Source organism: Aquimarina sp. AWH4_224, from assembly GCF_056160245.1.
The window spans coordinates 1-102,605 of the sequence record NZ_JBSWWU010000014.1 but is presented as its reverse complement, the minus strand read 5'-3'; the positions used below and the strand labels follow the sequence as shown (position 1 = coordinate 102,605).

Annotated in this window: 99 protein-coding genes and 3 tRNA genes; 49 read left to right on the top strand and 53 right to left on the bottom strand. The window is 35.5% G+C overall.

What is annotated here, in order from left to right:
• The 14 genes from ACXAGJ_RS22040 to ACXAGJ_RS21975 all read right to left on the bottom strand — a co-directional run.
• The coding region (locus tag ACXAGJ_RS22040) for a hypothetical protein (protein WP_474842987.1) at positions 1-294 on the bottom strand (294 nt) is incomplete at its 3' end.
• 146 nt (positions 295-440) lie between these two features.
• A complete protein-coding gene (gene mog / locus ACXAGJ_RS22035) occupies positions 441-983 on the bottom strand; it encodes a molybdopterin adenylyltransferase (protein ID WP_474842986.1) in 543 nt (180 codons plus the stop codon).
• Between the two features lie 141 nt (positions 984-1,124).
• Positions 1,125-1,331: a helix-turn-helix domain-containing protein gene (locus tag ACXAGJ_RS22030; protein WP_073312430.1), complete on the bottom strand. Its 207-nt coding sequence runs from the start codon at positions 1,329-1,331 to the stop codon at positions 1,125-1,127.
• Between the two features lie 2 nt (positions 1,332-1,333).
• Positions 1,334-1,879, bottom strand: coding sequence for a DUF2975 domain-containing protein (locus tag ACXAGJ_RS22025; protein WP_474842984.1), 546 nt, complete (start codon positions 1,877-1,879; stop codon positions 1,334-1,336).
• Positions 1,880-2,115: 236 nt separating this feature from the next.
• Positions 2,116-2,289, bottom strand: a complete 174-nt coding sequence (locus ACXAGJ_RS22020) for a hypothetical protein (protein ID WP_474842982.1) — start codon at positions 2,287-2,289, stop codon at positions 2,116-2,118.
• Positions 2,290-2,314: 25 nt separating this feature from the next.
• Positions 2,315-3,274 (bottom strand): hypothetical protein, encoded by a 960-nt coding sequence (locus ACXAGJ_RS22015; protein ID WP_474842980.1) that lies wholly within the window; start codon positions 3,272-3,274, stop codon positions 2,315-2,317.
• An 84-nt stretch (positions 3,275-3,358) separates the two neighbouring features.
• Positions 3,359-4,069: an SIMPL domain-containing protein gene (locus ACXAGJ_RS22010; protein WP_474842978.1), complete on the bottom strand. Its 711-nt coding sequence runs from the start codon at positions 4,067-4,069 to the stop codon at positions 3,359-3,361.
• Between the two features lie 121 nt (positions 4,070-4,190).
• Positions 4,191-4,565, bottom strand: coding sequence for a hypothetical protein (locus tag ACXAGJ_RS22005; RefSeq protein ID WP_474842977.1), 375 nt, complete (start codon positions 4,563-4,565; stop codon positions 4,191-4,193).
• 4 nt (positions 4,566-4,569) lie between these two features.
• Entirely contained in the window at positions 4,570-4,962 is a 393-nt protein-coding gene (locus ACXAGJ_RS22000) for a hypothetical protein (RefSeq protein ID WP_474842975.1), read from the bottom strand.
• Between the two features lie 94 nt (positions 4,963-5,056).
• Entirely contained in the window at positions 5,057-5,623 is a 567-nt protein-coding gene (locus ACXAGJ_RS21995; protein ID WP_474842973.1) for a hypothetical protein, read from the bottom strand.
• Between the two features lie 301 nt (positions 5,624-5,924).
• A complete protein-coding gene (locus ACXAGJ_RS21990) occupies positions 5,925-6,338 on the bottom strand; it encodes a hypothetical protein (RefSeq protein ID WP_474842971.1) in 414 nt (137 codons plus the stop codon).
• A 194-nt stretch (positions 6,339-6,532) separates the two neighbouring features.
• Positions 6,533-7,309, bottom strand: a complete 777-nt coding sequence (locus ACXAGJ_RS21985; protein ID WP_474842969.1) for a hypothetical protein — start codon at positions 7,307-7,309, stop codon at positions 6,533-6,535.
• Positions 7,310-7,558: 249 nt separating this feature from the next.
• Positions 7,559-8,050: a hypothetical protein gene (locus tag ACXAGJ_RS21980; RefSeq protein WP_474842967.1), complete on the bottom strand. Its 492-nt coding sequence runs from the start codon at positions 8,048-8,050 to the stop codon at positions 7,559-7,561.
• A 184-nt stretch (positions 8,051-8,234) separates the two neighbouring features.
• A tRNA-Arg gene (locus ACXAGJ_RS21975) sits at positions 8,235-8,308 on the bottom strand.
• A 422-nt stretch (positions 8,309-8,730) separates the two neighbouring features.
• Here ACXAGJ_RS21975 and ACXAGJ_RS21970 point away from each other — a divergent pair.
• The gene (locus tag ACXAGJ_RS21970) at positions 8,731-9,603 is read left to right on the top strand and encodes a sterol desaturase family protein (protein WP_474842965.1); all 873 of its coding nucleotides are present in this window, start codon (positions 8,731-8,733) and stop codon (positions 9,601-9,603) included.
• 6 nt (positions 9,604-9,609) lie between these two features.
• Here ACXAGJ_RS21970 and ACXAGJ_RS21965 read toward each other — a convergent pair whose 3' ends face one another.
• Complete coding sequence (locus tag ACXAGJ_RS21965; protein ID WP_474842964.1) at positions 9,610-9,753, bottom strand: hypothetical protein; 144 nt, start codon at positions 9,751-9,753, stop codon at positions 9,610-9,612.
• Here ACXAGJ_RS21965 and ACXAGJ_RS21960 point away from each other — a divergent pair.
• Complete coding sequence (locus ACXAGJ_RS21960; protein WP_474842962.1) at positions 9,743-9,883, top strand: hypothetical protein; 141 nt, start codon at positions 9,743-9,745, stop codon at positions 9,881-9,883. The genes ACXAGJ_RS21965 and ACXAGJ_RS21960 overlap by 11 nt on opposite strands.
• An 86-nt stretch (positions 9,884-9,969) precedes the next feature.
• On the opposite strand, the gene ACXAGJ_RS21955 is transcribed toward ACXAGJ_RS21960, so the two are convergent.
• Together ACXAGJ_RS21955 and ACXAGJ_RS21950 are read right to left on the bottom strand one after the other, a co-directional pair.
• A tRNA-Pro gene (locus ACXAGJ_RS21955) sits at positions 9,970-10,044 on the bottom strand.
• Positions 10,045-10,051: 7 nt separating this feature from the next.
• A tRNA-Ser gene (locus ACXAGJ_RS21950) sits at positions 10,052-10,135 on the bottom strand.
• A gap of 261 nt (positions 10,136-10,396) precedes the next feature.
• Between ACXAGJ_RS21950 and ACXAGJ_RS21945 the strand changes: the two genes are divergently transcribed.
• From ACXAGJ_RS21945 to ACXAGJ_RS21935, 3 genes are all read left to right on the top strand, one after another.
• A complete protein-coding gene (locus ACXAGJ_RS21945; protein WP_474842960.1) occupies positions 10,397-11,992 on the top strand; it encodes a hypothetical protein in 1,596 nt (531 codons plus the stop codon).
• Positions 11,993-12,111: 119 nt separating this feature from the next.
• The gene (locus ACXAGJ_RS21940) at positions 12,112-13,122 is read left to right on the top strand and encodes a hypothetical protein (RefSeq protein ID WP_474842958.1); all 1,011 of its coding nucleotides are present in this window, start codon (positions 12,112-12,114) and stop codon (positions 13,120-13,122) included.
• 104 nt (positions 13,123-13,226) lie between these two features.
• A complete protein-coding gene (locus tag ACXAGJ_RS21935) occupies positions 13,227-13,703 on the top strand; it encodes a hypothetical protein (protein ID WP_474842956.1) in 477 nt (158 codons plus the stop codon).
• Here ACXAGJ_RS21935 and ACXAGJ_RS21930 read toward each other — a convergent pair whose 3' ends face one another.
• Genes ACXAGJ_RS21930 through ACXAGJ_RS21915 form a run of 4 tightly spaced genes read right to left on the bottom strand, consistent with a single transcriptional unit; the run spans position 13,704 to position 17,242 of the window.
• Complete coding sequence (locus ACXAGJ_RS21930) at positions 13,704-14,891, bottom strand: THUMP-like domain-containing protein (RefSeq protein WP_474842955.1); 1,188 nt, start codon at positions 14,889-14,891, stop codon at positions 13,704-13,706.
• Between the two features lie 37 nt (positions 14,892-14,928).
• The gene (locus tag ACXAGJ_RS21925) at positions 14,929-16,017 is read right to left on the bottom strand and encodes an AI-2E family transporter (RefSeq protein WP_474842953.1); all 1,089 of its coding nucleotides are present in this window, start codon (positions 16,015-16,017) and stop codon (positions 14,929-14,931) included.
• 49 nt (positions 16,018-16,066) lie between these two features.
• Entirely contained in the window at positions 16,067-16,597 is a 531-nt protein-coding gene (locus tag ACXAGJ_RS21920) for a TrmH family RNA methyltransferase (protein WP_474842951.1), read from the bottom strand.
• Positions 16,598-17,242 carry a DUF4159 domain-containing protein gene (locus ACXAGJ_RS21915; protein WP_474842949.1) on the bottom strand — a complete coding sequence of 215 codons (645 nt, stop codon included), beginning with the start codon at positions 17,240-17,242 and terminating at the stop codon, positions 16,598-16,600. It abuts the gene before it with no gap.
• Between the two features lie 43 nt (positions 17,243-17,285).
• Between ACXAGJ_RS21915 and ACXAGJ_RS21910 the strand changes: the two genes are divergently transcribed.
• Complete coding sequence (locus tag ACXAGJ_RS21910) at positions 17,286-18,002, top strand: DUF1223 domain-containing protein (protein WP_474842947.1); 717 nt, start codon at positions 17,286-17,288, stop codon at positions 18,000-18,002.
• Between the two features lie 2 nt (positions 18,003-18,004).
• On the opposite strand, the gene ACXAGJ_RS21905 is transcribed toward ACXAGJ_RS21910, so the two are convergent.
• From ACXAGJ_RS21905 to tsaD, 3 genes are read right to left on the bottom strand one after another with little or no spacing between them, the layout of a single operon-like run.
• Positions 18,005-19,147: an esterase-like activity of phytase family protein gene (locus ACXAGJ_RS21905; RefSeq protein ID WP_474842945.1), complete on the bottom strand. Its 1,143-nt coding sequence runs from the start codon at positions 19,145-19,147 to the stop codon at positions 18,005-18,007.
• A 52-nt stretch (positions 19,148-19,199) separates the two neighbouring features.
• Entirely contained in the window at positions 19,200-19,904 is a 705-nt protein-coding gene (locus ACXAGJ_RS21900) for a 16S rRNA (uracil(1498)-N(3))-methyltransferase (RefSeq protein WP_474842944.1), read from the bottom strand.
• Positions 19,904-20,926 (bottom strand): tRNA (adenosine(37)-N6)-threonylcarbamoyltransferase complex transferase subunit TsaD, encoded by a 1,023-nt coding sequence (tsaD, locus tag ACXAGJ_RS21895; RefSeq protein ID WP_474842942.1) that lies wholly within the window; start codon positions 20,924-20,926, stop codon positions 19,904-19,906. The genes ACXAGJ_RS21900 and tsaD overlap by 1 nt, the downstream gene beginning before the upstream one ends.
• A gap of 126 nt (positions 20,927-21,052) precedes the next feature.
• Between tsaD and ACXAGJ_RS21890 the strand changes: the two genes are divergently transcribed.
• The 13 genes from ACXAGJ_RS21890 (at position 21,053) to ACXAGJ_RS21830 (ending at position 43,830) form a co-directional block, all read left to right on the top strand.
• Positions 21,053-25,441, top strand: a complete 4,389-nt coding sequence (locus tag ACXAGJ_RS21890; RefSeq protein ID WP_474842940.1) for a translocation/assembly module TamB domain-containing protein — start codon at positions 21,053-21,055, stop codon at positions 25,439-25,441.
• 52 nt (positions 25,442-25,493) lie between these two features.
• Positions 25,494-26,480 (top strand): 6-phosphofructokinase, encoded by a 987-nt coding sequence (pfkA, locus tag ACXAGJ_RS21885; RefSeq protein ID WP_474842938.1) that lies wholly within the window; start codon positions 25,494-25,496, stop codon positions 26,478-26,480.
• 27 nt (positions 26,481-26,507) lie between these two features.
• A complete protein-coding gene (locus tag ACXAGJ_RS21880) occupies positions 26,508-26,870 on the top strand; it encodes a methylglyoxal synthase (protein WP_474842995.1) in 363 nt (120 codons plus the stop codon).
• Between the two features lie 419 nt (positions 26,871-27,289).
• Complete coding sequence (locus tag ACXAGJ_RS21875; RefSeq protein ID WP_474842936.1) at positions 27,290-28,384, top strand: hypothetical protein; 1,095 nt, start codon at positions 27,290-27,292, stop codon at positions 28,382-28,384.
• Positions 28,385-28,394: 10 nt separating this feature from the next.
• Positions 28,395-29,834, top strand: a complete 1,440-nt coding sequence (locus ACXAGJ_RS21870) for a hypothetical protein (protein ID WP_474842935.1) — start codon at positions 28,395-28,397, stop codon at positions 29,832-29,834.
• Positions 29,835-29,856: 22 nt separating this feature from the next.
• On the top strand, positions 29,857-30,390 hold the full coding sequence (locus ACXAGJ_RS21865) for an OmpH/Skp family outer membrane protein (protein ID WP_474842933.1): 534 nt from the start codon (positions 29,857-29,859) through the stop codon (positions 30,388-30,390).
• A complete protein-coding gene (locus tag ACXAGJ_RS21860) occupies positions 30,390-30,995 on the top strand; it encodes a hypothetical protein (RefSeq protein ID WP_474842931.1) in 606 nt (201 codons plus the stop codon). The genes ACXAGJ_RS21865 and ACXAGJ_RS21860 overlap by 1 nt, the downstream gene beginning before the upstream one ends.
• 74 nt (positions 30,996-31,069) lie before the next feature.
• Positions 31,070-36,328, top strand: a complete 5,259-nt coding sequence (locus ACXAGJ_RS21855) for a hypothetical protein (protein WP_474842929.1) — start codon at positions 31,070-31,072, stop codon at positions 36,326-36,328.
• Positions 36,329-36,349: 21 nt separating this feature from the next.
• Positions 36,350-40,234, top strand: a complete 3,885-nt coding sequence (locus ACXAGJ_RS21850; RefSeq protein WP_474842927.1) for an RHS repeat domain-containing protein — start codon at positions 36,350-36,352, stop codon at positions 40,232-40,234.
• Positions 40,235-40,236: 2 nt separating this feature from the next.
• Complete coding sequence (locus ACXAGJ_RS21845; protein ID WP_474842925.1) at positions 40,237-40,818, top strand: hypothetical protein; 582 nt, start codon at positions 40,237-40,239, stop codon at positions 40,816-40,818.
• 417 nt (positions 40,819-41,235) lie between these two features.
• A complete protein-coding gene (locus ACXAGJ_RS21840) occupies positions 41,236-41,976 on the top strand; it encodes a hypothetical protein (RefSeq protein ID WP_474842923.1) in 741 nt (246 codons plus the stop codon).
• A 154-nt stretch (positions 41,977-42,130) separates the two neighbouring features.
• Positions 42,131-42,847, top strand: coding sequence for a toxin-antitoxin system YwqK family antitoxin (locus ACXAGJ_RS21835; protein WP_474842921.1), 717 nt, complete (start codon positions 42,131-42,133; stop codon positions 42,845-42,847).
• 11 nt (positions 42,848-42,858) lie between these two features.
• Positions 42,859-43,830: a hypothetical protein gene (locus ACXAGJ_RS21830; protein WP_474842919.1), complete on the top strand. Its 972-nt coding sequence runs from the start codon at positions 42,859-42,861 to the stop codon at positions 43,828-43,830.
• A gap of 149 nt (positions 43,831-43,979) precedes the next feature.
• Here the strand turns inward: ACXAGJ_RS21830 and ACXAGJ_RS21825 are convergent, their stop codons facing one another.
• Entirely contained in the window at positions 43,980-44,537 is a 558-nt protein-coding gene (locus tag ACXAGJ_RS21825; RefSeq protein WP_474842917.1) for a hypothetical protein, read from the bottom strand.
• 219 nt (positions 44,538-44,756) lie between these two features.
• Here ACXAGJ_RS21825 and ACXAGJ_RS21820 point away from each other — a divergent pair, with 219 nt between their 5' ends.
• On the top strand, positions 44,757-46,937 hold the full coding sequence (locus tag ACXAGJ_RS21820; protein WP_474842915.1) for a T9SS type A sorting domain-containing protein: 2,181 nt from the start codon (positions 44,757-44,759) through the stop codon (positions 46,935-46,937).
• Between the two features lie 179 nt (positions 46,938-47,116).
• Here the strand turns inward: ACXAGJ_RS21820 and ACXAGJ_RS21815 are convergent, their stop codons facing one another.
• Complete coding sequence (locus ACXAGJ_RS21815) at positions 47,117-47,497, bottom strand: RidA family protein (RefSeq protein ID WP_474842914.1); 381 nt, start codon at positions 47,495-47,497, stop codon at positions 47,117-47,119.
• Positions 47,498-47,550: 53 nt separating this feature from the next.
• A complete protein-coding gene (locus tag ACXAGJ_RS21810; protein WP_474842912.1) occupies positions 47,551-50,334 on the bottom strand; it encodes a putative LPS assembly protein LptD in 2,784 nt (927 codons plus the stop codon).
• A 201-nt stretch (positions 50,335-50,535) separates the two neighbouring features.
• On the opposite strand from ACXAGJ_RS21810, the gene ACXAGJ_RS21805 reads away from it, so the two are divergent.
• The 9 genes from ACXAGJ_RS21805 (at position 50,536) to ACXAGJ_RS21765 (ending at position 60,565) form a co-directional block, all read left to right on the top strand.
• The gene (locus ACXAGJ_RS21805; protein WP_474842910.1) at positions 50,536-51,663 is read left to right on the top strand and encodes an N-acetylmuramoyl-L-alanine amidase family protein; all 1,128 of its coding nucleotides are present in this window, start codon (positions 50,536-50,538) and stop codon (positions 51,661-51,663) included.
• Positions 51,664-51,748: 85 nt separating this feature from the next.
• Positions 51,749-52,699, top strand: coding sequence for an MlaD family protein (locus ACXAGJ_RS21800; RefSeq protein WP_474842908.1), 951 nt, complete (start codon positions 51,749-51,751; stop codon positions 52,697-52,699).
• Positions 52,700-52,706: 7 nt separating this feature from the next.
• Complete coding sequence (locus ACXAGJ_RS21795) at positions 52,707-54,026, top strand: 4Fe-4S dicluster domain-containing protein (RefSeq protein ID WP_474842906.1); 1,320 nt, start codon at positions 52,707-52,709, stop codon at positions 54,024-54,026.
• Between the two features lie 52 nt (positions 54,027-54,078).
• Positions 54,079-54,525, top strand: a complete 447-nt coding sequence (locus tag ACXAGJ_RS21790; protein ID WP_474842904.1) for an LNS2 domain-containing protein — start codon at positions 54,079-54,081, stop codon at positions 54,523-54,525.
• Between the two features lie 45 nt (positions 54,526-54,570).
• Positions 54,571-55,362 carry a (Fe-S)-binding protein gene (locus ACXAGJ_RS21785; RefSeq protein WP_073312604.1) on the top strand — a complete coding sequence of 264 codons (792 nt, stop codon included), beginning with the start codon at positions 54,571-54,573 and terminating at the stop codon, positions 55,360-55,362.
• A 112-nt stretch (positions 55,363-55,474) separates the two neighbouring features.
• Complete coding sequence (locus ACXAGJ_RS21780) at positions 55,475-55,960, top strand: ABC transporter ATPase (RefSeq protein ID WP_474842901.1); 486 nt, start codon at positions 55,475-55,477, stop codon at positions 55,958-55,960.
• Positions 55,961-56,054: 94 nt separating this feature from the next.
• On the top strand, positions 56,055-58,961 hold the full coding sequence (locus tag ACXAGJ_RS21775) for a glycoside hydrolase family 3 N-terminal domain-containing protein (RefSeq protein ID WP_474842993.1): 2,907 nt from the start codon (positions 56,055-56,057) through the stop codon (positions 58,959-58,961).
• A 41-nt stretch (positions 58,962-59,002) separates the two neighbouring features.
• Positions 59,003-59,911: an aldo/keto reductase gene (locus tag ACXAGJ_RS21770; RefSeq protein ID WP_474842899.1), complete on the top strand. Its 909-nt coding sequence runs from the start codon at positions 59,003-59,005 to the stop codon at positions 59,909-59,911.
• Between the two features lie 201 nt (positions 59,912-60,112).
• Entirely contained in the window at positions 60,113-60,565 is a 453-nt protein-coding gene (locus tag ACXAGJ_RS21765; RefSeq protein WP_474842897.1) for a hypothetical protein, read from the top strand.
• Between the two features lie 4 nt (positions 60,566-60,569).
• On the opposite strand, the gene ACXAGJ_RS21760 is transcribed toward ACXAGJ_RS21765, so the two are convergent.
• The 3 genes from ACXAGJ_RS21760 to ACXAGJ_RS21750 are packed head-to-tail and all read right to left on the bottom strand — an operon-like array spanning position 60,570 to position 62,559.
• Entirely contained in the window at positions 60,570-61,109 is a 540-nt protein-coding gene (locus tag ACXAGJ_RS21760; RefSeq protein WP_474842895.1) for an RsmD family RNA methyltransferase, read from the bottom strand.
• Positions 61,110-61,934, bottom strand: a complete 825-nt coding sequence (locus tag ACXAGJ_RS21755; protein WP_474842893.1) for a DUF3822 family protein — start codon at positions 61,932-61,934, stop codon at positions 61,110-61,112. It lies immediately after the preceding gene.
• The gene (locus tag ACXAGJ_RS21750; RefSeq protein WP_073312616.1) at positions 61,915-62,559 is read right to left on the bottom strand and encodes a hypothetical protein; all 645 of its coding nucleotides are present in this window, start codon (positions 62,557-62,559) and stop codon (positions 61,915-61,917) included. Before ACXAGJ_RS21750 ends, ACXAGJ_RS21755 begins: the two co-directional genes overlap by 20 nt.
• A 134-nt stretch (positions 62,560-62,693) precedes the next feature.
• On the opposite strand from ACXAGJ_RS21750, the gene ACXAGJ_RS21745 reads away from it, so the two are divergent.
• The 4 genes from ACXAGJ_RS21745 (at position 62,694) to ACXAGJ_RS21730 (ending at position 67,278) form a co-directional block, all read left to right on the top strand.
• Positions 62,694-64,121 (top strand): ATP-dependent DNA helicase, encoded by a 1,428-nt coding sequence (locus tag ACXAGJ_RS21745; RefSeq protein ID WP_474842891.1) that lies wholly within the window; start codon positions 62,694-62,696, stop codon positions 64,119-64,121.
• 42 nt (positions 64,122-64,163) lie between these two features.
• Positions 64,164-64,724 (top strand): DUF4126 domain-containing protein, encoded by a 561-nt coding sequence (locus ACXAGJ_RS21740; RefSeq protein WP_474842889.1) that lies wholly within the window; start codon positions 64,164-64,166, stop codon positions 64,722-64,724.
• A gap of 133 nt (positions 64,725-64,857) precedes the next feature.
• The gene (gene kdsB, locus ACXAGJ_RS21735; protein WP_474842991.1) at positions 64,858-66,699 is read left to right on the top strand and encodes a 3-deoxy-manno-octulosonate cytidylyltransferase; all 1,842 of its coding nucleotides are present in this window, start codon (positions 64,858-64,860) and stop codon (positions 66,697-66,699) included.
• Positions 66,700-66,723: 24 nt separating this feature from the next.
• Positions 66,724-67,278: a 1-acyl-sn-glycerol-3-phosphate acyltransferase gene (locus ACXAGJ_RS21730; RefSeq protein WP_073312622.1), complete on the top strand. Its 555-nt coding sequence runs from the start codon at positions 66,724-66,726 to the stop codon at positions 67,276-67,278.
• Here the strand turns inward: ACXAGJ_RS21730 and ACXAGJ_RS21725 are convergent.
• From ACXAGJ_RS21725 to ACXAGJ_RS21665, 13 genes are all read right to left on the bottom strand, one after another.
• Positions 67,275-67,778 carry a hypothetical protein gene (locus tag ACXAGJ_RS21725; RefSeq protein WP_474842887.1) on the bottom strand — a complete coding sequence of 168 codons (504 nt, stop codon included), beginning with the start codon at positions 67,776-67,778 and terminating at the stop codon, positions 67,275-67,277. The two genes, ACXAGJ_RS21730 and ACXAGJ_RS21725, sit on opposite strands and share 4 nt — an antisense overlap.
• 105 nt (positions 67,779-67,883) lie before the next feature.
• Positions 67,884-68,456: a TMEM175 family protein gene (locus ACXAGJ_RS21720; protein WP_474842885.1), complete on the bottom strand. Its 573-nt coding sequence runs from the start codon at positions 68,454-68,456 to the stop codon at positions 67,884-67,886.
• A gap of 2 nt (positions 68,457-68,458) precedes the next feature.
• Positions 68,459-68,743, bottom strand: coding sequence for a GNAT family N-acetyltransferase (locus tag ACXAGJ_RS21715; RefSeq protein WP_474842883.1), 285 nt, complete (start codon positions 68,741-68,743; stop codon positions 68,459-68,461).
• A gap of 1 nt (position 68,744) precedes the next feature.
• A complete protein-coding gene (locus ACXAGJ_RS21710; RefSeq protein ID WP_474842881.1) occupies positions 68,745-69,053 on the bottom strand; it encodes a phosphoribosylpyrophosphate synthetase in 309 nt (102 codons plus the stop codon).
• Positions 69,054-69,063: 10 nt separating this feature from the next.
• A complete protein-coding gene (locus tag ACXAGJ_RS21705) occupies positions 69,064-70,440 on the bottom strand; it encodes an alginate export family protein (protein ID WP_474842879.1) in 1,377 nt (458 codons plus the stop codon).
• 2 nt (positions 70,441-70,442) lie between these two features.
• Positions 70,443-70,892: a DMT family transporter gene (locus ACXAGJ_RS21700; protein WP_474842877.1), complete on the bottom strand. Its 450-nt coding sequence runs from the start codon at positions 70,890-70,892 to the stop codon at positions 70,443-70,445.
• Positions 70,892-71,326, bottom strand: coding sequence for a DoxX family protein (locus tag ACXAGJ_RS21695; protein WP_474842875.1), 435 nt, complete (start codon positions 71,324-71,326; stop codon positions 70,892-70,894). Before ACXAGJ_RS21695 ends, ACXAGJ_RS21700 begins: the two co-directional genes overlap by 1 nt.
• Positions 71,310-71,945 (bottom strand): SCO family protein, encoded by a 636-nt coding sequence (locus ACXAGJ_RS21690; protein ID WP_474842873.1) that lies wholly within the window; start codon positions 71,943-71,945, stop codon positions 71,310-71,312. The genes ACXAGJ_RS21695 and ACXAGJ_RS21690 overlap by 17 nt, the downstream gene beginning before the upstream one ends.
• Positions 71,932-73,344: a tyrosinase family protein gene (locus ACXAGJ_RS21685; protein ID WP_474842871.1), complete on the bottom strand. Its 1,413-nt coding sequence runs from the start codon at positions 73,342-73,344 to the stop codon at positions 71,932-71,934. The genes ACXAGJ_RS21690 and ACXAGJ_RS21685 overlap by 14 nt, the downstream gene beginning before the upstream one ends.
• A gap of 57 nt (positions 73,345-73,401) precedes the next feature.
• Positions 73,402-73,929, bottom strand: coding sequence for a YceI family protein (locus tag ACXAGJ_RS21680; protein WP_474842869.1), 528 nt, complete (start codon positions 73,927-73,929; stop codon positions 73,402-73,404).
• Between the two features lie 21 nt (positions 73,930-73,950).
• Complete coding sequence (locus ACXAGJ_RS21675; protein ID WP_474842867.1) at positions 73,951-75,765, bottom strand: amidohydrolase; 1,815 nt, start codon at positions 75,763-75,765, stop codon at positions 73,951-73,953.
• 56 nt (positions 75,766-75,821) lie between these two features.
• The gene (locus ACXAGJ_RS21670) at positions 75,822-76,592 is read right to left on the bottom strand and encodes a hydrolase (RefSeq protein ID WP_474842865.1); all 771 of its coding nucleotides are present in this window, start codon (positions 76,590-76,592) and stop codon (positions 75,822-75,824) included.
• A gap of 59 nt (positions 76,593-76,651) precedes the next feature.
• Entirely contained in the window at positions 76,652-77,365 is a 714-nt protein-coding gene (locus ACXAGJ_RS21665; RefSeq protein ID WP_474842989.1) for a pirin family protein, read from the bottom strand.
• A gap of 336 nt (positions 77,366-77,701) precedes the next feature.
• Between ACXAGJ_RS21665 and ACXAGJ_RS21660 the strand changes: the two genes are divergently transcribed.
• Complete coding sequence (locus tag ACXAGJ_RS21660; protein WP_474842863.1) at positions 77,702-79,819, top strand: sigma 54-interacting transcriptional regulator; 2,118 nt, start codon at positions 77,702-77,704, stop codon at positions 79,817-79,819.
• A gap of 95 nt (positions 79,820-79,914) precedes the next feature.
• Here ACXAGJ_RS21660 and ACXAGJ_RS21655 read toward each other — a convergent pair whose 3' ends face one another.
• Complete coding sequence (locus ACXAGJ_RS21655) at positions 79,915-80,796, bottom strand: helix-turn-helix domain-containing protein (protein WP_474842861.1); 882 nt, start codon at positions 80,794-80,796, stop codon at positions 79,915-79,917.
• Between the two features lie 144 nt (positions 80,797-80,940).
• Here ACXAGJ_RS21655 and ACXAGJ_RS21650 point away from each other — a divergent pair, with 144 nt between their 5' ends.
• The 3 genes from ACXAGJ_RS21650 (at position 80,941) to ACXAGJ_RS21640 (ending at position 83,094) form a co-directional block, all read left to right on the top strand.
• On the top strand, positions 80,941-81,324 hold the full coding sequence (locus ACXAGJ_RS21650; RefSeq protein ID WP_073312628.1) for a DUF983 domain-containing protein: 384 nt from the start codon (positions 80,941-80,943) through the stop codon (positions 81,322-81,324).
• Positions 81,325-81,376: 52 nt separating this feature from the next.
• Entirely contained in the window at positions 81,377-82,216 is an 840-nt protein-coding gene (locus tag ACXAGJ_RS21645) for a helix-turn-helix domain-containing protein (RefSeq protein WP_474842859.1), read from the top strand.
• 149 nt (positions 82,217-82,365) lie between these two features.
• Positions 82,366-83,094 carry a cysteine hydrolase family protein gene (locus ACXAGJ_RS21640; RefSeq protein ID WP_474842857.1) on the top strand — a complete coding sequence of 243 codons (729 nt, stop codon included), beginning with the start codon at positions 82,366-82,368 and terminating at the stop codon, positions 83,092-83,094.
• Between the two features lie 111 nt (positions 83,095-83,205).
• Here the strand turns inward: ACXAGJ_RS21640 and ACXAGJ_RS21635 are convergent, their stop codons facing one another.
• From ACXAGJ_RS21635 to rlmH, 7 genes are all read right to left on the bottom strand, one after another.
• Complete coding sequence (locus ACXAGJ_RS21635; protein WP_474842855.1) at positions 83,206-83,928, bottom strand: YebC/PmpR family DNA-binding transcriptional regulator; 723 nt, start codon at positions 83,926-83,928, stop codon at positions 83,206-83,208.
• A 111-nt stretch (positions 83,929-84,039) separates the two neighbouring features.
• Entirely contained in the window at positions 84,040-84,327 is a 288-nt protein-coding gene (locus ACXAGJ_RS21630; RefSeq protein WP_073312648.1) for a 4a-hydroxytetrahydrobiopterin dehydratase, read from the bottom strand.
• 37 nt (positions 84,328-84,364) lie between these two features.
• Positions 84,365-85,297, bottom strand: coding sequence for a septum formation inhibitor Maf (locus tag ACXAGJ_RS21625; protein ID WP_474842853.1), 933 nt, complete (start codon positions 85,295-85,297; stop codon positions 84,365-84,367).
• A gap of 39 nt (positions 85,298-85,336) precedes the next feature.
• Positions 85,337-85,924 carry a Maf-like protein gene (locus ACXAGJ_RS21620; RefSeq protein WP_474842851.1) on the bottom strand — a complete coding sequence of 196 codons (588 nt, stop codon included), beginning with the start codon at positions 85,922-85,924 and terminating at the stop codon, positions 85,337-85,339.
• A gap of 6 nt (positions 85,925-85,930) precedes the next feature.
• Entirely contained in the window at positions 85,931-86,803 is an 873-nt protein-coding gene (locus ACXAGJ_RS21615) for a geranylgeranylglycerol-phosphate geranylgeranyltransferase (RefSeq protein WP_474842849.1), read from the bottom strand.
• A gap of 85 nt (positions 86,804-86,888) precedes the next feature.
• Positions 86,889-87,857 (bottom strand): oxidoreductase family protein, encoded by a 969-nt coding sequence (locus tag ACXAGJ_RS21610; protein ID WP_474842847.1) that lies wholly within the window; start codon positions 87,855-87,857, stop codon positions 86,889-86,891.
• Between the two features lie 66 nt (positions 87,858-87,923).
• The gene (gene rlmH / locus ACXAGJ_RS21605) at positions 87,924-88,397 is read right to left on the bottom strand and encodes a 23S rRNA (pseudouridine(1915)-N(3))-methyltransferase RlmH (protein WP_474842845.1); all 474 of its coding nucleotides are present in this window, start codon (positions 88,395-88,397) and stop codon (positions 87,924-87,926) included.
• Between the two features lie 51 nt (positions 88,398-88,448).
• Here rlmH and nadC point away from each other — a divergent pair, with 51 nt between their 5' ends.
• From nadC to priA, 7 genes are all read left to right on the top strand, one after another.
• A complete protein-coding gene (nadC, locus tag ACXAGJ_RS21600) occupies positions 88,449-89,306 on the top strand; it encodes a carboxylating nicotinate-nucleotide diphosphorylase (protein ID WP_474842843.1) in 858 nt (285 codons plus the stop codon).
• 3 nt (positions 89,307-89,309) lie between these two features.
• Positions 89,310-90,227 (top strand): YihY/virulence factor BrkB family protein, encoded by a 918-nt coding sequence (locus ACXAGJ_RS21595; RefSeq protein WP_073312662.1) that lies wholly within the window; start codon positions 89,310-89,312, stop codon positions 90,225-90,227.
• 36 nt (positions 90,228-90,263) lie between these two features.
• Complete coding sequence (locus ACXAGJ_RS21590; protein ID WP_474842840.1) at positions 90,264-90,827, top strand: chalcone isomerase family protein; 564 nt, start codon at positions 90,264-90,266, stop codon at positions 90,825-90,827.
• A gap of 147 nt (positions 90,828-90,974) precedes the next feature.
• Positions 90,975-91,544 carry a chalcone isomerase family protein gene (locus ACXAGJ_RS21585; RefSeq protein ID WP_473286558.1) on the top strand — a complete coding sequence of 190 codons (570 nt, stop codon included), beginning with the start codon at positions 90,975-90,977 and terminating at the stop codon, positions 91,542-91,544.
• A gap of 98 nt (positions 91,545-91,642) precedes the next feature.
• A complete protein-coding gene (locus ACXAGJ_RS21580; RefSeq protein WP_474842838.1) occupies positions 91,643-92,071 on the top strand; it encodes a DUF2147 domain-containing protein in 429 nt (142 codons plus the stop codon).
• A gap of 114 nt (positions 92,072-92,185) precedes the next feature.
• Complete coding sequence (locus tag ACXAGJ_RS21575) at positions 92,186-92,752, top strand: chalcone isomerase family protein (protein WP_474842837.1); 567 nt, start codon at positions 92,186-92,188, stop codon at positions 92,750-92,752.
• A gap of 140 nt (positions 92,753-92,892) precedes the next feature.
• The gene (gene priA, locus ACXAGJ_RS21570; RefSeq protein ID WP_474842835.1) at positions 92,893-95,349 is read left to right on the top strand and encodes a replication restart helicase PriA; all 2,457 of its coding nucleotides are present in this window, start codon (positions 92,893-92,895) and stop codon (positions 95,347-95,349) included.
• Between the two features lie 56 nt (positions 95,350-95,405).
• On the opposite strand, the gene ACXAGJ_RS21565 is transcribed toward priA, so the two are convergent.
• Positions 95,406-96,119, bottom strand: coding sequence for a LytR/AlgR family response regulator transcription factor (locus ACXAGJ_RS21565; protein ID WP_073312673.1), 714 nt, complete (start codon positions 96,117-96,119; stop codon positions 95,406-95,408).
• Positions 96,120-96,284: 165 nt separating this feature from the next.
• On the opposite strand from ACXAGJ_RS21565, the gene rpsF reads away from it, so the two are divergent.
• The 5 genes from rpsF to ACXAGJ_RS21540 all read left to right on the top strand — a co-directional run bounded on the left by rpsF (position 96,285) and on the right by ACXAGJ_RS21540 (position 101,339).
• Positions 96,285-96,623: a 30S ribosomal protein S6 gene (gene rpsF / locus ACXAGJ_RS21560; protein ID WP_474842832.1), complete on the top strand. Its 339-nt coding sequence runs from the start codon at positions 96,285-96,287 to the stop codon at positions 96,621-96,623.
• 3 nt (positions 96,624-96,626) lie between these two features.
• Positions 96,627-96,923, top strand: a complete 297-nt coding sequence (rpsR, locus tag ACXAGJ_RS21555; RefSeq protein ID WP_073312677.1) for a 30S ribosomal protein S18 — start codon at positions 96,627-96,629, stop codon at positions 96,921-96,923.
• 16 nt (positions 96,924-96,939) lie between these two features.
• Positions 96,940-97,392 (top strand): 50S ribosomal protein L9, encoded by a 453-nt coding sequence (rplI, locus tag ACXAGJ_RS21550; protein WP_474842830.1) that lies wholly within the window; start codon positions 96,940-96,942, stop codon positions 97,390-97,392.
• A gap of 104 nt (positions 97,393-97,496) precedes the next feature.
• Positions 97,497-100,688, top strand: a complete 3,192-nt coding sequence (locus ACXAGJ_RS21545; protein ID WP_474842828.1) for a TonB-dependent receptor — start codon at positions 97,497-97,499, stop codon at positions 100,686-100,688.
• 183 nt (positions 100,689-100,871) lie between these two features.
• Positions 100,872-101,339, top strand: coding sequence for a DUF6495 family protein (locus ACXAGJ_RS21540; protein ID WP_474842826.1), 468 nt, complete (start codon positions 100,872-100,874; stop codon positions 101,337-101,339).
• Positions 101,340-101,367: 28 nt separating this feature from the next.
• Here ACXAGJ_RS21540 and ACXAGJ_RS21535 read toward each other — a convergent pair.
• On the bottom strand, positions 101,368-102,605 hold a 1,238-nt coding region (locus tag ACXAGJ_RS21535; protein WP_474842824.1), incomplete at its 5' end, for a T9SS type A sorting domain-containing protein.

Here is a 102,605-nt window from a genome sequence, read left to right as displayed (position 1 = left end):
ACCGGCCCTTGCCCAGGTACTTACCTGATTGTAATTTGAGGATGTAGAAAGTAAGTATACAGAGTTACCCGGTAGTCCGTTACCAATAGAAGTTCCTCTTCTGGCCAAATTTCCTTCACTACTATTACTTACTTCAATAAAAGTAGTTCCGTTATGATTTTTTTCAACATCCAAAATTGCACTGGGACTAGTAGTGCCAATCCCCACATTTCCAGTCGTTCCAATTTGATTTTGTTGTGCGTTTAGCCCTATGTTAATTGATAGTAATGTCCCGAATACAAGTAGTTTGTTCATGATTTTCTTAGTTATGTGATATAACTAAGTGTCCTGTACGTTATAAATGTTACTACGATTTAAGGAGGTTTATGATAATCGCTTCAAATTAGGAGCATAAGCAAATTGATTTTCGAATGTCCTTAAAAATCTAACTAGCGGTAGATTTATTTTTTCTTAGGCCTAAAAGGTTGTATAACAGTTTCATCACATTCCAGAAAAGGCCCATCCATAAGATCTATACAGTAGGGGACCGCGGGAAAAACGGCATCCAAACATTCTCGTATCGATTTGGGCTTTCCGGGTAGATTGATGATTAAACTTCCTCCTCTAAGGCCTGCCGTTTGTCGAGATAGAATTGCAGTAGGAACATATTTTAAAGATTCGGCTCTCATTAGTTCACCAAATCCCGGCATCATGCGATCACACACAGCTTCGGTAGCTTCTGGTGTAACGTCCCTTTTAGCGGGACCTGTACCTCCTGTGGTCACCACCAGACAACAATTTTGCTGATCAACCATATCAATGATGGTTTGTTCAATTACTTCTTGCTCATCGGGAATGACCTCATATACTTCAGTCCAATCCGAATTCAGGTATTCATTAAGGGTGTGTATGATAGCTTTTCCGCTTAGATCTTCGTACACACCTGCACTAGCTCTATCACTTACTGTTATAATTCCTATTTTGATCTCTTTGTTTACTTGCATTCAGAATAATCTTTTTTATCGTTGGTTTAAGCCTGATGAGGCGTATTTGTTTTTGCTTTTTTAAATAGTGCTATAGTGCTTTCAAAATGAGTACTAAAGTAGCGAAATTACAATGATTTCAATGTTACTTATTGAGTGGGTTTAGTCTTCTACATATTCTAAAATATCCCCAGGTTGGCAATCTAATGCTTTACAAATAGCCTCTAGGGTTGTAAATCGAATTGCTTTGGCCTTACCCGTTTTTAATATAGAAAGATTTGCAGGGGTGATTCCCAGTATTTTTACCAGTTCTTTTGATTGCATTTTTCGTTTTGCAAGCATCACATCTAGGTTAACTATTATCGCCATAATTATATAGTTAATTCGTTTTCTTCTTGTAGTGAAATTCCTTTTTTAAATACATCAGCCAAAAAGAACATAAAATACCCCAAAATTAGAAACACTAATAGTTCTGTTGATAAAAGATCCATTACCCGACTTGAAGTTTTTGCCCAGGCTAGAAACGCGATATCAATAAGTAATGTACCAAATGCAAAAGCGAGAAATGATTTTCCGGATTTTTTAAATGCTGAGCCCACTTCTTGTTGAAAAATTTTTCTTTCTGCCAATAGTTTTGTGGTGTTATTAAGTTGATAGAGCCCCAAGATGATAAACCCAAAAACCAGAATATAGGCGATAGCAAAAATAAGATATGCTGTTATCGAAATCTGTACGTCACTGTTGGCGATATTGACTTTAGAGAAAAAAGGCTCTTCGGGTAAGCTCCATTTTTTTATCAATTGAAAAGTCCATTGCAAATCATCGATTAGTTTACCAATAACGAAAATAATTCCGATAATGTATATGGTGTTAAAAGCCTGAATTCCTGTATCCGTTTTTTTTGATGTACTACCCATTATAAATAATATTTTGTTATTGCTAATCTATAAAAAATTATTGAAAAACAATAATTAAATATTTAAAAATGATAAAAACTTAGTTTTGGAAGTTGATTTTCAGATAGTTGTTTTTTTTGATGGAGAAGATAAAAGAACTTTATAAGCACTTTTATAAAACGAAGATTAAACGAGAAGGTAGGAACGATGAATAGCACCAAGTTCCAGAACATTTAAATCGGGATTGTTGGATAGAATTAGTCTGATTTTTTACATCGAAGTAAAATGAATATGGTTCCGCCAAGGATCATTATATAATAAGATGGGGAAATAGGTATTCCACTAGTATATTGATCCCAAATGCTGAATACTCCAAGAAAGATGATAAAACCAGCAATTATTTGTGACCAACCAATTGATTTTCTTTTCATAAATTTCTTTTGAGTTGTGCTTTTTTTATTCGGAAAGCATAGCATCTAATTCTTCGAGATCTACATCAGGCTTATTATAAAAAAGAATTACTTGTTTGTCCCAGCTTTCAGAAAAATTGTAAGATCCTTTACTTTTTGTATAAGTAACTGATATTGGTCTATCATCATATGCTTTAACTAGTAACTTATTAACTTTATCTATAGGTATTTTATTACTCTTATCCGACATAGCTTGCTTGATATTCATTTGTTTTTGAAGGTTGGGTTTGTCTTCAATTTCTCTTAGTGTTGCCAAAACAAGTATTTCTGGTTTTACTTCTTCGTCGATAAATGCCTTAAGTCTGCAATGACCATCAAGTATGATATAAGCATCTAATGAATTGACAAACCAAGCCAGAATAGGAGGGCACTTATCTTGTTTTACAAGCTTTCGATACCACTTAACCCTTCCATTGTTTTCATTTGGTTTCTTTTTTAAAGCTAAAAGCTCTCCAATTCCTCCTGTTCCTCCCCAGTCAATCCAGTATGGGTTTTGATAGTTAAAAGTGTTTTCAGGTTTAAGTATTTTCCATTCAGGAATAGATTTGGTGTATTGAATATCTGAATTTGCAATACTAAGTCTCCACTTTTCTTTAAAAAGTAGACTATTGTTACTCTGTTCTAAATTTAGAGCAAAATATTTACTCCACTGGCTAAACTTTTCAGAGACATTATTAATTTTTTTTGATTCAATTTCATTTGAGTTGATAGGAGGGATTATCATTTTGTTTGTCTCCCAATCATTCTCATTTCTTAAAAACCAAGCTCCATACCATTCAGATTCTACTTTCCCCCAAAATAGGACATCCTGTGAATTCTCAAGTCTAAATTTTTTGTTCATTCCTGACTTAAGAAGTATTTGAGGTTTATCTGTAGAATTTACTTGAAACTCTAAATAAGCCCAGTTACCTTTGTCATCATATTTATCTTTCCAATAGAGTTCCATATTTATTAAGCACAACGTTCCTTGTATGCTGCTTTTGCCTGCCGAAGGGAGCATAGGCAATATGCAAATTGTTGTGTGTTGTTTTTATTCTAGTTTAAAATATACCGTAACAAATGCGTCAACCCTTATGTTATCAAATTCGACTTCCAAATCCTCTCTTAATTCATATTCCGCTTTTCGTACTGAATTTAAACCTCTAATATTCAAACCAGCTACTCGACCTTGAAGAAGACCTGTAATGTTGGTCTCCAAGTCGGATACAAAAATTGCTTTTCCTAAGTTTTGATTTAGAGCTTTTGCCATTTGTTCAGCTTGTTTTTTTGCTTTTAAAACAGCTTTTGATTTGAGTTCAATTTTCAGTTCCTCTAACTTAGTGTATTCCGTTTTTAAGAGATTTACATTTGATATCTTTTGCGACTCTAAGTCTCTAAGTACCTTTCCTGCTAGTTTTGCATCATTTATTTCCAATTCATAACTCTTAGTCTTATAAACATCAGTCTTTTTTAAGAAAAAATCTCTAAAATTACTTGAAAGAGTTACAAGTCTTAGCTGGGTTTTCGTATCTATATTATTAGATTTTAAGACTGTTTCTAGTCGTTTTTCCAATTCCTCTACTGAAATTTTACCTTTTGAATTACTTTCTTTTAGCAAGATGGACAGTGTTATCTTATCCGGGGTAACCTCAGTAGTATAAGTGGCTTTGGTTTGAATTTGTGGAATTTTAGAAAAGTCTATTTCTTGTGAAAGTCCAAAAATTGGTGTAAAAACTAGTATTAAAATTATATATCTGATCATTTGGTGAATTTTAATTCCTCAAAACTAATTTGATTTTGTTAATCATAATAATCGTATTGAGTAAACTATGTTTCTGGTTGAGTAAATAAGCTTTTTCAATAATACACGCAACGTTATGTTGTCATTTTATTTTTAATTCCGCACCTATTTCAGGTTTTATTTTCTGTTTTTTCTTCTCAGGTTTAATCAAGTAGGAATATATTCCATTTTTTCTTTTGTTCAATTCTTTTTCAACTGCAATTTCTCGGTCTTTTAGATTTTTAAAAACACTATCCACATGCATTGATTCCGTTTCACAGTCAAAGTATTTCTCGGATCTGTCCAATATTAATATTCCATGATGCACTCTTTTCTTAACTATCCAAGTTTCGTTTGTTATAGGATCAAATATTTGAGTGTTTGGTGCGATTCCATTTTCGGAATGTTGTAACTCTGTTAAAAGTCCAATTCCGGTGATATTAAAACACTCAATGATTTTTATGAAACCTTGTTCCATTGATTTACAAATAAATTTTCACTTCTAAATCTTGTTCTATTGACTCTTTGAAGAAAGATTTTAAATTATCTATATCATTATTTATGTCTTTTAAAGTATAATCATCGGTCGTCCAAAACTTTAAAATCTTTTCCGAGTCAACTTTTGGAGAAAACTCTTCTTTGTTCAGTATTCTGCGGACTCTTTCAATTTCGTTTCTCAGTTCAGATATTTTATCTTGTTTATACGATTGTAATTCGTCTGTCCATTTGTCCAAATTAAGGTCTAAATTCAAGAGTATTGGGAACTCATCTTTTATGTTTTTAGGTAAATGTCTAGAACAATAAATTAGAAAATTAGGAGCCATCTCAGAAACAACTTCCTCTTTTTTATTTAAAGCTCTCATCCATCTTCCCATAATTTTGGTTTTAATGACGCACAACGTTCTTTGTATGTTGCTTTAGCCTGCCGAAGGTGGCATATACAATATACAAATTGTTGTGTATAGTTTTTTAATAGGCAAATCGATCAAAAATCCCAATCAATTTCCATTTTTCATTCAAGTTTTGATATAGGCTGGAGTAGCCTCCATTATTACCGAATTTAAAACTAATAACACTGTATTTATTATCGTCAGAAAAAACAGGTCGAGATATTGATAATGGCCAACCTCTCCATTTACTTGGATTATTATTATACTGTCTGATTTTTCTTTTTAGCTCTCTTTCCTGTTCTTTAGATTTCGGTTTAATAGATTCCAGAGCAGCATTTATACTAATTTTCTGATTCTTTTTTATCAGATAAACCTCATTTAGTTCGTCCACTTTCCATTCTGTCAAGTTTTGAGTAGTACTTTTTGAAATTAGTTCAATTAAGATTATCGAGTCATTCAAAATCCGCTTACTTTCATTTAACTCATAGAGATAATTATAGATATTCCATTTGTCCGTTTTTAAATTAGGTTTGTAAACTTCTTTGTTAATAATCTTTGTTTTATCAACTAAAGCTAAATCCAATAAATCTTGAGAAGACAGATTATAACTGAAAAGTATTATAAACAAGTATAGTATTTTTTTCATTATTTGGTCGGTTTATATACAAAACTATGTTAGTCAGCTTATTCATAAAACTTAAAATGAGTAAACCTACCTTTTCAGAAGATTAACTATCCGAATAGTTTAGTTATTAGACGTGATAATTATACACAACGTTTAATATATGTGTCGCAGCAGGGCAAAATGTTACTTTGCTTTTGCATTTCTCCGCGCAGTGATTGTTAACTTTTACCTTTTGCTAGCATTGTACCGGACCAAAAATACAACAACCGTTCGATTGATCACTTTGCTGCTATGATCACATATATGTTGTTATGTGATCGTTTTATTTTTCCGCAATTAATTGGATCCGTTCACAATTTAATCGAAACATTTTTCCATTCTCAAAAAGGTAAATTATATCGTCATCCTTATTCGGCTTTTTATGTTCCATAAATCCGTCATTCACTTCACGCATTGATTTAGGAAAGAATGAAATTGTACTTAGAGTATTTTCATCTTCTGGGAATTCAGAATTATCTCCTTCCGCCGAACTTTTGAAAGAAATATTTTTATGAACAAAAGTTAGCCGTTCAAATTCATTTTCGTTAATCCACTCACAATCCGATTTAATGAACTCAATAATCACATCGTTTTTTGATCCCGAAATTCCCTTGAATTCAAAGTTGTTATGCAAGTCAATGTGGACTCCGTTTAATCGGACGGCATAATTTTCTTCAATTTCAAAGTTCGTATTCATATAGTTTATTTAATGGCGCACAACGTTTAATATTTGTGTCGTAGCAAGGCAAAATATTATCGTGCCATTGACATTTTCTGTGCCGATTTTATAATTTCCTTGCCATAAAATCTTCGCAACTCTGCAAATACAAACGAACCTATCAATTAATCACTTAGCTGCTATGATCACATATATCATGTAATGCACACGATTTAATTCCACCATTTTTCAAGTTCAATGTTTTTGGCTTTTTCATCACCATAAAGCCAAGCTTTTCGATAATTCTCCCAACCTTTTTCAAGATACTTTTTACTTGGTGAGAATTCACCAGCTCCTACATCAAAATCTCGATTTACTTTTGGGATTCGGTAGTCAGCCCAATTACAGATTTTTTCTTTTCCTGTTTTGTAACTTTTCCAAATTCCAATAAATGCGTTGTTGGAATATCCGTCTGCTATTGATTGAATTTTGTCATATTCCATTTGATCGTCAGAGTTCAAATACCATTTGGAGTATAGTTTACCTTTAAAAAGTCCACTATGTTTTTGACCTTTATTTTCTTTGAATTCATAATCTGCAATGAGAATTCCTTGTGATTTAATTCCTTTGTTTTGGTATTGGTTATCAACTCCGAAATGTAGTTTTTCAACTTCTTTTATTTCCCTTAAAGTGATTATCCCCTCAAAATCGCATATTGTTCCTTTGACTAAGGATTTACCTGAAACTATATAATTATTTGAATTGTTAGAATCTTTTTTAACAGAAGTCAGTTTTATTCTTATCCTCTGATGATCAGTTCCAATAATACCTAAAACATTATAATTTTTAGTTTGAGTCCATAAACGGTCAAAATCAAATTGATTATAATTTGATAGAGCATTTTCAGATTTGAGTTTATCCTCAAGTAGAAAGTCCATTAAAAACTTTTCGTTCGATTGAGCGAAAGAAATATTGGTTATGATTAATAATGTCCAAAATAATTTCTTCATCTTTTTTCTTTGTGCATAACGTATGTATATAGTTACTAAAGGTAACTATATTTCTTATATATGATATTGTAATTGTTTGTAACTAATTGTAAGTGTTTGCAAACCCATAAGTGTTACCCTAAGAACTCAAAAAATGTTACTGAAAGTATAGTCGAAAAAACGAAAGCCCCACTTCACAAAACTTTAGAATTATCTAGAATTAAAAAAGCCCTCAAATTTTGAGGGCTTTTAGATTGTTATTTCTATGATCTAATCATATAAATAGCTTCTATCTCCAAAAGTTATTCTATATGCACGAAATAATTGTCCTTTATGGGCCATAGATAATTCTATCTTGCCCTTATCATTATCCCAAACAATTAGTTTAGGTTCCTCATCAAAAGTACATTCTTTCATTGTAGCTTCCGTACGCTTTACTTGGAATCCATCTTCGAATATACTTTCGGAGACCACTTTCACCTTATCAGTTTTATAAAGTGCTTTGGGTTCACCATATTTCTTAGTTAATAATATATAAGTATCACGATCCAAATTACCAAGAACTGGAATACTAATTGTTTTAATAATATTTTGTTTGTCGGTACCCAAGGAAATACCATCGATTTTAATGCCTAAAAATTCAAAGTTCCCCGAAAGAGAATATAAATTAGCTTTGGGTAATGATTCACTGGCTTCTAATTTAGCATTAGGTAATACACTAATGTTCTGCCCAATGGCATCGAATGGAATTGGGTTCGTCATATTTAGAGTTATAAAAAAAGTAATTTAATCATTTATATTTTTTGGCTTCCCCATATTAAGGACAAGAGGGTTTGTGCTAGTATATGTAAGTATCAATCAAAACGTTACCTGTATTTTTCAAGTTTTTTAAAACGGTAATTGCTTGACACCAAACAAAAAAGCCACTCAAACGAGTGGCTTTTTGTGATCGCGACAGGATTCGAACCTGTGACCGTCTGCTTAGAAGGCAGATGCTCTATCCAGCTGAGCTACGCGACCATTATTTTGTATATGTAGTAGTAGGACTAAACCTACTTATATTGCTTAATGATTGGTTGTCGATTTCAGCGACGCAAATATACAACAGATCACCATTTCTGCAAGGATTATACAGGATTTTTTTAGTACATTTTTTTTGACCTTTTTCTTTCTTGATGTTTTTATGAAACAATCATACTTCAATTATTTTGTTTTCAATTATTTATCTGGTAAAAACGTAGCCTTATATTTTTTTGTACAAATGACTTTGTGACCAATGTTACAAAAATAGTCCTTGGTAAATCGTACTTTTAATAAAGAATTAGATCCAATTTGATGAATCGGGGAGACTATTTTACAAAAATTAAGCATAAAATGTAAAGCAACCTAGTTGAATACGATCTAAAGAGTATGTTTTTAAAAGTGCGAAAAGAACTATGATTATGGAAAAATACAGCAGCGTATTTATCGAGGCTTTTATGAATAATATACAATGGACCTGGAAATCTATTTTGTTCGAGGTGCCTTGGTATCTCAATTACTTTTGGGGACTTACCTTAATCTCTTTATTGGTTTGGGGATTAGAGATTGCTTTTCCGTGGCGTAAACATCAATCGATTTTTAGAAAAGATTTTTGGTTGGACGCAGTGTATATGTATTTCAATTTTTTTCTCTTCGCTATTGCCATTAGTGGATTTTATGGGATACTAGGAGTGGGGTTTGAACATGTGGGGATTTCTGCAAAAAGCTTTACGTTATTAGATATTTCGACGTTCCCGATGTGGCTCCAGCTTTTAATATTCTTTATTCTGTTGGATTTTGTACAGTGGTTTACCCATGTGTTATTGCATAAATTTCCATTCTTATGGAGGTTTCATAAAATACATCATTCGGTAAAAGAGATGGGTTTTGCTGCGCATTTGCGTTATCATTGGATGGAAAACATACTGTATAAACCCTTAAAAACGCTGGGAGTAATGCTAATCGGTGGTTTCGAACCCGAGCAGGCCTTTATTGTGCATTTTATAGCCATAGCAATCGGTCATTTTAATCATGCTAATATCAAAATCACCTGGGGTCCCTTGAAATATATTTTGAACAATCCTGTAATGCATTTGTATCACCATGCTTATGAATTACCCAAAGGAGCGTTTGGAGTAAATTTTGGAATTAGCCTTAGTATCTGGGATTACCTCTTTAAAACAAACTATATTCCTGAAGATAGTGGTACAGTAACTATTGGATTCCCTGGGGATGAAAAAATCCCTAAGAGCTTTTTTAAGCAAATCATACACGGTTTTGTAAAGGAGAAATAAGAACTGCTACGGCACGTCCTTGTTATTCTCCTTAAAAATAGCGTTTCGCACATCATTAAGATAACTTCTTCCGATAGGATAACGAATATCTGCTATCTCTATGCTATTGCCTTCAACCGCATCTATTTTTTCAATCGATATGGTAAACATAGCAGAGCATGCCTTAGAGATCGTTGCTGCTGGTTCAATTACTGACGAGAATGTAGACGCACTTCAACAATACATCAATTCTGGTTTTTATCATGGTAGAAGGATAGTTGGGAATCTAAAAGGCGAATAAAGTAATTACATGACGATCTAATAGCATTTAACCTATTAAAACAGGAAAACCCTTTGTTTTATAATCAAAACAAAGGGTTTTTCTTGTCGGGGTGGCAGGATTCGAACCTGCGACCTCCTGCTCCCAAAGCAGGCGCGATAACCGGGCTACGCTACACCCCGAAAAATGCGGAGAGACGGGGACTCGAACCCCGGCAACACTTTCGCGTTGACAGATTAGCAATCTGCTGCATTACCACTCTGCCACCTCTCCTGATAAGTCTTTTTAAGAACTCTGCATTTGTATTTCCAAATGCGGATGCAAATGTAACTTTTATGTCCCTACAATGCAACATTTTTTTTGCATTATTTTCGTTTTAATGAGTAGGTCTTTTTAAAAAGTTGAAAATCAGTTTTTTCTTAAGAGTAAAAATGGTCTGCATTTTGTATCATGTGATCAAAAAAAGCTTTTTTTATATTTGTAAACGATAGACCTATTTTAGCTATGATACGCCTAACAAAAAATACTACCCATATGAATTTTAAATACATTCTGGTTTTTGCTTTATTGACCAGCAGTTTTGCATTTGCCCAAAAACCAGTTCTTCTCAAAGATTTTACGTTTAAGTCAGGAGAGAAATACAAACGTATAAAAAGTATCAATACCTATAATATAGCTGTTGGAGATCGACTGGTTTCTATAAAAAAGGGACGGAAGAACATGACGATCCAGCGTTTTTCTTTAAAAGACCTTAAAGAAGATCTTAAGAAAAGACAGGTAGTCGAGGATAAAGGAGATTTTCAAACGGTAATGCAGCTCAATGACAAAGCAGTAGTTTTTTATACCAAAGGAAACAGAGCTTACGGTCAGAAAGTGTCTCCTACGGGTATCGTGGTAGAAAAACCGATACAATTAATAAATGATAAAGAAGGTATAGCCAGAGATTTTGGTTTTAAAAGTACCTATGGATACGATGCAGGAGGAAGAATTAATCAATTTGTTTTTAAAGCTTCTCCAGATAAAAAAAAGTTATTAGTGCTCTTCCGAATTAAAACTCCGGATAATAAACCAGATAAAGTTGGTGTTACGGTCTTTAGCGATGGACTTAATTTATTATGGAGGCGCAAAGTAACCATGCCTCATCCTTCAGAAATTATGCAGGGAGAAGATTTTGCAATCGATAACTATGGTAATTTTTATATGACTGCTTCTTATTTTAGTGAAGTAAATGATGATAAGGATAAACTTACTATGGCATACAAAACCGAGGTTTATCGCATCAATGAAAATAGTGGGCCAATAGTAGAGCAAGAGTTGAAAATTCCAGGATATTCTATCACCGATGGAGTGATCGAATTTGATCCCCAGGGTAATGCAAAGGTTACTGGATTTTATGCGGATAACACGGATAAGTCCGTTGTCAAAGGAGTGTTCACTGCCAATCTAGCCGATGATGGAGCAATAGGAGCAATTTCAAAGAGTAACATCTCTGATGAGATACTGCAAAAGTGGGTATTCGAGAGAGAGGCCAGGATAAATGAAGGAACACAAAAGGAAGACGATAAAAAAGATTTAGAGAATCTAAGAGTCAATGATGTTTTTTTTAATACAGATGGTAGCACTACCATTTTTGGAGAACAACGTTATGTAGAGTCGTTTACAACTTCAAGTTCCTCGGGATCGAGAACAACTTATAAATATTACTATCGAGATATCGTTGCGTTTAAATTGTCTTCTGATAACAAACTGTTATGGGTAAATAAACTACCCAAAAATCAATTGGGAACAGTAAGCAAACGAAGTATGTCTTATCTCAATTTTAAAAATGATGGAAAACATTATTTGTTCTATATCGATGACTTTACGAACCTGAAACGTTCTTTTGAAGAAGCTCCTACTCGTTATTTTGATGGTAAAAAAGAATTTATTTATATGACATCATACATTATCGATGATGCTACGGGAGAGGTTTCCAAAGAAGCTATTTTGACCGGAAGTGATATTCGAAATTCCAGATTGGATGTTATAGAATTGACCAAAGCAGCTACTTTACCCAATAAGGATATGATTTTTGAAGCTTTCGACGGAAAGAAGAACAATTTATTGCTTAAAGTATCAATTGCTAAATAGAAGTCCCTTCTAACAGGTATATATTTATTTTCAGAAAAAAGTTCTAAAGCTAGTGGTAATGTTTTGTACTGCTGTGACACTCATGAGTAAAGTACAAATATTAAATAACAACTAGACCGATGAAAAAATACACCATTTTACTTTTATTGATAGTTATTGCTAGCCATTCGTATGGGCAAGTCAATGTAGGGAAAAGTAAGTCTCCTATCAATCTTTATGTTTCAAAACACAAAAAAGATGTGTTTGAAAACATCAAAAAAACCAATACCGTTTTTGTAGTACCTTCATCATTAGACGCAGAAGAATTTAAAACAATGATTTCGACTGTTTGGACATTCAATGAAATCACATTTATTGACGAAAAAACGTATGATGACAATTCAGAAAAATATATATCACCAAGTAATTCAATTATTCGCTTAGTAGATAATGGATATCAAAAACAAAAGACAGGAGGAATTATGGGACCAGGGACCAGAACCGTTGCAGAATATATCGTCTTTAAGTTTATGATGGCGTCTAATTTTGAGAATGTCAAAAAGAACAAAAAAGGAAAATTAAAGTATGATTATTTGAACGTGGCGGAGCTCTTTTTTACTCCAAATATCAAATACAGACAGGACTTTAGCTCAAAAATGAGAATAGGAAGTCTGGATAAGATCAATGAAAAATACGGAGAAGAACCTGGGTTTTACAATTTTGATATGGGGTATATCAAAAACTATTTTCAAGAACTTAATAGAAGGCTTTCTAACTCAGAAAACTTAGTAATCGAAGATGGAATTGAGAAAAAAGAGGAACTAAAAAAATTAAAGGATCAAACCTTGTACGCTCCAAAATGGATTCTGAAAAAATACAATGCGCTTGCAGCTACTTGGGGTAAAACAAGAACAGAAGAAGATATTTTTGGTAAATATGGGCACAAGTATGAAGTGATTGATAATGAGGATTTGAATAAAAAAATTCTTAACGGTGACGATTTCTATTACTTGATGCATACTCAATTTAATCAAAAGAAAATGGTATCGGTAATTCATAGTACCACAGGAGAAATCATTTATTTAAAAGAAGATGGATCCTATAACATAAAAGATTCTGATCTTAAGAGTATTGCAAAACTCATCAAATAATGATTTAAAATTCTAGAAAAGGAAGCTTTTTGCTTCCTTTTTTTCATATTTGTAATATCTTATAAAACCAATCGTTTCTAAGAGAAAGCTTTCAATTTTAAAACATGGTAAAAGTAATATCCCTCGTTTTTTTACTCTTTTTTAATACAGGTGATGCTGTTAGTTTAAATAGCATTCGAGATGCATATAAGGTTTGTAACCAGTCAAAAGAAAATGCTGAAAAGTTTTATGAAATGACTAAAAAGGCTGCCGAGAACGGAGAAGCTATTTATGAGGGGTATCATGGGGCTGCTTTAGCACTTCAAGCTTCTTTTGGGTGGAACCCTTTTTCTAAGATGTCTTATTTTAATAAGGGAAAGAAGCTGATAGATAAAGCGATCCAAAAAGAGCCGGATAATATTGAACTACGAATGATACGATTAAGTATCCAATCCAATACACCAAAAATCTTAGGGTATAACAAAAATATAGAGGAAGATCGAGATTTTATCTCAGCAAATGTCGATAAAATTACAGGGAAGGACCTCAAAGAATACATTGAGGGATATATCTCGCATTCAGAAGTGTTTACTAATCCCTGATTATAAATCTACCTTTTTACACTGTAACACAATTTTTTGATCATTACAATCTGTTGTGAAAAATAGATAGTCTTGCCCACCATCTTTGATTTTAAATTTTTTACGAAGAGTAGATACGCTTTCCTGAAAGTTCCTGGTAGTAATATTTGCCTTATTGATGTTAGCTTTGGCTAAGATCTTTTTTTGATAAGGAAAAGAAGCAATGATTTCGAATCGTCTTCCCGGAAATGTAATAAGTTCATCAGAGGTATATAAATGAGAATTACGATGCAGCTTAGGCATAGAAAGATGATTTGAAACACTTGTAAAACCACCACTTTTCATAATTGCAGCATTAGGTTCGTACAAATATTTTTTTGACTCAGATAAGTTAAGAGGTAGCCGGTTTTCTTTAGAAAATATAAAATCGAATTCTTGCTTTCCTTTTTTCTGCAAATTGATAGTCTTAATCTCTAATTCATCTTCAAAGCCTTTCTCGATGAACCAAAGCAACTCCTTTACTTCATTTTCCACCGCAACAACGTGTATTTCTTTGATGTTTTTTAAAGATTTAATTCCAGAGCTGATATCCAGCAAGGGAGATGTTTTGATTAGAATATTAGTGCTTTTGGAAAGCAAAAAATCAAGATGTTCGGGAACATTGGGTAGACAATCCTCTAGAAAAAATACTTTTCCCTTGCTCTCATGTCTTCTCGAAGGATCGATATAAATCCAATCTACCGTATCAAGACCTTTTAGGATTTCTATACCATCACCACATAATGATTTTACATTATCAGTTTGTAGTATACCAAAGTTGTGAGAGGCGATGGTACTTAATTCTTGATTCATTTCGCAATGAATAACCTCTTTGAATACTTTGGCAAAGAAATAATCATCAATACCAAAACCACCAGTAAGATCAATTAAGTTATGTCCTTGTATTTGCTGACTTTTATAACGAGCAGTTACTTCAGAAGAAGTTTGCTCTAGATTTAAACCAGGAGGGTAGTAGATATTGGGACAAGAAAACCAAGTTGGTAATTTCTGTTTTGCCTTAGAACGCCCAATAATTTGTTGTGCTAATTCTTGTACAGTGACGTTTGGAAACGGACTCCCTGCCAAAATCAGTTTGTTTACATCTATAGGCTGGTCAGAATTTTGGATAATATATTCCTGTATGTCTGTATGTAAAATATGAGTATTCAATAATATCGTTTTGATATGATATTTGCTTCTATAAGATTTAGAGGTCTTTGGTCAGCGTCTTAACGATTTTATACTCAGACAAAAACTCTTTTGCAATTACTTTGATCGCTGTATAGAAAGGAACAGCAACAATTAGTCCTCCGATACCAAATAGCAGTCCAAAAATAAGAATAGCCAAAAATATCTCCAGCGGATGTGATTTTACACTGGTACCAAAAATAAGAGGTTGATTTAAGAAATTATCGATGAGCTGAATGATAAGATATCCTATAAGAATATATGTCAATTTTGGTAAGATCACTGTTGGAAAATCGTATCCAAGGTTACTGGTAGTCGCCAGAAACAAAACAAGCACCCCTCCAAATAAAGGTCCTATATAAGGGATAAGATTTAGAATTGCGGCTATTAAAGCTACTGCGATAGCATTGTTTACTCCAAAAATCAAAAGCAATATGGTGTACAGTATAAATAAAATGCATACTTGCAGTAACAAGCCTACAAAATATCTGGATAAGAGATCTTTGATTTTTGTAAAGGCTCTCATAAATTTATTCTCATCTTCTTTTTTTGCAAAAACCAATAGGCTATTTTCTAATAACTGACTGTCTTTTAGTAGAAAAAAGGAAATAAATAATACAGAGAACAAACCAATCAAAACAGCACCAAATCCACTTAAGAAAGAATTGATCAAATTAGGGACTGCTTTAAGATCAAAAAACTGCATCAAATCTGTTTGCTTAAATAACTCAATAAAGCTTAGTTTTTCTACATTGAAATAGTCACTAATTTCCTGATTGAGTTGATCCAGATCATCTCCAATTTTGTTGATATCGATTTCACCAATGAGCTGTCCTTGTTCTGTAACGATAGGAACGAATAGCATCGAGATCCCGAAAAACACCAAAATGGTTATAAACAGTGTAAACACCACAGCAAGGGTGTTGTTAAATTTCAGTTTTCTCTTTAAAAATGAAACCAAAGGTCTACCCATTAATGAGATTACAGCGGCAAATGCAATATAAATCAGTACTGATCTAATTTGGAATAAAAACCATAACAACCCTAAGACTCCTACAATGGCGCCAACCGCTCTAAGTATACCGTATGAAATTGTTTTTGAGTTCATAATTTAAAAAAGGATCAAAATTCTAAGTTCGTTTGGTTTAAAAATAAGATTATCTATCCAATCTAGCACTAGGGAGGAGTTGATTTGTAATTTCATAGAGTGCAATTCCTGTAGCTACGGCAACATTCATACTACTGTTATTGCCATACATATCGATGTGTACAGTTTGATCTGACAATTTGAGGGCAGCTTCAGAAACACCATAATTTTCTTCTCCAATGATCAGTGCAATCTTTTGATCAGAATTTATATCATAGTCCGAACAAGAAATACTATCTTCAGTAATCTCGAGGGCAACAATCGAATACCCATCGTCTTTTAGGCTTGTAATGACCTCTGTAACTTCTTCTTTATGTTGATGCGCAACATGATGATGCGTTGACCTAGCTGTGCGCAACATACGTTTACTTACTACAGTAATGGCTTCACCGCAAAAGTAGATTTGAGAAATACCAAAACTGTCCGCAATACGAAAAAGACTTCCAATATTGGCAGGAGAATTTACTTGATCACAAATAAGAACTACCGGAAATTTTTTTTGTTCAAATTTAGTGGTATCGTGATGTAATTGATGGGCCATTTAATTTTCGAATGCGTATTTAATAATATTCGCTCCCATTTTTAGTGCTTTCAAACGAACCTCCTCGGGATCATTATGCACTTCTGGATTCTCCCAACCATCTCCCAGGTCACTTTCAAAAGTAAATAGCAATACCAATCTGTTATTATCTATAATACCAAGAGCTTGTGGACGTTTTCCATCGTGTTCATGGATTTTGGGTAGCCCTTGCGGGAAGTTATATTTTGAAGAGAATACAGGATGCGAAACAGGGAGTTCTACCAATTCTTTATCAGGAAATATTTTTACCAATTCCTTTCGGACATATGGTTCCATACCATAGTTATCATCAATGTGCAAAAAACCACCACTCAACAGATAGTTTCTTAGGTTTTCAGCATCTTCTGGTGTAAAAAATACATTACCATGCCCAGTCATATGTAAATAGGGGTACTGAAAAATATCTACGCTCTCTGGTTTTACCGTTTTGGGTTTCCCAGCAATGGTAGTATTAATATTTTGATTGCAAAACCTGATGAGGTTAGGCAACGCAGTGGGATTACTATACCAGTCACCACCTCCTTTGTATTGCAAAACAGCAATTTCCTGGCTGTAGATCGTGAAGGATATCAATAAAATAAGGAGTGAAACCGTAAGCTTTCCCATAAATTTCGTCTAAAATAAAGTCTAAAAATACTAAAATTATAAAATGAAGAAGCACCTTTTAATTTTATTAACGCTCGTTGCGTTTTCGTCTGTATATGCCCAAGATCAGAATTCTGCCATAGTTTTAGAATTGTTTACCTCTCAAGGATGCAGTAGTTGCCCTCCAGCAGATGCCTTGTTGGATGATATTAGGGAGAAGTATGAAAATGATAACGTATATGTGTTATCCTATCACGTAGACTATTGGAACCGTTTAGGTTGGAGAGATCCTTTTAGTACCGAAGCCTATAGCGACTACCAAAGAGATTACGCGGTTAAATTCAGAAGTAGATCGATTTATACACCTCAATTGGTGGTAAATGGAAGCGAACATTTTACCGGATCAAATCAGTACAAAGCGGATGATGCCTTGCGTAGATATGCCAAGGCGCCTACGACAAATAATATTAGTATTAGTGATGTGAACCAAAAGGGAAATACAGTGAGTTTTTCGTACACAACCAAAGGAGATGAATTTTCTACAGTAACATTAGCGTTGGTAGTGGCAGAAAGAATTACTAAAGTCTCACGAGGAGAAAATAGAAATAGAACCCTTAAAAACACCAATATCGTTGCCAATAGAGTAGTCAAAAATGAAGAAACTGGGGAAGTATCTATCGCAATACCAGATTGGGTAGGAGATACTGATCAATTAGCGGTTATCGCTTATACCCAGGATAGTGGATTACGAACTACGGGAGCTGTACGAATAGAAATTTAGTGTTAAGGGATAACTTTAAAGAGAATAAGCTGATTTAATTGCGGGAAAAAAGAACTAAAATTATTATCAGCTACTACTAATATGGCTCTACTTCCGTCTTCAAAAGTAGGGCCGAAGGTAATTCCTTCCAAATTGTCGACCATGGTGTTGGTTAGTTGACTTCGGATGGTCTCAAAATCAAAAAGTAATGTTTTTTCTGCTTTGACAATATTCGCTCCAGAAAGGGAAGCAATATCCAATGTATTGGAAGCTCCACTAGCATCTACTTTATAGATTTTAACAGAATTTCCTCCATCCAGATATCCCGAAGAAAAAGAGCGTTCGAGTACCAGAAATTGATCAGTATCATATTCCAGGATTTCTACCAATCCGTTTACGGTAAAATCGGTACCCAATGCCGGTGGTCGTGCTACAGGATCTAATTCGTAGGCAAATTGTCTTTCGGCCATACCAGTGGTTTTATTGACATAAGTAATTCTAACTGGAGAGTCTGTGTCTGTAAGACCAGGTTCTGGACCGTCTTCTACCAAAGGCAATTCGAAAGCGATCCAATATCCTTGTTGATCATGACTAATAGATAACCCTTCCAAAGCACCATTATGTCTTGGGCCAGTAGTGTTATCAGTAGTATTGGCGCTAAAGTTATCTGGCAGCGCAAAGCTTTTGATCTGTTGTCCCGCTGTTGTAATTTCTATTAGAGCAGGATCAATTCCATTGACTATAGAACCTTCACTTGTATATAAAATAGTATTTGTAGTAGTATCGAATCGTATTGCTTCGGGATCTACCATTCCTGTTTCGAAGGAAATTCCATCTGCATTCTTGATTTCAGTCATTTTAGATATCCCCCCATTAGTAAATCCTTGTAGCGAATAGGTGATAGCAGCTTCGTAAAATCGAATAGGTGGTGTAGAAGCATCACTTAGCAAGTACCATTTGTTGTTGTGATAATCGATACCTGATAACCCACCAAAAGGAACACCTTCAATATCTTGACTTGGGATCACAAATTCGTCGATGAATTCCAAACCACTGATCGTATTGGTATCCGTATCTGGAGCATCTGGATTTGTGTCATTATTGTTGGAAGAACAACTACATAAAAAAGTGAATAGCACCAGTGAAAATAAAGCCCCCTTTTTCATAACTATTTGATTTAGAATATAAAGATATCGATTCAAAACGAGATGCCAGTAGTTATGCATTAATGAATGCAATACTATGTACCGCAGAAATGGCTGCTGTTTCGGTTCGCAATCGAGTTGTGCCCAAGGTGATTGGAGTATAACCTGCCTTTAGTGCTATTTCAATTTCCTTATTTGAAAAGTCTCCTTCGGGCCCGATCAAAATTGTAGTATTGGTTTTGGGCTCTACAATGTTTTTTAGTAGTTCTTTTTGACCCTCTTCGCAATGCGCGATCAACAATTGTCCTTGAGGTTGCTGTTGTACAAACTCTGAAAACGAAACAGCCGGATGTAATTTTGGCAAATGATATTGTAGAGATTGCTTCATTGCACTTTGCAAAATACGTTCAAAACGCTCAGGTTTTATTACTTTTCGCTCACTATGATCACAAATAATGGGTGTGATTTCATCAATTCCGATTTCGGTTGCCTTTTCCAAAAACCATTCGTAACGATCGTTCATTTTGGTAGGAGCAACAGCCATATGCAACCGATAAGGATGCTTTGTTTGTGTTTCTCTTGAATTTATTTTTGCAATACATTGTGAAGGGTTAGAGAACATAATTTCTGCAACAAACAGTTCTCCCTTACCATTGGTGATATGCAATACATCTCCTTCTTTTTTACGTAGTACTTTGGCTATATGCTTGCTCTCCTCCCTAGTAAAGCGGATCTCTGTACTCTCGGTTTCTAACGTATGGTTATAGAAAAGTTGCATTAGATTTTTATTCTGGCTTTGGCAACTACACTCATGTCTGTAAATTCTCCTTTCAGATATTTCAAATATCCAACAATTCCTATCATTGCCGCATTATCTGTGGTATATTCAAATTTTGGAATAAAGGTTTCCCAACCAAATTTACCTTCACCTTCTTTCATGGCATTTCTGATTCCAGAATTTGCTGATACACCACCTCCGATAGCTATTCTTTTAATTCCTGTTTGTTTTGAGGCTTTCTTGAGTTTATCCACTAAGATTCCAATAATGGTATACTGCAAGGAAGCACAGATGTCGTACAAGTTCTCTTCTATAAAGTTTGGATTTTCCTTCACTTTTTTCTGAATAAAATAAAGCACCGCGGTTTTGAGTCCGCTGAAACTAAAGTTCAAATCACCTACTTTAGGTTTAGGAAACTGAAACGCTTTTGGATTTCCTTGTTGTGCATATTTATCAACCAAGGGACCACCAGGATAAGGCAAGCCTAGTAGTTTTGCACTTTTGTCAAAAGCTTCTCCCACAGCGTCATCAATGGTTTCTCCGATGACATCCATATCAAAATGATCATTGACTTGAACAATTTGCGTATGTCCACCGCTAATGGTCATCGCCAGGAATGGAAAGTTCGGTTGTTGATATCCTTCTTCTTCAATAAAATGAGCAAGGATGTGTGCTTGCATATGATTTACATCGATCAAGGGGATATCCAGAGCCAGGGCCAGGGATTTGGCAAAAGAAGTACCTACCAGCAAAGATCCCATTAGTCCAGGGCCTCTGGTAAAGGCAATGGCATTCAAATCTTTTTTGGTGATTCCTGCTTGTTTTATAGCCTGATCAATCACAGGAACGATATTTTGTTGATGTGCTCTAGAAGCCAATTCAGGCACAACACCACCGTATTGTTCGTGTATTTTTTGAGAGGCTACAACATTTGATAAAACTTTTCCGTTGCATAATATAGCAGCAGAGGTATCATCGCATGAGGACTCAATACCCAGGATGTATATTTTTTGTGGATTCATTATGAGGAAAAGGGCATAGAAATTGTTAATATTGTCAGCAAAGTTAAAACAATAAAGCATATCAAAAAATTTCGGAAAATATTACTTAGGGTATTTCTTACCCTTTTGTCGCTATTTGCATTTTTAGTGATTGTATTTTCTGTTCCTGCTGTTCAAACTTTTTTTGGAGATAAAATCACCAATAATCTTAAAGAAAAAAATAACGTAGATATTACTATTGGTAGATTAGGGCTTACCTATGCCGGTAAAGTGAGTCTTAAAGAAGTATTGGTAAAAGATCATCATAATGATACTTTGATGTATGCCGGCGAAATTGAAACTTCGGTAGGGAATATTAATGATATTTCTAATGGCCAACCAGAGATAGGAGATGTATCCATAGAAGATCTTGTTTTCAAAATGAAAATGTATAAGGATGAAAAGTCGGATAACCTCATGACTTTAATCCGCAAATTCGAAAGTGATAACCCTTCTTCCGGTAAACGTTTTTTATTGACTACACAAGCCATTACCATTACTAATGGAAGGTTTAGCTTCACGGATGAGAATCTAAATAACCCAGAAGTGATTGATTACCATGATATTGCTCTGGATGCTGAAAATTTGATGGTCGACGGACCTGATGTATATTTGAATATCAACGCACTGGGGTTAAAAGATCAAAGAGGGCTTAATATTTCAAAGTTACAAACGTGTTTTTCTATCAAACCGGAAGAAATGAATTTTCAGGAGTTAGTGATAGAAACTCCGGATTCTAAGATTCAAGGAGAAATATTGTTTTCATACAAGGTTGGTGGACTCAGTAATTTTGAAAATGAGGTAAATATCAAAGCTGATTTTGATAAGGCCAGTGTATCCACAAATGATCTAATTCCTTTTTATGGCGGATTTGGAAGAAATCAACAGTTTAGATTAAAAAACACCTCGGTGCAAGGAGTATTGAATGATTTCAAAGTAGTTAACGCTAATATTACGGGATTAGACAGATCTATAGTAAAAGGAAATATTAGAATTAAGAATGCAGTTTCAGACGCTACAAAGTTTGAGCTCGAGGGAGATTTTGATGATATTACCACGAATTACTATGACCTTATCAATCTTATGCCCAAGGTTCTGGGAGAAGCGCTTCCTAAACAATTATACCAATTTGGTAGCGTAAAAGCTATAGGTAATGCTTCGGTGACTACCAAAGCGGTAGATATGGATATGGATTTGATATCTCAACTCGGGAAAATAAATGCATTTGTTTTACTAGAAAATCTGGATGATATCCGGACATCTACCTATAATGGAAATGTAATTTCGAGTAACTTCAATGTAGGGCAATTGTTGGGATTAAAAACGGTAGGGAATGCAGGATTTGATATTCATGTTGATGGTAGCGGTTTTACCCTGGAAAGTTTGGATACCAAGATAGAAGGGGATATCAATAAACTTGAAATTAATAACTATACGTATACAAAGCTTAAAGCTATAGGAAACCTAAAAGACCGTGTTTTTGATGGGGAACTAGATTCCAGAGATCCTAATATCAGGTTTGCTTTTAACGGGGTTGCTGATTTATCTCAAGAAATTAATAATTATGATTTTGTAGCTCAAGTGGACCATGTCGATTTGAATAAACTGAACATCTTTACTCGAGATGAGGTGTCTGTGTTTAATGGGGACGTATTCATGAAAATGAAAGGGACCAATATCAATGATGCCTTTGGTACCATTTCGTTTGCAAAAACCTTGTATGCCAATCAGGACGCAAATTATTATTTTGAAGATTTTGATATCACTTCAAGTTTCGACGATCAAAATGTACGCACCATCACCATCAATAGCCCAGATATTATTCAAGGGAGTGTAAAAGGGATTTTTCGGTTCGAGAATGTGTACGATTTGTTTAGAAATTCTGTAGGTAGTCTATATACTAATTTTGAAGCGACCGAAATTACAGATGACGAGTTTATGGAGTTTGATTTCAATATTTACAATAAGATTGTAGATGTTTTTTACCCCGAAATTCAGTTCGCACCTAATACGGTTATAAAGGGTCGAGTAGAAAGTAATGAATCTGAATTTAAACTCACTTTTAAATCACCGGCTATCCGAGCATTTGGCAATTTGATGGAAGAAGTGGACATCCAAATTGATAATAAGAACCCATTATTCAATACTTACGTTGCTGTCGATAGTATAGCCTCCAGAAACTATGGATTATCAGAGTTTAGTTTGATTAATGTAACCCTCAAGGATACTTTGTTTATGCACTCCGAATTTAAGGGAGGCAAAAACAATGCGGATAACTTCAACCTAGAGTTTTATCATACCATCAACCAGGAAAATAATTCGGTGATTGGATTTAGAAAATCGGACCTTACCTACAAGGGGCATACCTGGTTTGTAAATCGAGATAAAAACAAAAACAATAATAAGATCATTTTTGATAATGATTTCAACAATATTGATATCCAATCCCTGATATTTAATTATAAAGATGAGGAAATAAAGGTGAATGGAATTGTTGAAGGGAAATACCATAAGGATGTAAAAGCCACTTTTCGGAATGTAGATTTAAATAAAATTACTCCTAGAATAGATAGTCTTAGTTTCGGTGGAAGAGTTGATGGAGAGTTAACTGTCTTGCAGGAGAATGGAGAGTATTATCCCAATTCAACAATTAGTGTAGATGGCCTTGCTATCAACGAAACATTATTAGGGGATTTAAGGATTGACGTAGCAGGAAACGACGATTTAACCGAATATAATATAAATACCCAATTAACAGATAATGGTAATCATCAAAGTCTGTCCGCTTTGGGCACTATTAATGTTTCAGACAAGGGATCTAACATAGATGTAGATGTAGATCTGGATCGTTTTAATATTGCAGAGTTTAGTGCTTTGGGAGGGATTGTAGTATCCAATATACGAGGGTATGTTTCGGGAGATGCTAAGATCTCAGGAAGTTTTAAAAACCCTTCGATAGATGGGGCGCTCCAATTAAATCAAGCAGGGCTTACAGTGCCTTACTTGAATGTTGATTTGGATTTTGCCGAGAATTCCAGAGTTGTTTTAGAAAAACAGCGGTTTAATTTTGATGATATTGATATCATTGATACCAAGTACTATACCCAAGGTGTATTGAGTGGATATATAGGGCATCGACAATTCTCCAAGTGGGAAATTGGATTGAACTTACTTGCGCCTGATCGATTATTAGTATTAGATACCGAAGAAGACGAAGAGTCTTTGTATTACGGAACTGGTTTTATCAGTGGAGATGCTCAAATACAAGGGCCTACAGATCGTTTGGTAATTGATGTGAACGCTACTACCGAAGAAGGTACGGTCTTCAAAATCCCATTAAACGAGAGTGAATCTATTGGAGACAATTCTTTTATACATTTTTTGAGTCCCGAAGAAAAACGTGCACGACTAGAAGGAAAAGAAATCATATTAGACGATGTAAAAGGGTTAGAACTTAATTTTGATCTGGATGTGAATAATAATGCCGAGGTAGAAATTGTGATCAATAAAGAAAATGGAAGTTCTTTGAAAGGAAGAGGAGCGGGTACTTTACTTATTGAGATCAATACCAACGGTAAGTTCAATATGTGGGGGGATTTTGTAGCATATGAAGGGACTTATAATTTCAGATATGGTGCTTTTGTAGAGAAATTGTTTTCCGTTCGGGATGGAGGAACCATTGTCTGGGATGGCAGTCCAACCAGGGCATTGTTGGATCTTAGTGCAGTCTATAAAACTGAAGCCAACCCTGCCATTTTATTAGAAAATGCTTCGATAAATCGAAAGATTCCTGTCGAAGTGGTAGTGGATTTACAGGGAGAATTGATACAACCTAATCTTAATTTTAATATCGAATTCCCGAATTTGAGTTCTGTGGTAAAAAGTGAATTAGATTATAAGTTGAGCGACCAATCCAATAGAGAACTACAAGCGTTATCTCTGGTGTCACAAGGACAGTTTTATAGTGACGAAACCCTTAACCCAAACACAATAACAGGAGGATTGGTAGCAGAAAGAGCATCGAGTCTATTTAATAACTTACTGTCTGATGATGATGATAAGTTTCAGGTAGGGGTAAATTATGTGCAGGGAGTAAGAACCCTGGATCAGGAAAATGCAGATCAGTTCGGTCTTACCCTTTCGACACAAATCAATAATAAAATTTTGATAAATGGTCGAGTAGGGGTGCCAATAGGAGGTACGGATCAGTCTACCGTGGTGGGTGATGTAGAAATCGAATATCTGTTTAATGAAGATGGATCGTTAAGAGGAAAAGTATTTAATCGGCAAAATGATATACAGTTTATTGGGGCACAAAACCAAGGATATGAACAAGGTTTAGGATTGTCCTATTCTGTAGATTTCGATAATTTTGGAGAGCTATGGCAGAAGGTATTCAAAGGAAAAAAGAAACCAAAAGACTCGATTGCGAAGCCAGTGGATACTACCAAAATAGAGGCCCCGGATTTTATTAACTTTACCGAGAAGAATAAGTAAATTATTTTTCAGACTTTTATTAGATACAAAACCAACTAAACAACAAAAATAAATGGCAAAAGAGATCAGAACGATTGGGGTGATGACCTCTGGAGGGGATGCTCCTGGAATGAATGCAGCGATCCGTGCGGTAGCAAGGGCTTGTGCGTATTACAATGTAAAATGTATTGGGTTTTATAGAGGGTATCAAGGAATGATCGAGGGCGATTATTGCGAAATGAACGCTCGTAGTGTACGTAATATCATAAGCCAGGGTGGAACCATCTTAAAGTCGGCCAGGTCTGAAGAATTTCGAACCAAAGAAGGAAGAAAAAAAGCAATGGATCACCTTAAGAAACTTGGGATAGATGCTATGGTATTGATTGGTGGTGATGGGACCTTTAGAGGAGGGCAAATTTTTAGTGAAGAATATGATATTCCTGTTATTGGAGTACCAGGGACTATTGATAATGATATTTCAGGAACAAATTATACGATTGGGTATGATACAGCTTTAAATACAGTGATCGATGCTATTGACAAGATTCGTGATACTGCTAGTTCTCATGATCGATTGTTTTTTATCGAGGTAATGGGGCGTGATGCTGGTTTTATTGCTTTAAATAGTGGTGTAGGAGCAGGAGCCGAAGAAATCTTAATTCCTGAGGAAGACCTTGGTTTGGATCGATTGCTGGAATCTTTAAAACGAAGTAAACGTTCAGGAAAATCTTCGAGTATTGTTGTAGTAAGTGAAGGAGATAAGATCGGAAAAAACGTATATGAACTTGCCGATTATGTAACCGAAAATCTACCGGATTATGACGTCCGAGTTACAGTGTTGGGTCATATGCAAAGAGGAGGATCACCAAGTTGTTTTGACCGTACTTTGGCAAGCCGACTATGCGTAAAAGCAGTTGAACTGCTATTGGATGGTGAAAAAAATGTAATGGTTGGACTCATCGATAATAAGGTAACCGCTACCAGTTTTGATGAAGGACTCTCTAGTGAACATGAAATTAACAAAGAACTATTACGCATTTCAGATATTCTGTCTACTTAATTTTCTGTTTTTATTCTATACCTTATGATGACAATTGCAATTATAGCCCACGATGGTAAAAAGGCAGAAATGGTGCAGTTTCTTAACGAACACCAAAGCATACTAAGCGACAAAAATATTAGACTAGTATCTACAGGTACTACTGGCGAAAAGGCCAAAAGAGCTGGTTTTGAGGTGTTTCCTTATCTTTCCGGACCATTAGGCGGAGATGCACAAATAGCTTCAGATGTTGCAGAGAAAAAGGTGGATATGGTAATTTTCTTCAGGGATCCATTAGCAAAACATCCACATGAACCGGATATTTTTATGTTAATGCGACTGTGTGATGTGTATAATGTACCACTAGCTACAAATCCTGCTACTGCCGAGTTGCTACTCAAAGGATTGTAATATCTGGATTCACTTTTTATTTAAATACTTTTCTTTCTGGCGGAAATCATCCTTCACAAAGGAAAGTTATCTACAAGATTAATGATGTTTGTTTTTTAAATGATTTCATATTCAGTAAGATATCATTTATAGACAGCTAGTGTCGTTAGTAAATTATTAACAGTCTTCGATATCCGTGATTTAACGTCTTCAGCTTTTTTATATTTGCCCCTTCTTCTTGAACACCCCAAAATAGAAGGAAAGTAATTATGGTTTAGCACTATTATGTAATCAAACTTTGACCAGTGATTTTTATTTTTTTTAGGAAAACTAAAAAAAATGAAAAAACAGGGTAACATAGTTAGCGGTTGTTACATAAATAGAAGTTAAACGATAATTAAAGGGAAAACATTTACATCATTTTATAAACTAAGGTATAGATGAATAGTACACTCATTCGAAAATCAATGCTAATTGGATGTTTGATATTTTTATATTCTTCGATTGCATCAGCGCAGGTAGTAATTAATCCTGCTTCGGGAAGAATAATGGATATCGATACAGATTTTGTATTCAGACTTACAGAAAAAGGATATAATAGACCCATACTACAATCAGGATGGTTATCCGGAGTTGGGGATTTTTTAGCGATCAAACATGGAGGTTCAAATACAGAGGCAACTACCTATGGTTTTCGTATTAGTGATGCCAGAGGATTTGAATTTGGTAAAAACGATTTTGGATCTACATTTTTTAAAGTAAATACTAATGGGAATGTAGGGATAGGTACTTCAAATCCAGGAATCGAATTCGACGTAAGAGGTAGGGTTCAGTTTCATAGTTTAGGTAACACAAATAATTTCTTGCATTTTGATTATGACTCCAACGGAAACAAATTAAGGAGTTATGGAACCAATCTTTTTTTAGAAACCCGAAATATTACCGAAAACATAGAGTTTCGAACAAACAATTCTGCAAATTCATTAATGATAGTGAAGGGGAATGGAAATGTAGGAATTGGAACAACGGATCCACAGGATAAATTGCAGGTTAGAGGAAATTTAAGGTTAGATGGAGGATATAGTAATGATGAAATTAGGTTTGAATCACAAAATGGCTTTCATAGAATAGCTTTTAGACAGTTACGATTTTATGATTGGGATGGTGGAGGAGATAATCTCACCATTAATAATGGTAGTGTAGGAATAGGCACGACCACACCAGACGCCAAGCTTGCAGTAAACGGTAATATCCATGCCAAAGAAGTAAAAGTAGATTTGGTAGGTTGGCCAGATTATGTATTCGAAAATACGTATCAATTACCAACACTAGAACAAGTAGAAACTCATATCAAAGAAAAAGGACACCTGCAAAATATCCCATCTGCTCAAGAAGTAGCAGAAAATGGGATAGAATTGGGTGTAATGAATAAAAAACTACTGGAGAAGATAGAGGAACTTACTTTGTATACTATCCAACAGCAAAAGGAAATAGAAGATTTAAAAGAAATTGTAACAAAATTGATAAAGCAATAACAGAGAAACGATGAAAAAAATAATTGTATTTGGTTTACTACTAATTTCTAGTGGTGTGGTTACAGCGCAACAATGGAATCCATCAGGAGATAATACTACTTCAGGAAATGTGATTGTACAAAATCCTCAAAATACTTCGGCAGTAAGCATACTATCCTGGCAAAATAATATTGCCAGAATCAGGATTGGTGGAGATGGAGTTGGTGCTGATAATGGTTTTATGTTTCAAGGGGTAGGAGATAAAAACCTACTTCGCATTATGAATGGAGGAAATATTGGTATTGGTACAACGAATCCATTTACTCCCTTGCATGTTAAGTCATCCCTAGATGGAGTAGTTACTTTTCAGACAGAAGATAACACATGGCTATATACCAATTGGATGGATAATGCCGGTACTCGAAAGGCATGGATGGGGTTAGGTGCAGATCTATCTTCTTTTAATATTAATGTAGAAAACGGGACTAATAAAATACTTTTTAACGGTGGAAATGTTGGGATAGGAATGACTGATCCCAAAGAAAAGCTAGAAGTGATTGGAACCGCTCTGATCAGTTCGAGAAATACCAGAGGTAGTGTAAAACTTAAGTTAGAGCGAGGAACAGAAGGCAAAGATGCAGCTGTGATTTCGTTTGGACAAAATAATAGTAGTATTTGGCATACCGGATTATTGTATTACGGAGGAAACCCTTCACCTAACTTTTACATTAGTCAAAATAATGCTATTGTTGATGGAAATGGACAAGCGGTGCATACCCCAGAATTTACAATAGATCAAAATGGAGATGTAGGTATCGGAACAATTTCACCATCTGCAAAACTTGAAGTAAGAGGTGATGCTTTGGTGAATAATTTCAACACCAGAGGAAGTGCTATTCTTAAAATAGACCGGGGAACTCAAGGAAAAGACGCTGCAGTTGTTTCTTTTGGTGAAAATAACAATTACACTTGGCATACAGGATTATTATACAATGGTGGAGCACTTACTCCTGATTTTTACATCAGTCAAAAAAATCTTATCAGAGATGGAAATGGACAAGCTGTTCATACTCCTGAACTTGCCATAACGAAAAACGGAATGGTTGGAATAGGAACCACAACACCAGATGCTAAACTCGCTGTAAATGGTGTAATCCATGCCAAAGAAGTAAAAATAGACCTAGTAGGTTGGCCAGATTATGTTTTTGAGAATGAATACGAATTACCAACATTGGATCAAGTGGAAGCACATATCAAAGAAAAAGGACACCTACAAAACATTCCATCAGCTCAAGAAGTAGCAGAAAATGGAATTGAACTTGGGGAGATGAATAAAAAGTTGTTGGAGAAGATTGAGGAATTAACTCTGTATACTATTTCTCAAGAAAAACAAATACAAGAACAAAACAAAAAGAATCAGGAATTAGAAGACAGGTTGAAAAAGATTGAAACCCTGTTATCTCAAAACTAAATACACTTAATAGTAAATACACATGAATAAACTAGCCTTACCCATCGCAATTATAGCATTAATAGCTTCTGTAGCCTCTTTTTTCTATCTACAATCTTCTTCGGAGTTGGTGTATGTAGATGTTAATAAACTTTTAGATGGATATAAACGTACAAAAGTGGTGAAAACAGAATTTGATGAAAAAGCAAAGACCATGAAAGCAAATGTAGATAGTCTGGTAGCGAATTGGCAAAATGAACTGAAAGTTTATGAAAAAGAACGTAGTTCGATGACCAAAAAAGAATTGGAATTAAAACAAGAGTTACTAGGAAATAAACAGCAGCAGATCAATAACTATCAACAAGCGGTACAGAAACAGTTGATGGAGGAGGATAAAAAGGTGACGCAAACGGTAATTAATGACATTAATGACTTTGTAAAAGAATACGGGAAAGCAAATGGATACAAAGTGATTTTTGGAGCTACCGGTAATGGTACCATTATGTACGGAGAATCCTCTGCTGACCTTACCGAAGAAGTACTGGAACAACTTAACGCCGAATTTGAAGGAAAGTAATGTATAGAACAATAATTGGGATCCTATGTATGTGCTTGGCTTTTGGATGCAGCATCAAATCTTTTGATACTGCCGAAGCCTTGCAGCTTTATATCCAGCAACCAGAGAATGAGTACGTATACACTAAGACCGTGAATGGTGTTGATTTTTCCGTCTTATATAAACCTACAGATTTGTTGGTTGATCAGGAACTGGAAGATCATATGTCTGTAGAAGTTGTCGACAGTCTACGCGATAAGTACAAGAAGTATATGTATTTCACTATATCGATGTCCAAAAACAATCAAGAGTTGTTAAGCAATGTTGCAAGCAACAAACAACGTTTTGGAGCCATGGTGAATGAGTTGGCTTTTGGGATGGAACGGAAAGTACATCTCTATACACCCCAAAAGGATACGGTCGCATTGGCGGATTATATTTATCCAAGGATGTATGGTATGAGTAGCGCGACTACAATGTTATTTGTTTATCCTAAAAATAACATAGTAACAAATGAAGAGTTCGTGACACTTAGTATAGAAGACCTTGGATTTTACACTGGGGAAGTGAAGTTTAAAATCCCAACCAAAATAATAGCAAACGAACCTAGAATACAATTCAACTAAGCAAAAAGAAAGAAGAAAGGGGAGAGGATTCATGATCTTCATACCTCATACATCGCACTAAAAACAAAAATCTGATGAAGAAAACCGACACCAAATTCTCGCATAGAGTTATTGCGATCTTTTTCACATTAACATTTTTACAAACACTCATCCCATATAATCAATTATGGGCTAATAATAACGGACCTAATGCGCCAGAAGCGGCTTCGTTTGAACCCGTAGATGCTACTGATATGGTCAATTTATTAACTGGGGATTTTAGTTATGTACTCCCCTTGTTAAATGTACCTTCCCCAGAAGGAGGGTATCCATTGGCTCTGTCTTATCACTCTGGAATTGCAATGGATCAAGAAGCTTCTTGGGTAGGTTTAGGGTGGTCTTTAAATCCAGGAGCAATTAATAGAAGCGTAAATGGATACCCAGATGATTATAAAGGAGGAAGGATAAAAGAGTTTATGTTCGATCGTGAACGACAAGACGAATCTTACGCGCTATCTGTAGGGTATGGAGCAGGTGCCTTCTCTGTAGGTTTAGGATTTTCCTGGGGTAGTAATCAAAGTTTCGGAGGTCAAGTAAGTGTTGGGGTTGGAATGCAAAATCCGGATGGAAGTAGTTTAGGAATTAATGCTTCGGCAGGAACCAATGGAGCATCGATAGGAATAGGAGGTACTTTTGCTAATGGGCTTTCCCTAGGGGCTAACATATCAAGTGACGGTACGGTTGGAGGTTCAGTAGGTTTTAATAATAATGGTCAAGGGTTTTCTGTAGGGGCTAATACAGAAGGAACATTTTCTACTGGATTTTCTTCGGGAATTGGGAATGACAATATTGGTACTCTGGGTTTTAGTATTTCATCAGCTGGTGTAGGAATTAATGCATCAGTGACCAATAGAACAGCAAAACAAGGAAAAGATGGAAAAACCAGCTACTCCGTAGATGGTGGAGCAGGAGTAGGGATAAACTTTGCAATGAATTCTTCTGTTACTATGGGAGATTACACAGTTTCTTCAAGTGGTTATACAATACCTATAATGATTCCTACTCCAGTGGGGATTTTTAATCTTAGTTTCGGTAAGAATAAAGTGAAATATCACTTGGCTTCTGGGGATATAGATTTAGTTTATGGACCATTATATTATCATGAATTCGGAAGTGAAAACTCATACAAATTTATGGATAACTATGAGTTCACTGTAGAACAAGGAAAATTTTCTACTGCTTTAAGTTGGGAAAAATTGAATGCTATTTTCCCAAGTTATGATAAGTACCAAGTCCAAGCACAAGGTCTTTCTGGAAGTATGCACCCAAGATTACTGGAAAATGGAAAGATATATGGTCAAAATTCAGATGGATTTAATGAAAGAAACGTTCGTATGACTCATTTGGCTAACCAAGGAACTTCATCCTTTGGATATAGCCAAAGTAGCCCTCATATTAGATTTCAAGGAAAACCGTTCTTCTACTTTGATAATGAAATAAGTAGTCACCTGGATGTGCAAAAAGCAAATTTTACTGAAAGTAAGACGAATACTTATATTCTTGATCAGTATCAAGGAGGCGTAGAAGGATTGCCAAAGCGTAGAAGAAAAACAGCAAATTACATAGAGTATTTTACCAATAAGGAAATTTTGGAAAATGAAGCTAATGTAATTTCCAATGGGTATATCAAACCTAGTGCTACAGGATTTAATAGATCCTCTGCGCCGAGTGATGGTGTAGGAGCATTTACGGTGACGGCCGCAGATGGTAAAACGTATCACTATTCGCTGCCGGTATACAACCATGAAATAATAACCAGAACGTTCAATTTGATTGCTAATAGACCAGAAAGTGACTCTTACCGACAGAAAAGTCAGCTAGAACCATATGCAACGCATTGGTTACTAACAGCCGTAACTGGTCCAGACTATGTAGATAGTAATGGTAATGGATCTGTGGATACTCAAGATTATGGTTATTGGGTGAGTTTTGAATATGGTAAGTGGACGGATAATTTTATTTGGAAAGCTCCTTATGGTAAAGATTATTTTGAAACAAATGAAGAATTTGCCTCCAGTGTAAGAGAAAAAACATGGATTAGAGGAAGAAAAGATATCTACTATTTAGACATGGTAAAGACAAGAACCCATTCAGCAGTCTTTATTAAGTCTGAAAGAAATGATGCAAGATCCGAAGGATGGAATTACAAAGCAGTTGGGAATTTTGCCTCTCAAGGCTTCGAGTATAAAACGAGATTTAATGTGCCTGCTCAGAAATCATTAAAGTTATCAAAGATTATTTTACTGAAAAATGAAGATGTACAAATTAATAAAGCTTTTGGACCATCTCAACACGGATATGTGGATATTGATTTTACTCTTTCAGGAAGTGGAGGAGTAAAACGTTCGTATTTCGCTTTGAAAGATAATGTGATCGATATTCAGGATAACTGGGAATCTCTTACTGATAAATCTCTGAAAGAAATCGATTTTATAACCGATTACAGTCTGGTAAATTCAAGCCCAAATAGTACTTCAGGAAGACTTACCCTAAACGAAGTGAATTTTAAAGGAAAAAAAGGAGCACAACTTGTACCTCCGTATAAGTTTGGATACATCAATTCTCCAAGCTATGTTTTTGATATAGAAGATCAGGATAGATTTGGGTATTATAAACATAATAATAGTTTATGGTCTTTGAATGAAATCACAACACCTCAAGGAGGAAAAATAGCTATGGATTATGTAACCAAAAAGTTCACTCCGGTAGTAACTTCAAGAGTTCAGTTCAGAATAGGGCATGCAGTAGATGACAATAAACATATCGCTAGCGTTCAAAGTTTGTCTCAAGAAACTTTTACAATTGAAACAAAAAGTGATTACGGAATAAGTGTAGGTACAGATGGTTTAGAGATTGACTTTGAAGAAGAGGATTGTGATGGAGTTCAACTAAGTTCTAGCAGATATAGAGGTACAGGAAGGGTAATTCAAGATTTGTCTACTGCTGATAAATTTAAATATGTAGTAAAGGGAACGGGAACTTGGACTCATAATTCTTATCCTACTGATTGTGGAGATGGACAATATACAGGGGACGAGTATTTAGGTATTGTTTTTTTTACTCAAAATGAGATTGAGCAGGGTGGAATCGCTGTTTCTGAGCTCACTGTTACCGATGGTATTGATGAATACATTACAGAGTATTCATATAACAATGCTCAAAGTAAAGGATATGTTACATATTTACCAGAAGCTCCTAATCTTAGTTCAGAAGTGCCTTATAGTTCTGAGTTGCCTGCTCCAAAGGTGATGTACGAAAATGTGACCGTACAAAACCACGGAAAGAATCGAGCGGCTAATTCATATACAACATATAAGTTTAATGTTATCAAAAGTAAAAGTGAGAGTGAAATCAAATTTGGTGATTTTTACGAATTAACTTTTACAGATAAAACAATTAGAAATACGGCATATACTTTAGGAAAAGATGTGGTATTGAGAGACATAAATGTTAAAGATAATTTTGCTGCAATTGGTCAATTGTTGGAGGTAAAGACGTACAATTCCAAAGATCAATTATTAAATAGTGTTCAAAACATTTATTATGCTCCAGGAGAAACACCAGATTTGAAGGGAGTGGTTAAACAATCCTATCAGTCTTATAAAGATATTAGAAATAAATTTGCAAGTGATAAGGATAAATGGGTGATTACTTCGTCTTCCAGAACAGAATATCCAAATTTGTTGGCGGCTACGATACAGACTTTTGGTGGGCACACATATCGAACGGATTTCGGGCAGTTGGATGATGTTTTAGGATCACATTTAGAAACAACAACTACTTCTTCTAGTGGAGAAAAGATGATGGTTAAGACTATTCCCGCCTTTAGAATACCTGAATATTCTGGAGGAGTGAATAACATTGGAACTTATAATATGGGTAGTAAAGTCGATAATATTACCAATAAAAATATGCTTAGTCAAAATGCCGCTAGTTTAACCAAAATACAACAAACCTCAGGGACTTGGAAGGTGCTAGATGCCGAAATCAGTACCTGGAGTAATCAGTGGAAGTATAGAGGATATAATGGTGAAATTAATTACCCAGAAGATGATCAAACAGCAGCAGAAAAGATCTGGCGTAAACATAAGACCTATGTTTGGGATGGTGATTTAGATAATGATGGAACCTATTTAGGGTATTCGGGGGATTTTGATAATTTCAAATGGGGTATTAATGAAGCACAGACAAATTCAAAATGGATACACACATCTTCTGTAGATTTATATGATCGTTTCTCGACACCATTAGAGGTCTCTGATATTAATGGGAATAAAGTTTCCACAAAAATGGGAGATAAAGATGGAAAGGTATTGTCCAATGCTAACGCGGCATATACAGAAGCATTTTATAGTGGAGCCGAATACATACATTCAAAGAACACTGGATATTTTGATGGTGAAATTAGATCCACAGGTCGCTCTTTAGATAAGGCTCATACTGGTAAATATTCTGTAAAAACAGCAGCTAATGTTCAAGGGTTTAGAACATTTATGCAGTCTGGACAGCATCGATCAGGAAGATATAAAGTCTCTGTATGGGTTGATAAAGCAAATTATACTAAAGCTAGAATAAATACTGGTAGTGGTAATGTATCATTTAATGGAGAAATCATCCCCGCAGGGAGTTGGGTTTTAATGAATCACTATTTTGACGTTTTATCTAGCGAAGGAAAAGCAATTTTTGTAACCTCTACGGGAACTACTTATTTTGACGATTTCAGATTACATCCGGTAGAATCAGGGATGACGAGTTATGTGTATAATGAATGGGATGAACTAAGTCATATTATTGGATCAAATAATCTTGCGATTCAATATGAATATGATGATGTAGGAAGATTAAAGAAAACCTATTCCGAAGTTGTTGATGCTCCTGGGATAATTGGTGGATTCAAACTAACAGATGAGATCAATTACAACTACAGTGGTGAGAATAGTACTTCAACAGTAAGTGCTCCGCCACCTCCGCCTCCAGTGAATCTTAGTTTAGGTATTGGCAATATTAATGTTTCGAGTACGACAATTACGGCTTATGTTTCGGGGGGTAGTGGAGATTACGAATATCGTTGGGCAGTAAGTACTACAAATAATTCCAATTTAACCTATGGATCCTGGACAAGTTCCAACACTCGGAGTTTATATACAGAATGTGGTGAGTTTGGTCGTCGGTATTATGGTTGTATAGTTCGAGACAAGGTTACGGGTCAATCAGTTACTCGTATAGGTACTCATCAGCGTCAAAATTGCTCAGGTGGTGGTGGTCCAATTTTAGAAGAAATCAATCAACAATAATTAAGCTAAATAACAGATAAGATGAGAATCCATAACATATATATTACGATCTTTTTATTATTAGGGTTTGTACAAGTTAGTTTAGCTCAAACCACTCCTAAGTCCGTTACGAATACAGATATAAATTGGACATCTGTAAATAGTTATGATATTACCGGTAGGGTTATTGGAGCTTCGGTTAGTTTTTTCGATGATTTAGGAAAGGCGACCCAATCACAGACTTTTGATCCAAAGACGGGTAAGAATTGGGCAAGTGAAGTTTTGTATGATTGGGAAGGTCGTCCAGCATTAAAGACTTTCAGTGCTCCGATTAGTATAAATTCAGATTTTAGTTATAAGACAGGTTTTATAAAGAAGATCAATAATACTAATTTTGGTGTTGTTGATTTTGAGAATTCTACTCCAGAGGTTCCATCTCTACTAGGTTCTCAAGTTAATACGCTTGGTTGGTATTATAGCCAAAGTAATACTTCAGAGCCTTATCAAGATGTTACACGCCGCCCTTATTCTCGATCTATTTTTAGTGAGTTGAATCCGGGAGGGGTTTTAAAAACCATAGGCGGAAACAGAATTAACGGGCAATGGAAAAATGGTTATGTTTTCTCTATGCCAGCAGGTCGAGAATTAGCTCAGTCAGTAGCTTTTAATGATACCAAATATTATGGAGAGAATTACCAAATTATTAAAACCGTATCTCGAGATGTACATGGAGTAGAAACTGTTGTTTTTACAGATGCAGAAGGAAAAACTCTGGCCGTAGCGCGTAGTGGTAATGAATCGGGAAATACAACAACTCGAATATCTGTTGTCCGTATTGGCGATCAAAGATTTGTAGATGTGCATGTTCCTGTTGGGACGACAGGTATTACCGTAAGAGATTATCAGGGTAGAATTTTAAGTAATGATTCACGTTTTGAGGTGTATAATTTGATTACGGAGCAAAGGGTGAATTCATCATTTAGTAGTTTTGCTAATGGCTTTTACCGGATTGTTATCGTAGATGGTAGTACTAGCAATTATACAGTCAATTATCCAGAGAATTACTACGATTATAGTCTTCATGAATATGATGATGCTGGTCGCTTGGTAGCCTCTTATCAGCCGTTAAATAAATTAAAGACAGAATATCAATACAATGCCTTGGGTCAGTTAATTTATAGTAATCATCCTGACGAGGGAGAAGCCTGGTTTAAGTATCGCCGTGATGGGCAGATTCGTTATTCACAAAATAGTAAACAAAAAATAGCTGGAGAGTTTTCGTATACCAATTATGATCATTTGGGAAGACCAGAAGAGAGTGGTGTATTAATAAGTTCGGCCTTTGCTACCGTAGATCCAGATGGTGCATTACCAGAAGGAACCCGAAGAGAGCAGCACATCACTACCTATGATGCGATTAGTACAACAGACACTAATGGTTTACCTACAAACTATAAGAATCCTTTGTTTTTGTCGGGTAATGTTGCTAAGACATGGAATGAACAGACGACCACTTATTACAACTATGATATTTATGGTCGTGTAGTATGGATTGTACAGGAGATCTTAGGTTTAGGAATCAAAACAATAGATTATGAATATGACCCTATAAGTAGTCAGCTAACCAAAGTGTATTATCAAAAGGGAAAGACAGATCAGTTTATCCATAGGTATACTTATGATGCTGTAGATTATAGTTTAACCAAAGTAGAAACCTCTACCAATGACAGTAGTTATACAGAACATGCATCCTATACGTATTATGAGACTGGCGCTTTAAAACGAACCAATCTAGCGCAAGGATTGCAAGGAGTAGATTATGTGTATAATTTGCAAGGAGCCTTAAAAAGTATCAATCATCCTAGTTTGTCCAGTTCTAATGATCCTGGTGGAGATAGTAATGATTTGTTTGGTATGATCATCGATTATCATGATCATGATTATCATCGTCCAAAACGTAATATAAAAAGTGCAGGTTATGGTGTAGATCAGTACAATGGTAATATCAAAGGGATTCGTTGGAATTCTACACATAACCCAGTGTCAGGAAAGGAACATACCTATAGCTATACTTATAATCGCGATAATTGGTTACAAAGTGCGAGTTATGGTCATTTTACAGGAGATTATAGCAGTTTACCTGTAATAACCGAAGGAGAAGCAGGAACAGCTGCAGACAATAATATTACTACTTCAGAGGTGTTGAATTCGGGTACTAGTAAAAACTATCTGGCAAATAATACGATTACCTTGAAGCCAGGGTTTCATGCAAAATCAGGGAGTACCGTTTCTGTAAAGATTTCAGGATCTTCTACGGTACATAACGTAAATGCGGGAAACTTAATTGTTAATGCCAATGGTGATTATAAGGTAGATAATTTGAGTTATGATGCTAATGGTAACATACAATCGTTAGATCGTAATAAACATACCGAAAATGGCAGTAATGTTATGGATCAATTGAGTTATACGTATAAGAGTGATAAGCCGAATCAGTTGTTGCGAGTAGATGATGCTTCAGGAGATGTACCAGGTGCAGATGACATTGGAGATCAAAATGGGAATAATTATGTATATAATGAGATTGGTCAATTAGTACAAAACAATCAGGATAATATTAGTTATATTTATAATGCTAGTGGTTTGGTAACCGAGATTAAAAAAGGTAGTCAACCTTTGGTAAAGTTCTATTACAATGATAAGAATCATAGGGTGAAAAAGGAGAGTTACAATCCAGGTAATGGCAGTTTAACCTATACTGAGCATTATGTTCGAGATGCATCAGGGACGGCCATGGCAATTTATCGTAATGGACAGGCAGTAGAAAATACTATCTATGGTAATGGTAGATTAGGGGTGCGAAAAAGTGATGGGAGTCATTTATATCAACTTACCGATCATTTGGGTAATGTACGAGCAGTAGTGGGTAGAGATGCTTCTGGACAAGCGATGGCACTAACCAGTGCTACTGATTATTATCCATTTGGTATGCCAATGCCGGGACGTGATTTACAAGGAGATTACCGATATGCTTATCAGGGACAAGAAAAGGACCCAGAAACAGGTAAGGAGGCTTTTGAACTGAGGTTATGGGATGCTAGAATTGGACGATGGCTTACTTCCGATCCTAAAAGAGTTCACTATAGCCCTTATTTGGGTATGGCTAACAATCCTGTAAGTACAATTGATCCGGATGGAGGAGCCCCATTAACCGATTATAAAAATAAACAAACAGGAGAAACTGTGCATGTTAATGATGGAATTAATCAAACCGTAGAAATCGACAATAGTTTGTGGCAATATGCAGTTTATTTATCTGAAAATGGAATAACCAGTGAATATAGCAATGCTATGAATCAAATATTGTTGTTTAAATCTACTTTTTTGAGTGCTACATCGTTCTCTTTTAGTAAAGCAGATTTAACTTCAGCACAATCATATCAAAAAAGAAATAATGGAAGATCTAATAGGCATGATTGCTTAACCACCGTCTGTGGTGCTACCACAAGAATCTATCCAGGAGAAAATTTAAATTTGGCAGCAGCTATGACTATGGATTTACCCGGTAATGCAGATGGGAATAATATGAACAAAACTATGCAACATTTGCTTAATATTGGTAAGGCAGGTGGTAGTCAATTGTCATTTAATAAAGGAACTGGGGGAATTTATGGTGACATAGGTTCTCAATTACTCAATAGAACCGCCTTGAATAGTACTTCCGTTTGGGGATTGAGTTTGAGTAATGCTTATCACAGTTTGATGGTTTATGTTGAAAGGACCAGTAGTCATACAAAATTTCATTTGGTTGATCAATTTACATTTGAAACTTTTACGGATGCTTCATCTTTTAATAATCGTGTAAATAATCATTTTCATGGACCTTGGAATAATCATAGAACAATATTCACGCAATACCAGCAATAATTATGAAAACGTTTTTGGGAATTTCTATTCTGATTTTTTTTACATTAAGTTGTAAACAAAATGAATCTAATAAAGCTTTAGAATTAGAAGAAAAAGTAAATAATGTAACTCATTCTGATAATATTTATCAGGAAATGGAAAAAGATATTTGTTTTGAAACTTTTTTGGATGGATCTTTAGAGAACTACCTTATAACAGAATCACAAAGTAAAAAGATTTCTAGAGAAGGTATTTTGGATTGCTTTATTAAAAACAATATAGATCAATTTGAAAAGTTAGATGAAGAAATACTATACAAAGTATTAGATTCAACGAGCAAAAAAGAAATCATTAATGTGAAAAAAATGATTTTCCCAAATATTGAATTGGCAGATTATATTTTTACTGAATATTCTAAGGGGTTTCATAACAAATGTATTGGTATTAAAGAACCGAACTTTATAGTTAAAGAAAATAATTCGGTTTATGTTTTTTTTGTGAGATCCGAATATTTTAGAAGAGACATGATAAGTTTTAAAGAACATTTTTTAAATGATGAAGTATTAAACAGATGCCCAAAAGTAAGATGGACAGAATGCAAATGATATGGATATTTATAACTTAAAGTGAATATTTGTTGGGTTAGATGAGATAAAAATGCTTTCAACAAAATAGAACGAAGTACCCCTCGCTAGCACCAGAATGTTTCTGGTGCTTCTTGCTCCCCGCTGCCGTTAGTCTGTGACTAGTGGGTAGTATAAGTAAGAAAGACATATAACAAGCCGGTTTCAAAAAATGAAACTGGCTTGTTATATTTTTGAGAAGTTAGTAGAAACCCTATAACTCAGATATGATAACACATAAATCCTTTCCAAAGGAAATGCCTGATGATATCAAACATAATATGATTGCACGATTGTAAATAACCAAACTTTAACATTTACAACAGGTAATAAAACACAAAAAACAGTCACCTACCCATAAGTGACTGTTTTTTTGTATCATATCAACGAATTTAATTTATGAAGAATCCAACAGCGAGTTATGTAAGTATTGCGTATAGTATGCTAATTCTATTATTATTCTCCTGCTCCTCAGATAATACCGTAGACGAAGGACCAGAGGAAGAACCAGTACCCATCCAAGAATTTTTCTTTCAAGGGACTTTGGGAGAGGAAGAGTTTAATATGAAATCAGAGCTCTATGTCTCTGGAGTCATACCTCCTATGGATGATTACACCTTTGATTTTGGAGGCTTTGGGATTCAAAAAAGACCACTTAACATCAATGGGGAAGAAGTAGAGTTTTGCTCTGGCTCTTATGCATTTGGTTTGTTTCCGGTTATTGGGTCTGATGCTAATATTGTTTCGGCAAAATTGTTTATCAGAAATATCGGTCTGGATCAATGTTCTATAGAAAATGAAAGACTGGGGCTAGAAGATGCATTTGCTAATCAGGATTTTACCTTTGCAGAATCAGTGGGGGATGATCGATTCAATCAAGTCACCTTTTTCTTTTTTCCGTCAGATGTTCCTGGCGTACCCGAGAACGAACAGGATTTTTACCGATCTAATGAAGAAAATTCGAATAGTACATTCAAAATCACCAAGGTTACAAGAGAAGAACCTAATAGCTTTGCCATAGAAGGGACTTTTTCCTGTAGAATGTATAGCCATTTAGACGAAACCAAATTTAAAGATATAACAGACGGAAAGTTTAAAGTAAGAATACTCACCAACCTGGATAGAGATGTCAACTTTTAAAATATCCAGTTTCAAATGGCGAAACAGAGTTGGTTGATTTTAAATTTAAAATAATACAAACCAAGTCATATCAGTCGGGTAAAACAATTAATCAACAGTCAAGTCAAAACAGGCTTGACTGTTTTTTGTATTTTCACCAACAAATAAGAAACGCATGACAAAGAATCATAGTTCATACATCTCCGTAATACTTTTACTATTTTTAGTATTGGCTTGCAACAAAGAACCCAAAGGCACACAAAAAGTAGAATATCATGATAATGGGAACGTGAGTGGTATTGGTAAAGTAATCGGTTCCAAAAAGATCGGCGTATGGGTGTATTATGATGAAGAGGCAATTATCGTCGATTCGATTCCCTACAAGAACGGTGTCAAAGAAGGAGAAGCCAGGGGCTATGATAACCGGACAGGTACTTTAGCCAGAAAAGGGATGTATGTCAATGATCAGCAAGAAGGTGTGTGGGAGTCTTATCATGAAGACGGGGCTGTACATGGTAGAGAACTATTCAAAAAAGGTGTCCCGCAAAAAGAACGGATCTACTTTTTTGCAGACGGTACGGTTAAACTACAAACTGCCATACAAAATGGAGAGTTGCACGGTAAGCATAACGAGTATTATCCCAATGGACAATTATCAGTCACCGGATTTTTTCACAATGGTAAAGTAGATGGAGAGTGGAAGGAGTATAGTGTTCAAGGCGTACTTAAAGAAGTTTATAACTGCCAATCCGGTCTATGGCATGGCGCTTACGAAAAATACTATCCAGACGGAAGCTTAGCCGAAAAAGGCACTTACGAATTGGATAAAAAATCAGGAACCTGGGAGTATTTTGATCAAGAAGGTAACGTATTGGCTTCCGAGAAATTTTAAAACGTAAACCTTTGAAAATATATAAAGTACTGCTATTGTGTTTGGTTTTTTACTCTAGTTACGGGCAAGAACTGCAAAATACAGTCTCTAAAACGACTTCAGCGCATAAAATCATTCCTGGGACTAAGTTTAGTATTATTCCTCCTCAAGGATTTAAGATGGAAGCGATCATCAAAGGGTTGATGATGGAGCATGGTGTGGCCAAAATTAAGACCATGACCTTGTCTAAATCCATGTTTTCCAACATTAAGAACACCGTTAATGAAAAAAAGTTCAACTCATATGGTATATCCGGCACAAAGATCCAACGCTTTTTATTTAATAACAAAGAAGCGATATGGGTAAGTTTTGAAAGTACCGATGCACCTGGTATTGATACACATAATCATTTACTGTATATAGAAATAGATCAGGGTAAAGGAGCAGTGATCAACGCAAAATATCAGAGTTCTCTAAAAGATATTTTGGATCAAGATATTAGAAAGGCAATGTTGAGTATTGTATATCATCCTGAACGAAAAATTTTTGATTTAGATGAGCTTGGGATTACCTTGGATTTAGAGACTTACGGACTCAAAAAACAGGGAGGATTTTGGGGAGGATCGGTTAGTTTTGCAGGAGACGGAACCGGAAAACCACTATCGGATCCTGCTTTCTCTTACACCATTACTCACGCTCCAACACGATACGAAATAGAAGATAAAAAAGAATTTGTAATTAACTATGGATATAAAGAAATTCGAAGCAAAAATATCACAGTCGATCCCATTACCATAGATGGTTTAGAAGGGTATGAACTGTATTTTTCGCAGCCAAACGATAAAGAGCAAATAATAAAGACCTACGCATTGATCCTACTATTTGATGATCAAAATTATTATGCGCTTCAGGGAATTATAGATTCAAAAGAAATATCACCACAAGAGTTTGATGAAATCAAAACGCATTTTAGAGCTTTATCTCAAAGTTTGAAGAAAATGTAAAATTGGGGATCAAAAAATCGATCTCCTCAGGTAGCAAAAAGATCGATTTAGCAGAATTTTAAACGCCAGTATTGCTAGTAGGTTTGTAATGTTGTAACGGTAAATAATTGATATTATTGTAGTTAGGTTGTTTTGCTTGTGTTTTTGATTCAAGATGATAAGTTTTTGATACACTGTTCTCGTAGGTTCCAAACCTCTTCAAAAGATAAACTGATGTTGTTTTCTACAATCCATTCTTTGATAAAGGCCTTATGAACATCAACTTTATAAGCGCCCACTTGCTCTGGGATAATTGCTTGTTCTTCTAATACAGCATCTTGGATACGATCAAAACTCGAACTTGCCGAGGTTACATCTATAGTTTGATCTCCCATTCTTAAATAACAATGCGCCTCAGGAATATAGTCAAAATCATGTTCTTCAAGAACATTTCCAATTTTTGGAGTATTGTTTTCATTCATTTTATATATCCCCATAATCAAGGCTACAGGAATCGAATTAAGATCAGCCACTGTTTTTAATAAGGCATGTTTAGAACTACAAGTACCTTGATGTTCTTTTATGACTAAAGAGACATCCGTGCGATTCGCATTACGTCCATAGGGGATGTGACGAACGTATTCGAGCAAACCAGACCAATTTTCAATTCCTTTGGATAGAATGAGTTGAGTAAGAGGGTCTTCTGCCAGTAAATGGTAATTCTTCATGTTGTAAGAACAATTCTAATATTGTAAGTAACTGCTTTAAGATACTAATTCATTTCGAAAAATGGATAAACTACAGATTATTTCATAGGTGTGATTTCAGAAAAAATGGTTAGCTATTTTAAGCTTTGATTAAATGCAATTCTTAGGGTGTTTTTTGTAAAGAGGTTCACATATTTTCGCGGAAAATTCAACAACGCTAACACAAAAATTGAATCTAACATGAAAACACAATTATCTTTTGTTTTTGGGCTGCTATTAGTATCTCAACTTTTTTATGCCCAGCAAAAAGTACAGCTCACCAAGATTGAAAGAGCAACCAACAACAAATCAATCGACACCTATTTTGATCCTAGTTTGGCGCCTTTTTATCACGGAGTAGCTTCTGGAGACCCTTTGGAAGACGCCGTAATTATTTGGACACGTGTGACCACAAATAATACTTCAGTTCCGGTATCCTGGAAAGTGGCTACCAACCCACAAATGACTCAAGTGGTACGAGAAGGAGAACTTACTACCAATCAGAGTAAAGATTACACAGTAAAAATTGATGTTACCGGTCTGAATCCATTTACCAATTATTACTATCAGTTTGAAGCCTTAGGAAAACAGTCAATCGTAGGTAAAACAAGAACTGCTCCGGCACAAGATGATTTGGTAGATAACCTAAGATTTGCGGTAGTGTCTTGCTCCAACTATCAAAATGGATATTTTAATGCCTATAATCAAATCGCGAATCGCAATGATATCGATGCTGTGATTCATCTAGGGGATTATATCTATGAATACGAATCAGGAGGGTATGGCTACAGCAATGAGATAGGACGAGGGCATTTGCCAGAAAATGAGATCATCACACTAGACGATTATCGGGTGCGCTATTCGTATTATCGATTAGATGCCATGCTTCGCAATGTGCACCAGCAACACCCTTTTATTCATATTTGGGATGATCACGAGTTTGCTAATGATGCTAATAAATTTGGAGCAGAGAACCACACGCCATCTACCGAAGGAAATTGGGAAACTAGAAAAAGCAATGCACACAAAGCTTATTTTGAGTGGATGCCTGTACGTGCCAATTCCATAGAGCAATATCGTTTGTATCGCAAGATTTCCTATGGAAAGTTACTTGATTTGATCATGCTGGATACAAGAATAGAAGGAAGAGATACACAAGTATCTACTTCAAAAAACCTAATAAGCGCTGCAGCTACCAACAGAGAGTTTAAGCAATATGTACAGCAGGTTATTGCCAAAAAGGACTTAAATAATATCAAAGATGTAAAAGAGATTTTGACCACGGTATTACCTATGGTTCTTCAGATAAAAGATACCAAAATATCTGATGGAAAAGGGCTGTCTACAATTGAATTTGAAAGAGCGGTAGATCTTTTTGCTGAAGCTATTGTACAGAGAAAAACTGCAGATGCTAAAAGCGGGTCTATAGAAGAGTTGGAAACTTTATTAAAAAAAGGGACTTTATATTCTGAAGCAAACAATGCAAAAGACAACAAAGCAACCTATACTTCAATTTTGGGAGCAGAGCAGTTTGATTGGCTAACCGATCAATTATCAGCTTCTACTGCAAAATGGAGAGTTATTGGTAATCAGGTCATGATGATGCCCTGGAACGGAGTCCCTTCTAATGACGCGTGGGATGGGTATAGCGAAGAAAGAGATCGACTTTTGCAATACGTAAGAGATAATGATATCAACAATGTAGTAGTACTTACCGGAGATATCCATAGTACGTTTGCCGGAGAAGTACGGTATAGAAGAAATTGTGAAATGTGTGAATTTGTAGTACCTAGTGTTACTTCACAAAATTTGGACCTTGTTGGAGGAGTTGCCTCTGGAATAGGACAGTTTTACATCCGATTATTAAATCGACATATCAAAGATGTGGATCTGGATAATCATGGGTACTTTGTGCTTGACGTAAATGAAAACAGAGCACAGGCCGATTGGTACGATATCGAAGACCTTACTCGACCTAGAGTTGGAGAAAAACGTTCTCGCGGATGGTATGTAAATGCCAATGATTGTCGTTTAAGAGAAGCATCAAGTCCTGCACGAGCTGCTGCTAGAAGCAATGAAGAAGATGGATTTACCAAACAACCTACCGTAAAAGTTACAGATAAAGATTTTGTAGTGATCGGAGTATATCCTAATCCGATGCAAGATGAAGGAAATATTCACTACGTAGCGAATAAAAATGCGACGATAAAGGTTTCTTTATTTGATATGAACGGAAAACTGATCACAGAACTTCAGAATCAAAATGTAGAAAAAGGAATCTATAACTTATCCTTTGACCCTAACCAGATGAAAGAAGGAAATTATATTGTCGTGATCGAATCTGATGCAACCAAAGCCACCAGAAAAATCATTATAAAGTAGTAAACAACCTAACCAATAAAACAAAATGAGGCTGTTTAAAAAGTGATATATGATTGTCAAACCGAGCTTGTCGAAGTTTTAAACCCACTGATTTTCGATTTGTCTTCGACAGGCTCAGACTGACAAATACAAGTTTTTAGTACTTTTTAGACAGTCTCTTTGTATAGTTCAAAGAAATATTATTTAACAGCGATTACCGAAATTTCTACATTTACAAATTTTGGTAGAGCGGCAACGGCAACTGTTTCTCGCGCTGGAGCAGTATCTTCGTCAAAATAGCTTCCATATACTTCATTCACCTGTGCAAAGTTGTTCATGTCGTTTAGAAAAATGGTCGTCTTGATCACATTTTCGAAAGTCATACCTACTTCATCAAGAATAGCTTTTAGGTTTTGCATAACCATTTCAGCTTCGGTTTTAATATCATCTAGTACTAACTCTCCAGTTTCAGGATTGATGGCAATTTGTCCGGAAGTATACAGGGTGTTTCCATTTAAAATAGCCTGATTGTAAGGTCCTATTGGAGCCGGAGCTTTTGAAGTGGTAACAATTTTTTTCATGATGTGAAGTGTTATAAGTTGTTTTATTTGATGTAAAGCTATTCTTTTTCCTCTTATAACTGGCGATCTGGTTCTCTTCGTTTATCCCATTTAATATCGCTAAGCACAGAGGATTTGATACCAATAAAGAAATTCCAAGACGTACGTTCACTAAACGGAATCCAGTTAAAACTCATACGCCAACTTTCTAGATCTCTCTGAAATCTGAGATTGGTAAAAGTAAATCCGGGATTTCTTAAATCATAACCTGAAGATACCCCTACAGACCATCTAGGAGCCAATTCTACATCTCCAGAAAACATGATCGAATGCGATGAAATCTCATTTTGCCGTGCACTATTGTTGTAATTTACGTTGTAAGAGACTCGGAGATTCCAGGGGATTTTATAGTGATAATCTTTTTGATCTGTATCAGTTTTCTTGTCTTTATCTTCTACAAAGGATCTATCCTCACCAAAATCAGTTACACCTCCAAAGAGGTTATCCGGTCGTCCTTCATTTCTAAAATTTTGATTCTCAAGCGGGTCTTCATTGACCTTTCCTTTTTCAAAATCCTGACTAGAGAACGAATATCCAAAATTGGCACTTGCACGTGTTAATCGGAATAAACTTCCTCCGTTTTCAATGTTAAAGACATCGATCTTTCGATTATTGTTATCCAGAGCATAAGGATCCAGAGCTGCACTAAAGTTGATGTCCAGCTTATTCTGAATAATAGGAATATTACCGGTAATAGATAACGGACTAATTTTTAAAGAATCTCCAGCAATATTGTATGCAGTGCTGAAGTTTAGGTTGTTCAACAAAGTTATTTTTCTGGGTTCGGTCGAAGTAGTGTCTTTACTCCGGACTTTCATCTCCACATTATTACTTAATGAGAAACCTATGCTGCTTGAGAACGTATTGCTAGGCGCTCCAAAGAAACCACCTTCAAATCTGGAATACTCTACAATTTCTGTTTCATCTTCTGGAGTCGTAGGATCATCGGTGATCGTAAATTCATCAAAAAACTGATCAAAAGCAGGGTTGATACTATAACTCACCGATGGACGCATGGTATGGCGAATGGCTTGTATCTTTTTACCTTCTTTAAAATTAAATGTACCATAAATAGTAGTTCCTAAACTAGCCGAAAAGTTATAGGTTCTAAAGGCATCAAATCCAGCGATTGTATCTTCAACTACCTCTCGAGTATCTTCATCAAATCGTTGTTCGATGGTTTCAAAAACCCAGCTTTCTTGATAGTTAGTTCCTGCTGTAGCACTTAAATATTTGAAAATTTTAAAGTTAGTGGTTACCGGAATCGAATGTCGCATCCCGGTACTTGCATTTTCAAACATACGTGCCGAAAATAAATCATCATCATTAGTAACTATTCGATTTTCTCCGGTAAAGTTATATTGTGTATTGATGTTTTGAATAATTCCTTTCTTAACTCCCACCTTTGGTGCAAAAGGGAATACCCTGGATACGCTTGCATTTACATTAGGCAAAGACATATTTACGATACCCGTATTGGTGTTCGAATTATGCGTAGCTGCTACATTTATATTTACCTGGGGATCTCCAGGAAAGGTCTTAGAGTACGAAATATTCGAACTGATCTGGTTGTTCAGGAAATTTCCAGTGTTTAACTGGTTGGTAGACTGTTGGAAGAAATCACTACTTCCAAAGTTTACCGAAGCCGTGAAGCGAGAGTTGGGATTTGCTTTGGCATCCTGACTATGAGTCCACTGAATATTATAAGTTGTAGTACGCGAAAAATCTGGAAATCCGCGTTCACTTTGTAAGTTGTTCTCAAACCTGAAGCGTAAGTTTCCTCTAAAACGGTAACGTTTTGCATAGGCAGATTCAACAGCAAAGGTATAACTGCCATTCGTATAATAATCTCCTAGTAGCGTTAAATCCGCATAATCACTAATCGCGAAATAATACCCACCATTTTGTAGAAAATAACCACGTCTGTTTTCTTCTCCGGGATTAGGGATAATAAATCCTGATGTCCTGTCCTCGGATAATGGGAAATATCCAAAAGGTAGACCTAAAGGAGTAGGCACATCTGCAATAAACATATTTACCAATCCAGTAACGATTTTCTTTTTTGGTACAAATTTGATCCTACGCGCATAAAAGTAGTACTCTGGGTTTTCGATATCCTCGGCCGTAGTAAACTTTACATTACGCATATAGATGACCGAGTCGTTCTCCCGTTTGGACACTTCATTTTTGATTTTAAATCCGTTTTGTTCTGTTCTCGAATTATAGATCAGTGCTTTTTCTGTATCAAAATTAAAACGTATAGAATCAGGTTCGACCACGTTTTGTGCTTGTTTGAATATAGGAGTCTGAGTATACTCGCCCAAAGAATCCTTAATTCCATAAGCGTACACCTCGTTTTTTTCGTTATCTACGATAATCAATCCAGAATTGATTTGCATATCTCCATAGATAATCTCAGCCTCGTTGTAGAGATACATTTTGTTTTCTCTTCTGCTTAGCCGCATATAATCTGTAGCCTTATAATCTACTTTGTCTGTAAGTAATTGCGGTTCTGGAATAATAGAGTCCTGATCTGTAGTATCTTGCTCTCTTTCGTTTATCAGAAGTTCTGAATCAACTTTAATTTCTTCTTTGTTATTGGTAATCGTGTCTCTGACAGAAATAGAATCTCTCTCTGCCGGGATTGGTACCTCTGTAGTCTTGTTTGTCTCCTGTGCAGTTATTTGAAATATACAAAACAGTGAAAAACTCAGTGAATAAAGTATGTGTCGTACCGTTGTTTGCAATGGTTTAAATCCTATTTTTGTAAAACTATGGCTTAGTTTTTGAAGTGCCAAAATTACATATATTTTTTATGCCTCGTTTGTAAATGATAAAAAAATAAAAAATTATGTTGTAAGTACATTCCTAAAGCCATTTAAACGAAAGGGATATGGAATTATTTTTATAGATCATAATCTTTATTTTTTTACGATATACATTAAATACGGGAACATAAAGAGAATGTTTCAATATAGATTGACAAATTATCAAAATTGATGAAAAAAAGAATTGTACATATTATTTTGCTGTGTGGATTAATGGGAGGAGTATCCGTTTTTAACTTCGAAACGAATGCACAAGAGAAAGATCAATTTGTTGTGGTTTTGGATGCTGGTCATGGAGGACATGACCCTGGAAATAGGGGGAATGGATATAAAGAAAAAGAGATTGCATTAAATGTAGTGCTTGCCGTAGGAAAAATTCTTGAAAAAGATGATCGCTATAAGGTGGTGTACACCAGAAAAACAGATGAATTCATAGAATTACATGAAAGAGGTAAGATCGCCAACAAAGCCAACGCCGATTTATTTGTGTCGATACATTGTAATTCTCATCGTTCTCAAGCATATGGTACAGAAACTTTCGTACTTGGATTACATGCCAATAATGAAAATTTTAATGTAGCCAAAAATGAGAACTCGGTAATTCTTTTGGAAGATAATTACGAAGCTAATTATGATGGATTTGACCCTAATTCTCCAGAATCCATTATTGGACTTACCTTAATGCAAGAAGAATATTTGGACCAAAGTCTTACTCTGGCAAGTTTTGTGCAAAATCGTTTTAAAAAATCATTAGATAGAAAAAGCAGAGGAGTAAAACAAGCAGGTTTTGTAGTGTTGCATCAAACCTATATGCCTAGCGTATTGATCGAACTTGGGTTTTTGACCAATATTAGAGAAGGGAAATACCTAAACTCCACCAAAGGGCAAGACGATATGGCAAAATCGATATCAACTTCTATCATAGATTATAAAGAAAGTTTGGATGCGATTTACTATGTGCCGGATCCCGTTGTTACTCCCGAAGTAGATAGCACTCCAATAGCCAGTGAAGATGATAAAATTTATGAAGGAATCACTTTTAAGGTACAAATTGCAGCAGGGTCTGCAGATATAGAATTAGAATCGTTTAATTTTAATGGATTGGATCAATTGACCAAAAGTAAAGATGGAGATTTGTACAAATATTTCTACGGAAGCACTTCTAACTATACTCTTATTCAGGAGTTAAAAGATATAGCTTTAGGCAAAGGATTTGATTCAAGTTTTGTTGTTGCTTTTCGGAATAATGAACGAATTTCTTTAACAGATGCGCTAAAACCTAACACTTCTTCTAACTAATCTTAATAAATACTGATAATTCATCAAAAAATAAGCTACAGAAAAGTATTTTTATTCTAAATTTGTGTCCTAAATTTGATCTATTTTGAAATTTACAAGAGAAGTCAAGACTGGAATACTTGCAATTTGTGCAATCGCACTTCTGATTTTCGGATATAGTTTTTTGAAAGGGCAGAATCTGCTCGAAAACGACAGAACTTTTTACGCGGTTTATAAGAATGTAGAAGGCCTTATACCTTCTTCTCCAGTAACTATAAATGGATTGGTAGTTGGACAGGTAGTTTCTATCGATTTCTTGGATACCAAAGGAAACTTGTTGGTAGAATTCATAGTGGATAGCGATTTTTCATTTTCAAAGAACAGTGAAGCCAAAGTGTATGGAGGAGGGTTGATAGGAGGAAAGTCTCTGGCAATTATACCCAAATATGAACAAGGGTTTGAAGCCAAGGATGGTGATACTCTGCCCGGCAGAATAGAAGCCGGTTTGTTGGAATTGGTGAACGACCGATTAACACCATTACAGGAAAAATTAGAATCTGCGATAACCGATGCCGATACACTGCTAACTTCTGTAAATGGTATTTTGAATGTAGATAATCAAAACAATTTGAATTCGATATTCAAGGACTTGAGCATAAGCGTTAAGCAGTTTAAAGGAACTTCGATTCGATTGAATAATCTTCTTGCGCAAAACGAAGAAAAACTAAATTCTGCTTTTACCAACGCAGATCAGATTTCTACGAAATTGAATAAAGTTTCGGATTCTTTAGCCCAAATCAATGTAAAGAAAATTGGAACCGAACTGGAATCGGTGCTGGCAAACTTCAAAAAGATTTCAAACGATTTGAATGCTGGAAAAGGTTCGGCAGGTAAATTGCTTAAAGATGATAAGTTATATACCAACCTGGAACGTACCAGTAAAGAATTAGAACTTTTGTTACAAGATTTAAGGCTAAATCCAACCAGATATATCAATGTATCTGTTTTTGGAAAAAAGAACAAGCCTTATAAAAAACCAACAGACTCAGTAAATTAATACAAGCATGCAATACATACCTAACATCTTATTTATCATTGCCCTGGTAGCAGGAATTGGATATTTTACCAAAAATATTCGCAAAGTAATCCGAAATATTCGTTTAGGTAAAGATGTTGACCGATCAGATAATAAAGGACAACGTTTTAAGAATATGGCAATGGTAGCCATAGGACAATCAAAAATGGTGCGAAGACCAATAGCTGGAATTCTACACATCATTGTTTACTTAGGATTTATTATTATTAATATAGAGGTATTGGAGATTATTATAGATGGAATCTTTGGTACGCACAGAATATTCGCTTTTCTAGGTGGATTTTATGATTTCTTGATTGGTTCCTTTGAATTTTTAGCATTCTTGGTGCTGGTGAGTGTAGTTATATTTTGGGTAAGACGAAATGTAAGTAATATAAGAAGGTTTAAAACGCTGAAAGGATGGCCAAAAAATGATGGGAATATCATTCTGTATTTTGAAGTAGTGCTAATGACTCTATTCCTAACCATGAATGCTGCAGACCTGCAATTACAGGCTTTAGGTGCTGATCACTATATCAAAGCTGGAGCGTATCCGGTTAGTCAATACATCGCCCCATTGTTTAATGGACTTTCTGAGGGGACATTGATCTTTTTGGAAAGAGGAGCATGGTGGTTACATATTTTAGGAATATTGGTATTCTTAAATTACTTGTATTTCTCTAAGCATTTGCATATCATGTTAGCGTTCCCTAATACCTATTATGCAGACTTAAATCCAAAGGGTGAGTTAGACAACCTTGAAGCTGTTACCAATGAGGTAATGTTGATGATGGATCCTAGTGCTGATCCTTTTGCGGCGCCAGCTGAAGGTGACGAAGAATCAGAACCAGCGAAGTTTGGTGCTTCAGACGTTACTGATTTAAACTGGGCACAATTGCTTAATGCATATACCTGTACAGAATGTGGTCGTTGTACTAGTGAATGTCCTGCGAATCAAACAGGAAAGAAATTGTCTCCACGTAAGATTATGATGGATACCAGAGATCGTTTACAGGAGGTAGGAGCTAATATAGATAAGAATGGAAGTTTCCAGGATGATGGTAAACAATTATTAAACGATTATATCACTCCTGAAGAATTATGGGCATGTACAAGTTGTAATGCTTGTGTAGAAGCTTGTCCGGTAGGAATAAGCCCATTATCAATTATTATAGATATGCGTAGATATCTGGTAATGGAGCAAAGTGCAGCTCCTTCAGATTTAAATAATATGATGTCTAATATAGAAAATAATGGAGCTCCATGGCCATTCAACCAAATGGACCGTTTGAATTGGAGCAACGAATAAATAACCATAAAAATTAACCAATTAACCTTTAATTTAAGAGAAAAAAGAAGTTATGAAGAAGGAAGAAGTAGAGAAATTATTGCATGATAAGATCGAGGCAGGAGAGCATGTGAGTCCCGTATTACCAGAAGGGATCAAAAACTATCTTATCGATATCGATGGAACGATTACCGAGGATGTTCCTAATGAAGAACCAGAACGAATGGAAACTTGTGAACCATTTCCAGATGCTCTAGAAACCTTAAATAAGTGGTATGACGAAGGACATATGATTTGTTTTTTTACTTCTCGTACCGAGGATCATAGAGAAGTTACAGAAACATGGCTGAAAAAGCATGGTTTTAAATATCACAGCCTGTTAATGGGTAAACCAAGAGGAGGTAACTATCATTGGATTGATAATCACCTGGTAAAAGCAACTCGTTATACAGGAAAGTTTACCGAATTGGTAGAAAGAGTGGTTACCATTGAAGTGTTTGATGATGGAAAGCACGATTAGGCATAACAAAAGAATTGTAAAGTAAAGAATTTTAAGAAGTAGTATATGAGTGAAACAGTAAAGGTGCCAACAATGGCAGAATATATGGCTGAAGGAAAACAACCAGAAGTTTTGTTTTGGGTAGGCTGTGCAGGTAGTTTTGATGATAGAGCCAAAAAGATTACAAAGGCTTTTGTAAAATTATTGCATAATGCCAAGGTAGACTTTGCTGTATTGGGGACCGAAGAAAGTTGTACCGGAGATCCTGCAAAAAGAGCAGGAAACGAGTTTTTATTTCAAATGCAAGCCGTTACGAATATTGAAGTGATGAATGCGTATGAAATAAAGAAGGTAGTGACCGCTTGTCCGCATTGTTTCAATACCATAAAGAATGAGTACCCTTCTTTGGGTGGTAACTATGAAGTAATGCACCATACACAATTTTTGAAATCTTTGTTGGATGAAGGAAGGTTAGCTGTAGAAGGTGGTAAGTTTAAAGGAAAAAGAATCACATTTCATGATCCTTGCTACCTAGGTAGAGCAAATAGTGTTTACGAAGCTCCTAGAGATTTATTGAAGAAACTAGAAGTAGAGCTAATCGAAATGAAACGCTGTAAGCGTAATGGGTTATGTTGTGGTGCAGGAGGAGCACAGATGTTTAAAGAGCCAGAACCAGGAAATAAAGATGTAAATATCGAAAGAACTGAAGATGCTCTGGAAACAAAACCAGATATCATTGCTGCCGGATGTCCATTTTGTAATACCATGATGACTGATGGAGTGAAAAACAAAGAGAAAGAAGATAGTATCGAGGTACTAGATGTTGCAGAATTAATAGCAAATGCGCAAGATTTGTAATTTTTTTTGAAATTATACACAATTTTAATGGAGTTAATATGTTTGTTCATATTAACTCTTTTTTATAACAGGAAAAAGTAATAGTTTTTAGTATTTTAGTAAAAAATAGCTGATGTTGGTAGATTTTAAGGACCTTCCGGAGACATCTCGAGTGTGGATTTATCAGGCAAATAGGTCATTTACTCAAGAAGAGTTAGAGGAAATAAAGGAAAAATTAGATGGTTTCTTAGCGCAGTGGACAGCACATGGTGCTAACCTTAGAGCGGGCTATGAAATTAAATATAAGAGATTTATAACCATTGGATTGGATCAGGGGCTCAATGCTGCTTCAGGTTGTTCTATTGATGCATCCGTTCATTTTATTCAAGAACTAGAGCGGGAGTACAGCGTAGACCTGATGGATAAAATGAATGTTTCTTTCAAACAGGGTGAATTTGTTGCGTATAAACCGCTGACGGATTTCAAAAAAATGGCGAAAAATAGATCAGTATCCCCAAATACTATCGTTTTCAATAACCTGGTGACCAACATCGCTGAGTATCGTACCAATTGGGAAGTGCCAGCAAAAGATAGTTGGCATAACCGTTTTTTAAATTAAAATATACGTGTGGCATAAAATTAATAAGCATTCTTTTTTATTAATTATTCTTTTATTGAGTTTTGGTGCTGGTGCGCAAGAATTAGAATCTGAGATTGTTGAAAGTGAAACGCAAAATGATTCTAGTACTGTGCAAGTGGCTGAACCTTATAACCCCTTGATTGTTGAGGATATTGAAGCCCAACAAAGATGGGTGGATAGCGTGTACAATACAATGACCCTAAAGGAAAAAATCGGGCAGCTATTTATGGTGGACGTTTTTTCTTCTCACCCTCAAAAAGATATAGATCGGGTAAAAGAACTTATCAAAGAATATCATATTGGTGGTATTATTTTTTCTAAAGGAGGTCCCAACAGACAAGCCAAAATAAATAATGAGTTCCAGGAGCTTTCCAAAATCCCATTAATGATAGGAATGGATGCAGAGTGGGGACTAGCTATGCGTTTGGATTCTACCAAAGCTTTTCCTTGGAATATGACGCTGGGAGCCATAAAGGATAATCAACTCATTGAAGAAACCGGAAGGCAAATAGCAAGGCATTGTAAACGACTGGGAGTGCATATCAATTTTGCACCGGTAGTAGATATCAATACCAATCCCAAAAACCCAATTATTGGGAATCGTTCTTTTGGAGAAAATAGAGATGATGTTACCCAAAAAGCCTTAGCTTTTATGAAAGGAATGCAAAAAGAAGGCATACTAGCCAGTGCAAAGCATTTTCCCGGACACGGAGATACGGATAGCGACTCTCATAAAACCCTGCCTACTATTAATTTTGAAGCAGAACGTATCGATAGTATAGAATTATATCCCTATCGCAAGTTGATCAATGATGGTCTCTCTAGTGTAATGGTAGCACATCTTAATATCCCTAGCTTAGAGTCTAGATCAAATTATCCCTCTTCGATTTCAAAGAATGTAGTAACCGGTTTACTTAAAGAAAAACTAGGGTTCAACGGACTGATTTTTACAGATGCTCTAAATATGAAGGGAGCTTCAGATTTTAAAAGTCCTGGAGAAATTGATCTTGCAGCCTTGCTGGCAGGTAATGATGTATTGCTGATTTCAGAAGATGTTCCACTAGCTACCCAAAAGATTGTTTCGGCTTATTATTCAGGATTGATTACCGAAGAGCGCCTGGCACATTCCGTACGAAAAATACTCATGGCCAAGTATAAAGTTGGTCTTCATAAATACAAGCCTGTAGACTTTTTGTTTTTGAATGAAGAGTTGAATAGCGTAAGCAATGAGGTTCTGCATCATAAACTGGTAGAAAATTCGTTGACACTTATCAAGAATAAAAGGGCAACGCTACCTGTAAAAAACCTGGACCTAAAGAAAATAGCTTACGTATCTCTAGGAGATGATTCTGGTGATGCTTTTTATGAGCAACTAAATAAATATACCAAGGTAGATTGGGTAAAAGCCGCTCAATTGGGTGAAATGATAGAGAAGCTTAAAAAGTATAACTATGTCATTGTAGGCTTTCATAAATCTAATGCCAATCCCTGGAAAGGATATAAGTTTAAGGATAAAGAATTGGTCTGGTTGTATGAAATCGCTAGGCTAAATACCACTATTCTTTCCGTTTTTGCCAAACCATATGCCATGTTGGATATGATGACTACTACCAACTTGGAAGGTATATTGATGGCATATCAGAACAGTACTGTGGCTCAGCAAAAGGCTGCTCAACTGCTTTTTGGTGCTTTTGAAGCCAAAGGAAAACTTCCGGTAAGCTTGGGAGAAGATTATCCAGAAGGAACAGGTCTGGAAACACGTTCCCTTAAAAGATTACAATATGGCCTACCAGAAAGTGTAGGGATGAATTCTTATCGTCTCAATCGAATAGATTCTATTGTAAACATCGCACTGAATGAAAATATGGCTCCTGGATTGCAATTAATAGTAGCCAGAAAAGGAAAGGTGATTTTTGACAAAAATTATGGGTATCATACGTATAGTAAAACCAGAAAAGTAAAGGGATCAGATATTTACGATTTAGCCTCGTTAACCAAAATATTGGCGACACTTCCGTTAATGATTGAGTTAAAGGATAAAGGGATTATTTCGCTGGATTCTAAAGTAGGAGATTTGCTACCATCGTTTAAGGAGTCAAACAAAAAAGACATCACTGTGCGATCGATGCTTTCTCATTATGCAAAGTTAAAGGCTTGGATTCCTTTCTATCTGAAAACTATGGATAGTGTGACTGGTCGTCCGGATAAAAAATACTACAGGACTACATCTTCAGATGAATTTAAGATCAAAGTGACGAATAACTTATATCTGCGAAGTGATATGAAAGATTCGCTCATGCTACGTATAAAAGATAGTGAGTTGCGAACAAGATTAAGTTATAAGTATAGTGATCTTCCTTATTACTTGCTTAAATCGTATATCGAGAAGCACTATGGTAATTCTTTGAATGCGCTTACTCAACAACATTTTTACAAACCTTTGGGAGCCAATAATACCTCGTATTTACCTTTGTCAAGATTCAAGAAAAAGCGGATTGTTCCTACCGAAAATGATCAGGCTTTTCGAAAGGAAGTTGTTCATGGTTATGTCCATGATCAAGGTGCTGCAATGTTTGGCGGTATAGGTGGGCATGCAGGTTTATTTGCGAATGCCAATGATGTTGCCAAAATTATGCAGATGTACCTCAATGGAGGGTATTATGGAGGTAAACAGTATTTTAAGCAACAAACCTTTGAAGAGTTTAATACTTGTTACTATTGCGCTAGAGATGTGCGAAGGGGAGTAGGGTTTGATAAACCTCAATTGGGAGAAGTAGGGCCTACCTGTGGCTGCTTGTCGAAAACCAGTTTTGGACATAGTGGGTTTACTGGAACATTTACTTGGGCAGATCCCGAAGAAGAAATTGTCTATGTCTTTTTAAGTAATAGAACCTATCCGGATTCGGCCAATAGAAAATTGATTTCAAACGATATTCGTTCGGAAATACAGAGGCTTATTTATGAGGCTATAGATTATTAGCCGTACCATCAAATATTTATTTCGTTTTAAGAATTGCAACTATGAATACTAGAATTGATTTGCTTGAAAATGGGCTTTCTTTTTCAAGAATTGTAGCAGGATGTATGAACTGGGGAGAATGGGGAGCAAAACTATCTGTTGCCGCGGTACAACAATTGATTGAAGATTGTTTGGAGATTGGCGTAACTACTTTTGATCATGCTGATATTTATGGGCATTATACCACAGAAGCTTTGTTTGGGAGTGCTATCAAGAATAATTCTTCCTTACGGGATAAGGTACAATTGATTACAAAATGCGGGATCAAACTGGTAACACCAAACAGGCCAGATTATCAAATCAAGTCCTATAATACCACAGCTGATTATATCAAACAGTCTGTAGAAAATTCATTGGTTAATTTGTCTACAGACTATATAGACTTGTTGTTAATTCATCGACCAAGCCCTTTGATGCATCCCGAAGAAATAGCAAAGGCTTTTACAGAATTAAGAGAAGAAGGTAAAGTGCAGCATTTTGGAGTTTCTAATTTTACCAATACCCAATTTGAGATGCTGAATACTTTTTTCCCTTTGGTGACCAACCAAATTGAAATTTCTCCATTACATCTCGAACCATTTGTAGATGGGACTTTGGATCAATGCTTGTCGAAACAAATAAAGCCAATGGGGTATTCTACTTTAGCTGGAGGTAGTTTTTTTGCTAAGAATCCAATGGAACAGGTTGTTCGAATTAACAAAGTTGCGGAGCAGTTGGCTGCAAAATATGAAGCTACCCTGGATCAAATCCTAACAGCTTGGATACTTAAACATCCTTCGGTTATACTACCTATTATCGGGTCCACCAAAATAAATAGGATTGCATCTGCGGTAAAAGCACTTCAAATAGAAATTACAGATGAAGAATGGTTCATGATTTGGGAAGCTTCAAATGGAGAGGAAGTTGCCTGATTAAGAGTGAATAACCTCGTTTTAGTATGGGTTTTCTGGATTTTGTTAATGTTAAAATACTTGTAAATTGTAGTGTTCATTGGTTTTTTACTTATATTTAAACTGTCAGACTCTTAACGAATACACAATAATAATCATTGTTGAACCGTAAAAAACTTAGATCCACACAAGTCATTCCCCCTAACTTTAACCCTAACACTAATGAACAAGTATAGATTAACACTAATCGGATTGGTATTGTCTATTTTTATTTATTTCACCTCCACATTTTTAGAACTCAACCTTTTTCAACAAGTCGTATCTCTTTTAAATAGCATACAGGAGCTTAAACTGGAAGGAATTGTAATTCCTTTTGTTATCTTCTCTATTTTTGTAATTTATGATATCAGGCAACGCGTTAAAAAGGTAAAAATGGAGAATGCAAAGCAAAACATTTATAAAGCAATGCTTTCTTCTAGTCATCATATTCTCAATAACTTTATTTATCAAATGGATCTTTTTAAGATCACAGCAGAGGATACCCCTGGCTTTGATAGCAAAGTATTGGCTTTTTATGAAGATATTATAAGTGATGCCTCAGATCAAATAGATTCCTTGAGTAATCTTACCAGTATCGATGAGTTTTCGATACGTTCTTCTGTAATGAGAAGTTAATGGGTTAGTGGCTTTTAAAAAAGCTAAAAACCGAACCTCCGTACCTTCTAGAGTTATCAAAAAAAGATGAACTCTCTAATGAGGTATGCTTTGAGTGCTCAATAATCAAAACACCATCTTCCTCAAGGAGTTGGCGTTCAAATACAAGCTCAACGATTTTTAAAAATTGTTCTTGTTCAAAATCATAAGGAGGGTCAGCAAATATAATATCTGCTTTTCTGGAGGTTTTTTCCAGGTAGCTATATACATCACTTTTGATCGTTTCTATAGGGAAGTCCAGTTCTTCGGTAATACTTTTAATATATCCCATACAGGCATAATGTGCATCAACCGCTGTAATCTCTTGTGCTCCTCTCGATGCAAATTCATAACTGATATTCCCAGTACCAGCAAAAAGATCTATTACGGAAAGGTCTGTAAAATGATAGATGTTGTTTAAAATATTAAATAAGCCCTCTTTGGCCATATCGGTAGTTGGTCGTACTGGTAGCTTTTTGGGAGCTACTAGTCTTTTTCCTTTATATTTTCCTGAAATAATTCTCATTTAGAAATGGCTTAATAAAACGAAATGCTGATGGGCAGGGATGGGGTTGATTTCACTGGATAGCTTTGGTGCTCTTTGATGTTTTCCGAAGGAAATATTCCGAACGTAGTTATGTGCTATATCAAAATAAGGACTATTTTGTTCTATTTTCCCTAAGAATACAAGCTTGAATTCTTCTGGATTAAGCTTTAGTTGCTCTGCAACAAATAGCAAATAATATAAAAAGTCTTCTTTTGAAGTATGTATATAAGTGTTAGAAAGCAGTAATCTCCCTTTGTGGATAACCACCAGATCAAAAAATTTGTCTTGCATATTTGCATATACTCTCAAATCCTCATTATTCTTTTCTTGGGCTAATAGAGAAGAAATTAAGATCGTACTAGCGTGTTTATAGGTGAAGGATCCAAAGGTTTCAAAAAAGAAGTTATTGATATTTGCATAAGGGATATAGACCACAACCATGTCATGTTGTTCTAATTCGTCATAAGCAATAAAATCGTTGTCTAATACCTTTATATTGTATTTTAGATAGTCTTTTAAAGCGTCTTCCTCAAATAATGCTTTTGGAACGGTAGAGTATAAGTCATTTTGGTAAATGACTTCGATGTTGTGAAAATTCTTTTTTAACGCTTGGTGATGATCAAATGTATATTTGATCTTGTCTAATACCTGTTCTGGAGTTAATTGAATCCCAAAGTAATCACAAGCTAATGCAGTGATATGATCTTCTTGATCCCGTGTACAAAAAGAAAGTCCATTCAAGCTTACTTGAATGGACAATGTATGTAATGTATTGTCTTTTATGTTATTGGTCGTTTGCACCATAAGTTCTAGGCCAGTTACCAGAAGTTTTCACATCTGTCATTGATCCTACTAATAAATATGGACCATCAACTCCATCCACAGAAACTACTTCTTTTTCCTGAGCTAAAAGATCTTTATCTTGATCGTGTAACAACACTTCTTTAGAAACCTTAGCTTCAAATACAGGGATTCTAAGATCGTTTTTGTTGATATATCCAGCATCCAATTCAAATTTAGAATCTACTCCTTGAATAGGTACTTTCATCATGTTTTTGTGACTTCCTGTCTTAAATAAAGAATCCTTTACAGAAGCATATCCAAGTGTATCGATCACAACAGTGTCTCTAGGCTCATCGATTTTAAGCACTTTGTTGAAACGAATAAAACTAGAATCTCTTCTTTGCGTAAGCGTAAATTTCGCAGTATCAATAAAAGCGATTAGTTTTTCAGGATTTTTTTCGAATCTTCCAGTGATGGTTCTATGTGCTAACTGTGCTGTACGTATATCCCTTAGATTTTCAACTGCCTTAGCATATCTTGCTTGTTTAACCTTATTGAATTTCACAGGACCGTTAATAGAGTTGAATACCATGTATCCCAACACTCCTATAACTACCCACAGTACTAATTGAATGACAATTTTCATTTTATGATTTTAGCTTTAAACATTAGTGTATACGCAAATCTACAATTTTTTTTTAATCGTAAAAGTTTATTGCGAAAAAATCATCCCTATCTTTGGATTCTTAACAAAATAAGGAAAAACAGAGAATTTACCACATGAGGGAAAAAGAGTTTTATGAGTTGTTACGGAAGGATTTCCCCTTCGAACCTACTTTAAAACAAGATGTTGTACTTCAAAAATTGGCTTTTTTTGTTCTGGAAAGTAATAAAGACGCTTTATTTCTTTTAAAAGGATATGCAGGTACAGGTAAGACAACATTGATTGGGAGTCTGGTAAAAAATTTATGGAAAGCAAAGCTGAAATCTGTGCTACTGGCACCAACCGGTAGAGCAGCAAAGGTAATTAGTAATTACTCTGGAAGACAAGCGCATACTATCCATAAGAACATTTATTATCCTAAAAAAGATAAAGCTGGTGGGGTTGCTTTTCAGTTAAAACAGAATAAACATCGGGATACCATTTTTATCGTTGATGAAGCTTCTATGATACCTGATACTCCAAGTGATAGTAAATTATTCGAGAATGGGTCGCTGTTAGATGATCTGATGATGTATGTGTATTCTGGACATAATTGTAAAATTCTTTTGATCGGGGATACTGCACAGTTGCCTCCGGTAAAATTAGAAGTAAGCCCAGCGTTGGATTATAATACTTTGGAAATTGGTTTCAATAAAGAAGTGGTACAAATTGAATTAGATGAAGTAGTACGACAAGCAGAAGATAGTGGTATTTTGATGAATGCTACTGCTTTGCGAGAAACACTTCGCGAAGAGTTTTACGATTCCTTTCAATTCGATGTCTCTGGATATCCTGATATTATAAGATGTCAAGATGGACATGAGATTATGGATGCGCTACAAGAGGCGTACACAAATGTTGGACATGAGGAATCCGTAATCATTTTGAGATCAAATAAGAGGGCCAACTTGTATAACCAGCAAATTCGATCCAGAATTCTATTTCAGGAAGAAGAGTTGGCCGCAGGTGACCATCTGATGGTTGTAAAAAACAATTACTTCTGGTTGGATAATAAAGCAGAAGCTGGATTTATAGCAAATGGGGATATTATTAAAGTGTTAGAAATATATGCTATAAAAGAATTATATGGTTTTCGATTTGCTGAAGTTAAAATTAGTATGATTGATTACCCAAATCAAAAACCTTTTGAGACGGTTTTATTATTAGATACTTTGACTTCCGAGACTCCTTCTTTATCTTATGAAGAATCGAACAAATTATATCAGGAGGTGTTAAAGGATTTTGAGGGAGAGCGATCTAAGTATAAGAAGTTCTTGGGCGTAAAAAACAACAAGTTTTTTAATAGTCTTCAGGTGAAATTCTCTTATGCCATTACATGTCATAAATCTCAAGGGGGACAATGGGATATTGTGTTTGTAGAACAGCCTTATTTGCCTGACGGAATATCTAAAGATTATTTACGATGGTTATATACTGCAATCACCAGAGCGAAGAGAAAAATATATCTGATTGGGTTTAAGGATGATTTTTTTATTGAAAACTAGTATCTTTTGAGTACGATTAAAGAATGTAATAGATAAAAAGATATGCAAGAAATTATACTGAGCATTTGTTTAGGAGTAGGATTAGCCGCAGCTGTCGGTTTTCGTGTTTTTCTACCATTGTTAGTACTAAGCTTGGCAGGCCACTACAATGTTATTCCTCTAAACCAAAGTTGGGAGTGGGTAGGGAGTACGCTTTCCATCTGGGTGTTGGTAATAGCAACTTTGGTTGAGATTTTTGGGTATTTTATTCCCTGGTTTGATAATATTTTAGATACTTTGGCTATTCCTCTGGCAGCAGTAGCTGGTACAGCAGTTATGGTATCTACCGTAGCGGATTTAAATCCAGTAATCACGTGGGCACTTGCAATTATAGCAGGCGGTGGTACCGCAGCTACTGTTAAAAGTACTATGGGGGCTACTCGATTGACCTCTACCGCAACAACAGGAGGAGTGGCAAACCCTGCTGTAGCAGCAGTAGAAACTGGCACAGCAGCAGTAATGTCTACAGCATCAATATTTGTTGCTCCTTTGGCTATTATTATGTTGCTCCTTTTAATCTTAGGATTCAGAAAAATTTATAAAAAGTTGTTTGCAAAGGGGTAACAAAACCTATTAGTAATACATTAATACCAAAAATATAAATCGTTACTTTTAGATATACTAATAAAAAAACTTACTTTTGTAATTTCAAAAAAGCAACAAAACTTTGAACAAAAATACTCTAAAAACCATCGCAATGATTCCTGCGAGATACGCTGCTACGCGTTTTCCTGGAAAGCTAATGCAGGATCTTGGTGGTAAGACAGTGATTAGACGAACCTACGAAGCTACTATAGAAACAGGTCTTTTTGATGATGTTTATGTAGTAACAGATAGCGATATTATTTTTCAAGAAATTATTACTCATGGTGGGAAAGCTATTATGAGTAAAAAGGAGCACAGTTGTGGAAGTGATCGAATCGCCGAAGCAGTAGAGGAAATGGATGTTGATATAGTGGTGAATGTGCAAGGAGATGAACCTTTTACAGAACGAGAAAGTTTGGAAAAAGTACTTTCTGTTTTCTATGGAGAAGATTCAGATCGCATAGATCTAGCCAGTTTGATGACTCCTATCGATGATTGGGATGATATTATGAATCCTAATAGTGTAAAGGTAATTGTTGATGAGAATAATTATGCGCTATATTTTTCCAGAGCACCTATTCCTTACCCAAGAGATAAAGAAATAAACTACACTTATCATAAGCATAAAGGCATTTACGCATTTAGAAAGCAGGCAATTTTAGATTTTTATCATTTACCGATGAGAGCATTGGAAGCATCAGAGAAAATTGAGTGCATCCGATATTTGGAATATGGTAAAAACATTAAAATGGTCGAAACACAACACGAAGGTGTTGAAATTGATACCCCGGAAGATTTAGAAAGAGCAAAGAAATTAATTAACAAACAGAATCCATTGAATACAAAAACTGTCACAACTTCTAAAGAACATGCGGTTCATAAAAACTTTCCGATGGTTCCAAAAGTGGTTTTCGGAAAAGGGGCATTCAATCAGATAGAGGATATTATTTCTACCGAAAGAAAAGGTATTGCGCCGTTTATTTATTTGATTGATGATGTATTTCAGAACGATACTTCTTTTATCGAAGATAGGATACCACTATCTTCGACAGATGAGATTATATATGTATCTACCAAAGAGGAACCAAAGACCTCACAGGTAGATCAAATAGTATTTACCATTAAAGATAATTATGAGTTCATCCCTAGTGGGATTATTGGTATCGGAGGAGGATCTATTCTAGATCTTTCTAAAGCCGTTGCAATAATGTTGACCAATCCAGGGAGCGCAGCCGATTATCAAGGATGGGATTTGGTAAAAAACAAAGCGGTGTTTCATGTAGGGATACCTACAATTTCTGGTACAGGAGCTGAAGTGTCTAGAACTACAGTATTGACTGGGCCAGAGCGTAAATTAGGAATCAATTCAGACTTTACTCCTTTTGATCAGGTAATTCTTGATCCAGAATTAATTAAAGATGTACCCAAAAACCAATGGTTCTACACAGGAATGGATTGCTATATCCACTGTATTGAATCTCTGGATGGAACGTATCTCAATGCGTTCAGTCAAAGTTATGGTGAAAAAGCATTGGATCTTTGTAAAGAGATATTTTTAGAAAATTCGTTAGACAAAGCGGAAGCTGATGCCAAATTGATGATGGCTTCTTGGCATGGGGGTATGAGCATTGCATATTCTCAGGTAGGAGTAGCGCACGCAATGAGTTATGGATTGGCTTATGTGTTGGGAACAAAGCATGGGATAGGTAATTGTATTGTTTTTGATAAATTAGAAGAGTACTATCCTGAAGGTGTAGCAGTCTTCAAGAAAATGAAGGCCTATCACAATATAGAACTACCAAAAGGTGTTTGTGCTAATGTAACCGAAGAGCAATTAAATACTATGACTTCTGTTGCTTTAAGTTTGGAACCTCTTTGGGAAAATGCATTGGGTAAAGATTGGAAATCAAAGATAAATGCTGATAAATTGAAGGATCTATACCGTTCTTTGTAGTTTTGTCTTTTTAAATGATTCTAGATGAAACGGCTTTCGTCCTTTATATACCATAAAATCCTGGGTTGGAAAATGATCGGGGATTTTAAAGGAGATAAGATCAAAAAGTGTATCGTAGTGGTTGTTCCTCATACGAGTTGGCATGACTTTTATATTGGTCTTCTAATACGACAAATAGTAGATCTCAAAATCAGTTTTTTAGGAAAAAAAGAACTTTTTAAATGGCCACAAGGGTGGTATTTGAAAAAAGTTGGGGGTATTCCTTTAGATCGAACTCCAGGTCAAAATAAAGTAGAAGCGATAGCCGAGCTTTTTAAAAAAAGAGATGAACTTCGAATAGCGATCGCTCCAGAAGGAACTCGAAAAAGAGTTACTGAATGGAAAACTGGGTTTTATCATATTGCAAAAGCTGCAGAAGTACCTATCCTTATGGTTACTTTTGACTTTGGAAAAAAACAAAATGTGATTTCTGAACCTTTTTATCCTACAGATGATACTGAAAAGGATATTCAGTTTATGTATCAGTTTTTTAGAGGAGTAAAAGGGAAAGTAGCTAAATACAGTTTTAATGTAGATTAAAACTTACGTGTTTTTTCTTCGATGATCTTGGGTTCAGATTTTTCTTTGGCGGCACCTCCTCCAAAGATCAATTCAGTACTAGTAAAGGTAGTACCAAATGTATTAGCTGCGTAATATACCTGAGAAATAGCACTTTCTATCTGTTCAGGAGTAAGTTCTTTTAACGGATGGATATATACCGACCATAAGATTCCATTAGAGATGGCATACTTTACATCTAAGGCAGAGTGAAAATTGGCGGTCATCGAATCCAAAAGTAAATCTTTATCCAAATTAGAAGATTCTGTTATCGGAGAAATGATGCGCATTCTGTTGTTGGTTTGATCCGTTACGCAAAGCATAGGGGTTTCTTTGTATATAAGTTTCCAGTTTCCTGTTACACCACCCAGAGTATCTGCATTTTTTTCTAGAATTTCTCCCAGTAAGCTGTTATCCATATTTTGAGAGAAGGAATACAAAGTTCCAGTAAAGAATAATAGAGTAAGAAACAGCTTTTTCATGATGTACGTTTTAAGAATAGTCGTTTTGGTCTTATAAACTTAACAAAAAAAGAGCTTAATCCATTTAAGCTCTTTGTAATACTTGCTTCAAAAATTAATATGGACCTATGTGTAGTGTTTTTCTACTTTTTTATCCGGGATGAACCAAAGTGTAGCCACCAAAACATAAATGATGATTCCGAATACAGGATTTATGAAACTCAATGGTATTCCTAATCCATACAAAACAGTAGAAAGATATGTTTTTCTAGTACTATGATATGCTTTCTGCAGTTTGGTCTTTTCGCGATTATGTGATCTTAATGTATTAATGAGTATCACCCAAGCTATACTGGACATAAATAATACAAATCCGTATATCGCCGTTGGTGTTTTCTCAAAATGATTTTCTCCCATAAAACCAGTTGCAAAGGGTAACAGCGATAACCAAAAAAGTAAATGCAAATTAGCCCATAAGATTTTACCATTAACCATTTCAGAAATGTGCATCAGATGATGATGATTGTTCCAATAAATCCCTAAGTAAATAAAACTTAAGATATAGGTAATAAACGTAGGTAGCAAAGGTTCAAGGCTTTGTAAAGTATGCCCTTCAGGAATTTTTAATTCCAATACCATTATCGTAATAATGATAGCCAACACTCCATCACTGAATGCTTCAAGCCGATTTGTTTTCATAGCTATGGTTTTAATACATCCTGTATGTCATCTAGTTTTTTGAACATTGCATTTGCAAAAGGACATAAGGGCAAAATCTTCAAATCTTTTTCACGTGCCATATCAACAATCTTATAGAGCAATTTTTTGCCAATACTTTGCCCTTTGTAGGCATCATCTACTTCGGTATGATCGATAATGATAAAATCACTACCAGGGATTGAATATGACATCAATCCGGCTTTTTTTTCATTTTCACGTGCAATCGCAAAGCCTTTGTTTTCACGTTCTCTTATTTCTATTTCCATTTTATTGAGGTTTATATTTTAATTTTTGAATCATATCAGTGGTTAATGGATCTGCGTAAACGCCATACGCATCAACTAGTAATCCCTTTAGATTAAATTCTGGAGCTGAAATAGCAAACAGAATAGAAGAATCATCAGGATTTGAGTCGCCTTCGAACCGATGCATCTGATCTACTTCAAATTGATCAGCGTACAAATTATAGTTTAACGCTTTGCATTCAATGCAGTTGGTTTTGAGATTTAAGTCTTCTGTATACCCTTGCTTTTGCAAATTAGTAATCGCTTCTAAGAGTGTCTCGTATTTCATCATATTATTGTTTTTAAAATTTAAATTCTGCAGTTAGTACAGCATGAAACAAAGTGTTGTTTAACCCGCTTTGCTCGAGGAAATTACCAGGGAAAATGACATTAGTTTCGAATTCTAAATTAAAGAATTTATTAATTTCCCATCCGGTAATGGTGCCAATTTGATGACCAATAAATCGTCTGTTGTTTATTGCTGGGTATTCTAAAACTAATGGAGGACTATATACCCCATCATTTTGTGAAAAACGCCAAAAAGCGACATAATCCAGGGACAGAGAGAAATCTCCAAGTTGAGTGTTTATATAAGGATGAAAATCAATTAAATTTGAAGGACCAAAACGTGCAACCCGACCAAAATAAGCTCCTCTGGGATACAGACCATCAAATGTATTTAAGTTGTTGTCTGAATTATTGGAATCCCCGCTGATCGCTTCTGTTTTGATCCCAATGATGCCATTCTTACCCAATAGATTTAAAGGGCGCTCAATATTAAAAGAGGCTGTCCATGCTCTAATAGATTGATCTCCAAAACTTCCAATTTGATAAACAAATTCATTGTTGTATGTAAAGTTTTCCCAGTTTCCGAAATGACGTAGTCCAATGGATACTCTGTTGTCATTGGCTGTTCCTGAATTCCAAGTTTTATTTTTTTCTTCTTTGTAAAATACGTAGACATCTGTTCCTGTTTGATCTGTCCAGTTTTGACTCCAATACAAAGCAGCTAAACTTTCCTCCTCAAAATTTAGTGCATCATTGTCAAATATCCCTTCTTCGGGCCTCACAGGAACAGCATAAAACCCCTTAATATTGGTATGATCAGTTTTATATTCTATTTGTACCATGTCAAATGATAGACGTACATTGGGGCCTTCTCTTATATCTACGAGTCGACCACTCCCTAAACGCATATTCTGACGGCCCACCAAGAGATTCCAATGCGGGTTAAAATGATACCTTGCGAATAACTGGTTGAAGCCTAATTCATCTTTGTCAACAGGTACTAAGTTTTCTTTACTAGTAATCAGACTAGAATTTAGCTCTGCAAAAATTTCCAATTTGTCTGCAATCTTTAGATGAGAGTGTAGTAGAATTCTATTGAGAAACCACACATCATTTTGATCTTCTTCTGAAGAAAATTGTTCATTGATAAAAGTTTCGGCTTGAAGTCTATAGCTCCCTCCAAAACTCAGTGTGGTTTCTTTGCCAAGAGGAATAATCTTCAAACTTTCATATTGAGTAGTGGATTTATTGGGAGGAATTTCAAGTTGATCATTTTGTCGTAATAAGCTAAAAATAAATGGGTTTTCGGAAAACTCCTCTTTTTCCTGAGCAGATGTCGTTAGTACAAAAGCGAGACCAACAGTTACTATTACGCTTCTCCTCGTTTTCATTTTTAAAATCGTCTTATTAATAAAACACCAGCAACCAAGAAGACAACTCCTAATAGTCTTTGCCAATTAATAGACTTGACAGGTAACCCCAAGAGCCCATAATGATCTAATATCAAGGATATGGTCATTTGACCTGCTACCACCAAAACAAATGTGAGTGCTGTACCTAATTTTGGTGCAAGAATGATTACCGCAGCTACGTAAAAGGCCCCTAAGATTCCAGCGAACCAAACCAAAGGAGATACACTTTTGGTCTGTGATATTGAGGAAAAGTCAAACTTAAGGATAAAGAGATATAGAAATAACCCGATGGTACCTATAAGAAAGGATGCAAAGGCAGCGAATATGGGTTGATGAACGGATTTTCCTAGTTGCACATTTAAGCCAGCCTGAAGAGGTAGAACAGCGCCTGCAACAATGGCCAACAGAATAAAAATGAGTTGAGATTTCATTATACGGTGTTTTTAAAGAATTTATGATCTAAAGAATACTTGCCTGGCCCCATAAAAAAGATGAGTAAATAACTTAATGTGTACATCAACGGAATGTCTTTTACGGTCCAAGGATCATCAATGTGAACTATTAAAAGACCAGTTAGTGTTACAATTAATATGGGTAGGATAGCTAGTCGAGTTCCCAAGCCTATAATAATAAATGCAGGAGCTACGATATTTGCGATTATCGCAATTATTGCACTGATTTCTCCTCCCACACCCATAGGGTCTGGAATGTGTTTTACCGTACTCTCAAAATCGAGTAGCTTTTTTATTCCATGCGTGTTTATCATTGATGTTGAAACGAGTACTCTGAATAGTAATAATGTAATATTGGGTGTCAATCCTTTATGCCAGGGATTGAATATGGTTTTACTAAGACCTGTTTTCATAGGGATATTCTTTTAATAAGATCTTAATGTCTTTGATCAACCTAAACGTTTCGTCTTTATCTAATCCGTTGTAATAACCTCTGATTTGTTGTTTGCCATCAACCAAAACGAATGTTCCGTCATGAATAAGATTGATTTCTTTTTCGGAGCTATCATCAAATGCTCGTACCTTGTAGTCTTTGGCTAATTCAAAAATAGTATCGTTGTTACCTGTTAATAAATTCCACTTACTTGGATTGATATTATAAATATCAGAGTATGCTAATAACCTTTCAGGAGTATCATTTTTAGAATCTATGCTAATGGAAATAATTTTCACCTTATCTTCATTCAGAAAAGCTTCCTCCACATATTTGAGATGATTGGTCATCTTTGGGCAGATGGTCGGACAACTGGTAAAGAAAAAATCGACTACTTGTATTTTGCCTTTGAACTCTTTGGAGCTTACCTCTTTGTTCAATTGATTGATCAATGTAAAATCAGGCGTTGTATAGGAATTAAATTCACCTGTGTACGTATTCAAGACCTTTTCACCGAGAACTGGAAGCGTTTCTTTCTGCCTACAACTATTTATGAGTATGGTGCCTAGTGCAATGATGAGATAGTTAACTGTTTTCATAATGAGTTACTAATGAGATGTTTTCTAGTTTCAATATTTCGTCTGGAATATTTCTGTTTGGTAAGGGAACGGGTTGAAAGATCACTTGGATTTCCTTTTTAGCATCAATGGCCTCTGCAATCTCTTTTTCAATTTCAATCTGTAAATGCACACCATTTTGCAATAAAACTGAGTCTAAATCCAAAATAGGAAGTATGGTGAATGTTCCGGTATACTTACTTTGTGGAATGCCATTTTTATCATATTCAAAAAATACTCTTGCACAATAAGGCTGATAGGGGAGTTGCGCTCTTTCAAAATGAAGAATAACATGAGTGCGTTCCTTGTCTGTAAATTCTTTGTAAATCGTATCTGTATCAGATGTGTTTAAGTTTAGGGCAACGATACAATCACGTTTGGTTTCTTCTCTTTTAGGTTTATCAGCTTCCAGAAAAGGATTACAATAGTTTGGGTTCAAGTTTAAATCTGCAAAGCGATACCCTAAAGTTTCAGTGTCCAAAAGTTCTTTAATCTTAAAATCAACTGGCCTTCCATTACCATCTGTGGCAAACAATCGTTTTTCTAACCACTCCTCATCTGTAGGTAGTTTATTCTCGGGACTATATGCTCTCCAGGCCTCCCAAATACGATCGCAATTTCCGTGATGACCATAAAATATGGGGTCAAATCCAGATTCGGTAAAAGTGGCCATTTGCCCGCCTATCCAATTATGGATGTTATTGTGAAAGGATTGTTCAGCAATTCCATCCAATTGTGAATCTCCACGTTTTTTGATAGCCGGATATCCACCAAAGGTTTTGTATTTATCAGCTCTAAATGCTGCGCCAACGTTGATGAAATCTTTAGGGATTTCATCTGTTTTTGAAACTAATCGGGTAATATTGTTTAAAGGGTTGGATTCGTCACCCCAATAATGTTCTGGGATAACATTAGATTTTGTCCAGTCCCAATAATGTAGTGCTAATTTGGGTTCACCAACTGCTTTTTGGAGTTTTTGTTCCATTCCCCACAGATATAATCTGTGCCACGGCCATACATACCAATTGTAATGCATTTGATTGGAGTACATACTGGTTGCGCAAAAAGTAGCATGCAACATTCCATGGGCAGTCCATCCAAAAGGGTCCAAAGGAGAAATTTCTGAACGTTCTTTTAAAATTTGGATGGCATCTTTTAATAATTTGATTTCGGGGTCATCGATGGGAATATCTGCAATGTTTTTACGTGTAACAACCGATGAAAGGTTTGAGCTATCGGTTATTAGTCCCTTTTGTGTTTTAGATTTCGTCTCGCAGCTTACCAGACTTGTAGAGATTATGGGTAGACTGCTGAATGCCAAAGTTGACAAACTTGCCTTTTGAAGAAAGTCTCTCCTTGAAGTATTCTTTTTGTTTTTCATCTGATTGGAAGGATTTAGAAAAAGGCTATCCTAAAGCAGATAGCCTTTTGATTGCATTTATTCTTGCTTTATAAACTGCGCGTCAATTACTAAATCTACCGTATCTGCTACCACAATACTTCCTGCTTCAGTTATTGCACTCCAGGTCAAATTGAAATCTTTTCGATTGATTTTACTTCTCATTTCAAACCCTGCTTTAGTTTGACCATATGGATCAACCGCAACACCGTTGAAATCAACATTGAGTGTTACTTCTTTAGTTACGTCTCGGATGGTCAAATCTCCGACTAAGGCACCTCCATTAAAAGATTTAGAGTTGAAGATCATTTCTGGGAAATCATTCGAATTAAAGAAATCATCAGATTTTAAATGATTGTCTCTATCACTGTTTTTAGTATTGATTGAAGCAGTTTTAGCAGAAAAGCTAAATTTTGCGTCGCTGAAATCCTCTTTACTAGCTTCAATTGAAGCATCATATTCTTCAAAGTGACCTTTGACGGTAGAAATCATCATATGCTTCACTTTAAATCCAACTTCAGAATGAGCATGGTCAATACTCCATTTTGTTTTTACTACTGTTTCCATTTTTTATAATTTTTTATGATTTTAATTTGATTGATAGCCTCCAAAATATTTTACAGGAGACCAACTAGGAATTGGTTCTGGTATTGCAGGGCTCATTGCACTGTATTCTTCTGCTCCGTAAACAATGTTACCACCAACAACAGTGAGCACAGATTTTAAGCCGTTAATTTCCTTTTCTGGTATGGTGAAGTAATCATCGGTTAGGATGGCAAAATCTGCGAACATACCATCTTCCAACGTTCCTTTAACTGTCTCTTCGTTAGATACCCATGCACTGCCTTGTGTATACAGATGGAGCGCTTCTTCACGGCTCAATTTATTTTCTTCTGATGCTAGTTGGAAGTCACCAACAGTTTTACCCGTAATCAACCAGTACAGAGCTGGCCAGGGGTTATAACTTGCTACGCGAGTACCATCGGTTCCTGCTCCTACCGGGATCCCCATTTCTATCATCTTTTTTACTGGGGGAGCTTCTTTAGCTTTTTCTGCACCATAGCGCTCTACAAAATATTCTCCAGCATAAGCCATACGTGCCTGAATGGCGATACCTCCATTAAGTGCTTTGATACGTTTCAGATCTTTGATTTGTACCGTTTCGGCATGGTCAAACAACCAACGTTTTGAAGCTAGTTTTCCATTGGTTTCTTGATTCACCTCCTCAAAAACATCTAACATTAGTGATATCGTTTCACCATAGGTTGCGTGAATTCTAAATGGCCATCCATTATCGACATGAAGTCTAACAATACGTTTAAGGTCTTTTCGCCAAGTAGGGCGATCTCGATCAAGTAATGGTTGAGGTGCCAAAAAATTTTCGTAGTCACCGGCACTCCAAGCCAAAAATTCGCCACCACCTTCTAACTCATACCCATGGTCTAGGTGAATTTCACCATTATGACCAACCTCGTTGGTTTCCATCCATTCGGTAAACTCTTCGTATTCTGCTCCTTTGTTCTGAGGGAATAAGTAATAAGACAAACGAATAGGCATTTCACCGGCGTCGGCTAATGTCTTTGTGCCTGTATAATCTTTAGGGAATTTATGACCACCTCCTCCGGCATCAATTCCACTGGTAATTCCAAAAGTGTTTAATTCTCTGTAAAATTGTCTTGTACCGTTTTCCATTTCTGCTTGGGTTAAAGGGGGGAGGCTTCCTATCCGGGCATAGAGAATGGTTGGATTAGGATCAGCGATCAATACACCGGTTAATTTACCATCAGCACCCTTCTGAAACTCAGAGTCTTTTGGTGCCTTTGTATGTTCGTCAATCCCCAAGGCGTCTAGTCCTGCTTGATTTAAATATCCTTGACTATACAAGAAAAGAACATACGTAGGAACATTTCCTGTAGCCTCGTTCAATTCGTCCATAGTAAATAATCGCTTTTCTTCAAATTGAAACGGACTCCAACCTCCAATCACTCGCACCCATTGACCTTTTGGTGTGCGCGCAGCTTGTTCTTTCAACATTTCAAGAGCTCTTTTTAATGTTTTCACTCCGTCCCAACGTACTTCGGCGTTAAAAAATCGTCCGCCGCGCGTAAGATGTAAGTGAGAATCGTTTAATCCGGGAATGAGCGTTCGTCCTTTAGCATCAATTACTTTTGTTGCATCACCTTGCAATGCTAAAATATCTTTGGAAGCTCCAGTTTTAAGAACCTTTCCGTCTTTTATAGCAATGGCTTCTGTAAAAGTGTACGATTGATCCATTACTGCTACTTTTGCATTGGTAACAATTAAGTCTGCGGTATCTTTTGGTTCTACTTTTTTTTCAGTCTGCCTGTTTTTACAAGAGATAGTTAATAGTAGAATACCTATAATAAACAATATCTTTTTCATTGTCAATTGATTTTAAGGCACCTTGTTTCAATGACAAAGTGCCATTAATAAACTACTTACTTCTTGTTGTGACCTTCTGCCTCACTTGCTTCTTTACCGGTCATCCATTTGCTCATTGTTTTGATATAATCAATACCTAAACCATAAGCTCCACCATATTTTTTGGAGATTTTGACCACATCATTGTACTTATCACTTCTGGCCCAATCTCTGTGTATCTCTAACAAGTATTGAAGAGACGTGATTGGTTTAACTCCTGCCTGAATCATGCGGGTAATTGCCATATCATGTGCCTCTTGAGAAGTACCTCCATTAGCATCTACTACGACATACACTTCATACCCGTCTTCGAGAGCGGATAAGGAGGCAGAAAGTGTACATACTTCTGTCCAAAGACCAGCAACAACTAATTTTTTCTTACCTGTCTTCTGTACCGCTTCAACAATACGTTTATCTTCCCAAGAGTTCATTGTGGAACGATCTATGTACTCATTGCTATTAGGATAATGCTCTCTAATTTCTGGGAAAACGGGACCACTAAAAGATTTCTCGGCGACAGTGGTGATAATTGTCGGCACATTGTACAATTTTGTTGACGCAGCTAATAATCCTACATTATTCCTTAACTCTTCGATTGGCTGTGATTCTACTGCAAAAGCCATTTGACTTTGATGGTCAATCATCAATACAACATGATTCGTGGGGTTTAACAATTGTTTTGCTGCATTAGCAGGGTCATTGTTAGGGTTAGGGTTATACATAGCCCACTGGCTATAGGATACCGTTGTCATTAGTAGTACAACGATTGATAAACTTAATTTTCTCATTGTTTTTGGATTTTCGTCAATGTTGACAGTTTATTATTCAGTTTTTAAGTGTTAAAAGATTAATTCATAGGTACTTCCATGAGAAGTAATTCAGTATTGCTATCTGCTTTGATTTCAAGTTGTTCTATATTCCATATTCCAAACCCATCTCGTTTAGAAAGGGCTTGATCGTTAATGGTAGTGGCACCATCAATCACAAAAGCATAAACACCATTTTTCTTGTTGTTCTTTAAATCATAGGTTATGGATTTTCCTTTTTCTAGTGAAGCCATATGAAACCAAGCTTCCTGATGAATCCATACACCTGCATCATCAGCATTTGGCGATAGGATTTGCTGTAATTTGTTTTTTCTGTCATTGGTATTTAGTGTGATTTGGTCATACCTTGGTGTTACTCCTTTTTTATTCGGAAAGACCCAAATCTGTAAGAACTTTACCTGCTTGTCGGGATTGTTATTGTATTCAGAATGCATGATCCCTGTACCTGCACTCATTACCTGTATATCTCCAGATTTGATGACTGCGGTATTACCCATATCATCTCTATGCAATAAATCGCCTTCAAGGGGTATGGATATAATTTCCATATCGTTATGTGGGTGAGTACCGAAACCCATACTTTCTGAAACAATATCATCGTTGAGGACCCTTAATACCCCAAAATGCATTCTTTCCGGATTATGATAATTTGCAAAACTGAAGGTGTGTTTAGATTTTAACCATCCGTGGTTGGCATCTCCTCTTGTATCTGCCTTGTGTAATACGCTGTTCATTGTTTTATTTTCTTTATTTGGTAAATGATTATATCCAACTTTTTCAGGGTCTACATCTTTATTTTTGTTTGAATGGGTTGCACTTACAAGGGTTGAAATTCCTACTAGTGATAAAGCACTTCCAGCAACCGATTTTTTTAAAAAGTCTTTCCGTTTCATCTGATTTTGTTGAATTTTATTCTCTAAACATTAGGCTAATCACATGCCAAAAAAATAAAACCCTGATAATCAAATGTTTAAAATATTAAATAGCTTGTTTATTTTTCTTATTTTTCAGAAAATTCTGTTATTTGAGAAAATTTTAGTTATTTTTAACATAGCAAAACACCTCATAAAATGGTAACACTACACAACGAATTATCTATCAAAGAATGGTTGATTGATGCATTGCCTTACGAAGTAATCTGGGCCGATCAGGCTGGTAAGATTATTTATGCTAATGCTAAGTTTTGTAAGCGTTTAGGTTATAAAAAGTCAGAGTTAATCAAGCTTTCTATTTATGATTTGAATGTGACCGTTACCAAGGATAGTTGGAAAAATCATTGGGAAACTCTTAAAAAAGAAAAGGTTCAGCATTTCAAAGCTATTCATAAAACCAAATCTGGGAGATTTTACGATGCGGAAGTTTTTGCTCAGTTTTTCTCAAATAATGGAAAAAAAATGATTTGTTCTATTATTAATGATATTACTGAGTCTAGTTTTTACAGAAATCTATTGAAGGATGCAGAATCAATTGCCAATGTTGGGGGATGGAAATTTAATTTACAGGATAATTCAATAATTGTTACCGAGGAAGCCTTCTGCATATTGGATACCAAGAATAAAGAAGATTTTTTACCAGGTAATGCGATAAAATTTTTCAAAGAAGAAGAAAAGGTAAAAGAACTTTTTAGAAATGTTTGGAGGGATGAACAAGAATTTGATGAGATTTTAGAGACCAATACAAACCCTTCAAAATTTGTTAGAGCTATTGCAAAACCTATTAAAAAAGGAGACAAGTTGTTTAAAATCATTGGGATATACCAAGATGTTACTGAACAGCATAAAAAAGAAAATAGGTTAAAGTTTTTTAAAGAGATTATTGATAATGCTCAGGATTTGGTCTATGTATATAATCGAGAAGGTAAGCTACTTCATTACAGTGATACTGTTTCAAGACAATTAGGTTTTTCAAAAAAACAACTTAATGGATTTTCAATCTATGATTTGGATGCCAATATTACCAAAGAATGGTGGTATGATCATTTTGATGAATTAAAGGAAAAAGGCTCAATGCATATGGAGTGGTTGATAACTAGAAAAGATGGTACCAAATTCCCTGCAGATATCGTAGCTAATCATTTGATGTATGAAGGTGAGGATATTAATTGTGCGGTAGTTCGGGATATTACTGAGCGTAAAATGCGTGACCTAAAGCTCTTTGAAGCTTTGGAAGAGATTAAGTCTCTAAAAACCAGACTTGAGAATGAAAATGAATATTTACAGCAAGAGATTAGTAGTAAGATAAATGCAGACAATATTGTTCATAAGAGTAAATCATACTCAAAAGTTTTAGAACAAGTTCATCAGGTTGCATCAACAGATACAACGGTTTTAATTACTGGTGAATCAGGTACTGGTAAAGAACTTTTGGCAAGAGCTGTTCATAATAATAGTACAAGAAAGGAAAGACCTCTTATTAAAATTAATTGCGCTACTTTACCTAATGAGCTTATCGAAAGTGAACTTTTTGGTCATAAGAAAGGTGCTTTTACTGGTGCTGTTCAGGATAAAATTGGGAAATTTTCTTTAGCTGACGGTGGGACTATTTTTTTAGATGAAATAGGAGAGCTACCCATAGATTTACAACCCAAATTACTTCGGGTACTTCAAGAAGGAGAATTTGATATGCTTGGTGATAGTAAAACGCAAAAGGTAGATGTACGTATTGTTGCAGCAACAAATAGAGATTTAGAAGAAATGGTAAGAGGAGGAGAGTTTCGAGAAGATCTTTACTATCGATTAAATGTTTTTCCGATAGATAACATTCCGCTTCGAGCTAGAAAAGAAGATATTCCTCTTTTGGCGCAGTATTTTCTCGATAAATATTCGGCAAAAGCAGGAAAGGCTTTTAAACGATTATCTAAAAGAACTATTGAAGCACTTTTGAATTATAATTTCCCTGGTAATATACGAGAGTTAGAGAACTTAATCGAACGGGCTGTGATTATTGAAAGCGGAACTACTCTAAATCCTGGTTCCTGGATACCAAAATCAGCCGGAGAAATTTCTTCTGGTGATTTCAAATCTTTTGAAGAAATGCAAAAAGCATATATAATTGATGTTTTAAATCATACCAAATGGCGAGTAAGCGGACCTAAAGGTGCGGCAACTATTCTAGGAATGAAAGATAAAACCCTTTTTGCAAGGATGAAAAAGTTAGGTATTGAAAAACAAATAAGCTTGAAAAACTAATGCCTGATGGGTATGATTTGTTATAAACAGATTTGAAAATGCTTTCATAACAAGGAGGTAGATGAAAACAATAAGACCTGATGGTTCTTAGATGTTTAGTATTTTTTTCTAAAATCGAAAGGAGTGCTACCGGTGTTGGCTTTAAAAGTCTTAGAGAAATAGGAATACTCTTCAAATCCCAAAAGTTCGGAAATAGAGCTTAAAGAATGTGTACTATGTACCAACATTCTTTTGGCTTCGAGTAATACTCTTTCTTTTATGACATCAGAGCTGGTTTTATTAATGGTAGCTTTTGTAATTCTGTTCAAATGCTTTGGCGTAATATTTAGTTGATCTGCATAAAATTGAACCGATTTCTCCACTCGGAAGTGTTTTTCTACCGCAGCGTGGAAGTTTTCCAGTGCTTTTAAGTACGTTTTTGAAGTTTTTCTAATAACAGGGATGGAGGAGGTGTAATATCGAGTTAAATCAATATATAGTTGATCAATCAGACTGGTTAATTTCTGATATTTATAAACTTCGTCTCCCTGGTGTTCTTCGTTAATTTGGTGGAATAAATATTTGAAATGAGCAATCATGGAATCGCTCAGGTTCAGTATCGAAGGATTTTCAATCGAGAAATAAAAAGGAAACTGAGACAAACTTGCATTGACAAAATTAAACTCATAAAATCCCTGGGTATGGAAAAATATGTATCCTTTTGGTGGAGAGTTAAAATCCCAAAAATGGGTTTGACCCGGTTTTAAAAAGAATACACTACCCGGTTGAATGGTGTAGGTGTTAAAGTCTATTTCATGAATACCGGTACCTTCAGTAAAAAATACACAAAGGAAGAAGTTATGGCTATGAGGTTTACTAATTATGCTTTCATTTCTTTTTAAATGATTTTCAAAAGTATTGCTGTAAAAATCATGGCTGGAAACCTTGTGATCAAACTGCTCGATTTTTAGAATGGGGACGGTCTTGTTTATTTCCATAATGTCCTAAAAGTACAAATTACTGGGATAATACTGTTATTTTAAGAAAGCTTCATATGTTAATTTTATAAGCTCAAAAACAAAACAATATATCCGGTAAGTGTATATGATCACTATCTGGAATGCTAATAAAAATAAAAGATGATGAATTTCTTGAAAGGAACAAAACTGCATAGTATTTTGGGAGGGAGTTGTCCTGTTTGTCAAAATGAAAGTATGTATAAGGAACCCAATCCATATGTGGTTTCTAAGCTGTTTGAAATGAACGAACGTTGCCAATCCTGTGGCACAAAATACAAGATCGAGCCTTCGTTTTTCTATGGTGCCATGTATGTAAGCTATCCTGTAGGGATTATTTTTGCCGCTACAGCCTTTGTGCTTTCCTATTTGGTTTTTGGTTTAGATCTTATCCCTACCTATATCATTATTGTAGCGGTGATGGTGATCTCATTACCGATCATTATACGACTGTCAAGAAACATTTGGATTAATTTTTTCATGAATTACAGGAAAACAAAATCTGTTTAGGATGTATTGGTAAATACATTAAAACCAATAAAAACAAAGAAAATCAGATGATATGAAGTTCACGGGTAGTACAGAAGAATTTATTTATCTAGATACTATAGATCATACCTCGTGCGAAGTGCTGAAACAAAGAGTCAAAAGTTCGCTCACTGTACTTTGGTTCAAATCTGATGAAAACATTTTGAAGATCGATGGAGAGGAAGTTACCTTTCAAAAGGATCAAATTGTTTTTTTAACAGAGTTTCATCATCTAGAACCTGTCAAAATAGGTGCGATTAGGATACTTCGATTCAATCGTTCTTTTTATTGTGTACTGGACCACGATAGTGATGTAGGCTGCAAAGGAGTATTGTTTTTTGGCGCGGCGCAATTACCTGTTGTTTCGATTTCTTCAGAAGAATTATACAAGTTTAACACCGTATGGGAAATGTTTGTTTTAGAAATTAATTCTCGAGACAAACTACAACAAGAGTCTCTTCAGGTAATGCTAAAACGCTTTTTGATCTTGTGTGTTCGATTGTATACTCAGGAAAAACAGTATCCTAATGAAAAAAAAGAAATCAACCTTATACGTGAGTATAACTTTTTGATCGAACAATATTTCAAAAGCAAGCATACCGTAAAAGAGTATGCCAGTTTATTACATAAATCTCCAAAAACCTTATCCAATATTTTTTCCAGATCAGGTTTTAAATCTCCTTTATTCTATATACAAGAACGAATTTTGTTAGAAGCGCGCCGCCAATTGCTACATACTAACAAATCAGTAAAAGAAATAGCTTTCGAACTGGGGTACGAAGATCTGCAAACCTTTAGTAGATTCTTTAAAAAACATCAAGGTTCCTCTCCTTCAGAATATAAAAAAGACCTCAAAATGTCATCAGTGGCATAGAAAACTATTGTTTTTGCGTACTATCCTATAACACTGAGAAAAATTGCTAACTCTTAGGGAATAGTTGTCTACCTCTTGCACTGCATTACTTCAGACCTTTGTAAGGTAATCAATAGATGATTATCAAAAACATTTAAAAATATAGAACTATGAAAAAAATATTGATGATGACTATTATGGTCATAAGTACATTTGCAGGGTATGCACAATTACCAGATCCTGGTTTTGAAGTAGATGCCAGAACGGCAATCGTGATTACAGATCCACAAAATGATTTTTTAAGCCCCGATGGTGTGACATGGGGAGTAGTAGGAGAGAGCGTTACTGCCAATAATACTGTAGAGAATTTGGAAAAGCTATTCAAGGTAGCTCAAGAGAAAGGAATGATGGTCTTTGTTTCTCCTCATTACTATTACAAACATGATCATAATTGGAAAATAGAAGGAGCGCTGGAAGCTTTAATGCATAAAATCAACATGTTTGATAGAAGTCATACTCTCAAAACTGATGGATTTGAAGGTTCTGGAGCAGATTGGTTAGACCGATACAAAAAATATATTGACGAAGATAATGTAGTGGTTACCAACCCACATAAAGTATATGGTCCAGAATCTAATGATTTGGCATTGCAGTTACGTAAGCACGGTTTTGATAATGTAATCCTGGCAGGGATGTCATCCAATCTTTGTACAGAATCTCATATGAGAGATTTGGTAGAATCTGGTTTTAGAGTTGCGGTGGTTAAAGATGCAACAGCTGGAGCTATTTTACCTGGGTTGAATGCATACGAAGCTTCTGTAGTCAATTTCAAAATGATTGCGAGTCATGTATATGATACCGATGAAATTGTAACTAAAATAAAGGCTCACAAAAAATAGATTTTCAATAGTAATTTTTCATGAGTAGTGGTTAATTTTTGTGATAACTAGAAAAGGAGCTGTTTGTGGGAACAGCTCCTTTTTGTATGAAAATAATAGTATTAATTCGTTTTATTCTTCAGAAGTCTCTTGCATCGTATGATAAACATTCTGAACGTCATCATCTTCCTCAATTTTTTCTAGTAGTTTTTCTACATCCGCTACCTGCTCTGGAGTCAATTGTTTGGTTACCTGTGGGATACGTTCAAAACCAGAAGAAAGGATTTCTATATTTCTTCCTTCAAGTTCCTTCTGTATGGTTCCAAAACTTCCAAAAGGAGCATAAATTAAGATTCCGTCGTCGTCCTGAAAAACCTCTTCGGCACCAAAATCAATAAATTCTAGCTCTAATTCTTCTGTATCAATACCTTCGCCATTAATTCTGAAATTACAGGTATGATCAAACATAAATTCTACAGAACCTGAAGTCCCCAAATTCCCATCACATTTATTAAAATAAGATCTGATATTGGCAACGGTTCTATTGTTATTATCGGTTGCTGTTTCTACCAAAATGGCGATCCCATGTGGAGCATATCCTTCAAAAAGCACTTCTTTATAATCTCCTTGATTTTTATCTGAAGCTCTTTTGATCGCTCGCTCAATATTATCTTTGGGCATATTAGCAGCTTTCGCATTCTGAATTACCGCTCTTAACTTTGAATTCGAATCAGGATCAGGGCCGCCTTCTTTTACAGCCATTACTATATCTTTTCCTAATCTCGTAAACGTTTTGGCCATGGCAGACCAACGCTTCATTTTACGTGCTTTTCTAAATTCGAAAGCTCTTCCCATAGTATAAATTTAATCGTGTAGAATACAAACATAAGTAGAAACCAAGTTTTTGGCAAATGTTTGTTCTACATATGTATTGCCAGTGTGTATTGTCCAAAGAGAATTTAAAAATTATTCTCCTTGAATGATAGATTCGATGCTTTTTGCAAGGGCAAAATCATTTTCTGTTACTCCTCCTGCATCATGGGTAGATAGGCTGATATATAGTTTGTTGTACACGTTGGACCAATCAGGATGGTGCTGTTGTGCTTCTGCCTCGAATGCGATTCGTGTCATTACCGAGAAGGCATCTTTAAAATCAATAAATTCGAAAGTAGTATGAATAGCATTTTCGTTATACTCCCATCCATTAATCTCTTGTAATTTTTCTTTTATTTCTGATTCTGAAAGTTTTTTCATTAGTGGATTCTTATAGGTTATTTGATGTTTTTTTTGGTTATTGAAGACCTAACTCTTCTCTTAAGACTTCATCCTTATTACTGTTTTTACCCCAATAGGCAGATTTAATACTCTTTATTTTGGTGGCCTTGGTTACCAATTCTTTGGCATTAGGTCCAAAACCGCTTTTAAAGGTTTCTGTCCAGCTTTCAATTTCATAAGGAAAGGCACTATCAAAACGAATGCTAACTGTTCTATTGAGTTTGGGATAAGCAATCGTATATACATTTTGATTACCTTCTTTTTGTAAAGAAGTAGTTGCTGCATAGGCTTTTACTTCTTTATGTCGTAATCGCGTATACTCAAATGAAGGGATGATTTCTACTTTTCCTATCGGCAATTGATCCGGAGCAATTCTAAGTTGGGTCCAAAGTTCATTTTCGAGAATTACTTTGTCTACTTTTAATTCCTGATCGGCTTCGCCCTGGAAATACGAATGGGACATGATCTCAAACTGTTCTCGATTATTGAGCTGTGCATACACATGACCACACCACTCTTGCATAGAACTGGATACTTTTATCGCGTGGCGATCGTTGGATACCGGATAAAATGTACTTTGCATGATGGAGTACGGATAAATACCAGTATTGAACTTTTTGGTAGCATTTAATTTGAGCACCGGAATGTTATCAGCGTTTTGATAATCGGCCTTCACCTGTACTTTTGGTAAGAAATCTTCGGTAACGTAGATCAATACCGCTTTACCTTGTCTGATTTCACCATATCGTGCTTGTTCTAATTGGTAAGAGGTTATTTCTGCTTCCCCAGCGTACCAGTATTTTTTAAATTCTTCAGAAAGTTCTTTTTTGTCGGTATTAGGAATTACTTTATCAGTGGCAGCTTTGGAGGATTCGTCTGCAACCATATTGCTACACGCTATAAATACCAATACAGTAAGAATGGCAGAGAGTATAATGAACTTTTTCATAGTTTTCTTATTTGCATTTTTCTGCAAATTACGATAATGCTATGATGTAGCCATCTGTGTTAACGTTTCATAAACAAGGTGAGTAGGGAGCCCCATTACGTTAAAATAGCTTCCTTCCAGATTGGTGATTCCTATAAAACCAATCCATTCCTGGATCCCATATGCACCAGCTTTGTCTAGAGGTTGATATGTTTTTACGTAATACTCAATTTCTTCTTTAGAAAGGGCTTTAAAAGTAACTTTGGTACTTTGAAATACCGTTTTTGATTCGGTAGTGGTAGTAAAACAAACTGAAGTGATCACTTCGTGCGTATCGTTGGATAAGGAAGTGATCATTTTACAAGCTTCGTCAAGATCTTTGGGTTTACCCAGTGCTTTATCGTTATGCCATACGATCGTATCGCTTGTGATTAGAATATCATTGGGTTGTAAATCCGTAAAAGCACTAGCTTTTAATTGCGCCAAATAATTCGAAATCTCTTCAGCCTTTAAGTGATCAGGATATATTTCTTCAATTTCTTTGAGTTGAATGGAGAAATCCAGACCAAGATCTTTAAAAAACTGTTGTCTTCTGGGAGAACCCGAAGCAAGAATGATATGATGATCCTTGAGTATTTCGTTGAGCATGTTATTCTATTTTAGCAAGTACTGATACATAAGTAAAGAGATGGCGGTGATCAACAATACAATCCGCAACAAGTGTTTCAAAAGTCGAAGCTGTTTATCGGTTTCCGCAGTAAAACTTTTGATGATAAAGAAAATTAGCGGGGCAACTATCAAAGCTAATACAGCTACTACAGCTAAGCTATTCGAAAACAAATAGGTATAGATGTAATAGATGACAGCCGCAATTGGTAAAACCGCAAGTATCCCGATTAGTTTAATGGTTCTCTCTTTTCCCAAGACAATAGGAATAGTTTTGAGCCCCATATTATGGTCTTTATCAACATTCAGGCAATCTTTTAGGATTTCTCGCAGTACCATGATTAGAAAAGCAAATACAGAATAATCAAAAATGATAGAAAAAATTACAGTTTGCGATTCTCTGTTTTTCTCGGTAATGGCAGGTAACAGGTCAAAAATACCTACGGCCAGAATACTTAAGGTGGCTAGCACACCTATAATTATATTTTTGACAACCAGAATCTCCTTTAGGTAGGTAGCATACATATAGAAGATCCCCGAAACAATAATAAATAAGGCAGCAAAGCCAGGTCTTCCAATTAAATTAGAAAGATAGAATCCAAGCAAAACCCCTATGACATTAAAAATGATGAATAAACGGTTTCCTAGTTTTTCATTAGTTTTTTCATCATCATTCAAATGGATAATCACATTCCCTGCTGCGGCAATCGAAAGAGTAGCTAAAATTAACAGAAAAATACCAAATCCATTGAGTGTAATCCCTATACCAAAGGGTTCAAACAATCCATAACGGATGCATAATTGGGCTATAGCGATGATTAGGAGATTGTCAAACTTTATAATTTTAAGGATGCTTAGCATAATGACAGGTTGATTTGTTGGCAAATGTAATAATTAAAAGCATTTTTATTTGATAGATTTCATTAGGGATGATTTGATTAGAGAGCTATAAACTGGATAATACAGAATTCATGATGTTGCGATTGTAGTTGTTTATTTTTTGATGGGTTGGCATCCAGCCCGATAGGAAACGAACAAAATCTGTACAGGCAATGGGATACATCTTCCTCCATTCATGCTCCATAGGACCGAAATCAAAACCAAAATCACGGGTTTCAAATGATGTCTTCAGCACTGAAAAATAGAAGTCCAGTAGCTCATCCTGATACAATTCGCATTCTGAACTCGAGAGACAACTTCCTAAAAAGTAAGCGACATCCTTTATTCCACATCCTCCACCCACATACTGAAAATCTACTGCAGCTACGTTTTTTCCATTTTCTGAAAAACAAAAGTTAGCCAACTTAGCATCACCATGTACAATAGTTTGGTATTTACATTGATTTAATAATTCGTCAATACGATGGGCTTTCGATTTTAATTCTGGATGTTCTATTTTTTCGAATTCATCGGGGCGAGTTTGTAGATGCCAATAGGTACCTATTTCCCATAAGCCTTTGGGAGCTTTATTTAGAAAAGTGATATGGAAATTTGCTAGCCATTGTAAGCATGCTTTTACTTCAGAAAGGGAAAGCTGTGTTTTTCGCGAAGGGAAATTGGTATTTAGGTCTTCCAAAACAATCCATTGTTGATTTCCTTCAGTATAAGAACCTATCAAGCTAGGAGTTTTACAATTCTCATTGCATAATGAGCTCCATTGTTGATACCAATTCGTCTCTACTTTGTAAGAGTGTACTTTTCTATGGTGTGAGTTTGTGGTATTCCACCCTCGGGGATGCGTTCCTGACGAGTCTGGTGAGATAAACTTAACAACTACAGTGCTCATCGATGATTTTTTTAGTTGATATCTGGATATCTTACCGTACCCACTCCATAGGCTTTGGATGACCTCTACTTCTTTACATGAGGTAGCTCCCGTGGTTTCTAATAGATAATTTGTAAAATTGGGATTCATGAAATTTACAATCGAAAATTGAGTTGAAGTTGCTATGGTTGGACTGACATGAGTGCCTTTTGTCTATTATCTATGATGATAAGGTTCGTTTCTTAAAATGGTATACCCTCTATATAATTGTTCTATAAAAAATAGTCGAATCATTTGATGAGAAAACGTCATTTTGGATAAGGATAGTTTGGCTTGTGCTCTTTGATATACCTGTGGGCTAAAGCCGTAGGGACCACCAATCACAAAAACCAATCGCTTGATACCACTATTCATATATTTCTGTAAAACTTCCGAAAAGCCTACAGAATTGTATTGTTTCCCATTTTCATCCAGAACAATCAGCACATCCGAAGGAGTTAGTTTACTTAAGATGAGTTCACCTTCTTTTTCCTTTTGTTGTGCTTCACTCAGGTTTTTTGCATTTTTGATATCTGGAATTATTTCAAAATCAAATTTGATATAATGTGATAACCGCTTGATATAGTTGTCGATAAGCTGATTCAGTTGCCTGTCGTCGGTTTTGCCAATCGCCAGTAATTTTATATTCATAGTTTACAATTAGCGTTTACTTTGCTACATTAGCAAAAATAACCATTCAATATGATTAGCGAAGCGCAGTTTAAAAAAGAAATAGAATTAATCATTGCAAATGCCATTAGAGAAGATGTAGGAGACGGAGATCATAGTTCGCTAGCTTGTATCCCCGAAACGACAATGGGAAAAGCAAAACTCTTGGTTAAAGATGAGGGTATTTTGGCAGGTGTTGAATTTGCAAAGCAGGTATTTCAATATGTGGATCCTAATATGGAAATTGATGTGAAAATAGAGGATGGATCCAAAGTGAAATTTGGAGACGAAGCTTTTTATGTTTCAGGAAGTTCACTTTCTATTTTAAAAGCAGAACGATTAGTATTGAATGCTATGCAACGTATGAGTGCTATTGCGACCAAAACCAATCACTTTGTCGAGTTGTTGGAAGGTACCGGAACCAAAATATTAGATACCAGAAAAACAACTCCAGGGATACGTGCATTAGAGAAATGGGCGGTAAAAATTGGAGGAGGAGAAAATCATAGATTTGCATTATACGATATGGTGATGCTGAAAGATAATCATATTGATTTTGCTGGTGGGATCACTCAAGCCATAGAAAAGACAAAGAAATACTTAAAAGATCGTGACCTTGATCTTAAAATAATTGTAGAAGCCAGAGATTTGGATGAAATTAAAGAAATTCTACAAACCCCAGGAGTGTACAGGATCTTGATCGATAACTTTAATTATGAAGATACCAGAAAGGCAGTTGAGCTTATTGGAGATACTTGCTTGACTGAGTCTAGTGGAGGGATTAACGAGAATACGGTGCGAAAATATGCCGAGTGCGGGGTTGATTATATAAGTAGTGGAGCATTAACACACTCTGTATATAATCTAGACCTTAGCCTGAAAGCAATGTAATATATGTCGAAGAAAATTGAAGATAAGCTTAATAAAATCCCTATTGTTAATTTGTTGGTTAAAATAGGGAAGAAGCTAGTTCTTCCTGGATTTCAGGGATTATCGGTATATGATTTAGTAGAAATTTATGTTACCGGTATCATCAAAGGAACTTTCTCAGCCCGAGCAGGAGCGATATCATGGAGTTTCTTCCTGTCTTTATTTCCTTTTTTGCTGTTTCTTCTGAACCTTATTCCATATTTACCAATCAATCAGGAAAACTTCTTCGAGTTCATCAATGGAGCATTACCCAAACAATCCTCTGCATTTTTCAAAACCATTTTTGAAGATATAGCCTCAAATCCAAGAGGGGGATTATTATCTACCGTTTTTTTGTTATCTATTTTTTTGATGACCAACGGAATAAATGCGGTGTTTTCTGGGTTTGAATATTCGTATCATGTAACGCTCAATAGAAATTTTATAAGGCAGTATGTAGTAGCCTTGGGTGTATCTATAATTGTGGCATCGTTATTGTTAATTACCGTTATAGGTACGATTTATTTTACCTATTTAGTGGATAATCTCAATAAAATAGGGATGGTAAATGATACAGTTTTTTGGCTTACAGTAGGGCGATATGCCTTATTTGTTTTCATGATATTTGTAATCATTGCAACATTATTTTATTTTGGCACCTCAGAAGGGAAACAAAACAAGTTCTTTTCACCGGGAGCTTTTATGACCACTTTTTTAATTATAGTAACAACCTATTTATTTGGAATATACATCGACAATTTTTCAAATTATAATCAGTTGTACGGCTCCATTGGAGCAATGCTGATTTTGATGATTTATATTTGGCTCAATGCAAATTTGCTATTATTGGGCTTCGAGTTAAATGCATCATTGATTCAGCTTAGAAAGAATTTTGAACCGTAAATATTTATAACTAACACAAACATTCAAATTAACAAAATGAAAAGATTAAGTTTATTATTTTTTGCCCTTATCCTTGTTGCATCTGCTCAAGCGCAAATTAAAATTGGAGCAGCTACATTACCACAAACAGTAACCTTTAATAGCGAAAGCCTAGTGTTTAATGGTGGAGGATTAAGAGAGAAGTTTTTTATTGATATATATGCAGGAGGCCTGTATCTCAAGAAAAAAAGCGATAAGGCAAGTACTATAGCACAGGCAGATGAGACTATGGCTATAAAATTACATATCGTTTCTGGGTTAATGTCTAGAAGTAAAATGGAAGGAGCGCTTAGAGATGGTTTTGATAAATCAACAAATGGGAATATTGCTCCAATAAAAGATAAAATCGAAAAATTTATTGGCTTTATCAAAGAAGAGATAGAAAAAGGACAAATCTATGATATTGTCTACGAAAAAGGAAAAGGTAGTGTGATCTATAAAGACGGAGTTGAAAAAGGATATGTTGAAGGTTTAGATTTTAAAAAAGCATTATTTAATATCTGGTTAGGATCAAATCCGGCGGACAAAGGTCTTAAAAAAGAAATGCTAGGTGACTACTAATCAAAAGAATATAATCGTATTTTTGTACACTTGACAACGTAAACATTTTTTTAGATAAATGCTATGCTTGCATAATATTTATTATATTTGAAAGGCGAGAAAACAAATCTTAGTAATAATCCACCCCCAAATAAACCTTAATTTATAATGAAAAAAGTTACTTTTTTAATGCTTGTTGCATTGATTTCAATGGCTTCTGCAAGTGCTCAAATTCGTGTTGGAAACAAGGCGATATTACCTTATGAGCAGACTTTTGCAGAAACAGAATTGAAATTGAATGGAGCAGGTTTGCGAGAAATGCTATGGATTGATTTGTATGCAGGAGGTCTATACTTGCAAAGTACGAGTAAGGATCCAAGAAAAATTCTGGATGCAGACGAAACTATGGCGATTAAACTGAACATTGTTTCTGGCTTTGTGACCCAAAAGAAAATGATCAAAGCTGTTAGAGACGGTTTTCAGAAAGCTACTTTTGGTAATACCAAAGCCCTCGACGAGAGAATTAATAAATTTATTAAGTTCTTTTCTGAGCCTATCGTTAAAAATGACATCTTCGACCTTGTATATATAAAAGGTGTTGGTGTTAAAGCCTATAAAAATGATAAGGAACTTGGAGTGATCGAAGGAAGAGATTTTAAATATGCCTTATTTAAAATTTGGCTGGGTGATGAGCCAGCAAGCGAAGCTTTGAAAAAAGGAATGCTTGGATTGCAATAAATCATATGCGAATCTAAGCTGAAAAATATAAAACCATCTGCTTATATAAGTAGATGGTTTTGTTTTCATATTTATCAAAATAAAAATACATAAACAAGATGAAGATTTTTTTTAGACTTTTTGCACTATTGATGATGGTGTCAGCAACAGTAAACGCACAGGAAGAAATTATTGGGAAATGGAAAACCATTGATGATAACACCGGTGAAGCAAGATCGATTGTTGAGATTTATAAAAAGGGAGATAAAATTTACGGTAAAATTCAACAAATATTGAATGAAGCTGATAGAGGAAATCTTTGCGAAGAGTGTAAAGGTAGTGATCATAATAAACCTATTGAAGGAATGGTGATTATCAAAGATCTTGAGAAAGATGGAGATGAATATGAAGATGGTACTATCCTCGATCCTGAAAATGGGAAAGTATATCGATGCAAAATATGGGTAGATAAAGACAATCCTAAAGTACTCAATGTAAGAGGATATATTGCATTTTTATACCGTACCCAACAATGGGTTAAGGTGTAAATTTCCCCGGTATTTTTTTTGTGCAAAGTTGATTTTTTTAAAATTTTAACATTTTTCGTGTTAGTTTTTAGAAGTTTAGGTAACTAAACGGGGGTAATCTTTAAAACAAAGACCATGAATAAAACAATTACCCTAGTTTTTATACTTATGCTTTCTGTCACAGCATTTGGGCAGATAAGAATTGATGATATCGTTGTTCCTGAGAAATTAACTTTTGGAGAAGAAGAGTTGACTTTTAACGGAGGAGCAATGCGTAAAGTACTTTCATTCAAAACATATTCTGGAGCGTTATATACTAAGCAAAAATATTACGAAGACAAAAAAGTATTGGATTCTGATGAAACCATGGCTATTCGTTTGAATATTGCTTCTAAGAAGGTAACCAACGAAAGAATGATCAAAGTGTTCAGAAAAGGATTTGATGATGCTATGTACGGAAACACGCAAAGCTTGGATGCAAGAATTGAAGATTTCTTGAAGTTATTTGATTCTCCAATGGAAATTAATGACTATTATGATCTAGTGTACCTAAAAGGACAAGGAATCAAAACGTTTAAGAACGGTAAAGAACTTGGATTCATTAAAGGAAGAGATTTTAAATATGCTTTATTCAAAATATGGCTAGGACATGAACCTGCTTGTCAAATTATCAAAGGAGGAATGTTAGGCATTAGTAAATAAAGAATTTCTATATATAACAGGATAAAAGCCTGAAGCATTGACCAAGCTTCAGGCTTTTTTTATTCTATAAGTTTATCTACATACTATCGTTTAAACTTGTATTTTTGTGACAATAGTTCACTTTTCAGTATTTTAATTTCTTGACAACGCCCTATTTCATAGATGTAATATTACCCATTCCACTTCATAAGGAATTTACGTATCGTATTTCAGAAGCCGAAGCAAACTTTATCCAATCAGGAATGCGAGTGGCCGTGCAATTTGGAAAAACCAAAGTATACGCTGCTATTGTCACCAATGTACATCAAACTCCTCCAGAAGTATATGAGGCCAAAGAAATCGAACATATTTTGGATGAGATCCCGATCGTTACTCAAAAGCAATTAGCGCTTTGGGCATGGATGGCAGAATACTATTTATGTAGTAAAGGAGAAGTAATGCGTGCGGCCTTACCTGGAGCCTTTTTGTTAGAGAGCGAAACAATCATCAATAAAAAGGAATTAACTATTGATGAATCTGATTTAAAAGACGATGAGTTTTTACTGTATGAAGCACTACATTATCAAAGTGTACTAAGGATACAGGAGATCATAGATATCCTAGGGAAGAAAAATGTACTCCCGGTCATCAAAAGTTTGATAGAAAAAGGAGCAATTACTGTTCAGGAGGAAATTTATGAGCAGTACAAGCCCAAGTTAGTGCGTTGTGTACAATTGCATCAACAATATAGAGATGAGGATAACTTAAGAGTGTTGCTAGATCAAATGAATCGGGCTCCCAAGCAAAAAGCTGTGGTGATGCATTTATTTACGTTGCAAGCGAAGAACGCAGATCCAGTTAAAGTAAACGAACTTGTTAAAGCTTCAAATACTTCTTCTGCGGTGATCAAAGCGTTGGTAGATAAGCAAGTGCTTGAGGTGTATCAATTGCAAACCGATCGAGTGCAATATCATTCGGATAGTGTAGAGGATGCCAAACAATTAAATCCGTATCAGCAAAAAGCTTTAGACGAAATTGAACATTCTTTTACCGACAAAGAAGTATGTATGTTACATGGGGTGACTTCTTCTGGGAAAACTGAAATTTATGTACAACTGATTCAAAAAGTTATACAACAAGGAAAGCAAGTATTGTATTTGCTACCCGAGATTGCTTTAACAACGCAGTTGATTAGCAGGTTACAGCAGTACTTTGGAGAGCAACTCACGGTGTATCATTCAAAGTACTCGGTTAATGAAAGAGTAGAGGCCTGGAATAATATTCGAGATAATAAATCAAAAGCACAAATAATTATTGGAGCCAGATCGGCAATTTTCCTTCCTTTTCAGGATTTGGGCTTGATTATCGTTGATGAAGAGCATGAAAGTACATTCAAGCAATATGATCCGGCACCGAGATATCACGCCAGAGATACTGCCATTGTAATAGCAAAAATGTTTGGAGCAAAAGTATTACTGGGATCAGCTACTCCAGCTTTGGAAACCTATTACAATGCGAAACAAGGAAAATATGCCTTGGTAGAACTTACCAGAAGACACGGAAACGTTTTAATGCCAGAGATTAATTTGGTAGATCTCAAAACCAAGTATAAAAGAAAGGAAATGACAGGGCATTTTAGCGATGTACTGTTAGAAAATATTCAGGAAGCACTCAAAGAGGGAGAGCAAGTGATATTGTTTCAGAATCGAAGAGGGTATTCTCCCGTAGTAGAATGTAATACTTGTGGACACTCTCCACAATGTCCAAATTGTGATGTGAGTTTGACGTATCATAATTATAAAAACCAGCTTAGGTGTCATTACTGTGGATATCATATGGCGATGCAGCAACAGTGCATGTCATGTTCTAGTACAGACTTGTCTACCAAAGGTTTTGGAACAGAGCAAATAGAAAAAGAACTAGTGGACCTTTTTCCGGATCATGTGATCGCCAGAATGGATCAGGATACTACCAGAGGAAAACATGGATACGAAAAGATCATCAATAGATTCGAGCAAGGAGAGGTTCATATTTTGGTGGGTACACAGATGCTTTCCAAAGGCTTAGACTTTAGGAATGTAACCCTTGTGGGTATTATGAATGCTGATAATTTGCTCAATTTCCCTGATTTTAGAGCTCACGAACGAAGTTTTCAGTTGATACAACAGGTGTCGGGTAGAGCAGGTAGAACCGAAAAGAGAGGAAAAGTATTAGTGCAAACCTATAATCCCTTTCATCAAATTCTTCAGCAAGTTTCCGTTAATGATTATTCAGGGATGTTTAAGGATCAAATAGAAGAACGTCACCAATACAAATACCCTCCGTTTTTTAGGTTGATTAAGATCACTACTAAACACAAAGATTATAATAAGGTGAATAATGCTGCTGGATGGTTGGCTAAATCTTTAAGGAATGTTTTTAAAGACAATGTGTTGGGACCAGAGTTCCCGCCCATAGCTAGAATACGCAATCAATACCATAAAAATATCCTGATCAAAATCCCGCAAGGACAGTCATTGTCTAAAACCAAAGCTGTGATTAAAAAAATAAATACCACTTTCAGCAGTATTAAAGACTTTTCTGGAGTTCGGGTAATTTATAATGTAGATAATCAATAGGGGTATAAAAAAATCCCGCAATACAGCGGGATTCTTCTAAATATTTTTATCCTTTATTAACCATTCAAAGCTTCTATTAAAGAATGCTTTTTATGACGGCTCAAAGGAATTTTTTCATCAGCGATTTCTATGTTTCGGCTATTATAGCGTTCTACCTTGTCCAGGTTTACGATATAAGACTTATGAATTCTTAAAAAACGATCGCTAGGCAATTGTGCTTCAAAAGATTTCATAGTTGCTAGAACTACTATAGGATCTCCTTCTTCCATAATCAGTTTTACATAGTCTCCTAAAGCCTCTACATATTTTAATTGATTCAAAAATATTTTACGCTTTTTCAAATTGCTCTTTACAAAAATGTAATCATCGTCTTCTACTGCAGCATGTTCTGAACCTAAACGAGACATACTTAATGCTTTTTCTACAGCAGCATTAAACCGATCTTTTTTGATTGGTTTTCTTAAATAATCAACAGCATCATAATCAAAAGCTTTAAAAGCGTATTTTGTTTTCCCGGTAACAAAAATAATATGTGGTTTGTTTTCTAGGTCGTCTAATAAATCAAACCCAGTAAGTATTGGCATCTCGATATCCAGAAATAAAAGATCAACCGGAGTGTCGAGTAAACCGTTTTTAGTTTCTATAGCATTGTTCCATTCAGCCACTAATTCTAGTGAAGAATGTTCATCTATAAGCTTAACTATGGCGAGCCTTTGGAGGCGGGAATCATCCACGACCGCACATTTTAATTGAGATTGTTCCACTTGCATACTGTTAAATATTCCAATACAATATTAATGAATATATATTAGTTCCACAAACATTTTACGCTTTTTATCGATAAAAAAGGTGTTTCATCGAAGTGAGAAAGGAGTTTGAAAATCCAAAAAATAGTCTTACTTTTGCAGCCAATTTTAATTTAATTTTAGATTTTTATGAATCAATACGAAACTGTTTTCATCTTGAATCCCGTTTTATCTGAAGACCAGATAAAGGAAACAGTTAAGAAATACGAAGACATTCTTGTTTCTAACGGTGCCAAGATGATATCAAAAGAGGACTGGGGGCTTAAGAAGCTTGCCTATGCAATCCAACACAAAAAGAGTGGTTTTTATCATTTATTTGAGTACCAAGTAGCTGGTGAAGCAATTAACCCTTTGGAGGTTGAGTTTAGAAGAGATGAACGAGTGATGCGTTATTTGACTGTGAAGTTAGATAAACATGCAATCGCTTGGGCAGAGAAGAGAAGAAATAGAAACAAACAAAAAGCTTAATTTATGTCATCTATAGAACAACAAGCTAAAGGAAAAAAAGACGGAGAGATCAGATATCTTACTCCACTTAATATAGATACTACAAAAAATAAGAAGTACTGTCGTTTCAAAAAATCAGGTATCAAATATATCGATTATAAAGATCCTGATTTCTTAATGGCATTCGTAAACGAACAAGGAAAATTGTTACCACGTCGTTTAACAGGAACTTCATTAAAATATCAACGTAAAGTGAGTGTTGCCGTAAAAAGAGCTAGACACTTAGCATTAATGCCATACGTTGGAGATTTATTAAAATAAAATTCGTCATAGCATTATGGAACTTATATTAAAAAGAGACGTTGAGAATCTAGGATTTGCAGACGATATCGTAGAAGTGAAGAATGGTTATGGGCGTAACTTCCTAATACCTCAAGGTTTTGCTGTTTTGGCTACTCCTTCTGCAAAGAAAGTGTTGACTGAAACATTAAAACAAAGAGCTTTTAAAGAGAAGAAAGAAATCGAAGATGCTCAAAAAGTAGCTAAGAAAATTGGAGATTTAGAAATTAAGATCGCTGCAAAAGTAGGAACTGGAGATAAGTTATTTGGTTCTGTATCTAATGCAGACGTATCTGAGGCACTTGCTAAAGAAGGTGTAGAGTTAGAGAAGAAATATATTTCTGTACCAGGAGGAAACATTAAACGTCTTGGTCAGTACGAAGCTTCTGTTCGTCTTCATAGAGCAGTGATTGCTCCACTTAACTTTGAAGTTATACCACAAGCTAAGTAGTTAATAACTCTAGTATAAATAAAGAAAAGATCGCTCATTTGAGCGATCTTTTTATTTTAAATTTAATAATAGATTAATATTTACCTAAATTCACGCAAGTTTTTATGAAGAAAATAATTTTCATCCTGTTTATTGTATTAAATGGGTTTATTAGCCATGCTCAAGTAACTACTGCCAATATATCGGGAGTGGTTTATGACAATGCCAATCAGTTATTACCAGGAGCAAATGTAACCGCGGTTCATAGTCCTACTGGAACTAATTATGGAGGAGTAACTGATTTTGATGGACGCTTTAATTTGAATAATTTAAGGGTAGGAGGCCCTTATCGAATTACGATTAGTTATGTAGGTTTTAAGAAGCAATTTATCGATGACGTATTTTTGCAGCTAGGACAAACCTTCAATTTAAATGTGGTTATGGTCGAAGATGATAATCGATTAGAAGAAGTGGTAATCACTACTAACAAAAATTCTACTTTCAGTAGTGAACGAACTGGGGCTGAGACTAATGTAGGAAGAAGAGAACTTAGAACATTACCTACAATATCAAGATCCGCGGCAGATTTTACCAGGTTAGAACCCACAGCCAGCGGCAACTCATTTGGAGGAAGAAATGATCAATTTAATAACTTTAGTTTGGATGGAGCTGTATTTAATAATCCATTTGGTCTAGATGCAGCTACTCCTGGAGGTCAAACAGATGCACAACCAATTTCATTAGATGCGATTGACCAAATTCAAGTATCTACAGCACCATATGATGTTACGTTGTCTGGGTTTACAGGTGCTTCTGTAAATGCAGTGACAAAAAGCGGTACTAATGAACTTAAGGGTACTGCGTATGCCTTTTTTAGAAATGAGGACCTTACCGGAGGAAAAATAAAGGGAGAAGATGTATTTAAGTCAGATTTAGAACAAACACAATATGGGTTGAGTATTGGAGGTCCGATTATTAAAAACAAATTATTTTTCTTTGCTAATCTTGAAAGAGATGACAGAACTGATCTTGGGGCCCCATGGCTTCCTAATAATGGTGATGGTATACAAGGAATCAACGAATCGAGAGTGTTAGAATCTGATATGATTGCTGTTAGTCAAGCATTGGCTGATTTAGGATATAATACAGGAGCATATCAAGGGTTTACCTATGATTCTGAATCAACAAAAGGTATTTTTAAATTAGATTGGAATATAAACGATAAACATAGAGCGGCTATCATATATAACTTTCTAAGAGCTTCCAAAGAACAACCAGCGCATCCCTCTGCACTTGGTTTGAGAGGACCTAGTTTCCAAACCATACAGTTTGAGAATTCTGGATATGAGATCAATAACAATATTAATTCTGTTCAATTAGAAATTAATTCGAACTTCTCGAACAAGTTTGCTAATAAGTTTCAAGCTGGATTTACACATTTTGATGATTTCAGAAACCCGTTATCAACGCCAGCACCTGTGATTACTATCCAAGATGGAAATGGATCAAATTATATTATTGCAGGTCATGAACCTTTTTCCATAAACAACAGATTGGATCAGAAAGTAATTCAGGCGACTAACAATTTGAATATCTTTCTTGGAGATCATACAATAACTGCAGGTGTCTCTTTTGAAATGTTTAGGTTTAAGAATTCGTTTAACCTGGCTGCCTACGATAATTTTGGAACTTTTCCTTATTATGGAACTTTTACTATTCCTGGTTTTGGGGGGCCTTATCCTTCGGTAGCCGACTTTCTTGCAGATGCTGCTGCTCCTGATAGTATTCTCGCTCAGAATTTGCAGTTCGCTCAAGATAGATTTGAAGCATTAAATGCCGCTGGAGAAGGAAATGATGGTGGTTGGAAGCTTGCTGAACTAAATGTAGGGCAATTAGCATTCTACATTCAGGAAGATTGGAATGTGACCGAAAGGTTTAAGTTTAGCTATGGACTTCGTGCGGATAAACCTTTGTATTTTAATACCGATGAGTTGATTCAAAGGTATATTGATACCGATAATGGAGCGAGTAGAGATAATAGTATTGTGTATTTTGATCCGGCAACGGGAGAAGCTGTAAACCTTGATTCAACCGTCTTACCAACTGATAGAATATTATTATCCCCGAGGTTAGGTTTTAATTTTGATGTAAGAGGAGATAAGACCTTTCAGATTCGAGGAGGTACAGGAATTTTTACTGGAAGACTACCATTTGTGTGGATAGGAAACCAAGTAAGTGGTGCAGATGATGGTTTTTTCCAAATTGTAGATCCTGATTTTCAATTCCCTCAAGTTTGGAGATCAAGTTTGGGAGTAGATTATAGACTTAAGAATGGCATCATTCTTACTGGTGATTTTGCGTATACCGAAGATATTAATGGTGTACACGTGCAAAATTGGGGATTAAGAAACCCAACAGGCACATTAGAAGGGGCAGACAATAGACTTGTTTATGAGGATTCTGATAAAGGAGCTAATAATGCTTTTGTTCTTACGAATTCTGATCAAGGTAGAATCATTAATGCATCTTTTAAAGCAGCAAAAAACTTTAGTAATAATTTGTACGCTAGCATTGCATATAGTTATTTGGATTCGAAGGATGTTAATTCGATCGAAGCAGAAATTACCGGCGATGCATTTGCGGGGAATCCTGCTCTGGGAAATGTAAATAATGATGTATTAGCTTTTTCACGATACGGGGATAAACATCGAATCATAGCCGTTGCTTCCAAAAAATGGACATATGGGAATGATAAGTTTGCGACTACAATCTCTGGTTTTGCAGAGTTTGCCCAGGGAGGTAGATTTAATTATACTTATGCGGGAGATATTAATAATGATGGTTCTGTTTTGAATGATTTAATCTATATCCCTACTACAGATGAATTGGCTACCTATAATTTTTCAGGAGCTGATTTCAATGCAAGAGAGGCACAAAGAGCGGCATTTGAAGCCTACATACAACAAGATGATTATTTAAGCGAAAATAGAGGAAGTTATGCAGAAAGATATGGCGCCATTGCTCCTTGGAGAAGTAGGGTTGATATTAAGTTATTACAAGACTTTAATTTTAATGTTAAAGACAAAGTAAATACGATTCAACTAAGTCTCGATATTTTGAATGTTGGGAATTTAATTAATTCTGATTGGGGACTTGTACAACAGCCTAATAATGTTCAAATTTTAGGGGTAAGTGTGGATGATGCAAATGTTCCTACATATTCATTTGATCCAAATTTGGTTGAAACTTTTGGATTTGATTCTAGTTTACAATCCAGGTGGCAGGCACAAGTTGGATTACGATATATTTTCAATTAAAATCTTATTCGGGTTACAAAAAAGGCGCTGTTTTAAGCGCCTTTTTTGTTGAAATAGAAACTAGGTGCTTAATTTTTTAAGGAGGATCAAACTGAAATAGACTTTGGATATTATTGATGTAAATCATCATTTTATAATTACTTTTGCAAACCATTTCAAACGAGAAAAGAAAAAATAATTAGGATGAAGTACCAGCGGTTAAGTAAAGAACAATTAGAAGAGTTACATGTTGAGTTTATTAACTTTTTGGCAACTCAGTCGATCACGGCAGATGAATGGAGTGAAATCAAGACCAACAAACCTGAGGTAGCAGAAGAAGAAATAGATGTTTTTAGTGATCTTGTGTGGGAAAAAGTATTGGGAAATGCGCAGTACTTAGAACATTTTTCAAAGGATCAAATACATCTATTCGAATTGGATGATAATGAAATGCATTTAATAGCGATAAAAGTGAATGACGATAGTGTTGATCTTACTACAGAAGAAGGTTATGGTTGGCTTCGTAATAATTTGATGAATGATGATGTAGTTTTTTATAATGCCTCAAAAGGCTATGGTGAGGATAAAAATCTGGATAAGTTTCAATTAATCCAGAAAGGAGCTAGTATTACTCGAGGAGAATTATATCATTATTTTGAAAAGTTGATGTAGATCCTGGATTTAACATCGATAAGTATTATCATCTTATAATCATTTTCCTAATTTTTTTACCATAGGGAGTTTCTAATACGATTGCATATACACCAGAAGCTGTTTGCAAGCTAAAAGGTATTAGATAGGAGTCATTGCCCTGCTGTTTTTGTTGGTCAATAATGGTATTGTTGGCCAGGCTAAATATGGTAATACTAATAGGATTTGTTTCTTTAAGGTCTACTTTTACTTCAAAATTTCCATCCGAAGGGTTAGGGAAAATGGTAAAATCTTTTATGTTTTCGAGTTGTTGATTTTCATTGGGTTTGTCAGGGTTTTGTTCCAGTCCTTCACTTTCCAGGACTAATATGTTCTGTATATAGCTATCTGTGCACGTTCCAAATGTAGCGATCATTTCCAGAGGATATTCTCCTGGAGTATCAAAGGCAATTTCAATGAGTTCCTGGTTTTGTGATATGATTTGCGCTTGTTCAGGAATATTCCATTGTATATTGTCTGGTTGCGGGTTAGATACATCTATCACGACAAATTTTTCATTGGTAAATACCTGGCTAGCCGACAAGAACTCCGCTTTAACATCTGCTTGTACTTCATTAACTACTACTGTATCTCTACCGATACAACCATTTGTATCCGTTACTGTAAGAGTATATGTTCCACTTTGCTCTACGGTTACCTGCTGTTGATTACTGGTAAACCCATTATCAGCGGTCCAGCTATAGGTAGCATTAGGATATGTTATTGTAGAGGCCAGGGTAGTGGTTTGCCCCAGGCATATGAATCTTTCATCTCCCAGGTTTACTTGTACCGGTTCTGGGTCAATAATTTGATAGGTTCTTACCAGTGTTTTATCACCAAAACCTTGTATGGTCACGGTATATTGTCCAGCACAAAGGTTGGTAATAGTATCCGATGTTTGTCCGTTATCCCATAAAAAAGAGAAGTTTCCATTTCCTCTGTTTACTTCTACCTGTATACTAGCAGTACAGTCACCATTACATACCAGCGGAGTTATAGTTGCCTCTACAATATCTGGTTGTGTAATCTCATAGGAGTTTTGCAAACTACAGTTGTTAACATCGGTAATGGTTACCTGATAGGTATCGGCAATAAGATTACTGATGGTGTTAGTATTTCCTATTACACTATTATCAGATAGTCTGATCCAATTAAAAGTATAGGGTTGTTGTCCTCCTTCTATGGTAAGTTGAATACTTCCGTCACTTCCTTGGTAGGCAGATACATTGTTGATGATTTCTTGCTGTA

Bases quoted from the DNA above. Each gene is read 5' to 3' on its own strand.
- ACXAGJ_RS21870 (WP_474842935.1), top strand. From the start codon at position 28,395: ATGAAAAAAATAATTGTATTTGGTTTACTACTAATTTCTAGTGGTGTG.
- ACXAGJ_RS21815 (WP_474842914.1), bottom strand. From the start codon at position 47,497: ATGAAAAAAATTGTTACCACTTCAAAAGCTCCGGCTCCAATAGGACCT.
- ACXAGJ_RS21725 (WP_474842887.1), bottom strand. From the start codon at position 67,778: ATGAAAAAGCTGTTTCTTACTCTATTATTCTTTACTGGAACTTTGTAT.
- ACXAGJ_RS21840 (WP_474842923.1), top strand. From the start codon at position 41,236: ATGAAGAATCCAACAGCGAGTTATGTAAGTATTGCGTATAGTATGCTA.
- ACXAGJ_RS22000 (WP_474842975.1), bottom strand. From the start codon at position 4,962: ATGGGAAGATGGATGAGAGCTTTAAATAAAAAAGAGGAAGTTGTTTCT.
- ACXAGJ_RS21925 (WP_474842953.1), bottom strand. From the start codon at position 16,017: ATGAACTCAAAAACAATTTCATACGGTATACTTAGAGCGGTTGGCGCC.
- rpsF (WP_474842832.1), top strand. From the start codon at position 96,285: ATGAATCAATACGAAACTGTTTTCATCTTGAATCCCGTTTTATCTGAA.
- ACXAGJ_RS21905 (WP_474842945.1), bottom strand. From the start codon at position 19,147: ATGAAAAAGGGGGCTTTATTTTCACTGGTGCTATTCACTTTTTTATGT.
- ACXAGJ_RS21965 (WP_474842964.1), bottom strand. From the start codon at position 9,753: ATGTTTACCATATCGATTGAAAAAATAGATGCGGTTGAAGGCAATAGC.
- ACXAGJ_RS21940 (WP_474842958.1), top strand. From the start codon at position 12,112: ATGAAAAAATACACCATTTTACTTTTATTGATAGTTATTGCTAGCCAT.
- kdsB (WP_474842991.1), top strand. From the start codon at position 64,858: ATGATTCCTGCGAGATACGCTGCTACGCGTTTTCCTGGAAAGCTAATG.
- pfkA (WP_474842938.1), top strand. From the start codon at position 25,494: ATGGCAAAAGAGATCAGAACGATTGGGGTGATGACCTCTGGAGGGGAT.
- ACXAGJ_RS21820 (WP_474842915.1), top strand. From the start codon at position 44,757: ATGAAAACACAATTATCTTTTGTTTTTGGGCTGCTATTAGTATCTCAA.
- ACXAGJ_RS21970 (WP_474842965.1), top strand. From the start codon at position 8,731: ATGGAAAAATACAGCAGCGTATTTATCGAGGCTTTTATGAATAATATA.
- ACXAGJ_RS21750 (WP_073312616.1), bottom strand. From the start codon at position 62,559: ATGAAAATTGTCATTCAATTAGTACTGTGGGTAGTTATAGGAGTGTTG.
- ACXAGJ_RS21645 (WP_474842859.1), top strand. From the start codon at position 81,377: ATGAAGTTCACGGGTAGTACAGAAGAATTTATTTATCTAGATACTATA.
- ACXAGJ_RS21690 (WP_474842873.1), bottom strand. From the start codon at position 71,945: ATGAAAACAGTTAACTATCTCATCATTGCACTAGGCACCATACTCATA.
- ACXAGJ_RS21990 (WP_474842971.1), bottom strand. From the start codon at position 6,338: ATGAATACGAACTTTGAAATTGAAGAAAATTATGCCGTCCGATTAAAC.
- ACXAGJ_RS21580 (WP_474842838.1), top strand. From the start codon at position 91,643: ATGAAGATTTTTTTTAGACTTTTTGCACTATTGATGATGGTGTCAGCA.
- ACXAGJ_RS21865 (WP_474842933.1), top strand. From the start codon at position 29,857: ATGAATAAACTAGCCTTACCCATCGCAATTATAGCATTAATAGCTTCT.
- ACXAGJ_RS21845 (WP_474842925.1), top strand. From the start codon at position 40,237: ATGAAAACGTTTTTGGGAATTTCTATTCTGATTTTTTTTACATTAAGT.
- ACXAGJ_RS21715 (WP_474842883.1), bottom strand. From the start codon at position 68,743: ATGGAAATAGAAATAAGAGAACGTGAAAACAAAGGCTTTGCGATTGCA.
- mog (WP_474842986.1), bottom strand. From the start codon at position 983: ATGCAAGTAAACAAAGAGATCAAAATAGGAATTATAACAGTAAGTGAT.
- ACXAGJ_RS21565 (WP_073312673.1), bottom strand. From the start codon at position 96,119: ATGCAAGTGGAACAATCTCAATTAAAATGTGCGGTCGTGGATGATTCC.
- ACXAGJ_RS21595 (WP_073312662.1), top strand. From the start codon at position 89,310: ATGTCGAAGAAAATTGAAGATAAGCTTAATAAAATCCCTATTGTTAAT.
- ACXAGJ_RS21665 (WP_474842989.1), bottom strand. From the start codon at position 77,365: ATGAACAGCGTATTACACAAGGCAGATACAAGAGGAGATGCCAACCAC.
- ACXAGJ_RS21545 (WP_474842828.1), top strand. From the start codon at position 97,497: ATGAAGAAAATAATTTTCATCCTGTTTATTGTATTAAATGGGTTTATT.
- ACXAGJ_RS21805 (WP_474842910.1), top strand. From the start codon at position 50,536: ATGAAAAAAAGAATTGTACATATTATTTTGCTGTGTGGATTAATGGGA.
- ACXAGJ_RS21765 (WP_474842897.1), top strand. From the start codon at position 60,113: ATGAACAAGTATAGATTAACACTAATCGGATTGGTATTGTCTATTTTT.
- ACXAGJ_RS21695 (WP_474842875.1), bottom strand. From the start codon at position 71,326: ATGAAAACAGGTCTTAGTAAAACCATATTCAATCCCTGGCATAAAGGA.
- ACXAGJ_RS21825 (WP_474842917.1), bottom strand. From the start codon at position 44,537: ATGAAGAATTACCATTTACTGGCAGAAGACCCTCTTACTCAACTCATT.
- tsaD (WP_474842942.1), bottom strand. From the start codon at position 20,926: ATGAATCCACAAAAAATATACATCCTGGGTATTGAGTCCTCATGCGAT.
- rplI (WP_474842830.1), top strand. From the start codon at position 96,940: ATGGAACTTATATTAAAAAGAGACGTTGAGAATCTAGGATTTGCAGAC.
- ACXAGJ_RS21875 (WP_474842936.1), top strand. From the start codon at position 27,290: ATGAATAGTACACTCATTCGAAAATCAATGCTAATTGGATGTTTGATA.
- ACXAGJ_RS21705 (WP_474842879.1), bottom strand. From the start codon at position 70,440: ATGAAAACGAGGAGAAGCGTAATAGTAACTGTTGGTCTCGCTTTTGTA.
- ACXAGJ_RS21780 (WP_474842901.1), top strand. From the start codon at position 55,475: ATGTTGGTAGATTTTAAGGACCTTCCGGAGACATCTCGAGTGTGGATT.
- ACXAGJ_RS21590 (WP_474842840.1), top strand. From the start codon at position 90,264: ATGAAAAGATTAAGTTTATTATTTTTTGCCCTTATCCTTGTTGCATCT.
- ACXAGJ_RS21915 (WP_474842949.1), bottom strand. From the start codon at position 17,242: ATGGGAAAGCTTACGGTTTCACTCCTTATTTTATTGATATCCTTCACG.
- ACXAGJ_RS21920 (WP_474842951.1), bottom strand. From the start codon at position 16,597: ATGGCCCATCAATTACATCACGATACCACTAAATTTGAACAAAAAAAA.
- ACXAGJ_RS21630 (WP_073312648.1), bottom strand. From the start codon at position 84,327: ATGAAAAAACTTTCAGAATCAGAAATAAAAGAAAAATTACAAGAGATT.
- ACXAGJ_RS21740 (WP_474842889.1), top strand. From the start codon at position 64,164: ATGCAAGAAATTATACTGAGCATTTGTTTAGGAGTAGGATTAGCCGCA.
- rpsR (WP_073312677.1), top strand. From the start codon at position 96,627: ATGTCATCTATAGAACAACAAGCTAAAGGAAAAAAAGACGGAGAGATC.
- ACXAGJ_RS21755 (WP_474842893.1), bottom strand. From the start codon at position 61,934: ATGGTGCAAACGACCAATAACATAAAAGACAATACATTACATACATTG.
- ACXAGJ_RS21790 (WP_474842904.1), top strand. From the start codon at position 54,079: ATGAAGAAGGAAGAAGTAGAGAAATTATTGCATGATAAGATCGAGGCA.
- ACXAGJ_RS21655 (WP_474842861.1), bottom strand. From the start codon at position 80,796: ATGGAAATAAACAAGACCGTCCCCATTCTAAAAATCGAGCAGTTTGAT.
- ACXAGJ_RS21675 (WP_474842867.1), bottom strand. From the start codon at position 75,765: ATGAAAAAGATATTGTTTATTATAGGTATTCTACTATTAACTATCTCT.
- ACXAGJ_RS21860 (WP_474842931.1), top strand. From the start codon at position 30,390: ATGTATAGAACAATAATTGGGATCCTATGTATGTGCTTGGCTTTTGGA.
- ACXAGJ_RS21960 (WP_474842962.1), top strand. From the start codon at position 9,743: ATGGTAAACATAGCAGAGCATGCCTTAGAGATCGTTGCTGCTGGTTCA.
- ACXAGJ_RS21910 (WP_474842947.1), top strand. From the start codon at position 17,286: ATGAAGAAGCACCTTTTAATTTTATTAACGCTCGTTGCGTTTTCGTCT.
- ACXAGJ_RS21635 (WP_474842855.1), bottom strand. From the start codon at position 83,928: ATGGGAAGAGCTTTCGAATTTAGAAAAGCACGTAAAATGAAGCGTTGG.
- ACXAGJ_RS21670 (WP_474842865.1), bottom strand. From the start codon at position 76,592: ATGAGAAAATTAAGTTTATCAATCGTTGTACTACTAATGACAACGGTA.
- ACXAGJ_RS21730 (WP_073312622.1), top strand. From the start codon at position 66,724: ATGAAACGGCTTTCGTCCTTTATATACCATAAAATCCTGGGTTGGAAA.
- ACXAGJ_RS22020 (WP_474842982.1), bottom strand. From the start codon at position 2,289: ATGAAAAGAAAATCAATTGGTTGGTCACAAATAATTGCTGGTTTTATC.
- ACXAGJ_RS21850 (WP_474842927.1), top strand. From the start codon at position 36,350: ATGAGAATCCATAACATATATATTACGATCTTTTTATTATTAGGGTTT.
- ACXAGJ_RS21710 (WP_474842881.1), bottom strand. From the start codon at position 69,053: ATGATGAAATACGAGACACTCTTAGAAGCGATTACTAATTTGCAAAAG.
- ACXAGJ_RS21745 (WP_474842891.1), top strand. From the start codon at position 62,694: ATGAGGGAAAAAGAGTTTTATGAGTTGTTACGGAAGGATTTCCCCTTC.
- rlmH (WP_474842845.1), bottom strand. From the start codon at position 88,397: ATGAATATAAAATTACTGGCGATTGGCAAAACCGACGACAGGCAACTG.
- ACXAGJ_RS21770 (WP_474842899.1), top strand. From the start codon at position 59,003: ATGAATACTAGAATTGATTTGCTTGAAAATGGGCTTTCTTTTTCAAGA.
- ACXAGJ_RS21700 (WP_474842877.1), bottom strand. From the start codon at position 70,892: ATGAAATCTCAACTCATTTTTATTCTGTTGGCCATTGTTGCAGGCGCT.
- ACXAGJ_RS22005 (WP_474842977.1), bottom strand. From the start codon at position 4,565: ATGGAACAAGGTTTCATAAAAATCATTGAGTGTTTTAATATCACCGGA.
- ACXAGJ_RS21945 (WP_474842960.1), top strand. From the start codon at position 10,397: ATGAATTTTAAATACATTCTGGTTTTTGCTTTATTGACCAGCAGTTTT.
- ACXAGJ_RS21785 (WP_073312604.1), top strand. From the start codon at position 54,571: ATGAGTGAAACAGTAAAGGTGCCAACAATGGCAGAATATATGGCTGAA.
- ACXAGJ_RS21855 (WP_474842929.1), top strand. From the start codon at position 31,070: ATGAAGAAAACCGACACCAAATTCTCGCATAGAGTTATTGCGATCTTT.
- ACXAGJ_RS21720 (WP_474842885.1), bottom strand. From the start codon at position 68,456: ATGAAAACAAATCGGCTTGAAGCATTCAGTGATGGAGTGTTGGCTATC.
- ACXAGJ_RS21680 (WP_474842869.1), bottom strand. From the start codon at position 73,929: ATGGAAACAGTAGTAAAAACAAAATGGAGTATTGACCATGCTCATTCT.
- ACXAGJ_RS21760 (WP_474842895.1), bottom strand. From the start codon at position 61,109: ATGAGAATTATTTCAGGAAAATATAAAGGAAAAAGACTAGTAGCTCCC.
- ACXAGJ_RS21650 (WP_073312628.1), top strand. From the start codon at position 80,941: ATGAATTTCTTGAAAGGAACAAAACTGCATAGTATTTTGGGAGGGAGT.
- ACXAGJ_RS22025 (WP_474842984.1), bottom strand. From the start codon at position 1,879: ATGGGTAGTACATCAAAAAAAACGGATACAGGAATTCAGGCTTTTAAC.
- ACXAGJ_RS21880 (WP_474842995.1), top strand. From the start codon at position 26,508: ATGACAATTGCAATTATAGCCCACGATGGTAAAAAGGCAGAAATGGTG.
- ACXAGJ_RS22015 (WP_474842980.1), bottom strand. From the start codon at position 3,274: ATGGAACTCTATTGGAAAGATAAATATGATGACAAAGGTAACTGGGCT.
- ACXAGJ_RS21835 (WP_474842921.1), top strand. From the start codon at position 42,131: ATGACAAAGAATCATAGTTCATACATCTCCGTAATACTTTTACTATTT.
- ACXAGJ_RS21585 (WP_473286558.1), top strand. From the start codon at position 90,975: ATGAAAAAAGTTACTTTTTTAATGCTTGTTGCATTGATTTCAATGGCT.
- ACXAGJ_RS21795 (WP_474842906.1), top strand. From the start codon at position 52,707: ATGCAATACATACCTAACATCTTATTTATCATTGCCCTGGTAGCAGGA.
- ACXAGJ_RS22030 (WP_073312430.1), bottom strand. From the start codon at position 1,331: ATGGCGATAATAGTTAACCTAGATGTGATGCTTGCAAAACGAAAAATG.
- ACXAGJ_RS21935 (WP_474842956.1), top strand. From the start codon at position 13,227: ATGGTAAAAGTAATATCCCTCGTTTTTTTACTCTTTTTTAATACAGGT.
- ACXAGJ_RS21640 (WP_474842857.1), top strand. From the start codon at position 82,366: ATGAAAAAAATATTGATGATGACTATTATGGTCATAAGTACATTTGCA.
- nadC (WP_474842843.1), top strand. From the start codon at position 88,449: ATGATTAGCGAAGCGCAGTTTAAAAAAGAAATAGAATTAATCATTGCA.
- ACXAGJ_RS21615 (WP_474842849.1), bottom strand. From the start codon at position 86,803: ATGCTAAGCATCCTTAAAATTATAAAGTTTGACAATCTCCTAATCATC.
- ACXAGJ_RS21625 (WP_474842853.1), bottom strand. From the start codon at position 85,297: ATGAAAAAGTTCATTATACTCTCTGCCATTCTTACTGTATTGGTATTT.
- ACXAGJ_RS21610 (WP_474842847.1), bottom strand. From the start codon at position 87,857: ATGAATCCCAATTTTACAAATTATCTATTAGAAACCACGGGAGCTACC.
- ACXAGJ_RS21900 (WP_474842944.1), bottom strand. From the start codon at position 19,904: ATGCAACTTTTCTATAACCATACGTTAGAAACCGAGAGTACAGAGATC.
- ACXAGJ_RS21620 (WP_474842851.1), bottom strand. From the start codon at position 85,924: ATGCTCAACGAAATACTCAAGGATCATCATATCATTCTTGCTTCGGGT.
- ACXAGJ_RS21985 (WP_474842969.1), bottom strand. From the start codon at position 7,309: ATGAAGAAATTATTTTGGACATTATTAATCATAACCAATATTTCTTTC.
- ACXAGJ_RS21995 (WP_474842973.1), bottom strand. From the start codon at position 5,623: ATGAAAAAAATACTATACTTGTTTATAATACTTTTCAGTTATAATCTG.
- ACXAGJ_RS22010 (WP_474842978.1), bottom strand. From the start codon at position 4,069: ATGATCAGATATATAATTTTAATACTAGTTTTTACACCAATTTTTGGA.
- ACXAGJ_RS21685 (WP_474842871.1), bottom strand. From the start codon at position 73,344: ATGAAAAACAAAAAGAATACTTCAAGGAGAGACTTTCTTCAAAAGGCA.
- ACXAGJ_RS21980 (WP_474842967.1), bottom strand. From the start codon at position 8,050: ATGACGAACCCAATTCCATTCGATGCCATTGGGCAGAACATTAGTGTA.
- ACXAGJ_RS21660 (WP_474842863.1), top strand. From the start codon at position 77,702: ATGGTAACACTACACAACGAATTATCTATCAAAGAATGGTTGATTGAT.
- ACXAGJ_RS21540 (WP_474842826.1), top strand. From the start codon at position 100,872: ATGAAGTACCAGCGGTTAAGTAAAGAACAATTAGAAGAGTTACATGTT.
- ACXAGJ_RS21575 (WP_474842837.1), top strand. From the start codon at position 92,186: ATGAATAAAACAATTACCCTAGTTTTTATACTTATGCTTTCTGTCACA.